The organism is Youngimonas ophiurae (nom. illeg.), from assembly GCF_049803795.1.
Classification (GTDB): Bacteria; Pseudomonadota; Alphaproteobacteria; order Rhodobacterales; family Rhodobacteraceae; genus Thalassobius.
This window is the reverse complement of sequence record NZ_JBNAGJ010000003.1, coordinates 110,445-224,407: the sequence shown is the minus strand read 5'-3', so window position 1 is coordinate 224,407 and position 113,963 is coordinate 110,445. Positions and strand designations below refer to the sequence as shown.

The window sequence follows — 113,963 nt, the reverse complement described above, 5'->3', positions numbered from 1 at the left end:
CTGGATGCCTGCGCCCCCGGCTGGGCCGCCCGCCACCCCGGCCAGAACCTGGTCCTGCTGGTCAATCTTCTGCATCTCATCCCCGCAGCGGCCGCCCAAACCCTGATCGCCCAGACCGCCCAGGCCCTGGCCCCTGGCGGGCGCTTTATCCTCTATGGCCCCTTTTTGCGAGACGGAGAAACCACCTCGGACGGGGACGCCCGCTTCAACGACAGCCTGATCGCGCAAAACCCTCAGATCGGCTACAAGGACGACTGGGACGTCATCGACTGGCTGCAAGACAATTGGCTGGAACTGGTGCAGGTCATCGAAATGCCCGCCAATAACCTGTGCTTCATCGCCCGCAAACCCTGACAATCTGATCAGGATCAAAGCCCACGCGCCCCCGGCATGATTTGACAGCCTCAGGAAACATCAAAGAGGCTGAATATGACCTGGACAGACAAGCTGAACGGCACCCGCGACCAGCTGCGCAACCTGAACAAATGCATCCCCGACACCACCCGCGCCTTTGGCGGCCTTGGCAAAACAGTCAAGGAAGGCGGCGTTCTGGATTTCAAAACCAAGGAATATGTCGCCCTGGGCATCGCCGTTGCCACCCGCTGCGAGGCCTGCATCACCCTGCATGTCGAAACCCTGATCAAGGCCGGCGCCACGCGCGATGAAATCGGCGATGTGCTGGCCATGACCATCCAGATGGGCGGCGGCCCGGCAATGATGTACGCCGCCAAGGCCCTGGAATGCTATGACGAACTGACAGCCACCTAAGCGCACACGCGCAGCATGTGGCCAAGTGCGGCCAGGGTCTGGTTTGCCCCACATCGGGCCACATGCGCCCACCGGAGGATGAAGCCGCAGGCGTAATCCGACACAACCTGCGCGCCCCGAAAGGGGCGCACATTTAGGTCATCCGTCTTTGCGGATCGCCGCGTTCGTGGGGTCATACGGGCTGTCGCAGGTCACCGTGGCCTGCCACAGCTGATCGAACATCCTGACCTTCAGCCGCGTGCCTTCAACCGCCAGATCGGGGCGGACATACCCCATGCCGATGCTTTTCCCGAAAGCCACGGAATACCCGCCCGAGGTCAGGCGCCCCACCTTCGTGCCATCCTCCAGATACAGCGCCTCGCGGCCCCAGGGGTCGGCGTCTTCCGGCCCGTCGATCAGCAGCGTGCAGCAGGCCGAGCGGATTCCCTTGGCCGCCATCGCAGCCTTGCCGTGGAACTCTTTCGACAGGTCGATAAAGCGCGGCAGATCGGCCTCGGCCGGGGTGGCATCCCGTCCCAGCTCATTGCCGAAGGCCCGATAGGATTTCTCTTGCCGCAGCCAGTTCTGCGCCCGTGCCCCAACCAGTTTCATCCCGTGTTCCGCGCCCGCTGCCAGCAGTTGATCCCACAGGTAGCGCTGCATTTCGATGGGGTGATGCAATTCCCAGCCCAGCTCGCCCGTATAGGCCACACGGATCGCATTGACCGGGCACATGCCCAGCTCGATCCGGCGTTCGGACAGCCAGGGAAAACGCTTGTTCGACAACACGGTTTGCGGCTCGGCATCGCGGATCAGAGCATTCAGCACATCGCGGGATTTCGGGCCTGCAATGGCAAACACACCCCATTGCGTGGTGACGTCCTGCGCGGTCACGAACGCGCCGGGATGAGCCGCGTTCCAATCCGCGATCGCCTTGAACAGATAGTCCTGATCATAGGCCGTCCACGCCCCGGCCGAGACCAGATAGTAATCCTCCTGCCCCCGCCGCACGATGGTATATTCGGTGCGCGTGGTGCCGGCATCCGTCAGCGCATAGGTCAGGTTGATCCGGCCGATCTTGGGCAATTTATTGCAGGTGAACTGGTCCAGAAAAGCGGTGGCACCGGGGCCTTTGACCACATGTTTGGTAAAGGCGCTGGCGTCGATCAGCCCCACGTTTTCTCGGATCGCGCGGGCCTCGTCCACGGCATATTGCCACCAACCGCCCCGGCGGAAGCTGCGAGCGTCATGATCGAAACTGCCTGGCGCATCCAGAGGGCCATAGTAATTCGGCCTTTCCCAGCCATTCACCTGCCCGAACTGCGCGCCCAAGGCTTTTTGGCGGTCATAAACCGGGCCGGTGCGCAGCGGGCGGGCGGCCTCGCGCTCTTCGTCGGGGTGGTGCAGGATATAGACGTGCTCGTAGCATTCCTCGTTCTTTTGCACCGCATATTCCGTGGTCATCCAGGGGCCATAGCGTTTGGGGTCCAGGCTGGCCATGTCGATCTCGGCCTCGCCTTCCACCATCATCTGCGCCAGATAATAGCCCGTGCCCCCAGCGGCCGTGATCCCGAAGCTGAACCCTTCGGCCAGCCACATGTTGCGCAGCCCCGGCGCGGGGCCGACCAGCGGGTTGCCATCCGGCGTGTAGCAGATCGGGCCATTGTAATCATCCTTCAACCCCGCCGTTTCCGAGGACGGAATCCGGTGGATCATCGACATGTATTCCTCTTCGATGCGGTCCAGATCCAGGGGGAACAGATCGGCGCGGAATGTGTCGGGCACACCATAGGCAAACCGGGCGGGCGCACCCCGTTCATAAGGGCCCAGGATCCAGCCGCCGCGTTCCTCGCGCACGTACCATTTGGCATCGGCATCGCGCAGGACCGGGTGTTCGCCATGGGTTTTGCGGTAGTCCACCAGCGCCGGATCGGGCTCGGTCACGATGAACTGATGTTCAACCGGAATGGCCGGGATCTTGATCCCCAGCAACTGCGCGGTGCGCTGCGCGTGGTTGCCGGTGGCGGTGACGACATGTTCGGCCGTGATGACCTGCCGATCGTCCGAGGGCACCAGATTCCCGCCCTTTTCCACCATTTTCGTCACCGAGACGCGCCACTCGCTGCCTGTCCATTCATAGCCATCTACCTGCCATTTGCGCTCGATGATCACGCCGCGCTGACGGGCCCCCTTGGCCATGGCCATGGTCACGTCGGCCGGGTTGATATAGCCATCGGTGGGGTGGTAAATCGCGCCTTTCAGATCCTCGGTGCGCAGCAGCGGCCAGCGCTCCTTGATCTGCGCAGGGGTCATCCATTCACAGGGCACCCCCGCGGTTTCGGCGGTCGAAGCATAGAGCATATACTCGTCCATCCGCGCCTGCGTCTGCGCCATCCGCAGATTGCCCACAATGCTGAACCCCGCGTTCAGGCCGGTTTCGGCCTCCAGCGTTTTGTAGAATTCGACCGAGTATTTATGGATATGGGTCGTGGCATAGCTCATGTTGAACAAAGGCAGCAGGCCGGCGGCGTGCCAGGTGCTGCCGCTGGTCAGCTCGTCCCGTTCCAGCAGCATCACATCCGACCAGCCCGCGCGGGCCAGATGATAAGCAATCGAGGTGCCGACGGCGCCACCGCCGACGACCAGAGCTTTAACATGGGTTTTCATCGCGGATTTCATTGCGCAGACGACTCCGTTGCGTGGATTTGCCGTGATGTTGGCCCATTGCGTGCCGCCGCGCATTTACCAGCCGACCCATGAGAGCGCGAAACCGACATGCGGAGGCAAACCGCACGGCACAAAACCGACCGGCCGGTCAATTGGGCTTGCCGCGCCGCAGCGGATACCGTAAATATACGGTGTCCTTACGGAGGAGACCCCGACAGAATGCACATCTGCCGTTCAGTTGCCGACACCCGCGCAGCCATCGCAGCCCTGCGCGCGCAGGGAAAATCCATTGGTTTTGTGCCCACGATGGGCTTTTTGCATCAGGGGCACCTGTCACTGGTGGCGCGCGCGCAACAGGCCGCCTCGGCCAGTGTTGTGTCCATCTTCGTCAATCCCACACAATTCGGCGAGGCCACGGACCTGGACGCCTATCCCCGCGATGAAAAGCGTGACCTGGCCCTGCTGCGCGACGCGGGCGTGGATGTCGTGTTCCTGCCCGACGTGGCCACCATGTACCCCGAAGGCAGCGAAACCATCGTAGAAACCACCCGCCTGGCCAATATGCTGCACGGCAAGGTGCGACCGGGACATTTTCGCGGCGTGACCTCGGTTGTGGCGCGACTGTTCAACATCGTGCAGCCAGATGTGGCCGTATTCGGCCAGAAGGATTATCAACAGCTACAGGTGATCCGCCGTATGGTCAGCGACCTGCATTTCCCGATTGACATCATCGGCGGCCCCACCGTGCGCGAACCCGATGGGCTGGCCATGTCCTCGCGCAATGTGCGCCTGTCGGCTGACGATCGCGCCGCCGCTGTGGTGCTGTCGCGCTCATTGAACGCCGCCGAAGAGGCCGCGCGCCAGCCCGGCGCCACCGTGGATGACATCCGCGCCGCCATCGCCAACACCATTCAGGCCGAACCCCGCGCCGCGCTGACCGGGCTGGACACCGTCGCCGCCAAGAGCCTCGAAAACCTCTCTGGCCCTATCACACAGCCCGTGGCGGTGATGATCTCGGTCCAGTTTTCCGACATTCTACTGATTGATCAAAGGGTTATCCAAGCATGAGCACTCAGACCAAAATCCGCCGCATCACCGCCCCCCAGATCGCGGCCCGCAAAAACGCCGAGCCCATCGTCTCGCTGACCTCCTATCACGCGCATACGGCCGCCATCGTCGATAAATACGCCGATTTCATCCTGGTCGGCGATAGCCTGGGCATGGTGATGCACGGGATGGACAGCACACTGGGCGTCTCGCTGGACCTGATGATCATGCACGGCCGCGCGGTGGTACGCGGCACCCAGCGCGCGCTGGTCGTAGTAGACATGCCCTTCGGCACCTACGAGGAAAGCCCCCAGATCGCCTTCCGCAATGCCGCGCGTATCATGCAGGAAACCAATTGCGGCGCGGTCAAACTCGAAGGCGGCGCGCGCATGGCCGAAACCATCCGCTTCCTGGTCGAACGGGGCATTCCCGTGATTGCCCATATCGGCCTGACCCCGCAATCCACCAACACCATGGGCGGCTTCAAAACCCAAGGCCGCGAGGAAGACAGCTGGCCCCAGCACGAGGCCGACGCCCAGGCCGTCACCCAGGCCGGAGCCTTCGCCGTGGTGCTCGAAGGCATGGTCGAACCCCTGGCAGCCCGGATCACCAAACAGATCGACATCCCCACCATCGGCATCGGCGCCAGCGCCGACTGCGACGGCCAGATTCTGGTGCTCGAAGACATGCTCGGCCTGAACGACTGGACCCCCAAATTCGTCAAGGTCTACGGCGATCTGGGCCCCGCCATCGAAAAAGCCGTCAGCACCTACGCTTCCGAGGTCAAATCCCGCGCCTTCCCCGGCCCCGATCAAACCTACAAATAACCCTTCTTTGCTCTGCAAATACTCTGGGGGAGCCGCTGGAAATCCCCGATTTCCAGCGGTGGGGGCAACGCCCCCCAGCCCTCCCAAAACGCCCCCGCCCCCTTGTGCATTTACGCACAGACTCCCCCGAATACGCGCCAGTTTGATTTTCCGCTGCGATCCTCCAGATTAACCCCAATCAGGAAAGGACCGCGCCATGACCTTCAGACCCGTCACCGCCACCAGCCTCGCCCAACCCACAACCGAGGGCGCGGGCGTCCATCTTCACCGTGTCTTCGGCTTCTCCGATCCCAGCCTGACCGACCCGTTCCTGATGATGGACGATTTTCGCAACGACGATCCGCGCCTCTATTCCAAGGGCTTTCCCTGGCATCCCCACCGCGGGATCGAGACCATCACCTATGTGCTCGAAGGTCAGGTCGAACATGCCGACAGCCTGGGCAACACCGGCCTTCTGGGCCCCGGATCGGTGCAATGGATGACGGCCGGGTCGGGAATCGTGCATCAGGAAATGCCCTCGGGCGATACCCAGGGCCGGATGCACGGGTTTCAGCTGTGGGCGAACCTGCCCGCAGCGCTGAAAATGACCACCCCGCGCTATCAGGACATCACCGGCAGCGACATCCCGATCGAGGGCGATGACGACGGCACCACGATCAAGGTCATCATCGGCTCGTTCTGGGGCAAGACCGGCCCGGTGGACGGGATCGCGGCCAACCCGATGCTGCTGGATGTGTCGGTGCCGCCCGGACGGCGCAAAGTGCTGCCCGTGGACACCCGCGCCAACGCGCTGGCCTATGTCTTTGCCGGATCGGGCAGCTTCCGCGATGCCTCGGATCCGGTGGGGATCAAGGTGGAGAAGGAATTCCAAGGGACCGAGCTGAACATCCGCGATCAGACCGGCAACCGCACGCTGGTACGCTTTGGCGCGGGCGATGAAATCACCGTGCAGGCCGGCGACGCAGGCATCCGTTTTCTGCTGATGACAGGCCGGCCCATTCAGGAACCCGTCGCCTGGCACGGCCCCATCGTGATGAACACCCAGGACGAGCTGCGCCAGGCCTTTCGCGAGCTACAGAACGGCAGCTTTATCAAACACGACTGATCATTCACCAATCGCCACGCCCTCGCGGCGTTTATCGGCCCCGCCGCTCAGGCGCGGGCCGATTTCGATACTGCCCAGCCCCGACACCATCGGTGCCGATTTCACGCCATAGCCCATGTCGCTCAGGCTTTGCATCGTGTCCAGCGCCGCGGGCCCTGTTTCGATGTCATAGCGGCCAAAGCGGTTGATCCGGTGCGGCAGATCCATCGCCTGCTGCACATCCAGCCCCCATTCGGCCCAGGCCAGAATCGTATTGGCCACATAGCCGATAATCATGCTGCCCCCCGGACTGCCCGTCACCAGAACCGGCGCGCCATCGCGCATCACGATCGTCGGCGCCATCGAGGACCGGGGCCGTTTTCCCGGCTCCACCCGATTGGCGACCGGCACCCCGCCCAGATGCGAGCGAAAGGAAAAATCCGTCAGTTCATTGTTCAGCAAAAACCCATGCACCATCAGACGCGAGCCAAACCCGTTTTCAATCGTCGTGGTCATCGACAGCGCGTTGCCGTAGCGATCCACGATAGAAATATGCGAGGTCGAGGGCAGCTCTGGTGCCGCGTCATCCGCCCAGCGGCTGGCGTGATCGAATTTGGGATTGCCGGGCGGGGCCTCGGGCAGGCGCGGGCCGCGCAGCAGGGCTGCACGGGTTTTCAGATAGTCCGGCTCCAGCAGGCCCTGCACCGGGACGGGCACATAATCGCTGTCGGCCATGAACCGCGCGCGGTCCGCAAAGGCCAGGCGGCTGGCATCTCCGATCAGGCGCAGAACCTGCGGATCGTCCGGCCCCGCGGACAGATCGAACTGCGCCAGCATTCCCAAAATCTGCCCCACCGTCAGCGCCCCCGAGGACGGCGGCCCCATTCCGCAGATCTCCAGGCTCTTGTAGGGGGCGCAGACTGCCGCGCGTTCTTTGGGGCGATAGACAGCCATATCCACAGCCGTCAGCACACCGCCATTCTGCTGGACCCGGCGCACGATCTGATCGGCGAAATCCCCTGTATAAAAGGCCTCTGCCCCCTGTTCGGCCAGCATCCGCAGCGTGCGTGCATAGGCGTCGTTACGCAGGATCGACCCGGCCCGCAGAGCCTGACCGTCGGGCAGGAAATAGCGCGCAGTGTCCGCAAAGCGGGCCAGCCGCGCAGCATCCCGTGCGACCGATCCGGCCAGACGTTCGGACACCACGAACCCCTCTTGCGCCAGCCCCAGCGCATCGCTGAACAGATCGGCCCACTCTGCGCGCCCCCATTTGCGGTGCATCAACTGCAACAGCGCCGGCGTTCCCGGCGTCCCGACGGATCGCCCGCCCACAACCGCGTCAAAGAACTTCAGCGGCGCGCCCGTATCGTCCTGAAACAGCCGGGGCGTGGCGGCCAAGGGTGCGGTTTCGCGCCCGTCCAGCGTGCTTAGCGTGCCGGTGTCCGCGTCATACCAGACCACAAAGGCCCCGCCGCCCAGCCCCGAGGATTGCGGCTCGACCAGGCCCAACACCAGCTGCGTGGCGATGGCCGCATCCGCCGCCGTCCCGCCCGCGCGCAGCACCCGCGCGCCGGCCTCGGCCGCATAGGGGTTGGCCGCGACGATCATCCAGTCATCCGCCCAAACGGGCTGTCCGGCCTCTTTGGCCTCCAGCCCTGCGGCCACGGCGGGCGTGATGTCCAGCCGCCCTGCCCCGCCAATTTCCGGTGCCACGCTGTCAGCCGCCTGCTGCGCCCCCGCGCCAGAGCATAGAAAAAGGCCCATGAGAGCCGCCATAATATCGCGTTTCATGGGCCTTTTCCTTTCGTATAATCAGAGCCTTACAGCAGCCCCGGCACCACCTGATCCGGCGGGCGATGGCCGTCATCAAAGGTTTTGATATTGATGATCACCTTTTCGCCCATTTCCAGCCGCCCCTCTTCGGTGGCCGAGGCCATATGCGGCAAGGTCACCACGTTGGGCAGCTCCAGCAGTTTGGAGTTCACCTCCGAGCCGTGCTCGAACACATCCAGCCCGGCCCCGGCCAGCTCGCCTGCGACCAGCATCCGGGTCAGGGCGTTTTCGTCGATCACCTCGCCGCGCGAGGTGTTCACGATCACCGCGGTCGGTTTCAGCAGTTTCAGACGGCGCGCATTCAGCAAATGAAAGGTCGAGGGCGTGTGCGGGCAATTGACCGAGATCACATCCATCCGCGCCACCATCTGATCCAGGCTTTCCCAATAGCTGGCCTCGTATTTCGCCTCGATGTCGGCGTGCAGGCGGTGACGGTTATGATAGTGGATTTCCATCCCGAAGGCGCGGGCGCGCTGCGCCACGGCCTGCCCGATCCGGCCCATGCCCAGAATCCCCAGACGGCGCCCTCCAATGCGCCCCCCCAGGAAGCCGGTGGGCGACCAGCCCTCCCATGTGCCGGATTTCATCGCAGCCAGACCTTCGGGGATACGGCGGGTGACGGCCAGCATCAGCGCCATGGTCATATCCGCGGTGTCGTCATTGACCACGCCTGGCGTGTTCGACACCAGAACCCCGCGCTGGCGGGCGGTATGAATGTCGATGTGATCCACGCCTGCGCCATAGTTGGCGATCAGTTTCAGGCGCTCTCCGGCCTGCCCGATCAGGCCCGCATCGATCTGATCGCTTAGCGTGGGCACCAGCACATCGCAGGTTTTCACCGCATCGACCAGCTCGGCGCGGGTCATGGGTGTGTCATCCTCGCGGAGTGTGACGTCAAATAAGTCCTTAAGCCGGTTTTCGACAGGTTCCGGCAAGCGTCGCGTAACGACAACACTCAGGCGTTCAGATGGCATATTGGTCCTCCCAAATCTTTTCAAAACGAGGCGTTGCTGGCAGAGTGGCCGATACAGGGCCGAGGCACAAGAACCTGCGGCCAAAAATAAACGCAGTACACGGGCTATATACGGGCAAGGACGATGAACACGCAGGCGATTGTGGCCGCTCTTTGCGGTTTTCTGTTGGTGACTTCCGCCGCCGCCGAAGAGCGCGGCCGCGAGACGAACCTTCCCATTCCGCGCTTTGTCTCGATCAAGGCGTCCAAGGCAAATGTCCGGCGCGGACCGGGGCTGAGCCACCGCATCGACTGGGTGTTCAAACGCAAGGACATGCCGGTCGAGGTGACGGGCGAATACGAACACTGGCGCCGGGTGCGCGACCGCGACGGCGCGGGCGGCTGGGTGCATTATTCGCTGCTGTCGGGCGCGCGCACGGTGATCGTGGATCAGGATCTGCTGGATCTGTTCGCCCGCCCGGACGAGACCGCTCCGATCAAGGCGCGGCTGGAAATGGGGGTCATCGCCCGGCTGGAGGATTGCGGGCCGGACTGGTGCCGCCTGTCCACCGGCGGCTATCGCGGCTGGGCGCATAAAACCAAACTCTGGGGCGTGGCCCCCGATGAGATCCGCGACTGACAGGTTTACTTGTCCCCGCCTATCGCTAATCTGACACCTGATTTGATATTCAGGATTTAGACCGATGCGATTTTTCTGCGTTCTGTTGATGCTATTGCCGCTATGCGGTGCAGCCACGGCACAAGAGGCCCAAAGCAACCAGCCCTCGGGCGCGATTTCCGTCGAGGACAGCGCCAGCCAGGATGCCGCCATCGCCGTCCGTATCCGCGACATCCTGGCCGAGCTGGAGGGCTACGGCGATGTCACCGTCACCGTCAGATCCGGCATCGTTACCCTGCGCGGCACCACGCTGGAGGCCGCCGACATCGCCCGGCTGAACGTCATCGTCGCCCGTGTCGAAGGCGTGGTGGCCATCAAGAACGAGGTGACGGAATCCACCGATGTGGTCGAGCGGCTAAGCCCCGCAATGGAGCGTTTCACCGACCGGATGGAACAGCTGGTGGCCTATCTGCCGCTGCTGATCGTCGCCATCGCCGCCTTTTTGCTGGTCACGTTTGCGGGCATCCTGCTGACCCGGCTGAAAAACCCGTGGAACCGGCTGGCTCCGAACCGATTTATCGCTGACATCTATCGCAGCGTGATCCGCCTGGTCTTTATCATCGGAGGCGTTGTCGTCGCGCTGGATATTCTGGGCGCGACGGCGCTGCTGTCCACCATTCTGGGCGCGGCGGGGATTGTCGGGCTGGCCATCGGCTTTGCCGTCAAGGACACGGTGGAAAATTTCATCGCCTCGATCATGCTGTCGATCCGCCAGCCCTTTCGCCCCAATGACGCGATCGAGATCGGCGGCGATCAGGGCATCGTTATCCGCCTGACCAGCCGCGCGACGATCCTGCTGTCCTATGATGGCAATCATATCCGCATCCCCAATTCGACCGTCTTCAAAAGCCGGATCGTCAATTACACCACCAATGCCGAACGCCGGTTCACCTTTGACCTGGGCGTCGCCCCGGATACCGATCTGACCCAGGCGATGGCTCTGGCCCGTGACACCCTGTCCCAGCTGCCCTTTGTTCTGCAAACGCCGGCCCCGAATGTGTGGATCGACACGGTGGGTGACAGCACCATTTCCCTGCGCCATGCCGCCTGGATCGACCAGCGTGAAACCGGCCTGCTGGGCGCGCGCTCCGAAGCGGTGCGCCAGGTCATGAGCGCCTTCACCCTGGCCGGAATCGCAATGCCCGAACCCACCTACCGGCTGCTGACCAAACCAATCGAGCCCCCCGCCCCCATCAGCACGAAACCCGCCATTGCCGCCCCCGCCGACGCCCCCCTGGCCGAGATCGAAGCCACGATGGAACAGGATTTGGAGCGCTTCGTCGAAGAAGAGCGCCAGGACAGCCACTCCGAAGACCTGCTGTCCGAACACGGCCCGACCGAGTAATTCCCTCACATAATTCCGCACGAAAAAATCTGTGTTTTTTTCGCAATTCAGGGCTTGCACCCGTCAAACCATCGCATTATCTACGCCCTCACCGTTGGGGTGTAGCCAAGTGGTAAGGCAACTGTTTTTGGTACAGTGTACCGTAGGTTCGAATCCTACCACCCCAGCCAACTTCTCTTTTTCATTAAATTTCAAATACTTAGGCGATCACAAGAATTCGCCTCCGGAACACTTTTTCGACACACCTATCCGGACCAGTTGGCGACCAGCGACATGCCGCCCGACTCAAAAAAGCCCACCGGGATGATCCTGATGGGCGTTGCGTTGCTTAACTTTTAGAACAAGGTTGCCTGCAACGGACAACCAAGGATCATCCGCCGGGCTAGTGGGTCACTTCTGATGTATCAAGGTCTGCCATACCAGCCGACAACCATTCTTCTGGAACTTGACCATAGTTGGTAGCGATGATCGAATTTACGACGCCAGCACCCCAATCGGTAAGCTCGCCTCGGCCATCTTTAAAGCAACAGTATTCCATGAACTTGGGTGTCAGCCCCTCCGCGAAGGAATTTGGCTCCCGTTCTCTTGGAATGAATCTCTTGGCAACTGGCACATAGCTGAACATGAGCAGTTCTTCATTTGATTGACTTTCGGCTCTTAACTGGACGTAGAAGCCACCCTTCATCGTGAACCCAGCATCTTTCATCGTCTTGACGAACTCCGGCGCCCAAGCGTCATCGCCTTCTGTGGTAATGTCCACACGTTCAATTTTCAGTTCAAATGTTTCGATAGGTGAGTTTCCCACATGCCTCTCCAAATACGCGAAGTCGGTCATACTATGGCCGGGCAAATTCGAACTGTGTAGCCCGAATATACAACAACCCGCCAGTTTGCACCGGCGGGTTAGCGATAATCGCAACCAACACAAGCGCACAACAAAAACCCCGCGCCAGTTGACTTACATCGAAACGATGATCCGGCGCGGGGTTTGATCGGGGCGAAGTTGGAAGCCAGCCCCTAATTGTTACTATATAACACTTTTGTCCCGAGATGCTCAAGCCGTTCGTCACGGGCATAGGCATTTTCTGCCAGAGTGCGCAGCTCCAGAGGCAGCGTCTTTAAGTCAACCTGCCTATCACCAATCCGGGACAGCTTTGGCCAAGCTCCCATAAGTGCTTCAAGCAGAGTTCGTGCCGTCATATTCATCATCACTCCTGCGCGCTCGCTTTCGGGCGCTTCGCGCCCACCAATTGTTTCACATAGCCGGAAGATGAAACGAAATGCACAGAATAAACTATTAACAAATAAAAATAATACCTGCAGTCATAGGACTTTCCCCCTTGGACAGCACAAAACCTAATCTGTGATGTCCAAGGGGGATGTTCTGCATATAACAGGTGGTGAAGGGCTACTAACACTAGGTGGCTTCCATTGACCTAGCAGCGCCCCGATCCCGGCCTTTCAGCCAAGCGGTTACAGCCTTTCGGCTGAGCGTCACGCCCGGCTTTCCTCCAACCTAGACGTGATCGGTTGTTGTGACCCGGATCGAAGCCCGACGCACATTGCAACCGTCTTTCTGTGCCATTTCGACTACGTCCGGCGGCGACCATCTGGGGCGTCCGATATTCTCTATCGGGGAGCGGAACCAGACCAAGGGCTTTCGCCGATCTTTCCTGCACCTTCCAGCTAGGCGTCTCGCTGCCCGGTCATGATCCCGGTGCTGGCGTTCAATGTAAGGCTGGTATCAAGGTGTCGGTGAGCGGAATAGAAAGTATCGGCTCGAACCTGACTGCTTTGTGCTTTGTGCTGCCGTTCCGGCCCCAACAAATTACCAAAAATCGGCGCAAGCTACAAGACTGTATCTTTAGCGCCTTCTATTGTTGAGAAGATTGCCAGGACGGCCCTGTTTTCTCAATTCGTCCACAACAACACCACGCATAGTGCTTTCCATTTCGCGCGCCGTCTTTTTCGCCAGATCAGCGTTTTGACTTGGCGTGCCTGCCGATCCGTTCACCGTCACCGGCGCGTTGATGTTGACCACCTGCCCGGAGTCCACCACAGGCCCGGAGCGCGCCGCCTGTGCGCTTCTCAGGGGTGCCGCGCCTCCTACCAGCCCACCAGAGGCGTAGCCCCTCTTAGCGGCGCTGTGCAGCGCTTCCAGATTGCCGACGCCAATCCGGCGGGTGGCCTCTTTACTCAGCACGTATTCGCCGCGATGCACCACCCCGGCGGGTTCGAACTTGCCGCCGTCGCCGGTGTAACCACCGGCAGCGAACAGCCCCAGCCCTTTCAGCAATCCCCCGATCAGGCCGTCACCACCCACCCCGGCGAAGATGCTTTCGAAGGCGCGGTTGGCCGCGATCTCTGCCAACCTACCCAGCACCCCGGCCAGCGCTTCCTTGAAGCTGTGCGCGCCGGTCACAAGGCCGGTGAAGGCATCCTTGAGCGAACCCTTCATATCGCTCACCGCGCCCCGGAAGTCGTCGTGCCGCTGCCGGGCTTCCTCTGCGCGCTGCGCGGCGTTGGCGTAGCTCGCGGCTACGCGGTCGATTTCTGCGCGCAGCTCAGGCGTGATCGCCTTTCCGGCTTGGCGACGTGGAGCAACCTACTACGCGCGGCTAGATGTGCCGACCGATCTTGTGGAGATCGTTGGCACCACGACGCGCAAGCAGTCGCTCAAGACGAAGGATGAGGCCACCGCGAAGCGGTTGCTATGGCCGGTGATCGAACAATGGCGGCGCGAATTCGATGAGCTGCGCGCCCGGCGCGTCCTGACCGACGACGACAAAGCCGCCGCTGTCTGGCAGCAATACACCGAGGGCCTAGAGCGGGATGAAGATCGCCGCCGCAACTTGCCGAACGATGCGGATATTGAAGCTGCGACCGAACGGGCCGTCGATAGGGTGCAGCGCGAGAACATCGACACAGCCGACCCGCTGGCGATGCTTGACGCCGCTTTGGAAATACAAGTGCTTCAAGATCAGCTCAAGGGAGCTGAGAGCATTGACGCAAAAGCGAGGCGCGCGAAGCTGTCAGAGCTGCGCAAGCATCTGAGCGCCGGGAACACGGCGCTGATTGAACATGAGGTTGACGAATTTCTCACCCGGAACAAGCTGATCATTGAACCGGGGTCGCCTGATCGGGGGGCGCTGGCCCGCCAGATGATGCGCGCAGAGATAGAGGCGCTGAGACGCACCGTAGAGCGCGATGAAGGCAATTATGCGGGGCAACCCCTAGACCCCATCGTCAAGCCCGCCAGTGGCGCGCGCAGAGCCGTTGCAGAGCCGGGGCAGTCGGTCTTGGAGGTGTTCGACATCTACGCCACCGAGAACCCGAAACAAGTGAAGCCCGACACACTCACACAGGCCCGGCGCGACGTTGGCTTGTTCGTCCAATATGTCGGCAGCACGTTCCCTGTTACGGAGATCGACAAGAAGGCTGTGCGCGAGTGGAAGGCATTGCTGTTGAAGTTCCCAGTGAAGGCAGCCGAAACCAAAGCCTTCACAGGCATGTCGATTGAACAGGCCGTCAAGCACAATGAGCAGATCGGCAAAGGTAAGTTTGTCTGCCCATCTCCACACCACCATTCCGGAACACCATTCCGGAACAGTTGTAGGCTAGTAAGTGCTGTGATAGCAATAGCTTAAGAGAAATCAGGGGCTTAGAAAAAGTTGGATTTTGTTCCTACCACCCCAGCCATTTTTCAGACATGGAACCTTCGTCAAAGAGTAGAACCTGCCCGGTCCAGCTTAGTATCTGTGCGGGCAAGGCTGACATTCCGAACGTCTCCCTGTGCAAAATCCTTCCAAACGAACAGACATTTGCGATTCCCGATATGGCGCCGGCCCGTTCGGAAGAAAGCGCGCAGCAGGCTTTCGACAGACAGCGCCCGTTTTTTGTCAGATCAAAGTTGCCCTTTGCCATGTTTTTGACGGGTCTCCACCAGGTGCTTTGCCTCCAGAAGCTTGCCACCCCTCAGATGATTGTTTTCGGAGGCCTGGCGCAGGACATCCTGAACTCTCGCATCTTCGGCATCGGCAATATCCACAGCAACACTCACCGGAATTTTGCCGCCTTCGACGGCCCTGAGCAGCCGGTGTTCGCCACTTTACAGAAGCCGAAGAACCCCGCGCACATATTTCATCGACAGGTTGGTCTTGCGCGCGATTTCAGCATCAAAATACCCCCGGCTCTTCAGGCCCTTGATGTCATGAAGCAGATCCAGGGCCCTGTGCTGGCGGCGCTGAGGCGCGAATTGGGCGGATCCCACCAGGCCATAAAGGCATCCATGAACGGGACAGGGGTCTGTGAACGAGCTGCGAAAAACTGGCTGGCCGGCGCGCACGGGCCCGCAGGGGAACACCTGATCGAACTCATGCGGCACTCAGATGAAGTCGCTGAAACAGTCCGGCCCTATGTGGCCGAAGCGAAGTGGCCATTTCTTTGGATCTTACGTGTCTTCGGACCGGACTTCTTCGAATGCTGACAACGGCGGACGACATCTTTGGGGCAGAAACCTGAGCGAAATTGCCATTCTAGATCAATCTCTTGGGTATAAGCTGCCCCAGGAATGCAGCGCGTTGACCACCGGCGCCAGAGCGGTGCCCTTGTCCGTCAGACTGTATTCCACGCGCGGCGGGACAACGGCAAATACCTTGCGTGTGACGATGCCATCGGCCTCCAGTTCTCGTAATTGTTTGGTCAGGCTGCGCTGTGTCACCGAGCCCACACGCCGTGACAATTCGTTGAACCGCAAGGTCTGGGACATCAAATGATAGATCACCAAGCCCTTCCACTTGCCGGCGATCTGTTCCAGTGCCGCTTCGACCGGGCACCCCGAATTGCAGCCGCTTCCATCGAACCGTTTGGCCAATTTTACAGTATCCATTTAGACCCTATAGGCAAAAACATTGCGTACTTGTGTTTTTGTAGGCGCTTTTCAATATCGAACGCAAGCCGGACATGCGCGGAAATCGCGCCCGGCGAACTTGGTTATGGAAGGAACAGACAATGAAAGCCGTTGGATATTACGAAAGCCTGCCCAGCGATGCCCCGAATGCTCTGGTCGATCTTGATTTGCCCAGGCCGACGGCGCAGGGCCGCGATATTCTGGTGCAGATCCATGCGGTCTCGGTGAATCCGGTGGACACGAAGATCCGTCGCAATCGCCCCGCCACAGCAGACAAGCCCGAAGTGCTGGGATGGGATGCCGCCGGAGTGGTGGTAGAGATCGGCCCCGAGGTCACGCTCTGCCGCCCTGGGGACCGGGTTTGGTATGCCGGCGATATTTCACGCCCCGGAACCAACAGCGAATTTCACCTGGTGGACGAACGCATCGTCGGGCAGATGCCGGACACGCTTGATTTCGCGGCGGCGGCGGCCTTGCCTTTGACCTCGCTCACCGCCTACGAGATGCTGTTTGACCGGCTCAAAGTCGATATGCCGGTGCCCGGTGGCGCAAATGCCATCGTGATTATCGGAGGCGCCGGAGGGGTTGGCTCGATCGCTATTCAACTGCTGCGCGCGCTGACCGACCTGACCGTGATCGCCACGGCCTCGCGGGAGGAAACGAAATCCTGGGTCAAAGAGCTGGGCGCGCAGCATGTTATTGATCACTCAGCGCCGCTGGCCAATCAGGTGGCGCAGCTTGGGATCGGGGCTCCGTCTTTTGTGTTTTCCACCACCCAATCGGAAACCTATATTCAGGATGTCGCCGCGCTGATCGCGCCTCAGGGGCGCTATGGGCTGATCGACGATCCCGCGCATTTCAACATCATGCCGTTCAAGGGCAAAAGCGTCTCTGTCCATTGGGAACTGATGTACACGCGGTCAATGTTCCAGACTGCGGACATCGAGCGCCAAAGCGCAATCCTGAACGAGGTTGCCGCGCTGGTGGACAGCGGCAAAATTCGCACGACAGTTGCAGAGACGCCGGGGATGATCACCGCGGAAAATCTGCGCGCGGCCCATCGGCGGCTGGAAAGCGGGCAAACCAAGGGTAAGCTCACGCTGGCCGGTTTTCCGGATTAAAGGCCGGCCGGCGCGCGGTTAGCGATATACCCTGCCGTTGCGCCTGCCCCAATCGGTGTACAGATCGGCCATAATTGTCCGGAACTGGCTTTCTGCTACCTGCGTCGGGGGCACATCCCCCCGGTCACCGAACACACAGACCGTATCGCCGATCTGAATGTCGCCCAACCCGGTCACATCGGCAACGATTGCATTCATGGAAACCTTGCCCACGATCGGCGCTGGCTTGTCCCCTGCCACCAACACCTGGCTGTGCTGCGCCAGCCGTCTGAAGCCGTTTTCATAGCCAATTGCGATACAGGCCAAACGAGAGTCGCGCTCAAGCCGATACTCTCGGTCATATCCGACGGTTGCGCCCCTGGGATAGTCTTGCAGCCCGACAATCCGCGCGTGCAGATCCATCGTTGTGGCAAACCCCAGTTCGGGCTTCAGAATGCCATACAGGATAGCCCCGCAGCGGTACATATCGGTTTCGATCTGTGCATCCGAGATCAGCGTCAGCGAGCTGCCGGCATGGATCTGCACATCCGCACGGCGCAGATCGCTATTGTCGAAAACCCAGTTCAGCTGGCTTTGAAAAAGCCGGTTGGACCCGTGCAGCTCCTCCAGATCATTGGATGGAAAATGCGTACAAATCCCGCCGATATGCGCCCCAAGCGTTTCCAGAATTTCGCGGCACACGGTCTGTCCTGCCTGTGTCGAAATCTCAAGCGCGTCTCGCGACATGCCCAGCGCGTTCAGCGGCAGGTGCACCCCCGCAGTGTACTGCCCGGCCCTGATATGGGCCGCAATATGCCGCGCCGCCAGCAACGAGGCGGCCTGCTCTTCGACGCGATCCTCCAGGGCGTCCTCCATTTCCTGAGGCGAGGCAGCCCTGAGCCGGATAACCGTGCCATCGAACCCGGCCTGACGCACGGCTCGGGCCTCGGCGTTGGTTGTGATGCCGATACAGGTGACCTCTTGCTCTTGGACCAGCGGCACGACCTGCTGAATGCCATGCCCGTAGGCATCCGCCTTCAGCACCGCGCAGAACTGCCTGCCGCGGGGCACAAGCCCCAGGGCAAGCTCAAGGTTTTTCGAAATCCGGTCACGGTAGATCGTACACCACGAAGCAGGGCAGGATTCCAACATGTCTATCCCCGCGCAAGCCCCAGAAGATCCTCAAGGATTCCGCAAAACAAATCTGTCACAACCGGCAGCAGCGCATCGGGAAAGTCATAGTCGGGATTGTGAAGCTGCGGATGATGCTCTCCGGAGCCGATATAGAGCAGCGCCGCCCTGGCACCATCATCTGCGAACCGCCCGAAATCTTCGGACCACCGCATCGGCACGGGCATGTCGCGCGAGACCAGCCCCAGCCGATCTGCCGCCCGTTTTGCGATTTCCGTTGCGGTCTCGTCATTCACCACCGCCCGGAAAACATCGTGCCAGTGGATCTCGGTTCTCAGGGTGCCGGCATGGCGTTCGACAAGATCCAGCGCCTTGGCGATCATGGCATCCATGCGCGTATTCGTCATCGTGCGCAAAGTGACGCGCATCTCGGCCTCGGCCGGGAATATACCGAATGTGGGGGCGCCCAGGCGCACATGCGTCAGCGTGCTCAGGGAAAATGCCTCATCTGCGATGGTTCCCTGGCTAAGGGCGGGCAGGGCTTTCATCAGATGCGCAAGCGCGTTGGCAGGGGACAGGCCGTCCTCGGGGGCGGCCGCGTGCGAGCTTTTGCCCTCGAACAGGATCTGCATCCCGCGCGAGGCACAGTTTCCGGGCCCCCGGCGCAGGCCGATCTCGCCCAGCGGACGGCCCGGAACATTGTGATAGGCAAAGGCATAATCCGGGCGGAGTTCCGGCCAACGTGAATCCGCGATCACCGCTTTGGCCCCTGCCCCGGTTTCCTCGGCGGGCTGAAAGAGCAAAATGACCCGCCCGCAGGCCGGACGCCGCTCCGCCAGATACATCGCAACCCCAAGCACCGAGGCCATATGCCCGTCGTGGCCGCACAGGTGCCCGGCTCCGTCGATCTGGGATCGGTAGGGCAGGTCTGAAAGCTCGCGGATCGGCAACCCGTCCAGTTCACAGCGCAGCAACACGGTGGGACCGGGCGTCGCCCCCGTAAATTCGGCTGCGACACCATGACCGCCCAGGCCGCGCCAGATCCGGTCTGCGCCCAGAGCCGTCAATTCCGCAGCGATGCGTTCGGCGGTTCCGGCCTCCTGCCCTGAAATTTCCGGGTGGCGGTGCAGCATGTGGCGCAACGCTGTCAGCTGCGCAATCTGTTCGGATGAAAGCTCAGGCACAATCCGTTCCTCAGAAAATTTCGAACAAACCGGCGGCACCTTGTCCGCCGCCGACACACATCGAAACCACGCCCCATTTCGCCCCGCGCCTGCGCCCTTCAAGCAGAAGATGCCCTGCCATACGCGCACCGGACATGCCATAGGGGTGGCCAATGGAAATCGCGCCGCCGTTTACGTTCAGCCGGTCGTCAGGAATCTCCAGCGCATCGCGGCAATACAGCAATTGCGCGGCAAAGGCCTCGTTGATTTCCCACAGATCAATATCTTCGATCCGCAGACCGGCACGCTGAAGCAGCCGGGGAATTGCCTTCACCGGCCCAATGCCCATTTCCGCAGGCGCGACCCCGGCAACGGCGAAACCGCGCATCGCCCCCAAAGCGCCCAGCCCCCGCCGCCGGGCCTCGTCCGCCGCCATGACGACAAGCGCGGCCGCCCCGTCGGACAATTGGCTGGCATTGCCCGCGGTCACGGTTTTGCCCGCGCCCCGCACGGCAGGCAGCTCTGCCAGAGCCTGCGCCGTGGTGCCCGGCCGGTTGCATTCGTCCCGGTCCAGCGTCACCGCCTGTTCGTAGGTTTGCTGCGTGGCCTTGTCTGTCACCAGCCGGTTCGCCGTCACCGGCACGATCTCATCGGCAAAGATCCCCGCCTTTTGAGCGCGCGCCGTGCGTTCCTGGCTTTGCAGCGCATACGCATCCTGCGCCGCGCGGCTGACGCCATAGCGTTCGGCCACCACTTCGGCAGTATCCAGCATGGGCAGGTAGTATTCCTTGCGCACGGCCGGATCGACATAGCGGGCCCCGTTCCACTGCGCATTTTGCACCAATGAGATGCTCTCAAGCCCGCCGGCCAGCACCACATCCACGGATTCGCAACGCACCATATGCCCCGCCATGGCCAAGGCATTCAGCCCCGAAGCGCATTGACGATCCACTGTTGCGCCGGCCACGCTGTCCGCCAGCCCCGCAGCCTGCGCAATGTGGCGCGCGACATTCACACCCGAGGTTCCCTGCGTCAGGGCAGAACCGAAAATGGCTTCTTCGACATCCGCGCCGCCGATGCCCGCCCGCGCCAAAGCCGCGCGCACCGCCGGAGCCGCAAGGCTTGGGGCTGTCAGATTGTTGAACGCACCGCGATAGGCCTTGCCAATCGGTGTGCGCGCTGTCGAGACGATAACCGCATCACGCATTCGAATGTCCTCAGATAACTTCTGTGCCGCACCAATCCGCAATGAAAAGCGCGGTGGTTTTGGTGACGCGGCGGATGCTTTCAAGATCCACGCGTTCGTTGAAACCGTGGATCGCTTCGGCCTTTGGGCCATAAACCAGCGCAGGCGTGCCCGCATACAGGCCAAAGAAACGCGCATCGGTGGTGGCGGTGATTGCCTCGCGCTTCAGGGTTGCGTCCGAAATCGCGCTATGGGCTTTCTCCAGCGCCGAAATCGCCTGCTGCGCCCTGTCCGAGCCATCCTGCGACAGCGCGTAACCTTCGGCGTGGAAACCGTGGTAAACGATCCGGGGCGGGGAATGGCGCAGGAAATCGTTCTGTTGCGCAGCTTCAAGGATGGTCTTTTCGATCTCGGCTTTGGCTGCGTCGATCGACTGTCCGGGGAAGATCGCCATGCGCACGTCAAAGGTGCTCCAGGCGGGCACCGAGCTGGTCCAGTCGCCGCCCTCGATTTTGCCGACGTTCAGGTTCAGCGCATGATCCATATGGGCGTAATCCGCATGGCGGTTTTCCCTGGCGTTCCAGCGGAGCTCCATTTCGTGCAGGGCTTTTACCAGGGGAAACGCCGCCTCAATCGCATTGGCCCCGCTACCGGCATAGGCCACATGCGTGGGCCGGCCTTTCAGATGCACCTGAAACCAGATCACGCCCAGCTGCGCCGAAACCAGATTCTCGGAAAACGGCTCGGGGATCAGAACCGCATCGGCGCGATACCCGCGGGCCAGGCAGGCAAGCGCCCCGTTCCCGGTGCATTCTTCCTCGACCACGGACTGATAATGCACATCCGCCGCCGGCGCATACCCACAGGCGCGCAAGGCATCCAACGCAAACAGGTTTGACACAAGCCCGGCCTTCATGTCTCCGCCGCCGCGCCCATAAAGCCAGCCATCCCTGACCTGCGGATCGAACGGAGGGCTGTCCCACATATCAAGCGGCCCGGCCGGGACCACATCAATATGCCCGTTCAGGATCAGCGAACGCCCCTGGCCAGAGGTGCTGCGATGGGTGGCAACCACGTTGACCGCATCCTCATAGGGCCCCAGGACGGGGGAAAACCCAGGCAGGTGCTGAATGTCTTCGATGCGGATTTGCCAGCGGTCCAGCTGATAGCCGCGCGCGGATAGCTCTGCGGCCATGAAATCCTGCGCGGATTGTTCGTTGCCCCGTGTGGACGGGTGCGCCGTCAACTCCGAGAGGAAAGCGATTTGCTGATCGAAAGCCGCATCCACGGCATCGCACAGGCGGGTTTTCAGATCGTCCGACACGGGGCTCTACCTTTCAGAAATATTGCAGATCATCGGCCACAAGAAGCGGCGCGTCGGTGGCTTCGATCACGTCCTGCGCACAAAGCCCCTTGGCGATTTCGCGCAGCACGAACCCCTGCGGCGTGACATCGACCACGGCCATATCCGTGAACACCCGCGCAACGCAGCCTCTGGCCGTAAGCGGCAGGCTGCACTCGGCCTTGAGCTTGGGATTGCCCTGCCGATCGGTATGAGTCGTCAGGACCACCACGCGCCGCGCCTTCTGCGCCAGTTCGATACCGCCGCCCACACCGGGGCTGAATTTGCCCGGAATTTTCCAATTGGCCAGATCGCCCCCGGCGCTGACCTCAAAGGCGCCCAGCATGGTCAGATCCAGCCGCCCCGAGCGCACCATGGCAAAGCTGGTAGCACTGTCAAAAAACGCCGATCCCGGCACGGTGGACACATAGGCCCCGCCCGCATCAATCAGGTTTCGATCCGCCCGATCCGGGGCCAGTCTGGGCCCGATGCCCGTCAAACCGTTTTCAGTATGCAGGCACACGGCACAGTCAGGCGCAAGGTATTCCACCACTTTGGTGGGCAGGCCAATTCCCAGATTGACCACCATGCCCGGCGCGATTTCACCTGCGGCGCGGGCAATCATTCGTTCTCTAGCGTTGGACAACGGCGTATTCCTTGCTCAGGGCACCCAATTCGGCGAGATGATCGACAAACACGCCGGCAGTGTGCACCTGGTTGGCATCCAGCCCCCCCAGAGGCAGCACGGTTTCGGCCTCGGCAATCACCCGATCGGCCGCCATGGCCATCAGCGGGTTGAAGTTCTGCGCGGTGGCCACATAGGCCAGATTGCCAAAATAATCCGCACGCTCCGCATGGATCAGCGCGACATCCGCGCGCAAAGCGGTTTCCACCACATGCGTTTTGCCATTGATCTGGACCGTCTGCTTGCCGTCGCTCAGTTCAGTGCCGATACCGATGTCACTCAGCACGCCGCCAAGCCCCGCGCCCCCTGCGCGGATGCGCTCGGCCAGGATGCCTTGGGCGTTGAACTCCACTTCCAGCGCGCCGCTGTTCATCAGGCCAATCGCATGAGTGTTCAGCCCCAGATGCGTGGTAATCAACCGCGCCACCTGACCGCTTTGCAACAGGTGGTCGATGCCCATGTCGGGCTCGTTGGCGTCGTTTTTCACCACTGTCAGATTACCGGCCCCATGCGCCACCAGCGCGTGGATCAGTGCCATCGGTGTGCCGGGCACGCCAAAGCCCCCCACCATGACCGTATCGCCATCCTTGATCAGCGAGACAGCCTGCGCCATCCCACAGCGTTTATCGGGTAGTTTCACGCGGCTTCCTCCTGCACCGGCAGGCCGGTCTGTTGGGCGAAAGCATCCAGAGCCTCTCGCAGGATGGCCATTATCTCTGCAATCTGTTCGGCCGTGATGATCAAAGGCGGCGCGATCAGGAAATGATCCCCTGCCGTGCCCCCGCGCGTGCGACGGGAATAAATGATCAGCCCCCGTTCATACGCCAGCTCGACCAGCCGCGCATAGGCATCCATTTCTGGCGGCAAAGGCGCCATCGTATCGCGATCCGCGACGAACTCGAACGCCGTCAGAAGCCCCTTGCCCCGGACATCCCCGATAAAGGGATAGCGGTCCATCAACGCGCGCAGCTGCGCCAGCAAGACCTCTCCCATACAGGCTGCGTTTTCGATCAGGCCGTGGTCTTCCATCTCTTCCAGCACGGCCAGACCGGCCGCGCAGGCCAGCGGATTCCCCGCATAGGTAAAGCCATGCAGAAACCCGCCCGCATCCAGAACCGGCTCGACCAGCCGCGCGCCGGCGATGATGGCCCCCAGCGGCGCATAGCCCGCCCCGAACCCTTTGGACATGGCCACGATATCGGGCGTTATACCCCAATGTTCCGCGGCCAGAAACTTACCCGTCCGGCCCGCGCCGGTCATGACCTCATCGTAGATCAGCAGAACGCCGAACTCGTCACAGATTTCACGCACCCGGCCATAATAGCTGTCCGGAGCCACAAGCGCCCCGGTCGAGGCACCGCCCACGGGCTCCATCAGAAAGGCCAGCACATTTTCCGGCCCTTCGGCAAGGATCTTGTCCCGCAGCAGCTCGGCATATTTCAGGCCCCGCTGCTCTTCGCTCAGGTTATCGCGATCCAGATAGGTGGCAGGGGCCGTGATCTTGGGCATACCTTCCATCATGGGCGCGAACGGTTCACGCAGCGGATCGTAGCCCGTCAGATCCAAAGCCCCAAGAGTGCAGCCATGATAAGACGGAAAGCGGGAAATCACCTTGTGGCGGCTGCCCTGCCCCTGGGTCAGCGCATATTGGCGCGCCAGTTTCACCGCGCTTTCCACGGCTTCGGAGCCGCCGGACACAAAGAACACGCGATCCAGCCCCGCCGGAGTCATTGCAACGGTTTTCGCGGCCAGATCCTCTGACGGGTGGGTACGGAAATGCAGGCGGTAGCCAAAAGTGGCCTTATCCATCTGCGCCTTGATCTTATTCAGAACCGTCCGGTTGGAATGGCCGATGTTGGACACCATCGCCCCTGACGATCCGTCAATATAGCGTTTGCCGCTTTCATCATACAGGTAGATGCCCTCGCCATGGCTAAGAAACGGGCGCGGGGTGCGGCTTTGGTAAAAGAGAAAGGAATCTTCGCTCACGACGCACCTTCGATATGTTTGCGTAGAAATTCGCGGGTTCTTTCCTGGGTCGGGTTTTTAAAGATCACCTCGGGCGGGCCCTCTTCGACGACAACGCCCTTGTCCATGAACAGCACACGGTCACAGACAGACGCCGCGAAATCCATTTCATGAGTGACGATGATCATGGTCATGTTTTCTTCGGCCAGCCGTTTCATGACCTGGTTGACCTCTTCCACCAGTTCCGGATCAAGGGCCGAGGTCGCTTCGTCAAACAGCATCAGCTTGGGTTTCATCGCCAGAGCGCGCGCAATCGCGACCCGCTGTTTTTGGCCCCCCGACAATTGCGAGGGATAGTAATCTATCCGCTCCAACATGCCGACATGATCCAGCTGCTGCCTGGCCAGTTCGTTGGCCTCGTCCGCGCTGAGACCTTTCAGCAGCATCGGCGCCATGGTCACGTTTTCCCGCACGGTCATATGCGGAAACAGGTTGAAATGCTGGAACACCATCCCGACATGCTGGCGCATCTCATTGATATGCTTTTCATATTTCCGGTGCGGCAGCGTCTTGTTCACCTGTACGCCATCCAGCCAGATTTCGCCTCCTGTCAGCGGGTCCAGATCGTTGATCGCGCGCAATAGCGTGGATTTCCCAGACCCAGAAGAGCCGATAATCCCCACGATCTGCCCGCGTTCGACGGTCAGGCTGATGTCCTTGAGAACCTCAAGCTTGCCAAAGGATTTCTGGGCGTGACGGATTTCGACGAAATGTTGTTGGTCGCTCATGATGGCCTCTTGTGTCAGCGCGAAATGGAAATGCGGCGTTCGACTTTGCGCTGCACCCATTCCATGGCCAGGTTGATTGTGTAGTAGATCGCCGCAGCCAGCAGATAGAATTCAAACGGCCGATATGTCTTGCCGATGGCGCGTTGGGCCGACAGGGTCAGTTCGCTGACGCCGATGACGGACACCAGCGCGCTGTCCTTCAGCAGGGCGATCATGTTGTTGCTGATGGGCGGGATGACGTCGCGCACGGCCTGCGGCACCACGACTTTGCGCAGGGCCTGTCCGCGGCTTAGCCCCAGGGTGCGGGCGGCCTCCATCTGGCCTTTGTCAACGGCCAGAATGGCGGTCTGGATCAGCTCGGAGTTATAGACCGCGAAATGAAGCCCCAGACCGATCACACCGGCCACAAAAGCGGGCAGATCGACGCCGATCTGGACCAGACCGAAATAGATCAGGAATAACTGCAACAGCAGCGGCGTGCCCATGAACACCCATTCGATCAGACGAAACGGCTGGCGCACGATCCAGGGCGCATATAGCGCGACAACCGCAAAGAAAACCCCGCCGATGAAGCTAAGCGCCGCGGCCGCGACGGTGATGCCGACGGTCCATAGCGCGCCCAGCAGCACCACATCCATGTATTTGGGAATAATAGAGAAATCGAGACCCATGTGACTATCTTTCCCGGTTAGGTGATCTGGACTTTACGGTCCAGCCAGGCAACGCCCCGGCCAGTCGCGTAGATGATGATCATGTAGAGAATCCCCGCCAGCAGGAACATCTCGAAGGGTTTGTAGGTTGAACCGATGTAGCGTTGCGCCGTGTAGGTCAGCTCGATCACCGAAATCGCCGCCACCAAAGCCGTGGCTTTGATCAGCATGTTCAGGTTCACGCCAAGCGGGCGCACCATCAGGCGCGCGGCCTGCGGCAGGATCACTTTGTACATGGCCTGCCACTGGCTGAGCCCCAACGTCCGGGCGGCCTCGCGTTGTCCTTTGTCGATGGACACGATCGCCCCGCGGATGGTCTCTGTCATATAGGCACCGGCATTGAAGCCCAGACCGATCACCCCGGCCTGAAACGCGTCCAGCTGAATGCCTATCTGCGGCCCTCCGAAATACAGGATAAACAGCTGGATCAGCGCCGGAGTGCCACGAATAAGGCTGACATACGCCGCTCCGACAAAGCGCAGTGCCCGAAAACGGGACAAGCGCGCTGCGGCCCCCAGCCCCCCGCAGATCAGGCCAAGGATGGCCGTCAATAATGACAAAAGAATTGTGACCCAGGCCGCTTCCAGAAAAAACGGAAAAACCTTCTGCATCAGTTCGAAGTCCATGCTTCGCCCTTTGTATAACGTCCGCGATCCCGGTGCAGATGACAGGCGGCAGCACGCATTTGACGCGTCAGATGCCCGGCCCCGCCAGTCTGGCACTGGTTCGATGAATGCCCTCTTCGATTAAAAAGAGGGCATTCTTGACCAGAAACCATCAGCGAATATCGGCGCCGATCCATTCCTTGGCGATGGCAACATATGTTCCGTCGTCCATCATTGACTGAAGCGCCGCCTGCATTTGTGCGGCCAACTGCGGATTGCCTTCGCGGATCGCGATACCTGCGCCGAACGGTTCGGTGGTCGGATCGCCGAACATTTCAAACTCCTGGCCTTTTTCGGTCATGGCCAGAATCGCCGCGATCGAATCGTTCACGATGGCATCGACACGCCCGTTTTCCAGTTCCAGCAGAAGCTCGGGCAGGCCCTTGTAGGTCTTGACGTCATAGCCTTTTTCCCGCGCCCAGTCCTCGTGGGTTTCCCCCAGGGTCAGGCCAACCTTTTTACCTTCGAGATCTTCCAGGCTGGAAATACCAGAGCCCGGCTTGGTGAAGATGGCCCGCTTGTCCGAATAATACGGCCCCACGAAATCAACGACTTCGTCGCGCTCTGCCGTGATCGTCATGGACCCGACGATTGCGTCGTATTTGTTGGCCAGCAGCCCGCCGATGATCCCGTCCCAGGCCGTGGTGACGATTTCCGCCTCCAGCCCCATGCGTTTGGCGATTTCGGTGCCGATGGCCGGATCGAACCCGACAACCTGGTTTGCGTCATTCACGAAGTTGAACGGAGGATAAGCGCCGGACATGGCGATGCGGATCACGCCTTTGTCTTTCAGGGTGTCCAGTTCCTCGGCGGTGGCGGTGCTCATGCCAAAGATGGCAAGGCCCGCTGCGGCAACAGCGGATTTCAGGACGGTACGTCGCAAGGTCATAAATGTGTCTCCTGTTGAAAGAAATGCCGGGGCTTTTCTGCCCGATCACTCAAGGCGGGCGGCCCCGCTTTGAGTGAGCTTGCACGACTCGCAAATATCGTGCAAATAAATATTAGCTACCTTGAACATAGATAAAACCTATGAGCCTTCCGCATCAACAGCGCTTTCCCTGGAATCTCGACTGGAACCTGCTGCGCACCTTCATGGTCGTGGTCGAGCAACGCGGCATTTCTAAAGCGGCCGACTTTCTGGGGCTGAAACAGCCCACCGTTTCGGCGGCTTTGAAACGCCTAGAGCAAACCACCGGCAAGACGCTGGTCATCCGCAAGCCGAACGAATTTACCATCACGCGCTCGGGCCAGGCGCTTTACACGGAATGCGCCAAGATTTTCGGCACCGTTTCGCAGCTGCCCTCGCTGCTTGACTCGGACAACACCGAATTGCGGGGGCATCTTTCGATTGCCATCACCAGTTCCGTCATCTCCAATCATTTCGAGGATTTCCTGCATCTGTTCTCCTCCGAGCACCCGCAGGTTACCTATTCCTTTACCGTGTACGAAAGCGAAGATGTCGAGACCATGATCGCGCAGAACCGGGCGAGTTTCGGCATTTGTCTGCTGTCCACAATGCCGCAGAACCTGAAAACCATGGTGCTGTATCGTGAATTTTTTGGGCTGTATTGCGGGGCGCGTCATCCATTGTTTCATGCCCAGACAATCGCCCCCGAAGATCTGGTCGGCGAGCCCTTTGTCGCCTTCCAGACCGAAGCAGAGGGCGGCCCGCTAGAGGCCATTTCGCGCCTTCGCGCCCGTGTGGGCCTGGCCAATACCTGGCGTGGGGTGTCGTCCAGTCTGAATGAAATCCGGCGCATGATAATGGCCAATATCGGGGTTGGAGCATTGCCGCTGCATGTTGCCAAACATGATGTGGCCGCCGGGCACATTCGCCAATTGCCGCCCTATGATGCGCTGCCGATGGTGAACATCTACCTGATCACCAATCCAGCGCGTCGCCAGTCCGATGCTGAAACGGCCTTCTTATCCGCCTGCGAGGCCTGGATTGCAGAAATCGACATCGAGACACGCACCTATGGCGCAGAATAGCGCCCCCCTTCACCCGCTGGCTGAGCCGGGCCAAGCGGATGGGCTTGCGCCAGAATTGCGCCGATGAATGCCGCGCCCTCCTGGGTCAGATGTAACCCGTCATAAGAAATCAACGCCCCGTTTTCGGTGAAAATCGGGCAGCCCTGCGCGCAGACCGTGCCCAGAATATCCACGAACGCCCCGGCCGGCAGCTGGGCCTGCAAAGCCCGGTTAACCTGCCGCACCTCATCCGAGGGCACCCGGCGCAGCTGTGCGGCCTGCGCGGGGTCCACGTCCAGCAGCGCGCGCCGGTTCAGCTCGAATTCCTTAGGGCCGATGACCAGCAGACGTTGATCGGCTGGCAGGTTCATCGCGCGCAGGCTTTGCGGCAACAGCGCGGCGGCCCAGCCGGTCCAGCGCGCCGACAGCACCAGAACATCCGCCTGCCGCATGGTCTGCACCTGCGCGGGGCTGAGCGCCCGCTGCTCGCACATCCGGCGATCCTGCGGCGCGATATGAAGGCGTGTCTGCGCGGCCGGCTGCCCAAAGTGAATCTGGCACCGCGCCGGGACATAAATCGCCGTGACCGCATGATCGCGCAACAGATCGGACTCGGCCAGAATATTAAAGAAATCCTGGCTGAAGCTGTCTCCGACCAGAACAAGATTGGGCCGGCTGTCCGACAGAGGCCGCCCCCGCACGCCATCATACCCGGCTGTCACATAGCGCGCATAGGTCTTGGGCGGTTCGGTGATCCAGGCTCTTTGCGGTGCGGGGAATCTGCCCGGCAGGCCGTGGCTGACAATCAAAGCGCCGCCCAGAACCGCCATCGCCACAAGCCCCGCCCCCGACGCGCCGAATACCTGCCCGCGCGTCAGAAACCCGCCCCGGCGGAAGGGGCGTTCAACAAAGGCCCAGCTGCCCCAGGCCAGCAGCAGCGCCAGCCCCGACAGCCCCAGCATCTCTGCCAGCGGCGGGTGCATATCCGCATCCAGCATCCGGGCAAAGGCAAACAGCGGCTGATGCCACAGATAGGCCGAATAGCTGATCAGCCCGATCCCGACGATCCAGCGCAGCGACAACACGCGCCCTGCCCAGTTCTCGGCCCGTGCGCCGTACAGAACGGCCAGCGTCCCCAGAACCGGCACCAGCGTCCACAGCGACGGAAACGGCGTGGCCGCGGAATACAGCAGAACCGATGCTCCGATCGCGCCAAGGCCGATCAAGGCCAGCAAACCGGGCAATCCACCCGCCGGCGCAGGGCGGCGCATCATCCACAGCGCCAGCAGCGATCCGGCCAGAAGCTCCCACGCGCGGGTCGGCAGCAGATAGAAACTGGCCCCCGGCATCCGCCCGGTCAGCAGCTGTGCCAGAACCAGCGACACCAGAAACCCGGCGGCCAGAACCGCGCCAACTGTGCGCCGGTGCACTCTTCCCCAGAGCCCGGCCATGATCAGCGGTATGAACAGATAGAACTGCTCTTCGACAGACAGGCTCCAGGTGTGGAGCAGCGGGTTCAGCTCGGCCGCTGCCGCGAAATAGCCGCTCTGCCGCCAGAACACGATATTCGAGAAAAACCCAGCAACGCCGCCCAGCCCCTGCCCGAACGCCTGCAACTGATAGGGCAGCATCAACACCAAAGCCGCAACGCTGGTCGCTGCAACCACACAGAACAGCGCCGGCAGGATGCGCCGGGCGCGTCTTTCGTAAAACCGCAGAACCGAGAATTGCCCCCGCTCCAGCTCCTCGGCGATGATGCGGGTGATCAGAAACCCCGAAATCACAAAGAAAACGTCAACCCCGACAAAACCGCCCGAAAACAGATCAAGCCCCGCGTGGAACAGGATCACAGGCAGCACCGCCACCGCGCGTAAGCCGTCGATTTCCTTGCGGTAGTGCATCGTGTCCGTGAGATCCCTGCCTGATCGTGTCTCTTGCCTGCCTGAATGCGGGACAGGCCCGTCTGGCGCAAGGGGGAATTCAGGGGCCGTGGGCCTGTCCGGAACGCGGGCGGGCTTGGCCGTCTGAAAACTGTCCCTTCTGTGCAAAACAGGCTACACCCACGCAGACGGAAACGTGTTCGGGGGCCCTATGTCAGGTCAGATGCAGAAATTCTCGGTTTCGGCCGACAGCCGGGTGCTGACACCCGATGTGCCGGGCCTGGCCATCCTGCGCGCTGCTCTGGCCAGCGGGGCGGCGATACACGCACGCCAGAGCGGCCCCGACCCAATCGCGCCGGACGTCTGCGCCCCCCCATGGCTGACCTGTGAAACCTCGGGCAGCAGCGGCCCCCCCAAGGTCATCCGCCGCAGCCCTGCCTCGTGGATTGCCAGCTTCAAAGTCATGCAAAATCGGTTCGCCATCGGCCCCGGCGATACCTATCTGACCTTTGGCAGCCTGGGCCATTCCCTGCCGCTCTATGCGGTGATCGAGGCCAGCCACCTGGGGGCCGACATCGCTCTTTGCCCCAACCCCGCGCGCGCGGATATGACAGATGGGGCGGACGAGCATCTGCCCACCGTCATTTACGCCACCCCGACGCAGCTGCGGCTTTATCTGGCTCATCAGTCGCCCGGCGCAAAATTGCGGTGGGTCTTCGCCGGCGGAGGCAAGCTGGACACAGCCACCCGCCAGCTGCTGCAAAACCGCGCTCCGCAGGCGCAAGTCGTTGAATTCTTTGGCGCAAGCGAGACCAGCTTTATCACCCTAAGCGATCACGACACGCCCCAGGGCTCGGTTGGGCGGGCCTATCCGGGGGTGGATCTGCGGATCGGGCCGGGGGGGCTGCCCCCCCATAAGACAGCCGAGCTTTGGGTGCGCAGCCCCTATCTGTTTCAGGGCTATGCGTCGGGCGGATCAGGCGATACCGAATGGCGCGACGGCTACCTGAGCATCGGCGAGCTGGGCTATCTGGACAGCGCGGGGCACCTGTTCCTGCGCGGCCGCAAAAACCGCATGTTCACCGTCGCCGACAAGAATGTCTTCCCCGAAGAGATCGAGGCCACAATCGCGCGGTTTGCGGGCGTCCGGCATTGCGCGGTCGTGCCGCGCTCTGATGCGCAGCGCGGCCATGTGGCGATCTGTTTCCTTGAGGCGCGGGGCCCGCTGGACCTGGCCAGGTTGCGCCAGCTGTGCCGCACGGCGCACGGGGCCCATTCGGTGCCCCGAGAATTCCGGATCTTGCCTGAAATCCCGCTGCTGGCGGCGGGCAAACCGGATCTGACCGCCCTGACCCGCCTGTCGGAGACCCCCGCATGAGCGCAAGCTACATCCTGGCCGCGCGGCGCAGCCCCATAGTTCCGCGCAACGGGGCCTTTGCCGAACTGGCCCTGCACGATCTGGCCGCGCCTGTGATTTTGGCAGCGCTACAGGACGCCGGGATTGCCCCGCGAAAAGTGGACGAGCTGATCCTGTCCAATGCTCTGGGCGCGGGCGGCAACCCTGCGCGCAGCGCGGCTCTGGCCACCGGGCTGCGCCCCGAAGTGGCCGGCCTGTCCGTGGACCGGCAATGTGTCGGCGGGCTGGACGCCTTGATTCTGGCCGATGCGATGATCCGCAGCGGCCTGCATGAAATCGTCGTTGCCGGCGGGGCCGAGAGCTACTCGCGCCGCCCCCTGCGATACCGCACCTTTGCCGATGGCCGCCCGCCCCAGCCCTACGATCAGGCCCCCTTTACCCCCTGGCCCGAACGCGACCCCGACATGGCCGAGGCGGCGGATCGGCTGGCAGGGCTGCACGGGATTTCAAGGGATGCGCAGGACGCCTGGGCCATGCGCAGCCACAGCGACGCGCGCGCCGCCCAGCCGCCCGGCATTGCCCCCCCCGGCGTTGTCCCGATCCACGGCCAGACCCAAGACCCGTTTCCCCGCACTCTCAGCCCGCGCCTTTGCGCCAAAGCGCCGGTGGTGCATGGCTCTGTCACTGCGGCGAACATGGCCGTGGCGGCGGACGGCGCGGCCTTTGCCATCGTCGTTTCCGAGCGGATCGCGCAGGCCTATGGCGGCGGCGCGCAAATCGTGGGCCGCGCCACGCTGGGCGGCGATCCCGCCCTGCCCGGCCTGGCCCCTGTGGCCGCGATCAAGGCCGCTCTGGCCCAGGCTGACTGCCAGGCGGACGCGCTGCAAACCGCTGAAATCATGGAGGCTTTCGCCGTTCAGGCCCTGCTGTGCCAACGCCAGTCAGGGATCGACCGCGCGATCCTGAATCCCTATGGCGGCGGATTGGCGCGCGGCCATCCGATCGGAGCCTCGGGGGCCGTCCTGGCCGTCAATCTGTTTCACAGGCTTCAAAAGACGCCGGGATTGGGACTGGCCGCCATCGCAGCGGCAGGCGGTCTGGGCACGGCGCTGTTGCTGCGCACGGATGCGCCCTAATCGAAACCCCGGAAGCTGGTGAATGCGTCCAGCCCGGCCCGCTCGGTGCGAAACTGATTGACCGCTGCGCTCTGGTCCGGCACCCCTACGGCCACGCCGCAGACAACCAGTTCCTGTTCAGGCAATTGCAGCGCGCGATGCGCCACCTGCGCGTAATTCGCGATGGCACCGATGCCGGTGGCCCCCAGCCCCTCGTTTTCGACCGCCAGCAACAAGGACATCAGCGCCATGCCCAGATCCATGAAACATCCTTTGCCCATGTTTCGGTCAATCGTCACCACAATCCCGACCGGAGCCCCGAAAAACGCATAGTTCCGGGCAAATTGCGCCCGGCGTCCGGCCACATCCCGGCGCGCGATCCCCAGCGCCTGATACAGCGCATATCCCGCGCGTCTTTGGCGGTCTTTCAGATCGGCGGGCATGGGTTTGGGGAAATAGGAATATTCCAGATCAATCGGCGCGCCGGCCTGATCCGCCGCCTGCAACTGCCCGATCAGCGCCTTCAGAGGCTGCCCAGTCAACACATGGAAGCTGCCCGGTTGCAGGTTGGCCCCGCTGGGCGCGCGGCGGGCCGCTGTGCAGATACGCTCGAGCGTTTCGCGCGCCACCGGATCGGACGTATAGGCCCGGACCGAATGCCTGCGCGCCATCATTTTGGAAAAATCGGTCGGGTGATCCATCGGCTGGCCTCGTCTGTCATCGCTGCGGTTCCGTCATAAAGCATCCGCGGGGATGGCCGCAATCTGCCCCTGCCATTGGCGCCCGGCCCCGGTTTTGTAAAAAATGATCCGATTGGGCGCGCGTGCCGTACCCCTACCAACACCGGAGTACAGGAGACGCAGATGACTCAGATCGTCCTATTGTATGTGATCACCGCCGTGGTCTTTCTTGGGCTGGACATGATCGGCATCCGCGTGCTGATCCGCCCGATTTTTGACCGCCATATCGGAGACCTTCTGGCCGCGCCGCTTCGGCTGGGGCCGGCGGCGGTGTTCTATCTGTTTTATGTGGCCGGGCTGTTGTGGTTTGTCTCGGCCCCGGCGCTGAAGGACAGCGCGCCGTTGCAGGCCCTGCTGGGCGGCGCAATCCTGGGGGCGCTGTGCTATGGCACCTATGAATTCACCAACTATGCCACGCTGGGGCGCTGGTCACCGGAGCAAGTCATCGCGGACACGTTGTGGGGCACCTTCCTGACCGGCGTGTCGGCCTGGGCCGGTGTGGCGGCGCTGTCGGGCCGGCTCGCCTAGGGCCGCCTAAGACGACAGCCGCGCCGTCAGCCGCAAGGACAGCCCATAGGGCAATGCGCGCAGCAGTTTCATCGCTCGGGTGAACCGCTTGGGATAGTGGATTTCGAACCCCCGCCCCTGCATTCCGCGCAATGTCTGCTGCGCGGCCTCTTCGGCGGTGATGATCGCGGGCATGTCAAAGCGGTTGCGATCCGTCAGCCGAGAGCGCACAAACCCCGGACAGACCAGACGCACATCCACACGCGGGGCCAGCTCGATCCGCAGGGTTTCGGCCAGATTGTTGACGGCGGCCTTGGTGGCAGAATAGGCCTGCCCGCCCGGCAGCCCGATATAGCCCGCAACCGAGCCGAACAGCACCAGTTGCCCGCCATGTTTCAACAAGGGCGGGGCCAGGCGGGCCACCTCGAATGTGCCCAGCAGGTTCACCTGCACAAGGGCCCGCGTGCGCACCCGATCCAGATCGGCCACACGCCCCGGATCATAGAGCGCAGCCGTGCAGATCACCGCATCCAGGCTGTTTTCAGGGATCAGACGAGCCGCCGCATCCAGCGTTTCGGGCTGTCCCAGATCCAGCGGCAGAACCCGCGCGCCGGGACAGTCCCGCGCCAGGGTTTCCAAAGCCTGCGCGTCTCGTGCCGACACGGTCAGCTGCGCGCCTTGCGCGGACAAAGCCCGCGCCAGAGCCGCGCCAATCCCGGCACTGGCCCCGATGATCCAGACGTTTTTACCGGCGAATGACATCTGCTCAGATCCGGAAAATCGGCTGCAAAATCCGCGGAATCATCGCATGGAACCGCAACGGCGCATCGGTGGCGGCCAGCACCACGCAGGGGCCATCCAGATCGGCGGTGGGCTGGTGGTCTACCTCCTCATGGGCGTATTCCACATCGCCCACATCGAAATGCCCCGCCCCATCCGAGAACCCGCCCTGTAGCACCAAAGTCAGCTCTAGCCCGCGATGGCCATGTTCGGGCACCGCGCGGCCGGGCGGGATATACAGCAGCCTGAGCGAGCCCTGCGCATCCGCTGACAATATCTGCTGACGGATACCGCCGCCCAGCATCCGCCATTTGGGGGGCTGGCCGTGCAGGGCCTCCATCACCGGAGCGGGGAAGATGCCGGACCGGCGCGCGCTTGTCTGTCGGGGGCGGGGGGCATCCAGCGCGGCCAGCATCCGCGCGCGCGCGCCCGCTGACAGGGCGGCGGGTTCCAGCCGGTCCATCAGCGCACCGCCCAGCATTTCAGCCGCACCGGCACGGGCCCGGCAGTCATCGCACATCGACAGATGCGCGGCCACCACCACGGCAAAGGCATGGGGCAAGGCCCCCGCCGCATAGGCGTCGATCAGATGATCGGGGATATGATAGGTGATCGGGCTCATGGCTCTCTGAGGTCTTTCAGCTCGCGCCGCAGCTTTTCCAGGCCAAGGCGAATGCGGGATTTGATGGTGCCCAGCGGCAGGCCCGTCTGCTGGCTGATCTGACTGTGCGGCAGATCGTGCAAGAAGGCCTGCTCCAGCACCGCGCCCTGTTCGGGGGTCAGCCGCGACAGAGCCTTGCGCAGATGGGCGGCCTCTTGCTCCAGCGCCAGAATCTGCGCGGCGTCCGGGTCTTCGCTGGCCGGTTCATAAATATCATCGGGCGCGGGCGGCGGCGCGCGGCGAAACAGGTCAATCTGCCGGTTGCGCGCAATGCGGTAAATCCAGGCCGAGGCCTCGGCCCGGTGCGGATCGAACTGCCCGGCCTTGTGCCAGACCGACAGCATCACATCCTGCACCACATCCTCGGCCGAGCCATCGCGCAGCCCGCCCTTGATCAGCATCGCCTTCAGGCGCGGGGCGAAATGATCGAACAGATGGCCAAAGGCCACCCGATCGCGGTGATCGCGCACTGCCAGCAGCCATTCGGTGCTATCCGAGAAACGCTGCGGCGTCGGAGGGGGGCTGTCTTGCATCTGTCCGATCAAACCCTGCGACGGCTCGGCGCTCAAGGGGGCATTTTCCCTCTGCGCGGCCTGAGCATTGATATGTTCCTCGAATGACATACCAGGTTTACGGGGGGAACCGGCCCCTGGATCACCCCGAACAAAAATAAATGAATTTGCCCGCCAGGTGATCCGCCCCGCCCCGCCCCGCGTAATCCCCGTGATCTGAACAACAGCGGAGACGACAGTGGCCTTTGACCTTTCCCGATCAGCCCCGCAACGCATTGCCATCATCGGAGGCGGCATCTCGGGCCTGTCCTCGGCCTGGCTGCTGTCCGGTCACCACGATGTCACCCTGTACGAATCCAGCCCCCGTATCGGCGGGCACGCGCGCACCGTGGTGGCCGGCAAACGCGGGGATCAGCCCGTGGACACGGGCTTTATCGTGTTCAACTACGCCAATTATCCGCATCTGACCGGGCTGTTTCGCGATCTGGACGTGCCGGTGGAACGCAGCAACATGTCCTTTGGCGTGTCCTTGAACGGAGGGCGGCTGGAATACGCGCTGCGCTCGGGCAATGCGCTGTTCGGGCAGCGGCGCAATCTGCTGTCGCCGGGCCATTACCGGATGATCCGCGATGTGCTGAAATTCAACGCTCAGGCCGATGCCGCCGCCGAGGGCCAGCCCGACCTGACCATCGACGCGCTGCTAGGCCGGCTGGGTCTGGGCCGCAGGTTCCGCGATTGCTATCTGTTTCCGATCTGCGGCGCGATCTGGTCCACCCCTGCCAGCGGGATCGGCCATTTCCCAGCCGAGGCGCTGATCCGTTTCATGCGCAATCACGCGCTGATGAGCGCAGGCGGACAGCACCAATGGTGGACGGTTTCTGGCGGCAGCGCATCCTATGTCAGCCGTCTGGTGGCGGCGCTGGGGGATCGGGGCGTGGCCCTGCGCCCCGGCAGCCCCGTGCAGTCCGTCCTGCGCACCGACGAGCAGGTCACGATCCACGCGCAGGGGGCCGAGCCGCAAATCTTCGATCAGGTGATCTTTGCCTGTCATGCCGATCAGGCGCTGGCCTTGCTGGCCGATCCCAGCCGCGCCGAGACCGCCAGCCTGGGCGCGATCCGGTTTCAGGACAATCACACCGTGCTGCACCGCGATCCCAGCTTCATGCCGCGCCGCCGCCGCTGCTGGAGCGCCTGGGTCTATCGCACCGAAACCGCCGTTCCAGACCGCGCCGTGGGCATCACCTATTGGATGAACCGGCTACAGAATATCCCCGAAGACGACCCGCTGTTCGTTACGCTGAATCCCGCGCGGCCGATCCGTGACGCGGATGTCTACGATCAGGTGAATTTCCGCCATCCCGTGTTCGATCACGCCGCCCTGCGCGCCCAGCAGGAAATCGCGGCCATGCAGGGCACTCGGCGCAGCTGGTTCGCCGGAGCCTGGCTGCGCAACGGGTTCCACGAGGACGGGTTTGCCAGCGCTCACCGCATCGCGCGCCAGCTTCTGCCACAAGAGGCTCCGGTATGAACCAGCCCGCCCCCCTGGCAGATCGCCTGCGCGCCGGAGAGATCCTGCACCTGCCCGCCCGCGTCACTCATGCCCGCCGAGGCGCGGTGAAACATGCCTTCCGCTATGGCGTGGATTACGTGCTGCTGTGCCCCGAAACCGCCCGGCCTGGGGCGTTGTTCGGGCGCAACCGATGGAATCTCTTTGCCGTGCATGACCGCGATCACGGTGGCCCGCGCGCACACGGGCGGGGCGCGCAATGGGCCTGGGATCAGCTGGACCGGGCGGGGCTGAAACGCACGCCTGAAATGGTGCTGGCACTGATGACGCAGCCCCGGTTTCTGGGCTATGGGTTCAATCCGGTCAGCTTCTGGATGCTGCTGGAGCGCGACAGCCTGCGCGCCGTCATCGCCGAGGTGAACAACACCTTCGGTCAGCGCCACAGCTACTTATGTGCCGCGCCCGGATTTGCCGCGCTCCACGCCGCCGATACCATCAATGCGCAGAAGGTGTTTCACGTCTCGCCCTTTCAGGATGTGGCCGGATCCTATGCCTTTCGGTTCGATCTGACGGGGCAAAGCGCGGCGATCCTGATCCGGCAGACGGATGGGCCGAACGGGCTGATCGCCACGATGAAAGCCCCCCTGCGCCGCCTTGGTGCCGCATCCTTGCTGGCAGCCGCCCTGCGCCGCCCCGGCGGGGCGCTGCGCGTCGTGGCGCTGATTTACTGGCACGCGCTCAGGCTCAGGCTCAAGGGTCTGCGCTATCGCCCCCTTCCCCCTGCCCCAAATCAGGAGATCACCCGATGAAGTCCCCCATCAGCAACGCGATGAAGTTCCGGTTCCTGCAAACGCTTGAGCAGCTGACCCACGGGCAATTGCACCTGACCACCCCCGAGGGCACGCGCCATCGGTTCGGCCAGTCGGGCCCCCAGGCGCAGATCACCATCAACGACTGGGCGCTGCTGCCCGCCCTGCTGACACGCGGGGACGTGGGCTTTGGCGAGGGGTATATCACCGGCCAATGGCAGACCGAGGGGCTGGAACAGCTGCTAACCCTGGCCCTGCGCAACATCGACACATTGCACGGTTTCGGCCGCCCCGGACGCCTGTCCGCACTTAGGTTTCGGCTGACGGACCGGCTGCTGCGCGCCAATTCGCTGCGCGGGGCGTCTCGGAATATCCGGGCGCATTATGATGTGGGAAACGAGTTTTATCAGCTCTGGCTGGATCCGGGCATGACCTATTCCTCGGCGCTGTTTACCGAAGGCGAGACCGATCTGGAGCGCGCCCAGACGCGCAAGAACGACCGGATCCTGTCGCGCCTGTCGGGCGGGGAAACGGTGCTGGAAATCGGCTGCGGCTGGGGCGGGTTCGCCGAGCGCGCCGCCCAGCAGGGACGCTTTGTGACCGGGCTGACGCTCAGCCCCGCGCAGAAGGGCTATGCCGATGCGCGGCTGGACGGGCGCGCGCATATCCGGCTTCAGGATTACCGCAATTCCAGCGGGCGCTATGACAATATCGTCTCGGTCGAAATGATCGAGGCCGTGGGCGAACGCTACTGGCCCACCTATTTCGAAACCGTGAAATCCCGTCTGGCCCCCGGTGGGCGCGCGATGATTCAGGCGATCACGGTGCCGGATGCGGAATTCTCGGTCTATCGGGGGCGGTCGGACTTTATCCGCCAGCATATTTTCCCCGGCGGCATGTTGCTGTGTGACGCCATCATCGCCCATCAGGCTGCCCAGGCCGGTCTGGTCGTGCAGGACAGTTTTGCCTTCGGGCAGGACTATGCGCGCACCTGCCGCATCTGGGCGCAGCGGATGCGCGATCAGGCCCCGCGCATTCGCAAACAGGGCTATGACGATGCGTTCCTGCGCGGCTGGCAATTCTATCTTGAAGGCTGCGCCGCCGCCTTTGCCACCGGGCGCACGGATGTGGTGCAAGTCCAGCTGGCCCACGCAGAACCGGCCGCTCTGGCCGCCTAAGACGCGGCCCCGAAGGCCTGGGGCAAGACCCACGCGCGATCCGGCGGCGCCTGCGCCACACGCACCGGACAATCATAAACCTCGGTCAGGATACGGTCGTGCATGACCTGTCCGGGGGCCCCCTGCGCAACGATTTTCCCCTGTTTCATCAAGATCATACGATCCGCGACCATGGTGGACAGGTTCAGATCGTGCATCACCGCCACCACGCCGCCCCCCGTCTGGGCAAAGGCGCGCATGATCTGCATCACCTCTAGCTGGTGGCCGATGTCCAGGCTGGCAACGGGTTCGTCCAGAAACAGCCAGGTGCCGGGGCCGCCGTGCCAGATTTGCGCGCGCACACGGGCCAGATGCACCCGCGCCATCTGCCCGCCAGACAGATCCTGCACCGGCCGATCGGCAAAATCCTGCATCCTGACCTCGGCCAGCGCGGCGTGCACGATCCCGGCCTGATCCGCATTCACCCCCGCGCGCAGCCCCAGACGCACGACCTCGGCCACGGTAAAGGGAAAGGCCACGGCCGTGGACTGCGGCAGAACCCCGCGCAGGGCGGCCAGTTCCCAGGCTTTGGCCGCGCGGATCTCGTGCTGCTCCAGCCGGATCGAGCCGCCATAGGGCAGCTCTCCGGCGATGGCGCGCAACAGGGTGGATTTCCCCGACCCATTGGGCCCCAAAATCACCGAGACCTGCCCCGCAGGCACAGCCATGTTCAGATCGTGCAGAATGTTCTGACCGCCCAGATCGACGGTCAGGTTTTCGATGGTCAGCATGATCTAGATCCCCCCGAAACTACGGCGACGCAGCAGGATCCACAGGAACACGGGCGCGCCCAGAAAAGCGGTTACAATGCCTATCGGCAGCTCGGCCGGAGCCAGGATCAGCCGCGCGATCATATCCGCCCCCACCAGCAGGGCCGCCCCCAAAATCGCCGCATCCACCAGCAGTCTTTCATGATCGGGACCGGCGCAGATCCGCAGCAAATGCGGCACAATGATCCCGACAAAGCCAATCACCCCCGCCATCGCCACCGAGGCCCCGGCCAGCACCGCAACCCCCAGAATCGCCAGACGTTTCAACCTTTGAATATCCGTGCCCATATGCGCGGCGGCGGCCTCGCCCAGGGTCAGCGCGTTCAGCCCGCGCGCCAGCCGGGGCACCAACAGCAGCGTCGGCAGGATCAGCAGCGCGCCCACGGTCAGTTTGCTCCAGTTTGCGCCGGCCAGCGATCCCATCTGCCAATAGGTCAGATCGCGCAATTGCTGATCGTCCGCCATATAGACCAGCACTCCGGTGGCTGCCGCCGCCAGCGCCGACAGAGCGATCCCCGCCAGCAGCAGCACCACAACCGAGGTCTGCCCCCCGCGCGTGGCAATCCGGTACAGCACAACGACAGCGCCCCAGGCCCCCAGAAAGGCCGCGACGGGGACGATATATTGCCCCAGCGACAACAGGGCCGCCGGCAGCATCCCCCCCAGCACGATGGCGGATACGGCTCCGAATGCGGCGCCGGTGCTGACACCCACGATGCCGGGGTCGGCCAGCGGGTTGCGGAACAACCCCTGCATCACCGCGCCGCTGACCGCCAGGGCCGCCCCCACCAGCAGCCCCATCGCCAGACGCGGCAGGCGGATATTCATCAGAACAACGTGATCGCGCGCGCTGATCCCCGCGCCCGACAGGTAATCGCCCAACATCGTCAGCGGCGACACTCCCGACGCCCCGGTCGAGACCGAGCCGATCATCGCCACCACCAGCAGCGCCAGCAGCACCAGCCGCAAGGAGGCACGCCCCCCAAGGGGCACGGAACAGGCGGTATCGCTCATGGCTCAGCTATCCGCCGCGCCATAGAGTGCGCGATTCAGCGCCAGCGCCCCCTGAGGCGTCCGCGGACCGAAGCCCAGCAGCAGCATTCCGTCCAGGCGCTGAATATCGCCGTTCATGGCCGCCGGAGTTGCCGACAGCGCCGGATGCGAGCGAATATCCTCGGGAGTGATTGCCAGATGTCCCCGCCGGTCCATCATCAAGATTACATCGGGGGCGGCCTGAAGCACGGCCTCGTCCGTCATCTGTTTATATCCGTGAAAGCCCTGGGCGGCATTCACCCCCCCGGCCAGCTGGATGATCGCCTCGGCCGACGAGCCCGCGCCCCCGGCCATCACCCGCCCCCCTTGCAAGGACAGCACAAACAGCACCCGTTTGGGGGTCTGGACCTGCGCGGCGGCGCGGCGAACCTCGGCCATGCGGGCCTCGAATTCTGCGGTCAGCGCAACCGCCTCGGCCTCGCGGCCCAGCACATGCCCGACCAGCGCGATTTTCTGCGTCACGCCCTCGGGCGTCAGTTTTTCGGGCAGCGCGACATAGCCAACGCCGGTTTCCTGAAGCACCTCGATGGCCTCGGCGGGGCCGGCGGTGGCCTCGGCCAGGATCAGATCGGGGCCAAGCGACAGCACGCTTTCGGGGGACAGCGCCCGCACATAGCCCACGTCCGGCAGTTCCAGCACCTGCGCCGGATAGGTCGAGGTCGAATCCCGCCCCACCAGCAGATCGCCCGCCCCCAGGGCCACGACGATCTCGGTCACTGCGCCGCCCAGGGACACCACCCGCTGCGGAGAATCGGCAAGGGCCGGCGTCGCCAGCAACGCCGCCGCTGCAATCAAAGCACGGATCATTGCGCACCCTCCAGACCCGGCAAGCCGGCAACCATGGCGTTGAATTCCGCGATGCCCCCATCCCGGCGCGAGCCAAAGATTTGCAGGATCAGCCCGCCTTTGGCGTCAAAGGCCTCGACACTGATGGCGGGGCCTTGCTTGGTGGGTTTTTCAACCAGCCAGACCTCGGCAATATGATCGCCGCGCAGGTGCAGGTTAAAACGCGGGTCCAGCACGTTGATCCAGGGGCCCATCGGTTTGACCGTTTCGATCGTGCCGCCGTGGATCTCGATACAGCCCATGTTCCCCACAAAGATCATCACCGGAATCGCCTGCGCGGCGGCCTGTTCCAGCAAGCCGTTCACCGCGCCAGGTTGCAGGGCCCGCACATAGGGTGCCCCCGCCATACGGTAAGCGCCCAGGCGGTTCATCTTCAGCTTGGCCGTCAGGCGCAGGAACTGGTGCGTGTCGGTCAGCCTGTCCCATTCGGCGCGCAGGGTGTCGGCCTTTGCGGGATCGCCCTTGGCGGCCTCGACGGGGGCGCGGGGCTCCAGCAAGATCACGTCGGACTGATCGTCCAGTTTCAGCGCCTCGACCAGACGGTCAAAGGCGGGCACATCGGATTCGGGCTTCAGGTGGATTTTATGCACCGCATCGCCCGCCGCGTCGAACACCTGAATCGAGCGTTTATCCCCATCGCTCACGGCAAAGGCCGACACCCAATGGCGGGCAAAAAACCGCAGGTCGATCTCTTTGCCCAGCACCATCTGGGCGTGACCGCCCGAGTGATAATCCTCGTACACCCCGCGCCGTTCGATCACGCAGCTTTCGTTGCGGGTCAGCGCCATCACATCGCCCAATTGGCCGACCAGAGGCATCAGATCGTCGGGATGCGCCTGGATTCGCGTGGCGTTATGCCCGACCTGCGCGGCCACCAGCTCGGCCTCGGCCAGGTTGTACTGATGCGAAAAATCCCGCGCGCGCAGGTTCGGCGCCTCTTCGCGCAGCGCGCGTATCTGAGCGGGAGTCATCGGGGATTGGGGGCCAGAGCCATCGGCAGCCATATCGTTCTCCTTTAGGGAAGGGCAACGCATGTCTGGCGCAGGACGAATCCCTGGCTGGGCGCTATGTGTGTCGGGTTTATCCGCCGCAGGATGCCCTAAGGGCCGGACAGATTATACTTGACTTGTTTTGTCGGGATATATACCGACCCGCCCAGAGAGATCAAGACAGATTCTGCCGCCAGCCCTGTGCCAGCCCTCTTGCAGAGCACACGAAGGGTATAACTATGGCAACTCGAAACTCGGCCGCACGTCAGCGGCTATGGGGCAGCGTCACGGCCGTGGCTTTGGCCGCCGCCCTGCCCGCACCGGCAATCGCTCAGGACACACAAGACAGCGGCTTCACCATGCTGGGCCGGATGATCTTTGGCTGGGGCACCCCCAAAGTGGCAATCGACACACCGCAGGCGGTGACAGTCGTCGAACAAGAAGACCTGGACCGCGAGCAGCCCCGCGCCATTGGCGATCTGTTCGCCAATGTGCCGGGGGTCCAGGCCGCCGGGGCCTCGGCGCGGGCTTTGGGGCAAGCGTTCAACATTCGCGGCATCGGCAACGCTGAACAGGCCGGCAGCCAGAACCGGATCATCGTTACCGTGGACGGCGCGGTGAAGTTCTTTGAACAATACCGGACGGGCTCGTTCTTTGGCGATCCCGAGCTGTATAAGCGGGTCGAGGTTCTGCGCGGGCCGGCCTCGTCCACCATGTACGGCACGGGGGCCATCGGCGGTGTGGTGAATTTCACCACCAAGGATGCCGCCGATTTCCTGCCCGAAGGCGCCAGCACCACCGTCAAAGGGAAGCTGAGCTATGACAGCAACGGCGGGGGTAAGATCGGCTCGCTGACCTTTGCGCAGAAATTCGGGGAAAACGCCGACGTGCTGGCCAGCATCACGCGCGGCACCAGCGGTACGAAACAGGACGGCGCGGGCGTGGATCTGGCCGGCACCGAAAGCGAGCGCTGGTCTGGCCTGCTGAAGGGCAACTATTACTTTGGCACGCAGAACGATCAGCGCCTGACGCTGAGCCTGTCGCGCACCGATAGCGATCTGGAGGACGCCGCCGTCGCGCAGACCGGGGGCGCGGTGGCCAGCTTCTTCGGCACCGCCGATCTGCACGCCATCGACGACACCGCCACGCTGACCTATGCCCACGAAGGCGCGGGCACCCCGTGGCTGGATCTGACGGCGCAGCTTAGCTATTCGAAAACCTCGACCGAGCGCAGCGATTTTTCCCTGGGGTTCTACTGTATGCCTGGCCGTTTCGCCGTTCTGTGCGACAACGAGGTCTATTATGAAACCCTGTCGGCCAAGCTGGAAAACACCATCGAGTTCAGCCAGGGCGCCTGGGAAAACTACCTGACGCTGGGCGCGCAGGTGTCCTCGCAGGATCGTTATGCGATGTCCAGCGTGGGCGCTTTGGGCTTCCACCCCGGCGGGACCGAGAAAAAGGCTGGCGTCTATCTGCAAGGCGAATTCATCTGGAATGACCGGCTGACCATCACGCCCGGAATGCGGTTCGATCACGTCAGGCAAACCCCCGATGCCGATGCCTTGGCCAATGGCGGGGACACCGTAACCGACACCGCCAGCTCGGCCTCGATCGCGGCGATCTATAAGCTGAACGACAGCGTCAGCGTCTTTGGCTCGCTGGCGCGCACCGAACGGATGCCGACACTGGACGAGCTATACTCCAGCGATGGCGTGGGCGCGGCGGGCCGGACCCCCAGCCTGTCCCTGGACAAGGAAAAGGCCCGCACGATCGAGCTGGGCCTGGCCTATAACGGCCGCGATGTCTGGGCCACTGGCGACAGCCTGACCGCCAAGGCCACCCTGTTCCACAACGATATGAAAGACCTGATCGCGGCGAATGCCTCGGGGTCGGCGGATGTGCCCTATTTCTACAACGTGGACCGGGCCGAGATCTGGGGCGCCGAGCTGGAAGCCGCCTATGAGGCCGAACGCTGGTTCGCGCAGCTGGCCTATTCCAACGTCAAATCGCGCGACAAATCCACCGATCTGACATTGGCCGACACCCCCGCACAGAACATCGCGCTGACCCTGGGGGCCAAATTCCCGGTGCAGGGCGTGCGCGCGGGCTGGCGGGTGCAGGCCTATGACGACATCACCACCTCGTCTTCGACGACCTCGGGCGATGGCTATGTGCTGCATGACGTTTTTGTCAGCTGGCAGCCGCAGGAAGGCACCTGGAAAGGCGTGGAACTGGGCCTGACGGTCGAGAACCTGTTCGACAAGGAATACCGCAACAACCTGTCGCTGGATAACGGGCTGGGCCGGAATGTCAAAGTCACGCTGGCAAAGGCTGTGTCATGGTAAGGGGGGCGCTCCTTGCCGCATGGATGGGGGGCGCTTTGGCGTCCCCCGTTGTTGCCTCGGACGCGCGGCTAAGCCTGACCCTGGCCGGGGCCGCCCCCGCCGAAGGGGCCTGCCGGCTAAGCTTTCTGGCCGAAAACCAGATCGGCACGGATCTGGACGCGATGGTACTGGAGGCGGTGATCTTCACCGCAAGCGGCACTGTGGACCGGCTGCTTTTGCTGGATTTCCGCACCCTGCCGCAGGGCAAACCGCGCGTGCGTCAGTTTGATCTGCCGGGGACGGACTGCGCCTCGGTCGGGCAGATCCTGATCAATGGCGCTCATGCCTGTCAGGGGGCCGAGCTGGCTGAAAACGCCTGTATGGGCGCGCTTGTCCCCGCCTCACGCGTGGACGGAATCGAGGTGACGGGATGACATTCTGGCTACAGTCCGCGCATGATGCGCTGATGGAATTTATCGCCCTTGGCGGCTGGGTCGTTGGGCTGTTGCTGGCGGTATCGGTGCTGGCGGGCGCGGCCATTCTGTGGAAACTGTGGCATCTGTGGGCGCTGCGGATCGGCGCGCATAAACGGCTTGAGCGCGCCCTGACCCTGTGGGGGCAAAATCAGCCCCAACAGGCGCAATCGCAACTGGCAAACGCGCGCAATACGCTGGAAAAACTGGCGCTGCGCGGCATGAAAGCCGCCGATCCCTCTCCGTTGAAATCGCGCCTGATGACCGAGGCCGAGGCCCACACAGCGCGCGCCGAAACCGGGCTGCGCCTGCTGGATGCGATCGCGCAGACCGCCCCGCTGCTGGGGCTGTTCGGCACCGTTCTGGGCATGATCCAGGCCTTCCAGACCCTGCAAACCGGCGGCGCGCATGTGGATCCGGCGCAACTGGCCGGCGGCATCTGGGTGGCGCTGCTGACCACCGCGATGGGGCTGGGCGTGGCCATGCCTGTTTCGCTGTTCCTGTCCTGGGCCGAGAGCCGCCTGGCGCGCGAATCCCAGGCCGCCGCGCTGATGGTCGAAACCCTGTGCAGCCCCGCCATCCCGCCCGAGTCCTGACCCATGGCCTTTCGCCGGCGCCGCCTGTCCATGACCTCTTTGATCGACGTGATTTTCCTGCTGCTGATGTTTTTCATGCTGGCCTCTACGTTCACGCGAACGGTTGATCTGCCCCTGACCGCCAGCCAGGCCGCTGGCGGTGGTTTCGCGGACAGCCGGATCGTATTCCTGCGCCTTTCGCCTGAGCAGATCAGCCTGAACGGGCGCGCTGTGCCCCTGGCCCAGTTGCCCCAGCGCATTCAGGATCTGGGCGGCCCCGAGCCGAAGGTGCTGATCTCTTTGTCCGGCCCTGTCACCAGCCAGGCACTGGCCTCGCTGCTGGCGCAGCTACAGGCGGTTCCGGGCATTGGCCTACAGGTGCTTGGCTAAGATGAAACCTTTTCGCCGCAAAGCCTCGGAGCCGACGATCACCTTGATAAACGTGGTGTTTTTGCTGCTTGCGTTCTTTATCGTCGCGGGCACGATCGCGGATCGTCCGCCAGCGGATGTGCGGCTGATCAGCCTCCCCGAGGGCCCCTCGACCCCCTTGGAAAACATCGTTCTTCTGCGCGCGGATGGCCGGGTGGAATGGCCCGTCGGGCACTCCGCCGCCAGCTATCTGGCGCAACGCTCGGGTCAGGGCGCGGTGCGGATTCTGGCGGATCGAGACGCACCCGCGGCGGCCCTGGTGGCAACGGCGCAGACGCTGGCCAAACAGGGCGCCAAGGAAATCCGCCTGATTGCCGAGAGGCTTCCACAATGAGCGCAAGAGCTGCGAAAACCTGGGCGCTGGCGGCTGTTCTGCTGTCGGGGGCCGTGCACGCGGCGGTGCTGGTGGGGATGTCCGGCCCATCGTTTCAGATGCCCGCGGGCGGAGAAGAGGCCCCGCCCGAAATCCCGCTGCTGGGGAATGATTTTGCGGATCTGGCGGCGGGCGTGGCCAGCCCCGTATCGCCGCAGGCCCCGCGTGCCCAGCCCGCTGATGTGGCCTCGCCCGTCCGGCCTCGGGCCGCGCAGACCTCTGCGGTTTCGGCCCCTCTGCGGCCGGCGACGGCCAGCACCGCGCCCCTGTCAGACACACCGCCCCCAACCGCCGCGACGCCGCCCAGCCCGCAAAAGCTGACCGCCGCACAGCCCCCCAGCACCCGCCCGCCAAAGACCCGGCCAGCCGTGGCGCAGGGGAATGCGCAGCGCAATGCGGTGCGCGGTAATGCGGATGGGCAGAACGCCCGGAAAAACACGAAAGTCAGCGGGCAGACGCCCAAGCAGCCGCCCTCGGCCAAGCCCCGGTCGCAGCAATCCATGGCCAGTTACGGCGCCTCCGTGGTGCGGAAAATCCGGTCAATCCGCAAAAAACGCGTGAAGGGACGCGGCAAGGTGCTGGTGGGGTTCGAAATCGCCCCCTCCGGAGGCCTGCGCTCGGTTCGGGTGGTGCGCAGCTCGGGCTCGGACGTGCTGGACCGCGCGGCGCTGGATCACATCCGCCGCGCGGCCCCTTTTGCTCCCCCGCCCAAAGGAAAGGCGAGGTTCTCGTTTGAATTCGTGAACCGTTAGGCCAGATCGAAGCGATCTGCGTTCATCACCTTGGCCCAGGCGGCCACGAAGTCCGTCACGAATTTCTGCGCGTTATCGTCCTGGGCATAGACCTCGGCATAGGAGCGCAGGATCGAGTTCGACCCGAACACCAGATCCACGCGGGTGGCTGTCCATTTCACATCGCCGGACGCGCGGTCCTGGATATGATAGATGCCATCGCCCGCCGGAACCCATTTATAGGCCATATCGGTCAGGTTGACGAAGAAATCGGTGCTCAGCGCGCCCGGAGTGTCAGTGAACACCCCATGGGACGTCCCGCCGTGGTTGGTGCCCATTACGCGCATTCCGCCGATCAGGCAGGTCATTTCCGGCGCGGTCAGCCCCATCAATTGAGCACGGTCCAGCAGCAGTTCCTCGCCCGAGACAACATAGTCCTGTTTCTGCCAGTTGCGGAAACCATCGGCCAGCGGCTCCAGCACAGAGAACGAATCCGCATCCGTCATCTCATCGGTGGCGTCGCCGCGACCGGGCGCAAAGGGCACATCCACGTCGAAACCGGCGGCTTTGGCGGCCTGTTCGACCCCCAGATTACCGGCCAGCACGATCACATCGGCCACGCTGGCCCCGTGTTTGGCCGCGATCGGTTCCAGCACGGACAGGACATGCGCCAGACGGGTGGGCTCGTTCCCGGCCCAGTCCTTTTGCGGCGCCAGACGGATCCGCGCGCCATTGGCACCCCCCCGCATATCCGAGCCACGATAGGTGCGCGCGCTGTCCCAGGCGGTGCTGACCATCTCGGACAGGCTCAGGCCCGCAGCGGCAATATCCGCCTTCACCGCAGACACATCATAGCCCGTGGCCCCTGCCGGAACAGGATCCTGCCAGATCAGATCTTCGGCCGGCACATCGGGGCCGATATAGCGGGTTTTGGGCCCCATATCGCGGTGAGTCAGCTTGAACCAGGCGCGGGCGAACGTGTCGTTGAAATAGGCCGGATCGGCCATGAATTTCTGACAGATCGCGTTATAGACCGGGTCCACTTTCATCGCCATATCCGCATCCGTCATCATCGGATTGTGGCGCTTGGACGGGTCCGAAGCATCGACGGGTTTGTCCGCTTCCTTGATGTCCACGGGCTCCCACTGCCAGGCCCCGGCGGGGGATTTGCGCAATTCCCATTCGTGGCCGAACAGCATGTCGAAATAGCCCATGTCAAAGACCGTCGGCTCAGAGGTCCAGGCGCCCTCGATCCCCGAGGTCACCGCCTGGCTGGCCTTGCCGCCCATGTTCGGATTGTCCCAGCCAAAGCCCTGCGCCTCGATTCCGGCGCCTTCGGGATCCGGCCCCAGGGCCCCCGCATCGCCGTTCCCATGCGCCTTACCCACGGTGTGGCCACCGATGGTCAGCGCGGCGGTTTCTTCGTCGTTCATCGCCATGCGGGCAAAGGTTTCGCGGACCTGCGCGGCGGTTTTAACCGGATCGGGCTGGCCGTTGACGCCTTCGGGGTTCACATAGATCAGGCCCATCTGCACGGCCGCCAGCGGGTTTTCCAGCGTGTCGGGCTTGGACACATCGGTATAGCGCGTGTCCGAGGGCGGCAGCCAGTCCTGCTCGGCGCCCCAGTAGATGTCGGTTTCCGGGTGCCAGATGTCAGGGCGGCCAAAGGCAAAGCCAAAGGTCTCCAGCCCCATGGTTTCATAGGCCATGTTACCCGCCAGGATCATCAGGTCGGCCCAGCTGACCGCGTTGCCGTATTTCTTCTTGATCGGCCACAGCAGGCGGCGCGCTTTGTCCAGGCTGGCATTGTCGGGCCAGGAATTCAGCGGCGCAAACCGCTGGTTGCCGGTGCCGCCACCGCCGCGCCCATCGGCCAGACGGTACGTCCCGGCCGAGTGCCACGCCATCCGGATCATCAGCCCGCCATAGTGCCCCCAATCGGCCGGCCACCAGTCCTGACTGTCGGTCATCAGCGCCTTCAGATCGGTCTTCAGCGCCTCGACATCCAGCGATTTCACCGCCTCTCGATAGTCGAAATCGGCGCCCATCGGGTCTGTTTTACTGTCGTGCTGGTGCAGGATGTCCAGCTTCAAAGATTGCGGCCACCAGCTGGTCACCGAGCCCCCCGACATCGTGTTCCCACCATGCATGACCGGGCATTTGCCGGTCTCGTTAATATCATTTCCGTCCATGTCACTCTCCGCTTTTGACGAGCAGGGTTTGCCCTGTGCATGACTATGGGTAGCAAGAGTTTGGAATAATTCAAAATTGGACTTTTTGTAATATTTGATAATTTTTACTTATAACATATCCAATCCCCGTCCATTCCGATGCCAGGCCACACGAATTCCCCCGCCAGATCGGCCTTGCGCATTGACCGGCCCGGCCCGGCTGGGCAAAAAAGATCAGCATTTTAAGATCCAGGTTTTGCAATGACGGATTGGGACGGCTTCCTGACAGCGCTAGAATCGCGCGGCTCTGCGCCCGCATTGATCGAGGCAGACGGCCAGGTCACCCAGGCCGCCGCGCTTGCGCTCGGGGTCCGTCAGATCACCCATCGGGCCAATGCGCTCAGGCTGGCGGGCCGCCGCGTGGCGCTGATTCTGCCCGACCGGCTGGAGGCCGCAGCGCTGATTCTGAGCCTGACGCAGGTCTGCTCGGTTCTGCCGCTGAACCCCGCTTTGCCAAAGGCCGAGTTGCGGCGGCAATTGCAGGACGCGCAGGCCGATTTGCTGCTCTTTCATTCCGATTTTCAGACCCTGGCCCGCGATCTGGGGATTCCGGCGGCTCCGGTGGACGATGGCCTGCCAGATTCGCTGTTTCTGCCCCCCGCAAAGGCCGATGTCCCGCCCGGCCTGGTGCTGACGACCTCGGGCTCGACCGGGCAGCCCAAACGGGTGCCCCTAAGCGCGCAGGCGTTGATGGGCTCGGCCCGCAATATCGCCCGAACGCTGGAACTGGGGCCAGAGGATCGCGCCATTTCGGCCCTGCCCGTGTTCCATATCGGCGCCCTGGTGGATCTGTTGCTGGCGCCCTTGCTGGCGGGCGGATCGGTCTGTGCCAGCGCGGGCAAAACCCCGGCCGATCTGCAAAACGCGGTTCTGAACGGGCGCGGCACCTGGCTGCAACTGGTACCCACGATGCTGGCGCGCTGCCTGTCGGACTGGGATTCGCACACCGGGGCGCGGATCGGCGCGCAGCTTAGCTTTGTTCGTATGGTTTCGGCCGATCTGTCCCCCGAAATGCAGGCCAAAGCCGAGAGTTTCTTGGCCGGAACCCCGCTGATCCAGATGTATGGGATGACTGAAACCGCCGGGCAGATTGCCTCGAACCCGCGCCCACCGGGCGCGCGCGTGCCCGGCTCGGTCGGGCGGGCGGCGGGGGCCGAGCTGGCCATTCTGGACGCAAACGGCACCCCCGTCCCCGAGGGCGAAATCTGCGTGCGCGGGCCCAGCGTGATGGCCGGCTACGAGGGCACCGATACCCCCCGCCACGGCCCCTGGCTGCGGACCGGCGACACCGGCCGGCTGGACGCGGCGGGCCGGCTGTTCCTGACTGGCCGGCTCAAAGAGATCATCAATCGCGGAGGTGAGAAAATCTCGCCTCTCACGGTAGAGCGGGCCGCTCTGCGCCTGCCCGGCGTCACCCAGGCCGTGGCCTATGCCCTGCCGCATAAAACCCTGGGCCAGCATGTCGGGCTAAGCGTCACCGCGCCGGGGCTGACCGAGGCCGACATCCTGCGCCACCTGTCGCAAGAGCTGGCCGAATTCGAACGTCCCCGGCAGGTGCGCCTTCTGAACGATCTGCCCCGGCTGGGCTCAGGCAAGGTGGACCGTCTGGCGCTGGCGCAGATGGAAACAAACCCCACGCTGCCGCCCCCCGCGCCGCTGACGGGCACCGCGAAAACCGTGTCCCGCGTCTGGGCCCGGACGCTGGACGGCGCGGCCCCATCCACAGACAGCGATTTCTTTGACGATGGCGGCGACAGCCTGTCGGCCACGGAATTCCTGCTCGCGCTGGAAAAGGCATTGGGGCGCCCGCTGCCGCCGAACCTGCTGTTCGATGCTCCGCGCTTTGGGGATCTGGTCACCCGGCTGGACAGCCACCCCGCCCCGCAAAAGGCCAGACACCCGGCTGAACGCTTCATTCTGGCCGCTACCTCGGCCTGGCCCGGCACGCGCGCAGGCCCCAACGGTCTGTTGATCCTGCGCAATGCGGATGCCCCCGGAGTGCCGGTTTTCTTCGGTGTCAATGACCGCGCTCAGGCGGATCGGCTCAGCCAGACGCTGGGCGCGGATCGCCCGTTCTATATCCTGCGCTCGCTGCTGCATGGGGGGCGCGCAAAGCTGGGCGGCGAGGCCCGGATCGCCAGGCTGATCGCCAGGGACATCCAGGCCCTGCACCCCCAGGGCCGTCTGGTTCTGGGCGGGTTCTGCGAAGGGGCGGGGCTCATGCACCGCGTCGCCGGACTGCTGGGCAGGCAGGGGCGCACACCCGATCTGTTCCTGTCGGTCGATTGGGAAATCCCGCATCAGACGCCGCTGCCGATGGTCTTTATCTGGACGAATTCGCGCTGGTTTTCCCCCTTTGGGCGGTTCGACCGGCCCGGTCGCGCCCTGCATGATGCCTATCCGAACGGAGCCATCATGCATCATATCCCGCAAGATCACGAACAGGCCATGACCCCCAGGGCCTTTGCCCCGGTGGCGGCAAAGCTGCGGCCCTTTCTCGACGGGCGCAGGCCGCCGCGCTTTCCCAAACGCGAGGACATTCTCCAGCCCGCGCGCGAGGCCCGCTGGCGGGGCCACATCCGCCTGCGCAGCCGTCTGCCGCGCGTTCTGACGGCTGGCTCCACCTACGAGCTGCCAGTCACCGCCACCAACCGCAGCCCGGTTCCCTGGCCGGCCAGCGACACATCCGCCCTGGGCTGCGCCGTGGCCTTTATCGGGCCCCGCTTGCTGTGGCGCGGCCCGCGTTATCCCTGGTATCGGCGCGTTTTTGGCCCGCGTCAGGCGATCAGCCGGTTCCCCACGGCTCTGGCTTCGGGGGGGTGTCAGGATCTGACGCTGCTGGCCCGCGCGCCCCATCGTCCCGGCTGGTATCTGATGCGTATTTCCCTGCTTGAGGACGGATTCAAATATTTCCTGAACGGTCGCCGCACGGGCATTTACCGTCTGGTCCGGGTGGTCAAGCCAGACTGACCCGCATCGCCACAGGCCAGCGGTGGCCGAACCGCGCGTGACAGTGCACGGGGCCCTGATCCACGCGCATAGCCCCCGCCGCGCGCAACGCCTTCAGCATGGCAGAGATCTGCAACAGCCCCAGTTGCGCCCCGATGCAGCGATGCCGCCCACGCCCGAACAGCAGCGGTTCTTCGCCCGTCCGGTTCGGATCGAAACGCAGCGGATCGGGATGCGCCATCGGGTCCAGATTGGCCGCGCCAAGCGCCAGAAACACCGGCGCGCCCTCGGCCAGATCAACCCCATGCAGCGTCATTGGCGTACGGGTCACCCGCGCGATCACCTGCGCCGGAGAGGCAAGGCGCAGGGACTCGGACACCAGCGCCTGAACCGGGCTGTCCGGGGCAATCCGATCCGCATGGCGCAGGGTCAGATCCAGCGCCGTGGCAATCCCGGCCTCGATGTTTTCCACCCCATCGGCCAGCACAAGCAGGGCATTGTCCAGCAGCGCATTCTCCGTCACGCCTGCGCCGCGCAGATGCGCCAGAAAACTGCCCGAGGGGGGCTGCTCCGCCGCCGCAGACAGGGCCGCGCGGGCGCTCTCCAGCGCGGTATTCACCTGGCCGAAGCGCGCGCGATCCGTGATCGGCGCAAACAGGTGGAAAAACCCCTGTGTGGCCTGTTTGATCATCACGCGATCCTCTGGCAGGCCAATGAACCGCGCCATCACCGCACAGGCAAAGGGCTGGGCCAGATGCTCAATCAGATCGAAGCGCTGCCCGGCCAGCGCCGCAACGCGGGCCTCGGCCAGTTCCGGCACCCAGGTTTCCGCCCCCTTAAAGGCCGCATGAAACGCCCCCGACACCGCCTGCCGCGCGGGGACATGTTCGGGTTTATCCAGAAAGGGCGGAATATGCGCGGCCACGGCGGCAGCGGTGCTTTTGCCGCGGTTGCGCGCCGCCAGAACCGAAAACCGCGACGGCTGATTGCCCAGAGCCGGATTACCGAAGGCCTGCACAATATCCGCGTGGCGCGTCAGCACATACCCCCCCGAGGCCACCTGGGCCAGGGGCTGATTTTCCCGCAGCCAGGCCCAGACCGGCGCGGGATCGGCCCACATCGCCGCATCCGCCAGATCGACCGGCAGCTGCGGCGCGTTATTTCGGGCCGAACCGCTGAACCAGCTTCGCCATTTCTTCATTATTTCTGTCCAGATGTTCACGGATGATGGCGCGTTCGTCCGGGCTCAGCGCCGCGCCCGCCGCAAATTTCGCCAGGATTTCAGGTCGGTAATAGCGCACCGCCGCCGACAGGGTGAACACTTCCTCGGTCATGTCGGCGGTGGTCGAGGGCGAGCACATATCCGCGATATTGTCTGAGCCCAGACGGATCGGCACCCCGGCCTCGGCCAGTTCCAGCACCCGCGGGATCGAGTTATACATAGGCGTCGCAATCGCCCGCAGCTGCCGCATTCCGATTGCGGCAGACGGGCAGCAGATCACCCCGATATTCAGCGCCAGCATATCCTGAACGAAGCGTTCCCAGCGGGGCTCGTCATAGGTGGAGGGCGAGATCATATGCACCGTCCACACCAAAGGCTGCCCGTCTGCCCCCTCTAACCGGCCGGTTTCGCGCTGCATGACTTTGATCAGGCGTTCGGTCCCGTCCTCGCCGGGCGAGTTGATCTGATCGGTGTGCACATGCAGGAATTTACCCGTGCGTTTCACCAGATCCAGCATCCGCACGCAATGTTCCTCGAACCCGATATTGTCGGGGTAATCCAGCACGTCGTCGGCCTCGGGCAGGGAACCGATGAAATCGGCCATTTGCACGCCCTGCTCGAAGATGCGCCAGCGCTCGGGCTCGCTGTTGCGGAACCCCAAAGGCGTATAGGCGGCGCAGCGGATCTGAATCTGATCGCGGACCTCAGCGGCCAGGTCCATCAATTGAGACAGCGCATGGGTGCCCACCCTGTCGGCCGTGCAATCCACCATCGTGTCGGCCAGACGCGTGTTGGCCGCTACCATCACATCAATCGTTTCACGCGCGCGGCGATCCAGATCGGGGGGATCATAGGCCGGCCCCTCGTGCACCGTGCGGATCAGCGCGTGTTTTTTCTGGAGCGAAATATGCGAGCTTTCCAGCACATGGACCCGCCCGTGATCCACATAGCCATCGGCCAGCGTGTTGGCCCGGTCCAGGTGAATATGCGCGTTATGCATTCCCCCCAAGGCCGCAATCTGGACCTGAAGGTCCGTATAAAAAGGCGATTTCATCATGAAGTCTTTGCTATAAAATCCGTATCGTCCCCGCGATGATAGCCACAGAACACCCAATAGCGCAATTTCCCCGAGCCCCTCCGCGCCCCTCTGGTGAATTTTACCTCTCTTTGCCCGGTTCCAGCGCTAGCTCGCCGCCGCACAGTCGAAAATCACCACCTCGCGTTCCAGAAACAGCGGCTTGCTGGGGGCGAAGGCCTGCACCATGGCGCAGTCTTTCTCCATCCGTTGAAAAAAGGCGCGGCGGATTTCGGGCTCGGATGAATAGGCATAGGTCTGGAAATCCAGCACGGAAAACACGCTGAACCCTTGCTCCAGCCAATAATCCAGCTGCCATTCCTCTTTTTGCAGGGGCCAGGCGTGGGCCTTGACCTCATAGTCAATGGCGTTCTCGTCCACGTTTTCCAGCCCGTACATCACGCCGGGCATGTTGACGAAATACACCGCCCCCTGCGCCGAGTGCAGGATCAACCGTTCAGAGGCCATGTCCGGCAGATCCACGTTATATTTGCGGGCCAGACGCGCCATCCGGTCCAGCTCGAAGCCCTGCGCCTCTTTTTGTTGCGGGATCGTCAGCGCCATCGAGGTCAGCACCTTGCGATCCGGATAGCGGGCCTGCAAATACCCCCCCACCGCCTGCTGAATGGGCTGGGCGGCCGCCTGTTTCAGCACCACATAGGTGCCATAGGTGCTAAGCATCAGGCCCACGCTGAACACCCCCGCCGCCAGCACGCGGCGCAGGACGGCAGGCTGTTCGGTCAGCTCGATCAGCAGTAACCCTGCGAGCAGCAGGAAACCGGCAAAATTGGCGATCCACAGGTGCTCGGGCTGGCGCGGGCCGGCCATCAGCGCCACGGCCACCGTGCCAATCGCCAAAGACAGCCACACCGTCCACAGCGCCCCGCGCAAGGGCCGCCCGCGCGTGCGCCACAGCATCAAGGGCGTTAGAACCGCACCCACCGTCATCGCCGGGTTCATGCCGAAAACGATTTCAATCGCCCGGTGCAGCAATGTGATCGGCCCGGCCTGCGGGCCCTCGGCGCCCGTGCGCAGGGACATCACCGCCTGAATGCGCTGGTAATCCAGAAAGTTCCGGAAATCCATCAGCAGGCCGATGTTCAGCACCGGCCACAGCACCAGCACCACCAACACAGCCCGCCCGAACGAGCGCAGCGCGGGGCGCGCCCCTTCGGCCTGTATCAGCAGCCCCAGCAGCCCCAGCCCCATCGGCGCCAGAATGAACACCGCCGAATGCTTGAAGCTAAGCGTCAGCACCACAAAAAGCCCCAGCGCCCAGTCCCAGCGCCGATGGCCCTGCACCCGCATCAAGAGCGCCCAGATCACCGCAACCAGAGCCGTTGCCAGCCCGGTATCGCCCTTGGCGATATGCGCCATGAACACGCCCAGCGGAAACAGAACCGCGACCAGAGCCACAATCACGCTGCGCCCCCGGTCCAGCCCCACGGCGCGAGCCACGCCATAAAACAGCGGCGCCAGCAGCGCGCCCGTCAGCGCCGTCACCATCCGGGCCGTCACGTAAAACACGGTAGGATCGGCGAAATACTGCGCCCGGAATTCCCCGGCCCCGCCCCACCAATCGGCCACCCGCCCGACCGCAAACAGCCCGGCCAGCGCCACCGCATTCAGATAGTTGATGAAAGGCGGATAGAAATGCTGCCCCGGCACCAGCTGGCCGGTCAGCACCTTGGCGGCCTCGTTTATGCGTTCGTCCCCATGGAAATACCCATAGTCCGCCGCAAAAAACCGCACCCCAAAGGCCACAAAAAACAGAAGAAAGCACAATGCCGCCGAAGTTTTGTCAAATCTGCTCGTATAACTCACCGGGTGTCTCGCATAATCGGGCATATCTATGTGACGTAACGTAGCCGCTTGGCCCCGGTCAGCGCAAAGAGAAGCTGAAACAATTACGCCGGAATGGTCATTTGGCTGTTTTGATCCGCGTTTTTTGGCAACAATGGTATTGAATGATGACGTCTGTTCCCCCGCATACCCCTTCGGCCTCGGTGCCGCTGTTCGTCGATCTGGACGGAACGCTGGTCCATGCCGATATGGCCGAGGAAATGCTGGCGCGGGGAATGCGTTCGCCTCGGGCGATGCTGCGCGGGTTCCGGGCCTGGCGCGCGGACGGGCTGGGCGGGCTGAAACGCAGCCTGTGGGCCGAGGTCGGCTTGCGTGTCGATCTGCTGCCCTATAACGCGCAGGTGCTGGACTATATCAAAGGCGCGCGGCGGGCGGGGCGGCAGGTGATCCTGGCCACCGCCGCCGACCGCGCCGCCGCCGAAGAGGTCGCCGCCTATCTGGGCCTGTTCGATGCGGTTCTGGCCTCCGAGCCGGGCCGCAACCTGAAAGGCCCCGCCAAGCTGGAGGCAATCCGCGCCATGACCGGCACCGCCCCGTTCGAGTATCTGGGCGATTCCACAGCCGATCTGCCGATCTGGGCCGCTGCCGCCTATCGCGGATTTGCCCGTATTCCATCAGCCGCGCGGGATCTGGCCGCCCAGGCCGATCACGTCACGCTTACCCCCGGCCCCTCGGACCGGCCGGGCAAAGGCCGCGCGATCCGCCGCGCCATGCGCCCGCATCAATGGTCGAAAAATGCGCTGGTGCTGGTGCCGCTGCTGTTTGCGCATCTGTATACCGACCCCGCCAGCATCATGAACGCGCTGCTGGCGGTGATGGTGTTTTCGCTCTGTGCCTCGTCGGTTTATCTGGTCAATGACGTGCTGGACATCGAGGCCGACCGCGCCCATCCCACCAAGAAGAACCGCCCCTTTGCCGCCGGGCATCTGCGGCCACGCACCGGGATATTGCAGGCCGGGTGGCTGATGCTGATTTCGTGCCTGGTAGGGTTTGGCGTGCTGGGGGTGCCCTTTGGGCTGGTGCTGCTCAGCTATCTGGCGCTGACCACGGCCTATTCCTTTGTGCTCAAGGCCTATTCCACCGTGGATGTGATCGCGCTGGCGCTGCTGTATACGATCCGTATCGTGGCGGGGGCGGCGGCGCTGGGGACGTTTCCCAGCCCCTGGCTGCTGACGTTCTCGATGTTCTTTTTCCTCAGCCTGGCCTATCTGAAACGCTATATCGAACTGTCCAAAGCCGTCGGCAATGCCCGCCTGCCCGCCCGTAATTACTGGGCCTCGGATATGACGGTGGTGCAGACCTTTGGCATCGCGAACGGGGCGCTGTCGCTGCTGACGCTGGCCGAATATGTCTCTAGCCCCGAGGTGGTCACGCGCTACAATACCCCCGCGCTGCTGTGGCTGGCGATCCCGGTGATGATGTTCTGGACCTATCGCACCTGGATGTGGGCGACCCGAGGCAAAGTGGGCGACGATCCTGTCGTCTTTGCCATGAAGGATAAAATCAGCCGCATCACCGGGCTGCTTGTCATCGCCATATTCGTGCTGGCCCGCTATCTGAACCTCGACTGGAGCACCCTATGACCCCTGCCGTCTTTGCCACCGTTTTCGTCAGCGTGTCCCTGTCGGCCATTGCGCAGACGGCCTTTAAATACGGGGTGGCGCGGGTGGATCTGCCCGAAACCGCCACCCTGCTGACCAAGGCCATGGCGTTCCTGTTCTCGCCCTTCGTGCTGCTGGGGCTGGCGCTCTACGGGGTGGGCACGGTGCTGTGGCTGTTCGCGCTGCGACAGCTGGATCTGTCGCTGGCCTATCCCTTTGTCGCCATGAGCTTTGTGATGGTCGCGGCCTCGGGCATCCTGTTTCTGGGCGAGCCGGTGAACCCCGCCCGCCTGACCGGGCTGGGGCTGATCGTGCTGGGGCTTTTGGTGATGGCGCGCGCGGCCTGATCAGCCTGGCGTCTGCATATGCGCACGCAGCTGGGCCTCGTTCAGGCGGGGGGCGCCGCCCTTTGATCCCGTGCCGGTCAGCTGCGCCAGCCAGGCAACCGCTTCGGACAGATGCTGAGTGATCAAAGAGCGGTGTTCGTCACTGACCTGCGACAGTTCAGAGAACATGATGGCCATGCGCACGACCGAGTAATCCTCAAGATCGCGGACCACATAGGCCACCGGCAGGCTGGTCAGGCGCGGATCCAGCGCGCTTTTGCGCATGGTGTGCCGGCGAATATCTACCTCGGAAATCCGGTTCAGGTGAATTTCGCGCAAATCCAGCAGAACCGGACTAAGAGACCTGGGCGGGATCGGGTCCGTCGGAACCGCGGCCAGCAGGTCATGCAGTTCCTCAAGCGAGAAAGGCGGGCTGGCCAGAATATAGGTGAACTGGAACTCTTCAACAAAGGCACTGCGCAGCATTTCACCTCCCGAATTGTGATCGTTCATTCAATTCTGTTGCAATGGTCTTGGGAAAATATGCGCGCATATTAATGGGCAATCGGACTTGCGTCCATCGGTTGAACCGCCGCGGTTCGTGACGTTTTTCGCAAAACAGGCGCGACTCTTTGATGCGCCCGCAGGCGCGCCAAGAAACGCGGGGAGCATGGGGCGATCCGCTGCGCCCCATGCCAATACGCGTCATGCCAATGCGCGCTTAGCTGTGCAGCGCCTTGACCGCATCCGACAGGCTGACCTGCCCGGTGATCTGCCCCGCCGCATTGCGCAGCGGCAGCGCCTGATCCGCACTGGCCGTCAAAGGCGCAAGCGCATCCTCCAGCGGGGTGCCCTCGGCCAGGGGTTCGCCCGCGGGCGGCGCCCCGGTTATCTGAGTTTTCAGAGCCCTGACCCGGATCACCCGGCCGCGATTGATCTCGCGCGTGAATTCGGCAATGTAGTCATCGGCCGGACGCAGCACGATCTCTTGCCCGTCGCCCGATTGCACCAGAGCCCCGTCGCGCAGAATGGCAATCGAATCCCCGATCCGCATGGCCTCGTCCAGATCGTGGGTGATGAAGACGATGGTTTTGTGCAGTTCCTCCTGCAACTCCAGCAAAATGGACTGCATGTCGGTCCGGATCAGCGGGTCCAGCGCGGAAAATGCCTCGTCCATCAGCAGGATATCGGCATCCGTGGCCAGCGCGCGCGCCAGCCCCACACGCTGCTGCATCCCGCCCGACAACTGACCGGGATAGTAATTTTCATAGCCCGACAGGCCCACGCGATCCAGCCACTTGGCCGAGCGCTGCTTGGCCTCGTCCCCGTCCACGCCCTGAATGTCCAGCCCGTATTCGACGTTCTGAATCACCGTGCGATGCGGCAGAAGCGCGAATTTCTGGAATACCATGGACATTTTGAACCGCCGCAAATCGCGCAGATCCTGCGCGTTCATCGCCATCACGTCCTGGCCATCCACCCAGATTTCACCGGCTGTCGGCTCGATCAGGCGATTCAGGTGACGGATCAGCGTGGATTTGCCCGACCCCGACAGCCCCATGATCACTTGCAGCTTGTTGGCCTCGATGTCCAGGCTGATATCCTGAAGGCCCAGCACGTGGTTCGTTTGCTCCAGCAGCGCGGGTTTGCCCATGCCATCGCGCACTTTCTGTAGCGCTTTTTCCGGGTTTTTGCCGAAAATCTTATACAGATTCCGGATCGAGATTTTCACGTCACCCATGGTTGGCCTCCCGATAGGTTTGCAGGCGTTTGCCATAGGTCTGGCTGACCCGATCAAAGATGATGGCCAGCGCCACAATCGCCAGACCGTTCATCAGCCCCAGCGCCAGATACTGATTGGAAATTGCACGCAGCACCGGCACGCCCAGCCCCTGCACCCCGATCATCGAGGCAATCACCACCATCGACAGCGCCATCATGATCGTCTGGTTGATACCCGCAAAGATATTGGGCAGCGCCAGCGGGATCTGCACGCCAAAAAGCTTTTCCCGGCTTGAGGCGCCAAAGGCCTCGGCGGCCTCCATCACGTCCTTATCGACCAGCCGGATCCCCAGGTTCGTCAGACGCACCAGCGGCGGCAACGCATAGATACACACCGCCAGCAGACCCGGCACTTTGCCAATGCCCAGCAGCATCACCACCGGGATCAGATAAACAAAGCTGGGGATGGTCTGCATGATGTCCAGAACCGGGGTGATAATCCCCTGGGCGCGATCATAGCGGGCCATCAAAATCCCCAGGGGAATGCCCACCGCGATACACACCAGCGTCGCAACCGAGATAATCGCCAGGGTGGACATCGTGTCCTCCCACATGCCCAGGAAACCGATGGCCAGAAAGGCCAGCACACTGCCCAGCGTGATTTTCCAGGACCGCGACCCGGCCCAGGCCAGAGTGGCCAGGATCAGGATGACAATCGGCCAGGGCGTCGCCTGCAAGAGCTTTTCGAACCAGACCAGAAACTTGAGAAGCGGGTTGAAAAAGCTCTCGATTGCCTCGCCCCAGGTGCGGGTGAACTCGCGAAAGCCGCCGTCGATTCCGCGCCGCAGGGCGCTGAGATCCGAACGCCCGAGCGCGGGAAATTCAGTAAAGAACTCCATAAGTTCTCTCCTTTAGTTATGCGAAAGGCCCGTGCGGGGTGGCACGGGCCCTTGCGGAAGTTGAGAAACTTACAGCGCGTCTTTGATCTTGGCCGCCACGTCAGCCGGCACCCACTGGGTCCAGACTTCGGGGTTTTTGGCCAGGAATTCAAAGGCCGCGTCCTCGCCCGTGGCCTGGTTTTCCGTCATGAAGACCAGCATCCCGTTCATCACGGCACCGGGGAACACGCGTTTTTCGAAATATTCGCTGGCCGGGCCCGCCTTGGTGACGAAATCGTCGGTCACAACGGTGTGGACCTCGGATTCGGTGTAGGACGAAGGCTGCGGATCCGCGCAGTCCTGCTCGGGTTTCACAATGCAGTTGTCCCAGTTATCCGAGCCCCCCCAAGGGGTTTCCCAGGGCAGTTTGATCATGCTGTATTTGCCGATCATCGAGGTGGGCGACCAGTAGTAACCGAACCACGGCTCGCCGCGTTCCACGGCCTTGGCCATCGACCCGTCCAGACCCGCAGCCGAGCCCGGATCGACCAGCACCCAGCCCTTGGCCTCCATATCGAAGGCGCGGAACAGGTTGGCGTTGGACAGCTGACAGCCCCAGCCTGCGGGGCAACCGACAAAGGCGCCCTTGCTGGCGTCTTCGGGATGGGGGAACAGATCGGGGCGTTCCAGCACCTTTTCCACGGTGTTCAGCTCGGGGTGGGCTGCGGCAAAAGCGGGGGTGATCCACCAGCCCTCGCCCAGATCGGTGATCGGGCCGCCGTTCAGCGACAGCATCGAGCCCTCCTCGATCGCGGCGGTCAGCGGCACGCGCACGGCGTTGATCCACAGTTCGGGCGCGACATCGGGCTGGCCCTTTTCGGACATCGAGGCAAAGGTGGTCTGAGTTGCACCCGGCACCAGTTCCACATCGCAGCCATAGCCCTCTTCCAGAATGATGGCGTCCACATTGGCCATCATCTCGGCCGAGGCCCAGTTCATTTCTGCGATCGAAACCGACCCGCAGTCCGCAGCCATGGCCTGGCCACCGGCCAATGCAACAACGCTGGCGCCCAGGGCGCATTTCAGTTTGGTATTCATCAGAGGATTTCCTCCCAGATCTTTTCGACTTTTCGGGCCGCGGATCTCCGGGTTCACGGCCAGTCACCAACCCTCGCGGTTGATTTCCCAGATCTATTCACCCGAGTGGGGGCGTAAATGCTCCAGGCTGCGGGCTAAGCTCAACATGTGGGGGAAGGTTTGTAAAGGGTCACAAAAGGTTAGGTTGGGGCGCTAGGGGCTATCGGCGGGGGTAACCTTACGGAAGGCACAAGCGGATCCGAACGGTGATTTGCACGCCATCGAGGATGGCCGATCAGCCAAACGCCTGGGACACAAGCGCAAAAACCCTGCCCTTGGCCTGCGGACGCGGACGCGCCTGACGGACCATCGCGGTGCCGCCCCCGGCCAGGTCCATCCCCAGCAACAGAGCCAGATCGCCAAGCGCCGGGCACCCGGTATCCAGCCGCAAAAACCCGCCATCGGCCTGCTGTGCCGCGCCAGACAGCAGGGCGCGGGCCGTCGGCAGATCGGGCGCAACAATCGGCCCGACAACCTGCCCGCGCCCGAACCTGCGGATCATGGCAAAGCCCTCTTCGGTGCGCAGAACCGTCCCCTGCGAGGCAATCGCGCGCAGCAGATCGCCGCGCGCCATCCCCGATGCCGCAGCATCCATCCGCAGCAGATCCGCCAGATCACCCGCCCCGGCAGACACCGGGATTTCTGGCTCTGCGCCTTTCACAATGCCTTGAAATTGTTGGATATGACCGGCCCGCTCGAACCCCATTTTCTGATACAGCGGCAGCCCCTGCGCGGTGGCGACAAGCCGCAGCTCGCGATCTGCGGCGCCAGGAATGACCGCGTTCATCAGCTGCCGTCCCAGCCCGCGCCCACGCATTGCGGCCTCGACCAGGATCATGTTCAGCGTCGCGACCGGCCCAAACAAAGAGACCAGCGCAGTGCCGACCACCCGGCCATTCTCAAGCGCGACAACCCCCTTGGAATGGGCCAGCGCCATCGCCCAGTCCTGGGGGCGGTGCGGCCAGGACACCTGCTGGCTCAGCCGAACCGCCTGAGGCAGATATTCGGGGGTAAAGGGCGCAAGTTGCCATAAGCAGGACGTCATCGGCGGGCCTCGTGGTGGTTTGCCTTCGTCGCGAAGGATCAGACAGAACGCAGCGTCTCTTGTGGCACAGGCCCCGCCCCGGCAGACAGGCTGCGACCCAGGCGCAGCACCATCTGACGGGCGGCCTCCAGCTCGTCGCGCAGCAGGTATTCCTCGGGTTTGTGCGCGCGCGCCATATCGCCGGGGCCGCACAGAACCGAGGGGATGCCGGCCTGCTGAAACAGCCCCGCCTCGGTGCCGAAACTGACAGCCGGAGCGGCGGGATGGCCCGAAATCTGCTGTGCCAGCTGCGCTAGATCTGCGCCGGGTGCCAGCGCCAGAGGCGGATAGGTCGAGAGCCACTCAGCCTGCACATCCGGGCCCAGACTGTCCAGAACCGGCCGGAGCAACGCACGCGGATCCTGGCCCGCGATGGCGCGCGCCTCGATCCGGGCCTGGGCGTGTTCGGGAATGATATTGAGCGCCCGCCCCCCGTCAATCGTGCCGATCTGCACAGTCGAATAGGGCGGCTGGAAACGTGCGTCCTGCGGCCCCTTTTGCAGCGCTGCCGCCTGTTCGGCGGTCGCCGTCAGAACCGGCAGCAAAGCGTGAATCGCGTTCTGCCCCAGATCGGGGCGCGCGCTGTGGCCGGGGATGCCTTTGGCCGTCAGGTGCAGCGCGGCCTTTCCCTTATGCGCCAGCACCGGATGCAGGCCCGTCGGCTCTCCTACGATGCAGCCCAGTGGCGTGGCGCACAGTTCCGGCAGGGCTGCAATCAGATGGGGCACGCCCTTGCATCCGGCCTCTTCGTCATAGGACAGGGCAATATGAATCGGCGCGGCCAGATCCATGGCCAACAGGTCAGGAACCGCCGCCAGAACCGCCGCGTCAAAGCCCTTCATGTCACAGGCCCCGCGCCCGATCAGCCGCGCCCCCTCGCACCGCAGCACGAAAGGATCGCCCAGCCATTCGGGCTCGTCTGCGGGGACAACATCCACATGGCCGGAAAGAATATAGCCCGGCACCGCCGGATCGCCGATCGTGGCAAACAGGTTTTGCCGATCGCCCTCGGGGCCCGTCAGCCGGTGGCACGGAACGCCCAGATCCGCCAGATAAGAGGCGACGAAATCCATCAGATGCAGGTTCGAACGCCCCACAACCGAAGGAAAGCCCACCAGCTTTTCAAGCAAGGAAAATCCTGTCCAATCGGTCATGTCCGCCCCCCGGTCATCTTGTCTGCCCCAGCTATGGCACAGTTTGCCCGCAAGGCAACACCTTGAGGCGCTCTGGGCTGGGCGTGGCCGCAGAGCTGCTGAAAATATGCCCGCGCCGCCAAGGGGTTAGAAAACGGCGCGGGCATGTGAGCGGTTATTGGATACCGCCCAAACACAGGTATTTGATTTCCAGGAAATCCTCGGTCCCGTATTTCGAGCCTTCGCGTCCCAGACCCGATTGCTTGATCCCGCCAAAGGGCGCGACCTCGGTCGAGATCAGGCCGGTGTTGATCCCCACCATGCCCGATTCCAGCGCCTCGGCCACGCGCCAGACGCGCGCCAGATCGTTGCTGTAGAAATACGAGGCCAGCCCGAATTCACTGTCATTGGCCATGGCGATCACTTCGGATTCGTCGCTGAACTTGAACAGCGGCGCGACAGGGCCAAAGGTTTCCTCTTTCGCGACGGCCATCTGAGGGGTGACGCCGGTCAGCACGGTGGGCTGAAAGAACGTCCCGCCCAGTTCAGAAGGCGCGCCGCCCATGGCCAGCTTGGCGCCTTTGTCCAGCGCGTCGGCAATGTGGCTTTGAACCTTGTCCAGCGCGGCCGCATTGATCAAAGGCCCGGTGGTCACGCCCTCGGCAAAGCCATCGCCAATGGTCAGCGATTGGGTTGCCGCAGCCAGTTTTTCGGCAAAGGCGTCATAGACACCTTCCTGCACGTAAATCCGGTTCGCGCAGACACATGTCTGGCCGTTGTTGCGATATTTGGCGATCATCGCGCCCTCGACGGCGGCATCCAGATCGGCGTCATCGAAAACGATGAAGGGGGCATTGCCGCCCAGCTCCAGCGACATTTTCTTGATGGTGTCAGAGCACTGGCTCATCAAGATTTTGCCCACACGGGTCGAGCCGGTAAAGGTGATCTTGGCGACCTTATCGTTAGCGCACAGTTCCTGGCCCACGCCCGCGCTGTCCGAGGACGGGATCACGTTGAACACCCCTGCCGGAATGCCCGCCCGTTCGCCCAGAACCGCCATGGCCAGCGCGGATAGCGGCGTCAGTTCCGCCGGGCGCGCCACAAAGGTGCACCCCACGGCCAGCGCCGGAGCCACCTTGCGCGCGATCATCGCATTGGGGAAGTTCCACGGCGTGATCGAGCCGACAACCCCCACGGGCTGTTTCAGCACCACGATGCGTTTGTCGCGCTGATGGCCGGGGATCACGTCACCGTAGATGCGCTTGGCCTCTTCGGCGAACCATTCGATGAACGAGGCCCCATACAGAATCTCGCCCCGTGCCTCGGGCCAGGGTTTGCCCATTTCGGCGGTCAGGATGGTGGCCAGATCGTCGGCGTTTTCCACCATCAGATCATACCATTTACGCAAGATCGTTCCGCGTTCTTTGCCGGTCAGCGCAGCCCACTCGGCCTTGGCGGCATAGGCGGCGTCAATCGCGTCAGAGGTGCCGGCAATGCTGATGTCGGACACGTTGGCGATCAGCGCGCCGGTCGAGGGATTGTGCACCGGAAACGTCTGTTCCGTCTCCAGCCACACACCATTCACATAGCCGCGGGTTTCCAGCAGCGACGGATCCTTGAGTTTCAGAGTCATCGGCCCACCTTACGCGTTTTTCACGGCGTCGATCGACGCCTCAAGGATGTCCATTGCTTCGGCCATGATCGCGTCTTCGATCGTCAGCGGCGCCAGGAAACGGATGACATTGCCATAGACACCGCAGGTCAGCAGGATCAGGCCACGGGTCAGGGCCTCGGCGCGGATGGCATTGGCCATGTCAGGGTTCGGGGCCGAACCGTCCGCAGTGTTGAACTCAGCCGCGATCATGAAACCGGGGCCACGGATATCGACGATCTCGGGGGTGCGTTCGCGGATCGATTCCAGGCGCTGTTTCAGACGCGAGCCCAGCTCGTTTGCGCGGGCGCACAGGTCTTCTTCTTCGATGACATCCAGCACCGCATTCGAGGCCGCGATCCCCAGCGGGTTCCCCCCATAGGTGCCGCCCAGACCGCCCGGATGGGCTGCGTCCATCAGCTCGGCCCGGCCCGTGACCGCAGCCAGAGGCAGACCGCCCGCCAGACCCTTGGCCATGGTGGTGATGTCGGCGGCCACGTCATAGGCGTCCATCGCGAACAGGGTGCCGGTCCGGGCAAAGCCGGTCTGAACCTCATCGGCGATCATCAGGATGCCGTGCTCATCGCACAATGCGCGCAGCCCGCGCATCAGCTCGGCCGGAGCGGGATAGAAGCCGCCCTCGCCCTGCACGGGTTCGATGATGATGGCCGCCACGCGCTGCGGATCCAGATCGGCCTTGAACAGTTTCTGAATGGCGCCCAGAGCATCCTCGGTCGAGCTGCCATGCAGATCAATCGGGAAGGGCACGTGATAGACATCGGGCATCATCGCACCGAAGCCTTTTTTATAGGGCGCGACCTTGCCGGTCAGCGACATGCCCATGAAAGTACGGCCATGAAACGCACCGCCAAAGGCGATGATCGCCGGACGGTTCGTTGCGATCCGGGCGACCTTGATCGCATTTTCCACCGCCTCGGCGCCGGTGGTGACAAAGGCGGTTTTCTTGGCGAAATCACCGGGGACTTTTTCATTCAGACGCTCGGCCAGGCGCACATAGTTTTCATAGGGCAGAACCTGGTGGCACGTGTGGGTGAAATTGCCCAGCTGCTCTTGCACGGCGGCCATGACCTTGGGGTGGCAGTGCCCGGTGTTCACCACCGCAATCCCGGCGGCAAAATCAATATACCGGGTGCCCTCGACGTCCCAGACTTCGGCGTTTTTGGCAGTCTTGGCGTAGATCTGGGTTTGCATCCCAACCCCACGCGAGATCGCATTGTCGCGACGAGCGGAAATTTCGGTATTCAGCATTGTGATTCCTTTCTGGGGCCTGAGCCAGTGATTATTTTGACCGGAGGCTATCATGTGTTTAATTTACTGCAACTACATCCTTGTCAAATCAGAAAATTCGCAAAACACCCTGTCATGCCATGATTTCCCCTGTATTTAAGGGAAACACCCCCGGATTATCCGTGAAAATACGGCATCCGAACGTCTAATAAATACGCAGAAACCCGCGCCACCCGTTAAGTATTTTGCCATTTTTCCACACGGTCGCAGTTCCACCCCCTTAGGGCCTGCGGTTGCGTTATTTTAAACACGCCGATAAAACAGGGCGTTGAAACAACACTGTGATGACACATGGATTTTGACGTAGGATCGCGACTGAAGGCCGTTCGCAAGGCAAACAACCTGACCCAGCGCGAGGTTGCCGCGCGGGCCGGGGTGACGAACGGTATGATCTCGCTGATTGAGGCGAACAAGACCAGCCCCTCGGTGTCCTCGCTCAAGAAAATCCTGAACGTGCTGGATCTGACCTTGTCGGAGTTCTTCGAGGACAACCCCGACCGGACCGATAAATTCTGGTTCCGCAGCGATGAATTCACCGAAATCACCCCCGAGACCCTGTTCGACGGCACCACGGGCGAGGGCATGAAAGCGCTCTCGTTCAAACGGCTGGGCCCGGCCAAGGACACCAGCCTGATGATGCTCTATGAGGTCTACGAGACCGGCGCGGACACCGGCCCCGAACCCTATGGCCACGAGGGCGAGGAAGGCGGCTATGTCATCGAAGGCGAACTGCTGCTGGAGGTCGATGGGCGCACGGAAATCCTGCGCGCGGGCGATGCCTATCAGTTCGACAGCACCAAGCCGCACCGTTTCCGCAACATCGGCCCCGAGCGCTGCATCGTGGTCAGCGCCCTGACGCCGCCGACATTCTGACGGGCTCTGGCGCGGACCTGCGCCGCCTACCCGGTTTCCAGCGCCTCTTTGCCGACCCGCCGGTAATTCACGAATGAGTTGGCGCTCATCACCACAAAAAAGCTGTCCATGTCGATCAGCACATAGCCGCGCTCGAACAGGGCGCGGGCAATCGCCGTGCGATCCTCCGAATAAAGCCGCCGGCGCCCCATCATCTCTTTCAACAGCTTTTCGGGAATCCTGAAACGCCCCGAGGCCTTTCCACCGAAAGCTTCGGCATAAAGCTGCTGGAGCCGCTGGGCTACGTCGTCATATTGCATTCTATATTCCAGATAATTTTTTACCTATAGACAAATATAATTTGTCCATATAGAGAGCGTCAAGAAAAAAGGGTGACGCATGTTAGACCTCGACAACAAAAATCAGACCCCCGAAATCGGGCTCGAGCTGCGCACGGCGATCGCCGCGGGTGATGCCGCGCGCATTTCCGCGCTGCTGGATCCCCTGCCCTACAGCGAAGCGCTGCGCGAGCTGCTGACGCTCTCGCCGGACGAGCGCGACAACGTGCTGGCGCTGGTTCCGGCCGAGCTGGCGGCCGAGCTGATCGAAGAAGCGCCGGGCGAGATGGCGGCCGAGCTGGTCGAACGGCTGGAGCCCGAACGCGCGGCGGAAATTCTGGAGGAACTGGATTCGGACGTGCAGGCGGACGTTATCGGCGAAATGGACGCCGAAGACGCCGAGGCCGTGCTGTCCGAAATGGACGCCGAAGAGGCCGCCGATGTCCGCCGTCTGGCGGCCTACGAGGATGACACCGCCGGCGGCCTGATGATGGCCGAGGTGTTTCAGTTCTCGGACAGGGATACCGTTGGTAAGGTGCTGCGCGCGCTGGCCTCGGAGGATGACGATTTCGAGCGCTATCGCGGCCAGCACCCCTATATCGTGAACGAAACCGGACAGCCGATTGGCGTGGTCTCGCTGCGTGGGCTGCTGACGGCCAAGCGCAGCGCCCATCTGACGGAGATCATGGTCGCGCCGATGACGGTGCCCGTGGACATGCCGCTGGCGCAGCTTGAGGACATTTTCGACGAATACCCGTTTCTTGGCATTCCGGTGGTCGATGCCGATGGCCTGCTGGTGGGGGTGGTGTCACGCTCTGCCGTGGCCGAGGCCGTTCTGGAACGCAGCGAAAGCGAAAGCCTGAAACGTCAGGGTGTGGTGGGGGACGAGCTGCGCTCGATGCCGACCTGGCTGCGCTCGCGCCGTCGGCTGGCCTGGCTGTCCGCGAATATCGTGCTGAATATCGTCGCGGCCAGCGTGATCTCCGCCTACGAGGACACCCTGGCCGCTGTCATCGCGCTGGCTGTTTTCCTGCCGATGGTGTCGGATATGTCAGGCTGTTCGGGCAATCAGGCGGTCGGCGTCACCATGCGCGAGCTTAGCCTGGGCCTTGTGCGTCCCATGGATGCCTTCCGCGTGTGGCTCAAGGAAATCTCGGTCGGCGTCATCAACGGCATCGCGCTGGGGGTGCTGATCGGCGTTGTCGCCTGGATCTGGAAGGGCAACCCCGCCCTGGGCCTTGTGATTGGCGCCGCGCTGGCGCTGAACACCATGCTGGCGGTGTCAATCGGCGGGGTTGTCCCGCTGTTGCTGAAACGGTTCGGCCAGGATCCGGCCGCCGCCAGCGGCCCGCTGCTGACGACGGTCACCGATATGGCCGGCTTCTTCTTCGTGCTGAGTTTTGCAACCCTGATGATGCCATGGCTGATCTGATGACGCCCCCCGCCCCCCCCAAACCCGCTCAGGAACACGCGGTGGCCCTGTTTGGCTGGATGGAATATATCGGTCTGCCTCAGCTGGGGCTGGATCAGGTCAAGGCCAAGCTGGACACCGGCGCGCGCACCTCGGCGATCCATGCCGAAAACATCGAACTGTTCGACAAGGATGGCGTGGAATGGGTGCGGTTTCAGACCCTGCCGGACTGGGACAATCCTCATGTCGGCTTTCGCTCGGTCGAGGCCCCGGTGGTTCATGTCCGTGAAATCAAAAACACCAGCGGCATCCCCGAGGAACGGCTGGTGGTCAAAACCAAGGCCCGGTTCGGCAAGCGCCTCTGGATGATCGACGTCTCGCTGGCGGACAGAACAAACATGAGCTTTCCGATGATCATCGGACGCGCGGCGCTGAAAAACCACGCCGTCGCCGTCCACACCCGAAAGACATTCCTGGTCTCAAAGAGGCCCCCCTATTCAAGAGAAGAGGAACCCACATGAAAATCGCGATGCTGGCCCGGAACGCCAAACTCTACTCGCACCAGCGGCTGAAAGAAGCCGCCGAAGAACGCGGCCACGAGCTGCATATCATCGACACGCTGCGCTGCTATATGAACATCGCCTCGCGCCGCCCCGAAGTCTATTACAACGGCGAAAAGCTGAAGGGCTATGATGCGGTGATCCCGCGGATCGGGGCCTCGGTCACATTTTACGGCACCGCCGTGCTGCGCCAGTTCGAAATGATGGGCGTCTACCCGCTGAACGAAAGCGTCGCCATCGGGCGCTCGCGCGATAAGCTGCGCTCGATGCAGCTGATGGCGCGCGACGGGATCGGCCTGCCGGTCACCACCTTCGCCCATGATGCCAAACAGACCGAAGAGGTGCTGAAACTGGCCGGGGACGCGCCGCTGGTGATCAAACTGCTGGAGGGCACCCAGGGTCTGGGCGTCGTGCTGGCCGATACCAACCGTTCGGCCAAATCGGTATTCGAGGCCTTCCGCGCCACCAACACCAACATCCTGATCCAGGAATTCATCAAAGAGGCCGGCGGCACCGACATCCGCGCCATCGTCGTGGGCGGTAAGGTGATCGCGGCGATGAAACGCACCGGCGCCGAGGGCGAATTCCGTTCGAACCTGCATCGTGGCGGCTCGGCCCAGGTGGTCAAGCTCAGCGCCGAAGAACGCGCCACCGCCGTGCGCGCGGCCAAGTCGATGGGTCTGAATGCCTGCGGCGTGGACATGCTGCGCGCCAACCACGGCCCCGTCATCATGGAGGTGAACTCTTCGCCCGGTCTGGAAGGCGTGGAAAAAGCCACCGGGCTGGACATCGCGGGCAAGATGATCGAGTTCCTGGAAAAGAACTATGCAAAGGGCACAACCCGCACGAAAGGGCGCGGCTGATGGCAAAGGTCAGCCCCTTTCGGATCGCCGGCGCAGAGATTGCGCCGGGAAGCCGCCGGACTGTGGATATTCCCGTCAGCGTTTTGTCCGATCACACGCCGATTTCGATGTCGGTGCATGTGGTGCATGGCAAAACGCCGGGCCCGGTGATGTTTATCAGCGGCGGAATCCACGGAGACGAGGTGATCGGGGTTGAAATCATCCGTCGCGTGCTGGCCTCGAAGCCGCTGAAAGCCTTGAAAGGCACGTTGCTGGCGGTGCCGATTGTGAATGCCTACGGTCTGATCAATCACTCTCGCTATCTGCCCGACCGGCGCGACCTGAACCGCTGTTTTCCGGGCAGTGAGACGGGCTCATTGGCGGCGCGGCTGGCCAATCGGTTCCTGACCGAGGTGGTGGCGCGCGCCGATATCGGGATTGACCTGCACTCGGCCGCGATTCACCGGACGAATTATCCTCAGGTGCGCATTTCCCCCGATGATACGGCGATGCAGGAACTGGCCGAGGTCTTCGGCGCGCCTGTCGTGATGAAATCCCCGCTGCGCGATGGCTCGCTGCGACATGCGGCACAGGAAATCGGCAAACCCGTTCTGCTGTTCGAAGGCGGAGAGGGGCTGCGCTTTGACGAATTCACCATCCGGGCGGGCGTGGCCGGGGTGCTGCGTGTGATGAACCATCAGGGGATGATCGCGCGCCGCGGTGTCGCAAAGCCCAAGGGATCGCCGCAGTTCTGCCCGTCCAGCAAATGGGTCCGCGCGCCGATGGGCGGGCTGCTGCGTATCTTCAAAGCGGACGGCGCGCTGGTTCGCAAAGGCGATCTGCTGGCCGCCGTATCTGACCCGTTCGGCGAGAAGGAAACGGAAATTCTTGCGCCTTTCTCGGGGATTATCGTGGGGCGTGCCGTCATGCCCATCGTCAACGAAGGCGATGCGGTTTTCCACATCGGGCGGGTCAAATCTATGTCCGAGGCAGAGGGCGCCGTCGAAGATCTGGAAAGCCAGCTGGAGGACGATCCAATGTTCGATGAGGATGAGATCATCTGACGGCGCGCCCCGTCAATGCGAGATCATCCAGGGCCGTTTGCTGGGGAAGCTCTTGGATCCGTCCGGGCGGTACAGCGTTTTGGAGTTCTTCTTTTCCCCGCCTCCGCAACAGCCGCAGCCCGGCCCGTGCGCGGATCTGCGCGGACTGTCGGCGCTGCGTTCGTTGGTTTCATGCGCGTGGCGGCGGCTTGAATCCATGACGGACAGTTTGGGCGCGGTCATCATCACGCGCGGCGCGGGCAGCGCGCAGACCGGACAGGCGCAGGGTTCCGAGAATTTTGACATCGGCACCAGGGATTCAAACGGGCCGCAATCATCGCACCAGTATTCATAGACGGGCATTGGGATGTCCTTTGTTCGTGATGGGGCGGCGGGGGTCGCCGCCCCGATTGGTTTACAGATCAGGGGCCAGCGGAATGTCGATCGAGCCATCCAGGAACTTGGTCGGACCATCCGGGTTGGGCATCATGCCGTCGAATTCAAAGATGTCCGTGGGCAGCCACAGCGTGGCACAGGCGTTCGGAATATCCACCACGCCCGAGATATGCCCCTGCACCGGAGCCGTGCCCAAAATCGCATAGGCCTGCGCGCCGGAATAGCCGAATTTCTTCAGATACTCGATCGCGTTCAGACAGGCCTGACGATAGGCAATGTGGACGTCCAGATAGTGCTGCTCGCCAGCCTCATCGACGCTGATGCCTTCGAAGATCAGATAGTCATCGTATTTCGGCGTGATCGGCGAGGGTTTGAAAATCGGGTTTTTCACACCGTATTTGGACATGCCTTCCTTGATCAGGCTGACCTTCAGGTGCAGCCAGCCGGCCATTTCGATGGCCCCGCAGAAGGTGATCTCGCCATCGCCCTGGCTGAAGTGCAGATCCCCCATCGAAAGGCCCGCGCCATCCACGTAAACCGGGAAGTAAATCTTCGAGCCGCGGCTCAGATCCTTGATGTCGCAATTGCCGCCATGTTCGCGCGGGGGCACGGTGCGCGCGCCCTCGGCGGCGGCGGCGTCGCGTTCCTCGCCCTTCATCGCGCCCATATGCGCGCTTTGTGTGGTCGGCAGCGCGGCCAGAGGCGGCGTGCGGTCCGGATCGGTGTTGAACAGCGCGGTTTCGCGGGCGTTCCACATGTCCAGCATCTTACGGTCGGGCAAGCAGCCGATCAGGCCAGGGTGGATCAGACCGGCATATTTCACGCCGGGCACATGGCGCGATTTGGTGAACATGCCCTCGAAATCCCAGATGGATTTCTGCGCCTCGGGGAAATGCTCGGTCAGGAAGCCGCCGCCGTTCTGCTTGGAAAAGAAGCCGTTAAAGCCCCACTGGCTTTCTTCCTTGGCGCCGATGTCCAGAATTTCCACCACCAGCAGGTCGCCCGGCTCGGCCCCTTTGACGCCGATGGGGCCGGACAGATAGTGCACCTGCTCCAGCTCTACATCGCGCACGTCGCTGGCGTCGTCGTCATTCTTGATCTGCCCGCCGGTCCAGTCATAGGTCTCGATCTTGAAGTCATCGCCAGGTTCGACCCAGACGTTGATCGGGATGTCGGGGTGCCACCTGTTGTGTACGTTTTCATTGGTGTGGGGGCTTTCGCTCAGGTCCACCGAAATCAGCGTATCTGCCATGTTACTGTCCTTTCTTTGATTTAAACGGAGAGGAATTTCGAGACCTTGGCCTCGTCGATGCCGTCGCGCGGGCTGTCGTGCACAAATTCGCCATTCTCGATCACCATGACCCGGTCCGCGACGTCCAGAGCAAAGCTAAGCACCTGTTCTGAAACGATGATCGACAGGCCCTTCTGATCGCGGATCTTGCGCAGGGTGCGGGCCATTTCACGGATGATCGAGGGCTGGATGCCTTCTGTCGGCTCATCCAGCAGCAGCACCTTGGGGTTGCTGGCCAGCGCGCGGGCAATCGCCAGCTGCTGCTGCTGACCGCCCGACAGGTTCCCCCCGCGGCGCGATTTCATTTCCAGCAGCACGGGGAACAGCTCGTAAATGTCATCAGGCACCTTTTTGCTGCCCGTCACCGTCAGCCCCGTTTCCACGTTCTCCTGCACCGTCATGGCCGAGAAAATCATCCGCCCCTGCGGCACATAGGCGATGCCCCTGGCGACGCGTTGGTGCGATTTCAGCCCCGTCACCGCGTCCGTCCCCACCGACACGGCCCCCGATTTTTCCGGCACGATGCCCATCAGGGTTTTCATCAGCGTGGTTTTGCCCATGCCGTTGCGCCCCATGATGGCGACGATTTCACCGGGCCTGACCTTCAGATCCAGCCCGTGCAGCACCTCGGATTCGCCATAGGCCGCGCGCAGATCGGTTACATCCAGCATGTGTTCTCTCCTTAGTGGCCCAGATAGACTTCGATGACTTTGGGATCGTTCTGCACCCGCTCCATCGAGCCCTCGGACAGGGTTTTGCCCTGGTGCAGGACGGTGACGCGGGTGGCGATATCCTCGACAAAGCCCATGTCGTGTTCGATCACGATGACCGAGCGGTCCTTGATGATGCGGTTCAGCAGCTCGGCGGTTTTCTTGCGCTCGGCGACGGACATGCCGGCGACCGGCTCGTCCAGCATCAGCAGCTCGGGGTCCTGGATCAGCAGCATCCCGATTTCCAGCCACTGTTTCTGGCCGTGGCTCAGATAGGCGGCTTTTTCGTCCAACTGATCGTCCAGGAAAATCGTCTTTGCGATTTCTTTGATGCGGGTTTTCACCGGGTCATCGCGGCGAAACGTCAGCGCCCCGAACACACCGTGCCCCTTGGGATAGCTGAGTTCCAGATTTTCAAACACGGTCAGGTCTTCGTAGACCGAGGGCGTCTGGAATTTGCGCCCCACCCCGGCGTGGACGATCTGATCTTCGCGCATGTTCAGCAGCTCGTGCCCCTTGAAATTAACTGAGCCCGAGGTCGCCTTTGTCCGGCCGCAGATCAGATCCAGCACCGTGGTTTTGCCCGCCCCGTTGGGGCCGATGATCACCCGGCATTCATTGGGTTCGACGTAAAAGCTCAGGTCGTTGACCGCCTTGAACCCGTCGAAGGATACCGTCAGCCCTTCGACCGTCAGCACGAAATTTGGATTATTCACAGACATTTACGGCCTCCTTATTCGGCGGGAGTGTTGGCGCTGCCGGGCAGATCACCGCCCGAGGTTTTCTTGAACAGCTTGGAGATGCGCGGCGCGACGTAATCGGCGTAGATACCGGCCAGACCGTTGGGGAAAATCATCACAACCGCGATGAACAGCCCGCCCAGGCCCAGCAGCCACAGCTCGGGGAAGCTTTCGGAAAAAGTGGTTTTCGCCCAGTTCACCAAAAGCGCACCATAGACCGCGCCCAGGATCGAAATCCGCCCGCCAACCGCGCAGAAAATCACCATCTCGATCGAGGGCACGATCCCCACCAGCGTGGGCGACATAAAGCCCACCTGAAGGGTGAACATCGCCCCGCCGATGCCAGCGAAGGCGGCCCCTAGACAGAAGACAAAGATCTTGAAATTCGCGACGTTGTAGCCGGAAAAGCGCACGCGGTCCTCTTGGTCGCGCATGGCAATCAGCAGCCGGCCCAGCTTGGATTTGCGCACAAATTGCGCGGCCAGCAGGACCACGAACAGCAGCGCTCCGTTGACGAAATACAGGATTTCCTTGGCCTCGTCCGTGCGGATGTCCCAGCCCAGCAGAGTGCGCAGGTCGGTGATGCCGTTGACGCCCCCGGTATAGCCCTGCTGACCGATGATCAGGATGGTCAGGATCGCGGCGAAGGCCTGGGTGATGATGGCGAAATACACGCCCCCCACACGCCGGGTGAACATGGCCACCCCGATGATGAAGGCAAAGATCACCGGCACCATGACCACGGCCAACAGGGCAAAGGCCAAGCTGTTGAACGGTTGCCACCAAGACGGCAGCGCGGTCAGCTGGTTCCAGTCCATGAAGTCGGGAATGCCGGGCGTGGATTGGATCGCAGTGTTTTCAGGCGTCGAGGCTTCGAGCTTGAGGAACATCGCCATGCAATAGCCCCCCAGCCCGAAAAACACGCCCTGCCCCAGGCTGAGGATCCCTCCAGCCCCCCAGCACAGCACCAGCCCGATGGCGACAAAGGCATAGGTCAGATACTTGCCAAACAGGTTCAGGCGAAAGGTATCCAGCGCGACGGGCAAGACAACAAAGATGACGACGGCGAGGACGGCAAAGCCAATCAGCTCGGAACGGGAAAGAAAGCGGTTGGACGTTTCCATTGCGGCCTCCGGTTATTTGCGCAGTTTCATGGCGAACAGGCCTTGCGGGCGGATCATCAGGATGCCCACAACGGTCAGCAGCGTCAGAACCTTGGCCATCGAGCCGGACAGGAAGAACTCCATGATCGACTGGGCCTGGCTGATCGAAAACGCGCTGGCGATGGTGCCCAGCAGGCTGGCGGCGCCGCCGAAGACGACCACAAGGAACGTATCCACGATATAAAGCTGCCCCGCCGTCGGGCCGGTGGAGCCGATCATCGTAAAGGCCGAGCCAGCCACCCCCGCCACACCGCAGCCGATGCCAAAGGTCAGACGGTCCGTCCATTCGGTATTGATGCCCACAGCGCCCGCCATCACGCGGTTCTGGTTGATCGCGCGCACCTGACGGCCCCAGGTGGATTTGAACATCAGGATATAGACCGCCGCCGAGATGCTGACGGCCAGCACCATCACGAAAATCCCGTTGATCGGCACCTCGATCAGGTCGGTCAGCGGCAATGAGCCCATCATCCAGTCGGGAATGGTCACGCCGACCTCGCGCGCGCCAAAGACGCTGCGGTACACCTGTTGCAGGATAAGGCTCAGGCCCCAGGTGGCCAGCAACGTATCCAGCGGGCGTTTATACAGATGCCGGATCAGCGCCCATTCGACGAATAACCCCAAGGCCCCGGACGCAATGAACGCCAGGATCATCGCCACAAAGAAATAGGCGCTGAACAGCGCCGGCATGTAGGTCGAAAACAGGTTCGACATCAAATAGGTGACATAGGCGCCCAGGATCATGAACTCGCCATGGGCCATGTTGATCACGCCCATCTGGCCAAAAATGATCGCCAGTCCCAGCGCCATAAGGACAAAGACGGAAAAGAGGATAAGCCCCGCGAAACCTTGCATGGCAAAGATCGCGCCCAGCTCGCTCATCGAGTAGTCGGAAAACATCTGTTTCGCTCCTGTGGCCAGTCAGTGGATGTCATGAAAAGAGGTGGCCCGCCTGTCGCGAGCCGGGCCACCCAAGGGAGGATGACGACTTACTGGTAACCCTCGGGGAAGGGATCGGGCTCGACCAGATCGGCGGTTTCGAACACCACTTCGTACTGGCCGTCCGGCTTGGCCAGACCGACGCGGGTCTTGGACCACAGGTGATGGTTTTCATGCACTTTGACATAGCCTTCGGGGGCCGAGGTCAGCTCGATACCCGGGGTGGCGGCGCGCACCTTATCCACGTCGAAGCTGCCGGCCTTTTCAACAGCGGCTTTCCACAGCCACGGGCCCAGATAGGCGGCCTGGGTCACGTCGCCGATCACCATGTCCTCGCCCCACATCTCTTTGAAGGCTTTGACGAATTCCATGTTGTTGTCGTTGGTCAGCGACTGGAAATACTTCATGCAGGCATAGGCGCCATCGATGTTTTCGCCGCCAATGCCGCGGATCTCGTCCTCGGTCACGGAAATGGTCAGGACCAGCGGTTTTTCCTTGGTCATGTCGATGCCAGCGGCCTTCAGCTGCTTGTAGAACGCCACGTTCGAGCCCCCCACGACGATCGCATAGATCACGTCGGGTTTCTTCAGGCGGATCTTGTTGATGACCGAGTTGAACTGGGTGTGACCCAGCGGATAATATTCCTCGCCCACGACCTTGGCGCCGTCTAGGAAGTTCTCGATATGCTTGCGCGCAATCTTGTTCGAGGTCCGCGGCCAGATGTAATCCGAGCCCAGCAGATAGAAGGTTTTCGCGCCTTTTTCCTTGGACACCCAATCCAGGCCAGCGATGATCTGCTGCGTGGCTTCTTGGCCGGTGTAGATCACGTTGGGCGACTGCTCCAGACCTTCATAGAAGGTGGGATAGTAGAGGAAGCCGTTATACTGCTCGAACACCGGCAGAACCGCCTTGCGGCTGGCCGAGGTCCAGCAGCCCATGACCGAGGCGACCTTGTCATTCACCAGCAGCTTCTTGGCTTTTTCCGCGAAGGTCGGCCAATCGGATGCGCCGTCTTCCTGGATGTATTCGATCTTGCGGCCCAGAATACCGCCCTGGGCGTTGATCTGTTCAATTGCCAGTTTTTCCGCCTGAACGGACCCGGTTTCCGAAATCGCCATGGTGCCGGTGATCGAGTGCAGAATACCGATGGTCACGGTGTCATCGGTGACAGCCAGACCGGTGGTGTTGACGGCGGACGTGGGATAGTCAGCAGCCATCAGATGCTTGGGTGCGAACAGGGATGCAGTCAGTGCTGCCGCCCCACCTGCAAGAACGCTGCGGCGGCTGACGCCGGACGAGAGTTCATTGAGTTTTTTCTTGGACATATCGCCTCCTGAAACTTTGCGAGAAGTGACCCTGGGCGATTTGCTTTCCGCCCTCACCTCGTCAGGTTTGCGGAAAATGCTGCGGTGCAGTATACGTCAAATAACGTATGTGAGTGCGCGTTTTTCCACCCCATAGTGATTTGCGGAACAGGGTGATGGACTCTTGAGGGAGGACGCGGGCGCAGACGCGCGTGCCCGCGCAAGAGGCTGTATCACACACACAAGCGGGGGCTCCCGATGGTGACAGCCTTGAAGGCGACAACGGAACGGCGACGCTATAATCGCTGGGTCGCGAATGAAACGATGGAAGATTTCGCGCTGCGTTTCACCGCTCGGCGGGCGCGCAGATGGAGCTATGGCCGCGTGGCGAACACCGCCATTGGCTCGATTTCTTTTCTCGCGCTCGAAGCGATTGGCGGCACCATCACCCTGCTTTACGGATTCGACATCGCGGTGGCGGCGATCATGCTGGTGGGGCTGCTGCTGTTTCTGACCGGGCTGCCGATCAGCTACTATGCGGCCAAGCACGGCGTGGATATTGATCTGCTGACGCGCGGCGCCGGGTTCGGTTATATCGGCTCGACTGTCACGTCGCTGATCTATGCCAGTTTTACCTTTATTTTCTTTGCGTTAGAGGCCGCAATTCTGGCCCTGGCCATGGAGTTCTGTTTCGGATTGCCGCTGATGCTGGGCTATCTGATTGCGGCGGTGGTGGTGATTCCGATGGTCGCCAAGGGGTTTACGAAAATCTCGGCTTTTCAGATCTGGACGCAGCCTCTGTGGGTGATTTTGCATATCCTGCCCTTCGTTCTGCTGGCTTTTGTCGGTTATGATTTCGACACCTGGACCAGCTTTCCGGGGCAGGAATCTGAGATCAAGGAACGCTCGACCATCCTGATGGTGGGGGCGGCGGCGGGGGTGGTGTTTTCACTGATCGCGCAGATCGGAGAACAGGTGGATTTCCTGCGTTTTCTGCCCGAGCCCAAGTCCCGCGCCGACCGTCGAAAATGGTGGGCCGCGCTGATCGCCGCCGGGCCGGGCTGGTCTGTTCTGGGGGTTCTGAAAATGCTGGCCGGATCCTATCTGGTGACGCTGGCGATCCGCGAATCTGTCCCCCTGGCCGAGGCCGCAGACCCGACTCGCATGTACTTTACCGCGTTTAATCAAGTAATTAACACGCCATGGTTGGTTTTGGGGTTGACCGGGATTTTCGTGATCCTGTCGCAGCTGAAGATTAACATCACCAATGCCTATGCCGGGTCGATCGCCTGGTCGAACTTCTTTTCGCGGCTGACACACAGCCATCCGGGCCGGGTTGTCTGGTTGGTGTTCAACGTGGCCATCGCGCTGATCCTGATGGAGCTGGGGGTCTTTGCCGCGCTGGAAAGTATCCTGGCGCTGTATTCGCATGTCGCTCTGTCGTGGATTGGGGCGCTGGTGGCCGATCTGGTGATCAACAAACCGCTGGGTCTCAGCCCTCGCGGGATCGAGTTCCGCCGCGCTCATCTGCATGATGTGAACCCGGTGGGGATTGGCGCCATGATCGCCGCCTGCGTGATCTCTTTGGTGGCGTATGCGGGTGCCTTGGGCGATCTGGCCGAGGCCCTGTCGACCGTGATCGCGCTGGGTACGGCCTTTGTGATGGCCCCGGTGATCGCCTATTGGACCAAGGGCAAATATTACATCGCGCGCCCCCCGGTGAATGCCGAACCGGGCCTGCATGAATGCTCGGTCTGTGAATACAAATTCGACGCCGAGGACATGACCCACTGCCCCTTCCATTCGGGGCCGATCTGTTCGCTATGCTGCACGTTGGACAGCGCTTGCCGCGACGCCTGCAAACCCGAGGCGCGCCTGGACAACACTCTTGCGGCCCTGACCCAGAGGATATTCCCCGCCCCGATCGCGCAAATGCTGATGTCGCGCCTGTCCATGTTCGCCATCGCCACGACCGGGCTGGCGCTGGGATTTGGCGGGCTGTTGCTGATGATCCGGGGCTTTCGTGACCAGACCAATTTCGACGCCGCACTGACCATCATCTTCTGCGTGATGCTGATCGTTATCGGCATTTGCGTGTGGATGTTCATTCTGGCCCATGAAAGCCAGGCCAAGGCCCGCGAAGAAGCCACCCGCCAAACCGAAAGCCTGCTGCGCGAGGTCCGCGCCCACGAACGCACCGACCGCGCCCTGCAAGAGGCCAAGGAAAAGGCCGAGGCCGCGAACCTGGCCAAGACCCGCTACATGAGCGGGCTCAGCCACGAATTGCGCACGCCGCTGAACTCGATCTACGGGTTTGCTCAGATACTGGAGAAAGACCCCCGTATTCCTGAGGAACGGCGCGGGGCGGTGACCACGATCCGCCGCTCTTCGGAGCATCTGGCAGGGCTGATCGAGGGGCTGCTGGACATCAGCCGGATCGAGGCCGGCCGGCTGGAACTGACCCGCGACCGCATCAACCTGCGCACCTTCCTGCATCAGGTTGCCTCGATCTTCGAGGAAACCGCGCGCGAAAAGGGGCTGGAGTTCAGCATCAAAACCCGCGGCGTGCTGCCCGACTGGATCGCCTGCGATGAAAAACGCCTGCGCCAGATCATCATTAACCTGATGTCCAATGCGATCCGGTACACGCAACAGGGCTCGGTTCAGCTGACCCTGAATTACCGTAACGAGGTGGCCGTGATCGAGGTCTCGGACACCGGCACCGGCATCCCCGCACATGAGATTGATCGCATCTGGCGCCCGTTCGAACGCGGGCGGGGGGCGATTGCGGGGGGCTCGGGGCTGGGACTGACGATCACCAAGCTGCTGGTGGAAATCCTGGGCGGCGCGATCGAAGTCGAAAGCACACCGGGCAAGGGCAGCCTGTTCCGGGTGCGAATGATGCTGCCCTCGGTGGCCTACGACAAAGCCGCCCCGGCGGATGTGATCCGCACCTCGGCGGCGGGATATACCGGGCCACGCCGCACGCTGATGGTGGTGGATGACGACCTGAACCACCTGTCCCTGGTCGAGAATTATCTGACGCCCGTCGGGTTTTCGGTGCTACAGGCCCCCAATGCGGAAATCGCACTGGAGATGCTGGGCGACATCCGGCCCGAGCTGTTCATTCTGGACATCGACATGCCCGGCATGGACGGCTGGCAACTGGCGCACGAGCTGCGCGAGGGGATGCACGCGACCACGCCGATCATCATGATTTCGGGCCATGCCTCGGATGCGCAGAAACCTGTCGCGCGCTCGGCCTTGTGTGATGCGTTCATCGCCAAGCCCTATAACCTGGACGACCTGCTGCTGCGCATCTGCGCGCTGCTCAAGGTCGAGCTGGTGCCCGAAGCCCTGCCCTCGGCCTCGGTTGCGGCCTCGGCGGTGCAGACGATCAAACGCTCCGACGCGCTGTTCATTCTGGAAATGGCCGAAATTGGCCATACCAAGGCGATCCGCGACAAGATCACCGCCCTGGAACAGGCCGGGGCGATTCCGCTGGATCTGAGCCTCTCGTTGCGGCGCCGGATTGATCAGTTCGACATGACCGGCGTCCGCAATCTTATCAGAAAGGCCGACCAACATGCTGCTTGATCCGAACACGCATAATATCGCCCTGGTGGTGGATGACAGCCCCGAAGCGCTGGAGTTCGTCACAGCCGCGCTGGAGGAAATCGGCATGACGGTACTGGCCGCCCGTGACGGGGCCGCCGCGATCGAGCTGGTCAAACGCGTGCAGCCCGATGTGATCATGATGGACGCGATGATGCCCGGCATGGACGGATTCGCGGCCTGCGCGACTCTGAAAACCGCCCCCCATGCCACGGATGCGCCGATCATCTTCATGACCGGGCTGAATGACCGTGACAGCATCGTGCGCGGGCTGAAAAGCGGCGGCGTGGACTACATCACCAAACCGGTAGAGCTTGAAGAAATGATCGCGCGGGTCACCGTTCACGTGCTGAACTCGAAGATGATGCGCAGCGCACGCGAGGCGCTGGACAGTTTCGGGCGCGCTGTTCTGGCGATTGACCCGCAAGGCCGGGTCATCTGGGGATCGCCGCGGGCCTATGATCTGCTGGGCACTGCCGGCTTGGCCCAGACCAAGCAATTCTCCCCCCAGGCCCCGGTTATGGGCTGGCTGACCCATTCCAGCGCGCAGCCCGTGTCGGGCACTCTGCCGCTGGAATGGAAGGGGCTGCGCCTGACCTATATCGGGCGCTCGTCGGTGGGGGAAATGCTGGTGCGCCTGTGCACGGCCTCGGATGAACGCCCCCACGACATCCTGACCAAAGAGCTGAACCTGACCGAACGCGAGGGCGAGGTTCTGTACTGGCTGTCACAGGGCAAATCCAACCGCGACATCGCCGAGATCCTGTCGCTGAGCGCCCGCACCGTGAACAAGCATCTGGAGACGATTTTTCAGAAACTGGGGGTCGAGAACCGCACCTCGGCGGCCATCATCGCGGATCGCAAACTAAGCGACAAGCTCTGACACCTCTCTGACCCGCATCTCCCGGCTCTGGGCCTGCGGGCGCTTTCCCACAACATTAACGCTTTGCTTACGCCCTGTTCACGGGGCAATCACGCACGCCTGTTTGGCTAAGGACAGCGGCTGAAACCGCCATGTTCTTTGTGCGGATTCCGGGCGGTTTTCAACCCGGCAGCCGTTTCCCGATGCCCCGCGTGCCGATCTGTACGCGCCCAAAAACAGGAGCCCAAAATGCCCAAAATGCAGACCGCCCAACCGGCCCGTAAGGTTTATGGCAGCACCGCCGCGGCGGCCTTTGCCTCGGTTCTGATCCTGCTGGTGGAAAGGATGTCCGCCGCGCCCCTGCCCGATGGCTTGGACACCGCGATCATGACCCTGGTGGTGTTCGCCGCCGGATATTTCATCCCGCCCGCCGCCATCGACCAGGTGATCGAAACCCCTCTGCGCACAGGAGACACGTAATGAACATTCCCGCTTGCAAGCGTTCGCTGGCCATTGTGCTGCTGTGCGGCACCGCCGCTTGTACCACCCCGGACCTGTCCGGCCAGATCGTGCAGGTGTCCAAAATGCTGGACGACACGGTCAAGACCACCGGGCCCGCACTGCAAAAGGCCGCCGAGGCCGAACGCCAGGCCTTGTTGCGGCAGGCCGCGCGATCTCACAAGACGGCGGTCACCCTGCCCAAGGGGTGCCGCCAGATCATAGAGGGCGAGCTGGCAAAAAGCGTGGCCCATTGTCATATCCAATATCATATCGCCCCCCAGGACAGAGCGGATTCGCCCATCCTGGTCAGCCGGGCCCTGGTCGCGATGCAGACCTATTTTGCGGTGCTCGGGCAGATTGCAACCACGGATTCGCCCGATCAGATAAAGGCAAACAGCGCCTCGCTGCTGGGCGCGCTGGCCAGCGCCGCGAATGCCGGTGACTTTGCTCCGCTGACCGGCCTGCACGCTCTTGTAGAGGGGCGCGGCGGGGCGCTCTCGGCCACTGCGGGGTTCTTTGCGGATCAGGCCCGTATCCGCGCCCTGCGCCGCACCATCAAAGACGCCGATCCGCACCTGAGCAAACTGGTCACCAACAGTCACGAGCTGTTCACCCAATTGGGCGACACGGTCAAGATCCGGCGCGATGCTGTTTCGGATTCGATGGACGCCTACACGCTGGCCCTGTCTCAACAGGATACAGCCGCCCAGATCATGGCCGTCAACAAACTGCAAAAGGCCGTCCAGGCAATGCACACCCAAGAGAAGGTCTCGCCCATCCGGCGCCTGCACCTGGCCTATGACATGCACCGCGCCATGCTGACACGGCTGGAGGGCGGCCCCAGCCTGACCGAGCTAAACACCCTGACAACGCAAGTTGCCGCAATCGTCACCCTGCTGGAGGAGTAACCCATGCCCAATCCCAAACAAACCGCCCTGGCCAAGCTGAGCAGCCTGAAAATCTCGATCTTCAATGCGATGGCCGAATTGGAAATCCACGCCGAAACCGCCCTGGCCGCCGGACGTCAGGATGAACACACCGCGATGATGCTGAAACTGGGCGAGCTGGGCCGCAGCGCCCGCAAAATCCGTGATGCCGAGGACAAAATCCGCGCCTCAATGCCGATCGCGGACACGATCTCGGCCCTGGATGACGTGGCCGCTCAGGCGCGCACAACCCTCAAACGCCTGAAGAAAACAGCCGACGTACTGGAGGAAATCGCGACCCTGATCAAGATTGTCGGAAATCTGAGCACCATACTGACCTAGCCCTTCGCCTTCTTACCCATCGCAACGAAAGGACATTTTCATGCCCCCGGCAGATCACACGCCCCCCGCCGAGCCCCACAAAAACATCCAACAGGTCAACGAGGACATCACCGAACAAAAGGCCAGCCTGCAAGCGGCGCTCTCGCAGGTGCAAGACACCCAGGATGACATCCGCCGGCAGGTGGATGCCTACGCGCTGGAAGTCGCCAGCCGGCGCGGATACGAACGCACGGTCGGGCTGGTCATGACAGCCGGGGCCGCGTTGTCCATTGGTGTCGGCGTCTTCTTCAGCTTTATGGGCATGAGCAAGCTCAGCGATTTCGAAGATCGGGTTCAGGCCTTCGCAGACAAGGCCGACAAAACCGAAACGCAGATGGACGACGAAATCGAGAAATTCACAACGACGATGGACACGACCATCGACAACAAGATCGCTTTGTTCCTGAATCGTAGCAAAAAACAATCCGACCGTTACCAGGAACAGTTCGCCAAAACAGACGCGTTAATCCGCAAACTGCAAGCTGCCGAAATCCGCTGGCAACAGATCAAACCCGCGCTGGACGGTCTGGACGGGTATGACCCCGACGAAGACCTGAAAGGCGATTTCGAAAGGCTGACCGCAGATACAAAGACGTTCAGCCGCGCCGAAAAAGTCGGCATTGTGCGGCGGATCAGCGACCACCTGCGCGAGGTCGAGCGCAACGGCGATGTGATATTGCAATTCACGCCAGACGACATTTTCAACGCCGCGCAAATGGCGCGGGGGCTGAAACGTGTGGATCTGGAAAAGGCGCTGGTACAGGCCGCCTATGAGCTGGACAGTTCCTCGCTGGCGACACAAGCGCAATATCTGCAATTGCAGACCCGGCTGGGGCCGCTGGATCAGCGCGAAGCGCGCTTTGGGCAATTGATGGGGCTTATTGCTCAGCCCAGCATGGACGCGCCGCATATCGTGCTGGCCGAGGCCTGGAACGCCGCCGAAGGGCAGCGCCGCTATACCGATTTCCTGGCCGCCGTCGATGCGCGCATCCTGGCCGCTCAGGCCGATACGGATATGTTCTTGCCCTCGCATTTCCATGCCATCAAGGGAAACGCCCATCAGCGGCGCGGACTGCCGAACGAGCTGCCGATTGCCATGCGCAGCTATATCCACGCGATCGAACAACTGGCCAAAGAGGGCACCCACACCCAATGGGCCGTCGCGACGATACGCGACACGGTAGAGGGACTGGAGCAATTGCTGCTAAGCGGTGTGGACATCTCGCCCGCGCTGCGCGCAGCAGAGCGCAGCGGGATTCCGGATCTGAACAACGCGCTGAAGAAAAAGCTTCAGTCTTTCCTCCAGACAGCCGCGCCAGTCGCGCTGACACAGGTCCAATAGCCCACCGGATGGGGACGCCGCCGGTTCCTCGCATAATCTGTCTGCCCGCGGATGCTGCGGCACTTTGGTCGCCTTTCGGTCTGCGGGATCAGCCCCTATGGTGGCCGCGTATCCAGAAGGAGAACCGATGACAGAGCAAGCCGGAAAAGTGGTGGTAACAGAGGCCGCCCTGGAGCTTCTGGGCCAGATCCGCGCGGACTATGGTGCCGTCGTTTTCAAGATTTCGGCCGGGTGCTGCGATGGCAGCGGCCCGATGGTTTACCGGGTCAGCGATGCGTTCATCGGCGTGAACGACATTTTGCTGGGCACCGCCGATGACGCGGAAATCTGGGCGGCCCCCACGATTGCCAAACTGTGGGAAAACTCGCAGATGATTCTGGACGCGGGCCCCGGCAGCGGTGCCGGTTTCAGCCTGGACGCCGGCCGTAAAACGCATTTTCTGACCAGGGCGCGCATCCTGTCTGACAGCCGCTGACCCGCCGCGCCCTGCGGCAACCGTTCAGCCCCCTTTGGGGGCGCCGGGGCTTATTCAGCGGCCTGGCCGGGTTTGGACCAGTCCTCCCAGCTTGTGCCGGTCCTGATGACGGGGCCGTCCCAGGCAAAGGGGATCTGGTGAATAATCGTCTGCTCTGGACCGGCCAAGATCACGCAATAGGCCGGCGCCATCGGAGCGCCCTGCAACAGGTCGGGTTCATGCAGATCGGGGATGGATTGGTTCCCTGTCGAGGGAACAGAGGCGAAGCGCACCCCCGCCCAGCCCCCGTGAACCGGCGCATGGACATGGCCGAAATGCAGATAGTCGATCTTGGGCGCATATTCCCGGATCAGGGCCTCGAACGGGCCACGATCCGCCGCGTTCAGCGCAATCTTATCCTCGGCAGGCAGGCCCAGCGGCATCGGATTATGGTGCATGAACAAACGCGCACGCGTGCAGGCGGCCAGCTCGTCCCGCAGCCAGCCGCGCCGCGCCGCGCAAAAATGCCCCGCATGGGTGCGCGCCCCCACGCTATCCAGATAGATAAAGCGCGTGTCCCCAATCGTTTCGGCATGATTGACGAAACCGTTGGCATCAGTCGGCTGACCGTCAAAGACCTTTAGAAACGTGTCGCGATCATCGTGATTTCCGATCATCAGGCGCACCGGGACCGACATATCGGCCAGCGCGGCTTGCAACGTATCATAGGCCCCCCGTTCCCCCCAATGCGCCAGATCGCCGGTGATGACGATCCGCGCCGCATCCGCATGATGCGCGGCCATATCCGCAAGAGCCAGCGCCAGCCGCTCATGAGGGTCCAGCCCGCCCATCGGCTCGCCGGGAAGGGTAAGGTGAATGTCGGAAATATGGATGATTTTCATAGCGCGTCCTGAGCGAAAAAAGCCCGGCCGCCCACATCATGCAGGCGACCGGAAAGGCAGGTTAGCCGTTGGGCAGCAGGTCGTTGACTTCTTCGACCAGCTCTTGTTGCAGCTCTTTCATGTCGGTGGCGTCGCCGGTGACGATGCGCTCGATGCTGTCATAGATCACCTGAGTGATCGCCAGCCCGTTATCGCCCGGATAGGCCAGCCAGTCGCGCAGCAGCGGCAGCTGATCCACCGCGGTCTGCTTGTTGGGGTTCTGCTGATAGAAATCGGCCAGGATCACCTCGTTCGCGGCCTTGTTCGGGGGCATGTAGCCGGTGGTTTTGGCCACTTCGGCCGCGCCTTCCCCGCTGGTGATGAATTTCAGCCAGGCCCAGGCAGCGTCCTGAACGCGCGGATCGTCCGAGGTCGAGGTCAGCAGCGCGGCGTTGCCACCAGCGGGCAGGCCCTTGGGCGCCTGCCCCATGCCGGGGAAGGGGCCGGTGATCAGGTCGAAATCGCCCTGGCTGCGTTCGACCGCCCCCAGCGCCGAGGTGGACCAGAACATCATGCCGATCTCACCCGCCGAGAAGGACGCCAGCGCCGCCTTCCATTCCAGGTTCTGCATGTCGCATTCGGTAAAGATGTCCTGCATCTGCTCCAGCGCGGCCAGGGCCTCGGGGCTGTCCAGGGTGACGCGGCCGTCTTCGACGATGGCTTTGTCCTGGCTCCACATCAGGGCCTGCACGAACCAGTTGCCGGTGATGTTCCAGCCCCAGAAAATCGGGTTGTCGATGCCGTTGGCCTTCATCGCCTTGCACGCGCCGATCACCTCGTCCCAGGTGGTGGGCAGCTTTTCGACACCGGCCTGAGCCATCATGTCCATGTTGTAATACCCAACCGGCAGCGACACCGAGAACGGCAGCCCGTGCACCGCGCCATCAAAGGTGGACAGCGACAGCATGGCGTCGTGATAGCCGTCTTTGGCGAAATCGGCCTCTTGCGCGATGAAGGGCTCCAGCGATTTGGCGATGCCTTTGTCCACCAGGATCTGCTGGCGGTTCAGGCCCTGCATGGTCACGTCGGGCAGGTTGCCAGACACGGATTCACGCAAAATGGTGTTGGTGCCGTCCTCATAGGATTCGTAAGTGGCGCGGAACTTCACCTCGATGTTCGGATGGGCCTTTTTGAAGGCCGGCATCATCGCCTCGTAGGTGACGTCGAACAGGTGGCTGTAGGGGTAGGCGAATTCGATGGTCACGGTGTCGTCGGCCAGCGCGGCGCCTGCGCCCAGCACCATGGCCATTGCGGTCAGAGTGGTTTTCATGGATATGTCCTCTTGTCCTGACAAGGAGCGCTTGTGTTTGGCGATGCGCGCTCCGGGTTTGATCCCATTTGGGATTTCGGGCGGGTGCGGGGCGGCCCGCACCCGGAAATTCATTTCATACCGCTCAGCGTGATCCCCTCGATGAAGCGCCGCTGCGCCAGCAGGAAGGCCACGATCAAAGGCGTGACAATCACCGTGGCAGTGGCCATCATCGGGCCGAAAAAGCTGCCATCCCCGTCGCCCTTGAATTCACGCAGCCCCAGCGGCGGGGTGAACAGATCCCGGTTGCCCGTCACCACGATACGGGGCCAGAAATAATCGTTCCAATGGGCCACCACGCTGAAGATGGCAAAGGCCATCAGCGCCGGAATCGCCGTGGGCAGCATGACGCGCCAGACGATGGCAAATTCGCCCATCCCGTCCATCCGCGCAGCGTCGATCAGATCATCGGGCACGGTCATAAAGAACTGCCGCATCAGGAAAATTCCAAACACGCTGATCGTCCAGGGCACCACCAACGCGGCGTAGGTGTTGGTCAGCCCCAGCTTGGCCAGCATGATATAGAGCGGCAGGGCAATGGCGTGCACAGGGATCAGCAGGCAGAACAGCACCAGCCCAAAAACCGCGTCCCGCCCCCAGAATTTCAGCTTGGCCAGCGCATAGGCCGCCGGCAGCGCCACCACCACCTGGATCAGGAAAATCGAGCCCGTCACAATAATCCCGTTCAGCAGATAGCGCAGCAAGGGCGCCTGGGTGAAAGCCTTGCTATAGTTGAAGACCACCGGGCGCATCGTGCAATCGGCCACGGCCTCGGCCACCAATGCGTCGCGGATGCTGGCGTCTGTCTGGCCGGGGAACCTGTCGGCGGCGGCGGTGATGTCATCTCGGCTGGGATCGCGCAGTTTCACGCAGCGTTCGTCCACCATCCGTTCCTGCCGCCCGAAGAAGCCGCCCTCGCCGCGGTCGATCTCACCCGGAGATTTGAACGAATAGCTGACCATCATATAGAACGGAGCGATGACGATAATCGCGCCCAGGATCAGGATCAGATGTTTCCACCAGTCACGTATCATCCGTAATGCACCTTTCGTTCCACCAACCAGCGCTGGATCAGGGTCAGGAACATGACGAACACCAAAAACAGCATGGTGATCGCCGATCCGATCCCGATCAGATTTTGCTGCACGCCTTTTTCAAAGATGGCGAACATCATCACATAAGTGGATTTGTTGGGGCCGCCGCCCTGGGGCCAGAAGGCCTCGATCGTGTCGAAAACCTGAAAGGCGCGGATGCAGGTGATGGTGACCACAAACACCGTGGTCGGCCCCAGCGCGGGCCAGGTCACCAGGCGGAACCTGTCCCATGCCGAACGGGCCCCGTCCATTTCGGCGGCGTGGTATAGCTCGCGGTGGACGCCGGTCAGCCCGGCCAGATACAGCACCATGTTGAACCCGAACCCCTGCCAGATCCCGATAAAGCAGATCACCCAGATCGCATAGCGTTTGTCCCCCAGCCACAGCGGGAAGCGCTCGGCGCAGCCATGGGCGATGAAGGGGATGATCTCCAGCGGGGTGTCGCAGGCCATTTCCAGCGTGCGGTTCACCATCCCGATGGTCGGGTGGAGCATGAACTCCCATGCGATGGCCATGGCCAGCAGCGTGGCCATGACAGGCAGGAAATAGATCGTCTTATAGACCTCGCGGAAGCGGCCAAGCCCATTGATCAACAGCGCCGCCCCCAGTCCCAGCCCAACCGAGATGGGCACCACCGTCACCACATAGGTCAGCGTGGCGACGAACATCTTTTCATAGGTCGAGCGGGTGAACAGCCTTTCATAATTGCGCGCGCCAACCCAATCGAACCCGCTGTTGCCCAACGCATAATTGGTAAAGGACAGCCCCGCCGCGATCAGCACTGGCGCCAGCAGGATCAGCACCATCAGGATCAGCGCGGGGGCCGTCAGTATCCAGGCCGCCCGGCGCTCTTTGCTGGCGGGGTCGGTTACCGTTCGCGGGGCGCTGCCGGGCAGAGCGGGCTCTATCGCGGACATGTCAGGCCACCTCAGAGGTTGTGGCGGTCAGAAACCGCAGATGACGCAGCCGCGCGCCATCAGACCCAAAAACCAGCGCCCTGGCCAGATCGAACGTCAGCCCCACCGGCGTTCCCAGCGCCAACGCACCGCGCTGTTCGGGCAGGGCGCGCAGGGTCAGGGGCTCGGGCAGGCCGGGCACGTCGATCTGCACAAAGATTTCCGCGCCCAGATTTTCGCTATGCACCACATGGCCGCGCAAAGGCGCGTCCGGGCCGGCCAGCTGCAATGCCTCGGGGCGCAGCCCAAGCGCGCCAACGCCGCGCCCCTGGCCAACCGCAACGATGTCCAGCGCCCGGTCCAGCAGGCTGAGCCGCCCCTCCTCCGTCATTTCGACCGGCAGGATGTTGATCTTGGGCGCGCCGATAAACTCGGCCACTTCGATCCGGTCCGGGTCTTCGTAGACAACCGCAGGCGCGGCGCATTGCAGGATGCGCCCGCCCATCATCACCGCGATCCGGTCAGACATTGTCATCGCCTCGACCTGATCATGCGTGACATAGACAAAGGTCGCCTGAAGCCGCCGGTGCAGTTGCGCGATCTCGGCACGGGTCTGCACCCGCAGCTTGGCATCCAGATTCGAGAGCGGCTCGTCCAGCAAAAACGCGGCCGGATCGCGCACCAGAGCCCGCCCCAGCGCCACCCGCTGCCGCTGCCCCCCCGACAGCTGCCCCGGTTTGCGGTCCAGCAGATGCCCGATTTCCAGCATCTGCGCCGCATCTCGGACCTGAGCGCCGATCCGGGCGTGCAGCCCGCGCGCGCCCGGCATGAAACGCCCCACCAGCGGCAGGCGCTGCGCCCCGCTCATCCGGCGCATCCTCAGCGGGACGGCAATGTTTTCACCCACGCTCAGATGCGGATAGAGCGCATAGGACTGGAACACCATCGACAGGTTGCGATCCGCCGCCCGGCGACCGGCCACAGACTGTCCGCCAATCCGGATATCGCCAGTCGTTTGCGTGTCCAGCCCGGCGATGATCCGCAGCAGCGTGGATTTCCCGCAGCCCGACGGGCCAACCAGCGAGACAAACTCGCCATCCCCGACATGCAGGGAAACGCCCTTCAGCACATCGGTCTCGCCAAAGCGCTTGGTCACGTTTTCGATGCTCAGCTCGGCCATCTGATTCCTCCATCTGACAATGGCGGTCTAGGCAGAGGAGCCTTCATTTTTGTGACGTCATATTAGTGAAACTAATGCCGGCTATGGCTGCGCTCAAACCGGGAGACCGCCATGCGCGCCAATCACCACCAGTTTGTGGCCTTCGCCTATGTCGTGCGCGAGGGCAGTTTCTCGGCTGCGGCAACCCGGCTGGGGGTCACCCAATCGGCCATCACCCAGCATGTGGCCAAATTGGAAAAACAGGTGGGCTCGCAATTGCTGCTGCGCGGCCGCGACGGGATCGAGCTGACCCGCACGGGGCAGGAATTCTACGATCTGGCGGATCGGCTGGTCGCCCTGGACAGCGTCATCCGCGAGCGGCTGGAAGGGTTCCAGGCCATGGCGCGCGGCCATATCAAAATTATCGCCAATGCGCCCCTGCCCGCGCTGAGGGCGATCAGCCTGTTCCGGCAGGCCCATCCCGATGTGCAGATCGATTTTGCCCTGCATTCATGGACAACGGCCACCCGGCTGCTACGCGAACGGCGCGCGGATGTGGGGCTGATCACCGATCCGCCCCGCTTGGACGATTGGGAACATGTGGCGATTCAGCGGGCGCGCTATGTGGCCTATCTGTTGCCCGACGCTGCGCTGGCCAGGCGCAAGCTCCTGCATCTTAGCGATCTGGAGCACGAAACAGTGATCCTGCCGGAAACCGGATCGCTGACCGAACGGGTGGTCCGCGCCGCGCAGGAAAAACACGGGGTCTCGTTTCGGCGGATCATCAAAATGACCACCTTCCCCCTGATGTGCGAGGCCGTGCTGCAAGGCGCGGGCATTGCTGTTTTCCTCAGCAACAGCGGGCTGATTTCGCGCGGTCTGGTGGAAATTCCGGTGGCGCAGCTGTCCGCAACCCACGAAACCGCCATCGTCGCCCCCAAAGACCGGGCGCGGTTGCGCCTGGTCAAAGCTTTCATCGAAAGAGCCGCTTCAACGGATTTCCGCCAGCCCCGCTAGCGGATCACAAAGACCGATTGTTTCGCGTGCCGCGCCACCCGCGCCGCATTCGAGCCCAGCAGATAATCGCGCAAGGCCGGACTATGCGCCGCCACGACGATGACATCGACGCCCAGCTCGTCCGAGACCCTGAGGATCTGGTCATAAATCCGGCCCCGCGCAACATGCAGCCTGGGCGCCAGAGCATCAGGAATACTGCCCTCGGCCCAAGATTTCAGCGCGCTCTGCGCCGCGCCCAGGGCGGATTCATTGTGATCGGCGGTCAAAGAGGCACTGACAATCGGCATCCCGTCATCGGGCACCACGTTCAGAATGTGCAGTTCCGCCCCCTGATCCGTCGCCATCTGAACCGCCGCTTTGGTACTGCGCGCCGCGGCCTCGGGATCATTGATGTCTATCGCAAGCAAGAGTGATTTGAACATGTGATGCTCCTTAGAAGGCAGGTTGCGTGGCGCGGCGGCGCTGGATCAGCACAATCCCCATCAGCAGGATCAGCGCCGGAATAAAGAACAGCTCTTTGGCCATGCGTTCATTCTCAATCTGGACCTGCGTGATCTGCACCGGGCTGTCACCGTAGAAGTCATACTCGTTCCCCAGGCTTTCAAAGAAGGGCGTGCCGGGGAAGGGCTCGTCCATGGCCAGCACATCGCCGTCGGGCAAGATCGTCAGCCCCTGCGCCGACAGGGCCGCCATCGCGTCCCCGGCCACAGCGGGCAGAGTGATCGTGGTGGGCCGGATCGCGCCGGTATCGAAATCGGGCCCTTCGACAATCACCCGCAGCTCTTGGCCGGTTCCGGCGCTGGCCATCAGTTCCAGCGCGGCCTCGCCCCCGGCCGAGGTGTATTTGTCGCTGATCTGATCCAGAAAGAAATCGGGCCGGAACAGCATGAAGGCAATGAACAACAGCGCCACGGTTTCCCAAATCCGGCTTTTGGCGATGAAATAGCCCTGCGTCGCGGCCGCGAACAGCAGCATCGCAATCAGCGAGATAAAGAAGATCAGCACCGCCTTGGCCAGCCCCACGTCAATCAGCAGAAGATCGGTGTTGAAGATGAACAGGAAGGGCAGCAACGCCGTGCGGATATCATAGGAAAACCCCTGCACGCCGGTCTTGATCGGATCGCCCCGGCTGATCGCCGCCGCCGCATAGGCCGCCAGCCCCACCGGCGGCGTGTCATCCGCCAGAATGCCGAAATAGAACACGAACAGATGCACCGCGATCAGCGGAAAGATATAGCCCGCCTGCGCGCCCACCGACAGGATCACCGGCGCCATCAGCGACGAGACCACGATATAGTTCGCCGTCGTCGGCAGCCCCATCCCCAGGATCAGCGACATCACCGCCACCAGGATCAGAAGCACCCAGATATTGCCGCCCGCGATCACCTCGACCACCTGGCCGATGACTTGGTGCGCGCCGGTCAGGCTGATTGTACCCACGATGATGCCCGCAGCCCCCGTGGCCACGCCGATGCCGATCATGTTCCGCGCGCCCAGGATCAGGCCCTCGATGAAGTCACGCCAGCCGGCAACAAAGGCCGCACCGCCGCCCTGCCCCCGGAAAAACGCCTTCAGCGGGCGGTGAGTCAGCGCCACGATGATCATGAAGAACGTCGCCCAGAAGGCCGACAGCGCGGGCGACAGGCGCTCCAGCCCTTCGGTGCGCACCATCAGGTTCCAGACCAGAATAAAGATCGGCAGCGAAAAATACGCCCCGCCCAGCAGGGTCGGCGTCAGACGCGGGGCCTCAAGCGGGCCATTGGGGTCGTCCATTTCCACATCCGGATAGCGCGCGGCATAATAGACCAGCACCAGATACAGGATCGCCACGATCACCAGACCGCCATAGACGCTTTCGGCCATGAACCCGTCCAGCACACTGCGGATCAAGATCATGCCATAGGTCAGCGCCCCCAAGAAGATAAAGCCCGACAGGAACAGGATCAGGATCAGCACCGGGCCGATGTGACGTCCGGCCTTTTTCAGGCCCTGCATCTGCATTTTCAGCGCTTCCAGATGCACGATATACAGCAGCGCGATATAGCTGATCACCGCGGGCAGAAACGCGTGCTTCACCACGTCGATATAGGGAATATTCACGTATTCGACCATCAGGAAGGCCGCAGCGCCCATCACCGGCGGCGTCAACTGGCCATTGGTGGACGAGGCCACCTCGACCGCGCCGGCCTTTTCCGCCGGAAATCCGATCCGCTTCATCAGGGGAATGGTAAAGGTGCCGGTGGTCACGGTGTTGGAAATCGAACTGCCCGAGATCATCCCCGTCAGCATCGACGACAGAACCGAGGCCTTGGCCGGCCCGCCCCGCAGCGCGCCCAGAAGCGCGATGGCCACCTTGATGAACCAGCTACCGCCCCCCGCGCGATCCAGCAGCGCGCCAAACAGCACAAACAGGAAAATCATCGTGGTGGACACGCCCAGGGCAACGCCGAAAACACCCTCGGTCTGCATCCAGTAATGGCCCAGAGCCTTGGACAGGGACGCGCCGCCATAGTTGGTGATGTTGCGCGCCCATTCCGAATAGCCTCCGAAAAAGGCGAAGGCGACAAAGGCACCAGCGATGATCACCAGCGGCAGACCCAGCGAACGATAGACGGCGGTGAACAGCACGATCATGCCGATCGACGACATGACGATGTCCGAGGTGCTCCACAGGCCGGGCCGGTCCGCGATCTCGAACCGGAAGACGATCAGATACAGACAGGCCGACACGCCCAGGATGATCAGCGCCCAGTCATACAGCGGAATGCGATCCTTGGGCGAGGATTTGAACAGGGGAAAGGCCAGCGTGGCCAGCATGATGGCGAAGGCCAGGTGCACGAAACGTGCCTGCGCGACGATATTGGCAAAGATGTTCGCCCCCGTCGCCTGAGCCACAAGCCCGGGCAGTTTCGACGCGATATAGAGCTGGAAAAGCGACCAGACGATGCAGGTCCCAATGATCAGCTTGGCCTGCCAGGCAGCGCTTGGGCTGCGCGCGCCGGTATCAGCCTCGGCGACCAGATCGTCGGCAGACGGAGTCTCGGTGTTGTTGGCCATAATGCCCCCCGGTTGAACTTATTATTCGTTATAAATAGGGCGATCACGCGACGCCGGGCCGCGTGATCGAAGTGCTTTCAGACTGGGATCAGTCGATCAGACCCAGCTCTTTATAGGCTTTGGCCGCGCCTTCGTGCAGCGGCGCGCTCAGGCCGTCCTTGACCATCTGAGCGGGGTCAAGATTGGCAAAGGCCGGGTGCAGACCGCGGAAATCGTCGATGTTCTCCATCACGGATTTCGCAACCACATAGACGACATCCGCCGACACATCTGCCGAGGTCACAAAGGTGGCGCCCACACCAAAGGTGGTGGTGTCGGTGTCGGTGCCTTTATACATCCCCCCCGGAATGGTGGCGACGCGGTAGAAGGGATTGTCGGCAACCAGCTTTTCAACCGGTGCACCGGTCACGCTGACCAGGGTCGCGTCGCAGGTGGTGGTGGCTTCCTTGATGGCGGCGGCCGGGTGACCGATGGTGTAGATCATCGCGTCGATATTGCCGTCGCACAGCTGCTTGGCCATCTCCGAGCCCTTGTATTCGGTCGCCAGCGCCAGATCATCCATGCCGATGCCGAACGCGTCCATGACCACTTCCATCGTGGCGCGCTGACCCGAGCCGGGATTGCCGACGTTCACGCGCTTGCCCTTAAGGTCCTCGAAACCGCTGATGCCGCTGTCTGCGCGTACGATCAGGGTAAAGGGCTCGGGGTGGACCGACATCACGGCGCGAATTTCAGGGAACGGGTTGTCCGCGAATTTCGAGGTGCCGTTATAGGCGTGGTACTGCCAGTCGGACTGCGCAACGCCGAATTCCAGCTCGCCGGCCTTGATGGTGTTGATGTTGTAGACCGAGCCGCCGGTCGATTCCACGGCGCAGCGGATGCCGTGCTCTTTGCGGGACTTGTTCACCAGACGGCAGATCGCGCCCCCGGTGGGATAGTAAACGCCGGTGACGCCGCCGGTGCCGATCGAAATGAACTCCTGCGCCGCCGTCATCGAGGCCGCAGCCATCGCGCCCAGCAGCACCGAGCCGCCAATTTTCAGGTGTTTCAACATGTTCATAGTCTCCCTTGATAAAAACTCACTCGGACCAGTATTCCCCGAGCTCCTGGTTCTTTGCTTCGACCCGTTGGATCGCAGCGGTTGCATCTGCCTCTGAGTCGGCGACAATCATAGCAATTAATGTTTCGATCAACACAACTGTCACGACGTAAGACGAGAAGAATTGCGGGCTTTCCGAGGGCACCACGAACCCGTGGGTCGCATGGGCGAAAGCCGGGCATTTATACGTATCGGTTACCAAAATGACCTCGGCGCCGCCTTCGCGGGCCTGTTTGGCGGCCACCACGGCGCGCTGCGCGAAGGGGCTTTTGGTGACGATGAACACCACATCCCCCGGCCTGAGCGTCGCAATACGCGACCCCAAAGAGGCCCCCATCCGCCCCGCAAGCTGCCAGTTCGGCGCAAAATAATGCGCCAGATAGGCCATGTATTCCGCAATCCCCGTCGAGGCCAGCGCCCCCAGCAGCAAAACCTGCGGCGCCTGGCGCATCAGCGTGGCCGCCTGAATCAGCCGTGTTTCGTCTGCCTGGGCGACGAATTCCTCGATATTGGCGATGCAGGCCTGGCTTTGCAGATGCAGGATGGATTGCCCCGTGCCCTTGCCGCTGCGCAGCTGTTCGGCCTTTTCGGACAGGCTAAGCACCTGCGCCCCAACCGAGCGGCGCGAAAGATCCTTCATCTCTTCGAAGCTTTCGAATCCCAGCGCCCGCGCAAGCCGCGAGAAGGTCGCCGGTGAGACTTTGCTTTCCATCGAGATCGAGCGCAGGCTGCGGCTGACAATCTCCAGAGGGTTGGCCAGCACGTAATCGGCCGCCTTCTGCAACTGACCCGACAGGCCTGCATAGCGTTCGGCCACGCGGTCTTGGAGTGTTTGATCGTGATTCATTTCGCCCCCGTTGAAACAGAGCGTGGCAAGTGTTTCACTTATTGTCAACTGCTGAAATATGTGTTTCAGTCATTCTCTGACGACCCCCGAAACGCACATATCGGCACACTGAAATGACGACCCCCACCCCCCGGATTCCCCGAATCCCACGGATCATGGTTGCCCTGAACGGCGCGCGGCGCAGTCAGGACCAGCACCCGAACCTACCCATCACAACACAGGAAATCGTTTCAGAAACAGTTGCTTGTGCGCAGGCTGGCGCCGACGCACTGCACCTGCATGTGCGCGCCGCAGACGGCCGGCATTCGCTGGATGCGGGGCGGTATCGCGAAGCTCTGGCCGCCCTTCAGCGGGCCCTGCCCGGCTTCCCCGTTCAGATCACAACCGAGGCCGCCGGGATTTTCAGCGTTGCCCAGCAAATAGACACCGTGGCCGGGGTCCGGCCCTCGGCGGTCAGTATTTCCATTCGCGAAATGGCCCGCGATCCGGCGCGCGCCGCGCATATGTATGCCCTGTGTCAGGACATCGGGGCCCAGGTTCAGCATATCCTCTACACGCCCGAGGACACGGCCCAGTTGCTGCGCTGGCGCGATGCGGGCGTGGTAAAGGCCGATCAGTCCAGCGTGCTGTTCGTGCTGGGCGCTTATCAGCCGCCGCGCACTGCGCTGCCCGCGGATGTTGCCCCACTGCTGCGCGCCGCCCCCCCTGCCCTGACGGAGCGCATGGTCTGCGCCTTTGGCCCTTCGGAACACGCCGTCCTGATCCAGGCCGCGCAGCACGGGGCCGACCTGCGCGTTGGGTTCGAGAACAATCTGCACAGCCCTCTGGGGCCTCTGGCGCGGTCGAATGCGGAAAATGTCGCGGCCCTGCGGGCTGCCCTGCCCGCGGCCCTGGCGGAAAAGGAATCCCTCTGATGAGCCACGTCTTTGCGCGCAACTCGAAATCCCCGCCTCCGATGGTTTCGCATGGGAAGGGCGCCTATCTGTACGATCAGGCTGGCAAAGCCTATCTGAATTGCGGGGATGCTGCGGTATCCTGTCTGGGGCATGGCGATCCGCACGTTCAATCCGCCATCGCAAAACAGATGGAGAAGATCGCCTTTGCGCATACCGGCTTTTTCACCTCTGACCCGGCCGAGCAACTGGCCAAGCGCCTGACGGATCTGGCTCCGGGTGATCTGGATCGGGTTTATTTTGTCTCGGGCGGGTCCGAGGCAATGGAATCCGCGTTGAAGCTGGCCCGTCAGTATTACCTGGAAATCGGTCAGCCCGCCCGCCACAGGGTAATCGCCCGCCGCCAGAGCTATCACGGGAATACGCTGGGCGCGCTGGCCACGGGCGGGAATGCCTGGCGGCGCGCGCCCTTCGCTCCGATGCTGATCGAGGTCAGCCACGTCGCGCCCTGCTATGCCTATCGCGACAAACGCAGCGATGAAACCGTGGCCGCCTATGTCGCGCGTCTGAGCGCCGAGCTGGAACAAGAGATCCTTGCCGTGGGGCCCGAAACCGTCATGGCCTTTGTCGCCGAGCCCGTCACCGGGGCGACTCAGGGCGCGGTGCCGCCTGTCGGGGACTATTTCGAACGCGTCCGGGCGCTGTGCGACAAATACGGCATCCTGCTGATCCTAGACGAGGTCATGTGCGGAATGGGCCGGACCGGCACGCTGTTCGCCGCCCAGCAATACAACGTCGCGCCGGATATCTGCGCAATCGCCAAGGGGCTGGGCGGGGGGTATCAGCCAATCGGCGCGATGCTGTGCACCAGGGCCATTCACGATGCGATCGCGGGCGGCACGGGCTTTTTCCAGCACGGGCATACCTATCTGGGGCACCCGCTGGCCTGCGCCGCCGGTCTGGCTGTGCTCGAACGGTTGGTGGACGATGCCGTTCTGTCGCGCGTCACCCCTGCGGGCCTGAAACTGCACGCCGCTCTGAATGCGCGCCTGGCGCAGCATCCCCATGTCGGTGACATTCGCGGCGTGGGGCTGTTTCAGGGGATCGAGCTGGTCGCGGATCGTGCCAGCAAAGCCCCCTTTGCCCCGGCGGACAAACGTCACGCGCAACTGAAGGCCGCCGCATTCGACGAAGGGCTGATCTGCTATCCGATGGGGGGCACCCTGGATGGCAAGCGGGGCGATCACGTGCTGCTGGCGCCGCCGTTCATCATCTCGGACGCGCAGATCGAGGAACTGGTCGATAAGCTGGCAAAGGCACTGGATCGCGCCCTGCCCGCCTGATCCCGGCCCCGCTTAGCGTTTCTTGGGGCCGGCCTGTTTTCCCTTGGCCGCCTTGGCTGCGGCCGCGCGGGCGCGGTTTTTCTTGCTGTTCGGCTTACCTTTGGGCGGAGGCGGCCCCTTGCGCTTTTCCCCACGCAATGGGCGCGGATCGTCTTTGCCGCCTTTCGCGGCCCCATCCGGGCGCGGGCCCGCTGGCTTGCGCTTGCCCGGCGCAGCCTTCCACGGCGCATCCGGATCGCGCGTGTCGGGCTTGCCCGCCTTGGGACCGCGCGGTTTGCGATCTTCGGGTTTGGGTTTGCGGCGGCGCGGCTCGGGATCGTCGTTCCAGTCAATCGGCGGCGTGCCCGATTTGCGCGGGCCGGCGGTGCGTTCCGGTCGGCGTTCAGGCTGTCGTTCGGGCCGCCCCCGTCTGGTGTCGGGAAGATCCGGAGCCTGATCCAAACGCGTGATCTGCTTGGCCCCTTCGATCTTCATTTCCGGGCCGATTGCGGCCAGGAACCCGGCGACATCGGCCTCTCGGATTTCGACATAAGACAGGTCGTCGGCAATGCGGATCGCCCCGATCGAGCCCTTGGTAATATCGCCCGCCTTGCAGATCATCGGCAGCAGATGACGCGGCGAGGCATTCTGATTGCGCCCCTCCGAGACAGAAAACCAGACGCTTGGGCCGAAGGGCTCACGCGGTTTGCGCGGCTCGGCCTGGACGGCGCCCAGCTCTTCGGGGGCGGAATGCTGCACCTTGTACTGGCGCAGATAGGCCGCGGCGATCTGTTCGGGCGTGAATTGCGCGATCAGCTTATCAACGGCGCCCCGCTCGCTTTCCGAGACCTCCTGATGCCAGTCATCCGCCGCCAACATGCGCTCTTCGTCGCGGGCAGAGACCTCGGCGGCCGAAGGGGCCGGGCCCCAATTCGCCGTCAGCTTGGCAAATCGCAGCAGGCGCTCGGTTTTCTTGCGCGCCGAAGGCACAACGACCAGCGCGCTGACGCCCTTGCGCCCTGCCCGGCCCGTGCGCCCCGAACGGTGCAGCAGCGTTTCGTGATTGTTGGGCAATTCGGCATGCACCACCAGATCCAGCTTGGGCAGGTCAATCCCCCGCGCAGCCACATCCGTGGCCACACAGACCCGCGCCCGCCCGTCCCGCATGGCCTGCAACGCGTTCGAGCGCTCGCTCTGGGTCAGCTCGCCTGACAGGGCCACAACGGAAAACCCCCGGTTCGACAGCCGCGTCGTCAATCGCGAAACCATCGCGCGGGTGTTGCAAAAAACAATCGCGTTCGGCGCCTCGTAATAGCGCAGCACATTGATCACGGCATTGTCGCCATCGCGTGGCGCCACCGTCATCGCGCGATATTCGATATCCGAGTGCTGAACCTGATCGCTGATCGTCGAAATCCGCTGGGCGTCGCGCTGATACCGTTTGGCAAGCGCCCCGATCGACTTGGGCACCGTGGCCGAGAACAGCAGGGTCTGGCGCTCTTGCGGGGTTTGTTCAAGAATGAACTCCAGATCTTCGCGGAACCCCAGGTCCAGCATTTCATCCGCCTCGTCCAGCACAACCGAGCAGATATGCGTCAGATCAATAGAGCCGCGCATGATGTGATCGCGCAGCCGGCCGGGCGTGGCTACCACGATATGCGCCCCCCGCGCCAGCGCGCGGCGTTCGTCACGCATGTCCATGCCCCCCACACAAGAGGCCAACACCGCGCCCGCATCCGCATAAAGCCAGCCCAGCTCGCGTTTGACCTGCAACGCCAGCTCGCGCGTTGGCGCGATGATCAGCCCCAGCGGCGCGGCGGCGGGGCCGAATGTGTCGTCTGCGCCCAGAACGCTGGGGGCAATCGCCAGGCCAAACCCGATGGTCTTGCCCGATCCGGTCTGAGCGGAAACCAACAGGTCCCGCCCTTGCAGATCGGGGTCGGTGACAGCCTGCTGAACAGGTGTCAAACTATCATAGCCCTTACGGGCAAGCGCATCTGCGATCGTCTTTTTCAAAGCGGAGGGTCTTTGCAATTAGGGGGTGACACGCGCTGCGCCGCATCACAATACAGCGTTACCGAAGGATAACCGCCGCCTCGTATAGGGTGAAACGCGCTTTGTATAGCGGTTTTTTCTGCTTTCGAAACGAACAATCGGCCCGGCGGCGCACAGCCCCCCCCGCAGCCCATAAGAAGCAGCCAGCTCAGATAAATGCCCCCCGATCTGCGCCCGCACAAAGCACCGGACACTTCCGGTTTGCGCCGATTTGCGGCAGCATGGTTTTTGGTGAAAAATTCGCGCAGCCTTGAATTTCGACCTTGTTTCTCTGCGAGGCGGCACATATACCGGCCGACGGAGACGTGGCCGAGTGGTCGAAGGCGCTCCCCTGCTAAGGGAGTATACGGGAAACCGTATCGAGGGTTCGAATCCCTTCGTCTCCGCCACCTACCATTTTTACTCAGTTGCGTTCGATGTTGTTTGGCCCCTTATGGGGCTGTTTTTGTTGATTTATCTGCATTCGTTGTTGCTATTGGTTTTTCTTCGACTAGACTCGTTTCTATTCATTGCGTGGTAGAAATTGTGGTATTTTATGGCTGCTCTGAGCGGAAAGCTGACGAAGAATCTGGTGCGAACACTCGGCCCCGGTCGTCATGGCGACGGGAGCGGGTTGTACCTTGTAGTCGATCCATCGGGAGCGCGCAGGTGGATTGTGCGCGTCACCGTGAAAGGCCAGCGTAATCGCGAAGGTAAACCGTTGCGCACAGACTTCGGCTTGGGCGGAGCTGATGTAGTGACCCTGAACGAAGCGCGTGACCGAGCTCTAGAATATCGACGGCTTGCAAAGCAGGGCATCAACCCGCGCTACAACGGGCGACAGGAGATACCTTGCTTCGAAGAGATTGCGCGGCAAGTTCACATTGAACGCTTGCCGACGTGGAAGAATCCTAAACACGGCCAGCAGTGGATCAATACTCTAGCCGACTATGCATTCCCCAAAATAGGACGCCTGCCTGTTTCTGAGATCGGTCAACCCGAAGTCCTGCAAGTGCTATTGCCAGTCTGGACTGAGAAACATGAAACTGCAAAGCGGCTTGCGCAGCGGATAAAGGCCGTTCTAGACGTGGCGAAGTCAAAGGGCTTTCGTGACGGTGAAAATCCCGTGACTACGATCCGCGATGCTCGTGTTCTGCCGCAAGTTAAGCAGAAGGTGCAACACCACAAAGCCATGCACTGGAAAGATGTTCCCGCTTTCTATGCGGAACTGGCGACGAAAGACGCGATGGCCGCAAAGGCTCTCATGTTTACCTGCCTCACAGCCAGCCGAACAAGCGAAGTGCTTCATGCTCGCTGGGAAGAGTTTGATTTTGACCAACAGCTTTGGGTCGTTCCGGCTGTTCGGATGAAAGCGGATCAAGAACACCGCGTCCCCTTAACGCCTGAGATGTTGGAAATCATTGAACCACTAAAAGCCCTTCGGTCTGACGTCGTTTTTGAAGGTCAAAAGCGCCACAAACCAATGAGCAACATGGCCATGCTGATGCTGCTTCGCCGAATGAAGGTGGAGGGCATTACGGTTCATGGTTTTCGCTCGACGTTTCGGGACTGGGCTGCCGAGCAGCCGGATGTTCCCCGAGAGGTGGCTGAGCTGAGTTTAGCCCATAAGGTGGGGTCGGACGTCGAGCGCGCCTATGCGCGGTCAGACTTGTTGGAAAAGCGGCGACAGCTGATGGAAAGGTGGTGCGAGTATGTTGCCTCGTGAGATCTGGGATGATGGACGCAAAACAAAACTCCCCGCCCTGCGACACGGTGCGTCCAACTACGACTACATCATGTATCGTGCTGCCTGCGAGATAACGCATTGCCTGGAGAAATGGCTGAAGGCCCCGATGGACTACAATCAGACGTTTTTGCCAGCGGCTTTGATGCTGAACCAGTTTGAAGGCCCGGTTTGGATGCATCGCGATCAAGGTCAAGAAATCGGTGACATCCGCAAAGTAATCAAAGAGACGCGCAGAGCCAAACAATTGGTCAAAGCGGCCATTCATCTTGAAAAGACGGGGGAAGAAAATGCATCAAAAGTTGAACTGGATCGCGCGCTATGCCGGATGAAGGCACTCCCGCCACCCATCTCGCTTTGGATCGAAAACGCAGCCTGTGGAGCACCTTTGGAGTGGATGGGATTACTGGATAACATCCATAGTCTGTTCGCTGAATACGCCAAAGAACGCAGGGGCAATTCTGGGCATCAACGGGCGCGCACCGTGGCAATTATCGTGCGTGCGCTGTTTGAAATTTACTCTGACAAGCCTATTTCCCTGGGCGTAACTGAGCAGGTTCCCGAAGGTGATTTTGGTAAATGCCTTCAAGAGGTTTTTTCGCGAGCGGGCATTCCGGTCAACTTTTACCGCTACGCAAGAGAAGCCCGAGCGCTTGAACGGGATGACTACCAACTGAAAAAGTACTTAGATGTGCTCCAAACGCACCGTCCTGAGGAACCTCCAGCGCCTAAGGGACCCATAATCTACGAAGTTTGACAGACCATTCGACAGCGGCGTTGTGGTCAATTTGAATACGGCTCGTCGTGGGTTCTTAATAAGAACGCGTGGCCGCGAAATTTGATAAAATTGTATTGTCGGTTTTGCGAGAGGATGCGTCCTCATTCGTTCATGTTCGATTTCACACCAACATATTGGGAGAAGTCGGATGTCATCCACTGATGTCGAAGTATTCGATCCAAAAAGAATCTATGATGATTCTGACCCGGAATTGAACATCATCGCAGGCAAGTCAAAACGCGCTCAATGGAGGCATCGACGCGTTGGCCCTGCATTCATCAAATTCGGGAGGCGCGTAAAATATGCAGGCACGGACCTAAATGCCTGGATCGAACAAAATCGTGTTATACCAACGGGTTCTGGATCTCATGTTTGAGCCAGATTTCCAATGCGGTATGAACACGATCAGGGTTGAATGAAATGAGTTGGGAAGTCGCCAAGCTCTGCTCCGAAAGAAAATTCGGCAGCCCCGTCCGAAAGCAGATCATAATGTTCTTAGCGGATAAGGCCAGCGACGATGGGTCTGGAATTTGGTGCTCTAAAGGCACAATTCACAGGCACACTGAGCTGGGTGAAAGCACGGTCAGCCCCGCCTGACATCGCCCCTCATAAGGCAGGGGAAGGCGGGGTGGCCATGAACCTTGAACAGACCGGAAGGCTGCCTCAATCCCTCAGGGCGCTCGCCCTTCGGCGACGTTCTTGCCAACCTGATAGCAATGCAGGGCGCAGGGAAAGTGCCGGATGAGGACCCCGTCGATTTCGCTCTCGGCGGTAATCGTCTTCGTTGTCGCCCCTGCGGGAACGCTGTTGGCAAAGTTGCGTTTGGCGAACTCGACAAGCCCGCGCAATTCACCTGGTTGATCACTGGCGTAGCGGTCGGACCATTTGATTTCGTATGCCCAGATCGGCTTGAGGCGCGCCGGATCGACACGAACCAGATCAACTTCCTGATCGGTCCTTCCCTGCTTCCACCGCGCGTAATGCAGGTTTTTCATCAGATCGGAGTGGAACCATTGCGAAAAAATCGCCGTCTCGGCCATCGCGCCCATCGCATCGTCACCATCGGCAATCGGAGCGAATAGCGCGGCGCGCATGGATGGGTTGGTCAGGTAGACCTTGAAGTTTCGCATCCGCTGAAATGTCTTGCCAGTGTCGTCCACACGGCGGATTCGGACTATCAGGAAAGCGGCTTCCAAGTATTCGAGATACTTCGTGATCGTGTTCTTGGCTACGCCCGAGCTTTGAGCCAGGCCGTCGAGGCTGATTTCTTGCCCCGTATGATAGGCTATTGTCGTAAAAAGCCGATTGAGTTCCTGAATGTCCTGAATTCCGTAGAGGCTGGGGAGGTCACGCAGCAAAACCTTGTCGATGATATCACGGCCAAGGAAACGCTGCACATCCGCTTGAATCGCCGGGTTGAGAACGGCCTCTGGATAGCCCCCGAAGTTCAGGTAATTGATGAACTCTTCGTTCAGCCGCTCGATATTCGGCGTGGAAAACCGTAGGGTCGCGCCAAGCGGAGCGGATTTGATCAGATCGGCTTCCATCTCCCTAAACGCGAGGAATTCGGCAAATGTGAGTGGCGGAAGGAAAAAGTCAGTGAAGCGACCTGCGCCCGATTCCTGACTTTTCAGGCGCAGCGCCGCCGCCGCCGAACCGGATGCGATGAACCTTGTATTCGGGTGCTGGTCGGTCAGAACCTTGAGATGGACTTCCCAGTCTTTCAGATACTGGATCTCATCAAAGACGATGATCCGCCTTGCCTGCGCATCGTGCTCAGTCTCTTCCTCAAACAGGTCAATCAGGCGCGAGAGCGGCATTCCGCTATAGAGTGGCGTGTCGATGGAGACGAACAGGATGTTCTGGCCGCTGAACCCCTCGTTTATCGCCTTCTCGATCAACTGACGCAGCATGACGGTCTTGCCAACCCGTCGCGGCCCCATCAGGATGGTTGAGCGTCGCACAGACCAGTCCAAGGCAAGCGTCGAGAAAGGGCTAAAATAGGCGCGCGTCTTCTCGGCTGGACTTTGAGCCACCTTATACGAAGCGTCCCACCACGGGTTATCCCGGCGGAGACTTTTGAGGATGTCTGATTTCGCAATTTCGAGCATGCCCCTCTAGTATCAAGGTATTGATCTTATGTCAACGAAACCGCTCATAGCACTGATAACATGAAAAAATCCATGTAGTATTAGTGAGCCATGCCCCCTGTCTGGACAGCCTCTTACGCTTAACTGCACGCTTAGTCTGCACGCACCACCCGAAACATTCGCCCGTTGTAGCGGGCGATATCCGACACAGACCAGGGGCGCTCCAGCGCGTGATGGTTTCACCTTCGGGGACCACGATCACCACGCGGTTGCGGTAGGGGATCAGATCGAACCCGATTTTCTGCCGCAGCTCTGCAAAGTGTTCCAGATCGGCGCGGGCGGCATCACGGTCGGCACCGAGCTGCGCCAAATCGGCTCCCATCGCCTCGATCTCGGCGGTCAGCGCGGCTTCACGGCTTGCCAGCCGCTGCGACAAGGCTTGCAATGCGGCTTCGCCTTCGGCCCGTGCCTGGGCAATCTCTTGGGCGTTCTCGGTGCGGATACGGGCTGCCTCGGTTCGTGCTTCATCAACCATGCGGCTGGCAACTTCCTCGATCAGCGCCAGAGCCAAAGCCGCGACGAGGGCAACCAGAACGACACCAACAGTCACCCGGCGCCGAAGGACCGCGATCCTTCGGCTATCGGCTGCGACGGCCTCAGACAGGGTTTGCCGGGCGGCGTCCAGTTCCGCGAGTTTGCTCTGGGCCTCGGCCAACCCCTCATTCAACTGCGCAAAATCACTCGCAGCCGTGGTGCGGGCTTCCGCTTTTTGTCGCCGTATTTTTGCAAGCCGTGCATCAAGTTCACTCATGGCTGGTGGCCGGGTTGTAGGTCCAGCGCCGCCTTCACAGGCTCTGCAATCTGTTCGGAGACCTCCGCTTGTCCGGTGGGTGACAGCCGCTCGGAAAGCTCCATCGCCTCCTCCTTGGCCTGCCAAGGACGGCCTCATCGGCTGATGACAGCCGTGAATCGGACAGCTCTTTTGACGTCCGAGTTCAACGCTGAACCAAAACGCTGCCAGCACTGCGCCAAACTGTTAGAAATAAGGCCTTTTCGTTTCGTGCTGACACCCTGACCCAAACTCGGACGTCGCGTCCGAGTTTTTTGTGACAGCTTCTGGATATTAGTCCGAAACCTCCGGCAATGGCGGTTGATTTTTCTATTGTTATCAAACCGTTACCCTATGCGCGCTTTGTGTCCGAGTTTTGCAAGTGTTTGTTCGATGAATGTCAAAAAAGTTGCCCATTTCACCCCCCTACTTGCACGACGCCTTTTGGACGCTCAGGGGTATCACCCTCGTTTTCCCCCTTATTTTCAACGCCCTATTGAAACTCGGACGCTTTGGGGTGTTTGTCCAGATGTTAGTACCCCCCTACAATATGCCCCGCTAGCGCCCCTTCGCACCATCGCGGGCTTGTGGCCGTTGACGATGGCGGTCAGAATTCAGGCCCGGTCAGCCGCCTGAAACCTAAGGGGCGGGGGAGGCTCCGATCACGATTTCATGGCTGTGATAAAGCGCGGCATAAGCGGCCAGAGCGACGGTGAAACGCACAATGCCCCCCTTTGCCAGGCCCGGACGCCAGCGGCCCGACAGCAGGGCCGCGCCGGGCAGCAGCCCGGTATGCGCACTCAGGCGTGCCCATTCAGCGGGGCCGGCCTGGCGGGCGCGGCGGCGCTCGACGATTTTCATGCCAAGCAGGGAAAACACCGCGAAACTGCCAAACAGGAAAACATGGGCCAGGTCTCCGTTTACCCACAGATGCGCGGACGACCACAGCAAAAGCGCCCACAGCAGCGGCTGACGGGTCAGGCCGGCAATGCCGGGCGCTTGCGGATCGAACCCATCGGGGCGGCCCTCGAATGCAAAGGGGTTGGGCGCGGCCACACCAAAGACCGTCAGCAGCACGACCACCGGCATCGCCAGATTGACAGCCAGCCGCGCGGCCGGGGTCTGATCCCACAGGGCAACCGAGGGCGCGCGCCCGGCCGCCACGATCACCCACCACAGCAACAGAACCGAGCCCAGGCTGAACAAAAACAGATACCCGCGCGCGCCCAGCCGGCGTATCAGGTGCTCTTTCAGCCCCAGCGCGGCGGGGATGCGATGCGACACCAGAAACAGCCCCATCGCCAGCGCAAATTCGATCCAGCCCATGCGATCCCTTTCCTCAGCCTTCTCTGGCCGTTCCAACACCAGATCACCCTATCGCAGGCGCTCTTTTCTGAAACTGTGGCAAATGTTCAGCGGCGGGCGTGTAAATACGGTTCCTTTGCGGAAATCTCTTGGACAGAGCGGGCCTGATCGCGTACCCGTGAAGGGAAATTACGAACCATGGGCAGATTTGGATATGACGAAACAGAGCGGCAATTCACGCTCGGAACGGCCTGAACGGATCAGGCGGCGCGGCAGTCAGGCCTTGCTGGGCGCAAGCGCGATGGCTCTGATCCTGACCGCCGGCACTGCACAGGCAGAGGAAAACCCGTTTTTCGGACTGTACGGCACACCCGGCCTGATCGACATGCCGAATGCCGATATGGCCCCCGACGGGACGCTATCGACCACCTTTTCCTATTTCGCGGGCACCTCGCGCAATACGCTGACGTTTCAGGTGCTGCCGCGTCTGACCGCCAGTTTCCGATATACCGCCATTCAGGATTTGTACCTGCGCGGCTGGGATCGGGATACTTATTACGACCGCAGCTTTGACATGCGTTATCAGCTGTTTTCGGAAACCGACTGGCGCCCTGCGGTTGCGGTGGGGCTTCAGGATTTCATCGGCACCGGGCTTTATGGCGGGGAATATATCGTCGCCAGCAAGCATATCGGCAAACGCCTGCAACTGACCGGCGGCGTCGGCTGGGGGCGTCTGGGCAGCCATGGCACGATCGGTTCCACCGGCACCCGCCCCAGCGAAGTCATCGGCGAGGGCGGCATTCCCACCTATGACCGCTGGTTCCGCGGGGATTTCGCGGCCTTTGGCGGCATCGCCTGGCACGCGACTGATCGGTTGACGCTGAAGGCCGAGTATTCCTCGGACGCCTATGACACCGAGCAGGAAACCGGCACCAACAGCGGTGTCATCTACGGCCCCGTATTCGAGCGCAAATCCCCCTGGAACTTCGGCCTGGACTACCGCACCAGGAACGGCACGCAGCTGTCGCTCTATTCGCTGTACGGGTCGGAATTCGGGGCGTTGGTGACGTTCCATTCGAACCCGCGCACCGGCGGCTATCCCAGTGGCCGCGAGACCGCCCCCCTGCCCGTCCGGGTACGCTCGGCTGCGGAGCGCGGCGATCTGGGCTGGCATCAGGACGGCACGGTTGTGAACAGCGTGCAGGCGCGGCTGCGCAAATCCCTGGCCAGCCAGGGCCTGAAATACGAGGGTCTGAACCTGACCCCACGCCGCGCAACCCTGCGCCTGGTGAACACGCGCTATGGTGACGAGCCCGAGGCGATTGGCCGCGCGGCCCGTTCGATGTCGCGGATTCTGCCTGGCTCGGTCGAAACCTTCGTGATCGTTCCCGTGGTCGAGGGCATCCCGATGTCCGCCATCACCCTGAACCGCAGCGATCTGGAACGCTATGAAAACGCCCCGGCGGAACAGATGCTGGGCCGGATCGGTGTCGAGGACGGGCTGGGCCGCGCCCCCGCATTGGAAGAGGGTGCCGGCACGCGTTTCAGCTGGTCGGTCAGCCCCTATATGCAGCTAAGCGTTTTCGATCCGGACAACCCGGTGCGCTATGATCTGGGCATTCGCGCCAAGGCCGCCTACCGGATCACGCCGAACATGGTTCTGGCGGGCTCTTTGGCGAAGAAGCTGAACGGCAATCTGGATTCGGTCACGCGGGAAATCCCCTCGGGGCTGGCGCGTGTGCGCACGGATTATGCCGAATACAGCCGCCAGGGCGATCCGGCGCTGGAATATCTGACGCTGACCCACTTCGGCCGGCCGGGCAAGGATCTGTATAGCCGCGTTTCGATGGGCTATCTGGAAACCATGTATGCCGGTGTCTCGGGCGAGCTGCTGTGGAAACCCGTTGGCAGCCGCCTGGCCCTGGGGGCCGAGCTGAACTATGTGCAGCCGCGCGACTTTGACCAGATGTTCGGCCTGCGCAGCCGGGTTACCTCGTCCGGAACGATCCCCGAATTCAACGGCCATCTGTCGGCCTATTACGATTTCGGCAACGGATTCCACGGGCAGCTGGATGTCGGCAGCTACCTGGCCGGCGATCTGGGCGCAACCGTGTCGCTGGACCGCGAATTCGCCAATGGCTGGACCGTGGGGGCCTATGCAACCTTCACCACCGCGGAAATCGACGATTTCGGCGAGGGCTCGTTCGACAAGGGCATTCGGATCACCATTCCGTTCGCCTGGGCCTTTGGCAAACCGTCGCGTCAGGAAAACAACCTGAATATCCAGTCGCTGACACGTGACGGCGGGGCCCGCCTGAACCTGAACGACCGGCTGTACCCGCTGGTACGCGATTATCACCAGCCCGAGCTGGCACGAGAATGGGGACGTTTCTGGCGATGACACTGAAATCCGCTATCAAATTGCCGGTGCTGGCGTTGGCCTCGGCCCTGATGCTGATGGGCTGCAGCAGCGATCAGGATCAAAAAGAGCTGCTGAAATCGCTGCGCGGCTCTCTGCCCAGCTTCAAGAAGGCCGCTCCGCCCGCCAAGCCGGACCCCGCGCGGGTTCTGGCCGCAACGACCGGGCCGGTGAACATGATCACGCAGAAAAGCCTGAACAACGCGATGGTCCTGACGATCGAGATTGCGCAGAACGGCCCCTACCGGACCCACGCGACCTCGACCAAACAATCGCTGACTTTCCGTCAGGGGATGGCAACAGCCACGCGCGGGCTGGGGCACGATCTGATGTCCTCTAGCGTGAATGACAGCCTGCGGCTGATCTCAGCCCGGCGCGAGGGTAAGGCAAAGCGCGTGATGCGCTATCTGGATTCGGCCAACACCACGCTCAGCTATACGTTCGAGTGCGATATGTACGTGACCGGCGCGACGACGATCCGGCAGGGCGTTGTCTCGGCCAGTGTCACCGAGATGACCGAAAACTGTGTGTCCGACACCCAGAAATTCACCAATACCTATCTGGTGGATCGGGGCGGCATGATCCTGTCCTCAGAACAATGGCTGGGCCCCAATCAGGGGTATTTCGCCATACAGGTGCTGCGCCGCTAGGTCGCACAGCCACCGAAGACACATTGAAAAAGGCGCGGAATGTTCCGCGCCTTTTCCGATTGCTAAGAGAAACGGGCGAACTTAGGAATCGCCCGAGGATGCGATGCCGATAACCAGGATGGTGCCCAGGATGCCAACGGCAGCGGCAGGGCCCATTTCCAGACCAGCGGTCGAGATGAACGG

The 113,963-nt window shown here is 62.2% G+C and carries 105 protein-coding genes and 2 tRNA genes (2 of these 107 cut by a window edge); 47 read left to right on the top strand and 60 right to left on the bottom strand.

Annotated features, from left to right (window positions below):
• On the top strand, positions 1–354 hold the 3' portion of the coding sequence (locus ACP15O_RS08835; RefSeq protein ID WP_425095712.1) for a DUF938 domain-containing protein. It extends 297 nt beyond the left edge of the window; only the last 354 of its 651 coding nucleotides appear in the window; its start codon lies beyond the left edge, outside the window; it ends in the stop codon at positions 352–354.
• A 75-nt stretch (positions 355–429) separates the two neighbouring features.
• Positions 430–768 carry a carboxymuconolactone decarboxylase family protein gene (locus tag ACP15O_RS08830; RefSeq protein WP_425095711.1) on the top strand — a complete coding sequence of 113 codons (339 nt, stop codon included), beginning with the start codon at positions 430–432 and terminating at the stop codon, positions 766–768.
• A 138-nt stretch (positions 769–906) separates the two neighbouring features.
• Here ACP15O_RS08830 and ACP15O_RS08825 read toward each other — a convergent pair whose 3' ends face one another.
• Positions 907–3,414 (bottom strand): GcvT family protein, encoded by a 2,508-nt coding sequence (locus tag ACP15O_RS08825; RefSeq protein WP_425095710.1) that lies wholly within the window; start codon positions 3,412–3,414, stop codon positions 907–909.
• A gap of 219 nt (positions 3,415–3,633) precedes the next feature.
• On the opposite strand from ACP15O_RS08825, the gene panC reads away from it, so the two are divergent.
• From panC to ACP15O_RS08810, 3 genes are all read left to right on the top strand, one after another.
• Positions 3,634–4,482: a pantoate--beta-alanine ligase gene (gene panC, locus ACP15O_RS08820; RefSeq protein WP_425095709.1), complete on the top strand. Its 849-nt coding sequence runs from the start codon at positions 3,634–3,636 to the stop codon at positions 4,480–4,482.
• Complete coding sequence (gene panB / locus ACP15O_RS08815; protein ID WP_425095708.1) at positions 4,479–5,288, top strand: 3-methyl-2-oxobutanoate hydroxymethyltransferase; 810 nt, start codon at positions 4,479–4,481, stop codon at positions 5,286–5,288. Before panC ends, panB begins: the two co-directional genes overlap by 4 nt.
• A gap of 196 nt (positions 5,289–5,484) precedes the next feature.
• Positions 5,485–6,393, top strand: a complete 909-nt coding sequence (locus ACP15O_RS08810; RefSeq protein WP_425095707.1) for a pirin family protein — start codon at positions 5,485–5,487, stop codon at positions 6,391–6,393.
• Here ACP15O_RS08810 and ggt read toward each other — a convergent pair whose 3' ends face one another.
• Together ggt and ACP15O_RS08800 are read right to left on the bottom strand one after the other, a co-directional pair.
• The gene (gene ggt, locus ACP15O_RS08805) at positions 6,394–8,163 is read right to left on the bottom strand and encodes a gamma-glutamyltransferase (RefSeq protein WP_425095706.1); all 1,770 of its coding nucleotides are present in this window, start codon (positions 8,161–8,163) and stop codon (positions 6,394–6,396) included.
• A gap of 29 nt (positions 8,164–8,192) precedes the next feature.
• On the bottom strand, positions 8,193–9,179 hold the full coding sequence (locus tag ACP15O_RS08800; RefSeq protein ID WP_425095705.1) for a 2-hydroxyacid dehydrogenase: 987 nt from the start codon (positions 9,177–9,179) through the stop codon (positions 8,193–8,195).
• A gap of 123 nt (positions 9,180–9,302) precedes the next feature.
• Between ACP15O_RS08800 and ACP15O_RS08795 the strand changes: the two genes are divergently transcribed.
• The 3 genes from ACP15O_RS08795 to ACP15O_RS08785 all read left to right on the top strand — a co-directional run bounded on the left by ACP15O_RS08795 (position 9,303) and on the right by ACP15O_RS08785 (position 11,351).
• On the top strand, positions 9,303–9,797 hold the full coding sequence (locus ACP15O_RS08795; protein WP_425095704.1) for an SH3 domain-containing protein: 495 nt from the start codon (positions 9,303–9,305) through the stop codon (positions 9,795–9,797).
• A 64-nt stretch (positions 9,798–9,861) separates the two neighbouring features.
• On the top strand, positions 9,862–11,181 hold the full coding sequence (locus tag ACP15O_RS08790; RefSeq protein ID WP_425095703.1) for a mechanosensitive ion channel domain-containing protein: 1,320 nt from the start codon (positions 9,862–9,864) through the stop codon (positions 11,179–11,181).
• A gap of 95 nt (positions 11,182–11,276) precedes the next feature.
• Positions 11,277–11,351 (top strand) — tRNA-Gln (locus ACP15O_RS08785).
• A gap of 212 nt (positions 11,352–11,563) precedes the next feature.
• On the opposite strand, the gene ACP15O_RS08780 is transcribed toward ACP15O_RS08785, so the two are convergent.
• Together ACP15O_RS08780 and ACP15O_RS08775 are read right to left on the bottom strand one after the other, a co-directional pair.
• Positions 11,564–12,016, bottom strand: a complete 453-nt coding sequence (locus ACP15O_RS08780; protein ID WP_425095702.1) for a hypothetical protein — start codon at positions 12,014–12,016, stop codon at positions 11,564–11,566.
• Between the two features lie 1,029 nt (positions 12,017–13,045).
• Positions 13,046–13,639, bottom strand: coding sequence for a phage tail tape measure protein (locus ACP15O_RS08775; RefSeq protein WP_425095701.1), 594 nt, complete (start codon positions 13,637–13,639; stop codon positions 13,046–13,048).
• A 112-nt stretch (positions 13,640–13,751) separates the two neighbouring features.
• Here ACP15O_RS08775 and ACP15O_RS08770 point away from each other — a divergent pair, with 112 nt between their 5' ends.
• Together ACP15O_RS08770 and ACP15O_RS08765 are read left to right on the top strand one after the other, a co-directional pair.
• Complete coding sequence (locus tag ACP15O_RS08770; RefSeq protein ID WP_425095700.1) at positions 13,752–14,828, top strand: DUF6538 domain-containing protein; 1,077 nt, start codon at positions 13,752–13,754, stop codon at positions 14,826–14,828.
• Positions 14,829–14,890: 62 nt separating this feature from the next.
• Complete coding sequence (locus tag ACP15O_RS08765) at positions 14,891–15,667, top strand: hypothetical protein (RefSeq protein WP_425095699.1); 777 nt, start codon at positions 14,891–14,893, stop codon at positions 15,665–15,667.
• A 54-nt stretch (positions 15,668–15,721) separates the two neighbouring features.
• Here the strand turns inward: ACP15O_RS08765 and ACP15O_RS08760 are convergent, their stop codons facing one another.
• Positions 15,722–16,069 (bottom strand): winged helix-turn-helix transcriptional regulator, encoded by a 348-nt coding sequence (locus ACP15O_RS08760; RefSeq protein ID WP_425095698.1) that lies wholly within the window; start codon positions 16,067–16,069, stop codon positions 15,722–15,724.
• Between the two features lie 122 nt (positions 16,070–16,191).
• Here ACP15O_RS08760 and ACP15O_RS08755 point away from each other — a divergent pair, with 122 nt between their 5' ends.
• Positions 16,192–17,211 carry a zinc-binding alcohol dehydrogenase family protein gene (locus ACP15O_RS08755; RefSeq protein ID WP_425095697.1) on the top strand — a complete coding sequence of 340 codons (1,020 nt, stop codon included), beginning with the start codon at positions 16,192–16,194 and terminating at the stop codon, positions 17,209–17,211.
• 18 nt (positions 17,212–17,229) lie between these two features.
• Here ACP15O_RS08755 and ACP15O_RS08750 read toward each other — a convergent pair whose 3' ends face one another.
• The 11 genes from ACP15O_RS08750 to ACP15O_RS08700 form a co-directional block, all read right to left on the bottom strand.
• Positions 17,230–18,342 (bottom strand): alanine racemase, encoded by a 1,113-nt coding sequence (locus ACP15O_RS08750; protein ID WP_425095696.1) that lies wholly within the window; start codon positions 18,340–18,342, stop codon positions 17,230–17,232.
• Between the two features lie 2 nt (positions 18,343–18,344).
• Complete coding sequence (locus ACP15O_RS08745) at positions 18,345–19,505, bottom strand: amidohydrolase (RefSeq protein ID WP_425095695.1); 1,161 nt, start codon at positions 19,503–19,505, stop codon at positions 18,345–18,347.
• A 10-nt stretch (positions 19,506–19,515) separates the two neighbouring features.
• Complete coding sequence (locus tag ACP15O_RS08740; RefSeq protein ID WP_425095694.1) at positions 19,516–20,691, bottom strand: thiolase family protein; 1,176 nt, start codon at positions 20,689–20,691, stop codon at positions 19,516–19,518.
• A 10-nt stretch (positions 20,692–20,701) separates the two neighbouring features.
• Positions 20,702–21,994: an ArgE/DapE family deacylase gene (locus ACP15O_RS08735; RefSeq protein WP_425095693.1), complete on the bottom strand. Its 1,293-nt coding sequence runs from the start codon at positions 21,992–21,994 to the stop codon at positions 20,702–20,704.
• A 13-nt stretch (positions 21,995–22,007) separates the two neighbouring features.
• Positions 22,008–22,658, bottom strand: coding sequence for a 3-oxoacid CoA-transferase subunit B (locus ACP15O_RS08730; protein ID WP_425095692.1), 651 nt, complete (start codon positions 22,656–22,658; stop codon positions 22,008–22,010).
• Positions 22,645–23,337, bottom strand: a complete 693-nt coding sequence (locus ACP15O_RS08725) for a CoA transferase subunit A (RefSeq protein ID WP_425095691.1) — start codon at positions 23,335–23,337, stop codon at positions 22,645–22,647. The genes ACP15O_RS08730 and ACP15O_RS08725 overlap by 14 nt, the downstream gene beginning before the upstream one ends.
• Complete coding sequence (locus tag ACP15O_RS08720; protein WP_425095690.1) at positions 23,334–24,686, bottom strand: aminotransferase family protein; 1,353 nt, start codon at positions 24,684–24,686, stop codon at positions 23,334–23,336. Before ACP15O_RS08720 ends, ACP15O_RS08725 begins: the two co-directional genes overlap by 4 nt.
• Entirely contained in the window at positions 24,683–25,453 is a 771-nt protein-coding gene (locus tag ACP15O_RS08715) for an amino acid ABC transporter ATP-binding protein (protein ID WP_425095689.1), read from the bottom strand. Before ACP15O_RS08715 ends, ACP15O_RS08720 begins: the two co-directional genes overlap by 4 nt.
• Before the next feature lie 14 nt (positions 25,454–25,467).
• Positions 25,468–26,124, bottom strand: a complete 657-nt coding sequence (locus ACP15O_RS08710; RefSeq protein ID WP_425095688.1) for an amino acid ABC transporter permease — start codon at positions 26,122–26,124, stop codon at positions 25,468–25,470.
• Between the two features lie 17 nt (positions 26,125–26,141).
• Positions 26,142–26,789, bottom strand: coding sequence for an amino acid ABC transporter permease (locus ACP15O_RS08705; protein ID WP_425095687.1), 648 nt, complete (start codon positions 26,787–26,789; stop codon positions 26,142–26,144).
• Between the two features lie 151 nt (positions 26,790–26,940).
• Positions 26,941–27,717, bottom strand: coding sequence for a transporter substrate-binding domain-containing protein (locus ACP15O_RS08700; RefSeq protein WP_425095686.1), 777 nt, complete (start codon positions 27,715–27,717; stop codon positions 26,941–26,943).
• A gap of 140 nt (positions 27,718–27,857) precedes the next feature.
• Between ACP15O_RS08700 and ACP15O_RS08695 the strand changes: the two genes are divergently transcribed.
• Positions 27,858–28,820 (top strand): LysR family transcriptional regulator, encoded by a 963-nt coding sequence (locus ACP15O_RS08695; RefSeq protein ID WP_425095685.1) that lies wholly within the window; start codon positions 27,858–27,860, stop codon positions 28,818–28,820.
• Here ACP15O_RS08695 and ACP15O_RS08690 read toward each other — a convergent pair.
• Positions 28,805–30,700: an acyltransferase family protein gene (locus tag ACP15O_RS08690; RefSeq protein ID WP_425095684.1), complete on the bottom strand. Its 1,896-nt coding sequence runs from the start codon at positions 30,698–30,700 to the stop codon at positions 28,805–28,807. The two genes, ACP15O_RS08695 and ACP15O_RS08690, sit on opposite strands and share 16 nt — an antisense overlap.
• Before the next feature lie 190 nt (positions 30,701–30,890).
• On the opposite strand from ACP15O_RS08690, the gene ACP15O_RS08685 reads away from it, so the two are divergent.
• Together ACP15O_RS08685 and ACP15O_RS08680 are read left to right on the top strand one after the other, a co-directional pair.
• Positions 30,891–32,057 carry an ANL family adenylate-forming protein gene (locus ACP15O_RS08685; protein ID WP_425095683.1) on the top strand — a complete coding sequence of 389 codons (1,167 nt, stop codon included), beginning with the start codon at positions 30,891–30,893 and terminating at the stop codon, positions 32,055–32,057.
• Positions 32,054–33,172 (top strand): thiolase family protein, encoded by a 1,119-nt coding sequence (locus tag ACP15O_RS08680; RefSeq protein WP_425095682.1) that lies wholly within the window; start codon positions 32,054–32,056, stop codon positions 33,170–33,172. Before ACP15O_RS08685 ends, ACP15O_RS08680 begins: the two co-directional genes overlap by 4 nt.
• On the opposite strand, the gene ACP15O_RS08675 is transcribed toward ACP15O_RS08680, so the two are convergent.
• The gene (locus ACP15O_RS08675; protein WP_425095681.1) at positions 33,169–33,852 is read right to left on the bottom strand and encodes a nitroreductase; all 684 of its coding nucleotides are present in this window, start codon (positions 33,850–33,852) and stop codon (positions 33,169–33,171) included. The genes ACP15O_RS08680 and ACP15O_RS08675 overlap by 4 nt on opposite strands.
• Before the next feature lie 162 nt (positions 33,853–34,014).
• Between ACP15O_RS08675 and ACP15O_RS08670 the strand changes: the two genes are divergently transcribed.
• The gene (locus ACP15O_RS08670) at positions 34,015–34,419 is read left to right on the top strand and encodes a DUF2177 family protein (RefSeq protein WP_425095680.1); all 405 of its coding nucleotides are present in this window, start codon (positions 34,015–34,017) and stop codon (positions 34,417–34,419) included.
• 6 nt (positions 34,420–34,425) lie between these two features.
• Here the strand turns inward: ACP15O_RS08670 and ACP15O_RS08665 are convergent, their stop codons facing one another.
• The 3 genes from ACP15O_RS08665 to ACP15O_RS08655 are packed head-to-tail and all read right to left on the bottom strand — an operon-like array spanning position 34,426 to position 36,372.
• Positions 34,426–35,160: an SDR family NAD(P)-dependent oxidoreductase gene (locus ACP15O_RS08665; RefSeq protein ID WP_425095679.1), complete on the bottom strand. Its 735-nt coding sequence runs from the start codon at positions 35,158–35,160 to the stop codon at positions 34,426–34,428.
• Between the two features lie 4 nt (positions 35,161–35,164).
• The gene (locus tag ACP15O_RS08660; protein ID WP_425095678.1) at positions 35,165–35,800 is read right to left on the bottom strand and encodes a ChrR family anti-sigma-E factor; all 636 of its coding nucleotides are present in this window, start codon (positions 35,798–35,800) and stop codon (positions 35,165–35,167) included.
• A complete protein-coding gene (locus tag ACP15O_RS08655) occupies positions 35,797–36,372 on the bottom strand; it encodes a sigma-70 family RNA polymerase sigma factor (RefSeq protein ID WP_425095677.1) in 576 nt (191 codons plus the stop codon). Before ACP15O_RS08655 ends, ACP15O_RS08660 begins: the two co-directional genes overlap by 4 nt.
• 217 nt (positions 36,373–36,589) lie before the next feature.
• On the opposite strand from ACP15O_RS08655, the gene ACP15O_RS08650 reads away from it, so the two are divergent.
• Genes ACP15O_RS08650 through ACP15O_RS08640 form a run of 3 tightly spaced genes read left to right on the top strand, consistent with a single transcriptional unit; the run spans position 36,590 to position 39,845 of the window.
• The gene (locus tag ACP15O_RS08650) at positions 36,590–37,879 is read left to right on the top strand and encodes an NAD(P)/FAD-dependent oxidoreductase (protein WP_425095676.1); all 1,290 of its coding nucleotides are present in this window, start codon (positions 36,590–36,592) and stop codon (positions 37,877–37,879) included.
• Positions 37,876–38,667, top strand: a complete 792-nt coding sequence (locus ACP15O_RS08645; protein WP_425095675.1) for a DUF1365 domain-containing protein — start codon at positions 37,876–37,878, stop codon at positions 38,665–38,667. The genes ACP15O_RS08650 and ACP15O_RS08645 overlap by 4 nt, the downstream gene beginning before the upstream one ends.
• A complete protein-coding gene (locus ACP15O_RS08640) occupies positions 38,664–39,845 on the top strand; it encodes a class I SAM-dependent methyltransferase (RefSeq protein WP_425095674.1) in 1,182 nt (393 codons plus the stop codon). Before ACP15O_RS08645 ends, ACP15O_RS08640 begins: the two co-directional genes overlap by 4 nt.
• Here ACP15O_RS08640 and ACP15O_RS08635 read toward each other — a convergent pair.
• From ACP15O_RS08635 to ACP15O_RS08620, 4 genes are read right to left on the bottom strand one after another with little or no spacing between them, the layout of a single operon-like run.
• Positions 39,842–40,615, bottom strand: coding sequence for a heme ABC transporter ATP-binding protein (locus ACP15O_RS08635; protein ID WP_425095673.1), 774 nt, complete (start codon positions 40,613–40,615; stop codon positions 39,842–39,844). The genes ACP15O_RS08640 and ACP15O_RS08635 overlap by 4 nt on opposite strands.
• A 3-nt stretch (positions 40,616–40,618) precedes the next feature.
• Positions 40,619–41,668 carry a FecCD family ABC transporter permease gene (locus tag ACP15O_RS08630; protein WP_425095672.1) on the bottom strand — a complete coding sequence of 350 codons (1,050 nt, stop codon included), beginning with the start codon at positions 41,666–41,668 and terminating at the stop codon, positions 40,619–40,621.
• 3 nt (positions 41,669–41,671) lie between these two features.
• Positions 41,672–42,514, bottom strand: a complete 843-nt coding sequence (locus ACP15O_RS08625; protein ID WP_425095671.1) for a heme/hemin ABC transporter substrate-binding protein — start codon at positions 42,512–42,514, stop codon at positions 41,672–41,674.
• Entirely contained in the window at positions 42,511–43,557 is a 1,047-nt protein-coding gene (locus ACP15O_RS08620; RefSeq protein WP_425095670.1) for a hemin-degrading factor, read from the bottom strand. The genes ACP15O_RS08625 and ACP15O_RS08620 overlap by 4 nt, the downstream gene beginning before the upstream one ends.
• 224 nt (positions 43,558–43,781) lie before the next feature.
• Here ACP15O_RS08620 and ACP15O_RS08615 point away from each other — a divergent pair, with 224 nt between their 5' ends.
• The 6 genes from ACP15O_RS08615 to tolA are packed head-to-tail and all read left to right on the top strand — an operon-like array spanning position 43,782 to position 48,468.
• Positions 43,782–45,887, top strand: a complete 2,106-nt coding sequence (locus ACP15O_RS08615) for a TonB-dependent receptor domain-containing protein (RefSeq protein WP_425095669.1) — start codon at positions 43,782–43,784, stop codon at positions 45,885–45,887.
• A gap of 35 nt (positions 45,888–45,922) precedes the next feature.
• Positions 45,923–46,300 (top strand): hypothetical protein, encoded by a 378-nt coding sequence (locus ACP15O_RS08610; RefSeq protein WP_425095668.1) that lies wholly within the window; start codon positions 45,923–45,925, stop codon positions 46,298–46,300.
• Entirely contained in the window at positions 46,297–46,935 is a 639-nt protein-coding gene (locus ACP15O_RS08605) for a MotA/TolQ/ExbB proton channel family protein (RefSeq protein WP_425095667.1), read from the top strand. Before ACP15O_RS08610 ends, ACP15O_RS08605 begins: the two co-directional genes overlap by 4 nt.
• Positions 46,936–46,938: 3 nt before the next feature.
• On the top strand, positions 46,939–47,304 hold the full coding sequence (locus ACP15O_RS08600) for an ExbD/TolR family protein (protein WP_425095666.1): 366 nt from the start codon (positions 46,939–46,941) through the stop codon (positions 47,302–47,304).
• 1 nt (position 47,305) lies between these two features.
• A complete protein-coding gene (locus tag ACP15O_RS08595; RefSeq protein ID WP_425095665.1) occupies positions 47,306–47,677 on the top strand; it encodes an ExbD/TolR family protein in 372 nt (123 codons plus the stop codon).
• Entirely contained in the window at positions 47,674–48,468 is a 795-nt protein-coding gene (tolA, locus tag ACP15O_RS08590) for a cell envelope integrity protein TolA (protein ID WP_425095664.1), read from the top strand. The genes ACP15O_RS08595 and tolA overlap by 4 nt, the downstream gene beginning before the upstream one ends.
• Here tolA and katG read toward each other — a convergent pair.
• Positions 48,465–50,639: a catalase/peroxidase HPI gene (gene katG / locus ACP15O_RS08585; RefSeq protein WP_425095663.1), complete on the bottom strand. Its 2,175-nt coding sequence runs from the start codon at positions 50,637–50,639 to the stop codon at positions 48,465–48,467. The genes tolA and katG overlap by 4 nt on opposite strands.
• A gap of 240 nt (positions 50,640–50,879) precedes the next feature.
• On the opposite strand from katG, the gene ACP15O_RS08580 reads away from it, so the two are divergent.
• Entirely contained in the window at positions 50,880–53,648 is a 2,769-nt protein-coding gene (locus ACP15O_RS08580; protein ID WP_425095662.1) for a non-ribosomal peptide synthetase, read from the top strand.
• On the opposite strand, the gene ACP15O_RS08575 is transcribed toward ACP15O_RS08580, so the two are convergent.
• The 3 genes from ACP15O_RS08575 to ACP15O_RS08565 form a co-directional block, all read right to left on the bottom strand.
• Entirely contained in the window at positions 53,635–54,828 is a 1,194-nt protein-coding gene (locus ACP15O_RS08575) for a cytochrome P450 (RefSeq protein ID WP_425095661.1), read from the bottom strand. The two genes, ACP15O_RS08580 and ACP15O_RS08575, sit on opposite strands and share 14 nt — an antisense overlap.
• A complete protein-coding gene (locus ACP15O_RS08570; protein ID WP_425095659.1) occupies positions 54,785–55,903 on the bottom strand; it encodes an amidohydrolase family protein in 1,119 nt (372 codons plus the stop codon). Before ACP15O_RS08570 ends, ACP15O_RS08575 begins: the two co-directional genes overlap by 44 nt.
• A gap of 129 nt (positions 55,904–56,032) precedes the next feature.
• Entirely contained in the window at positions 56,033–57,748 is a 1,716-nt protein-coding gene (locus ACP15O_RS08565; protein ID WP_425095657.1) for an ArnT family glycosyltransferase, read from the bottom strand.
• Between the two features lie 146 nt (positions 57,749–57,894).
• Here ACP15O_RS08565 and ACP15O_RS08560 point away from each other — a divergent pair, with 146 nt between their 5' ends.
• Positions 57,895–59,370: a UbiA family prenyltransferase gene (locus tag ACP15O_RS08560; RefSeq protein WP_425095656.1), complete on the top strand. Its 1,476-nt coding sequence runs from the start codon at positions 57,895–57,897 to the stop codon at positions 59,368–59,370.
• The gene (locus tag ACP15O_RS08555) at positions 59,367–59,735 is read left to right on the top strand and encodes a DMT family transporter (RefSeq protein WP_425095655.1); all 369 of its coding nucleotides are present in this window, start codon (positions 59,367–59,369) and stop codon (positions 59,733–59,735) included. Before ACP15O_RS08560 ends, ACP15O_RS08555 begins: the two co-directional genes overlap by 4 nt.
• On the opposite strand, the gene ACP15O_RS08550 is transcribed toward ACP15O_RS08555, so the two are convergent.
• The 8 genes from ACP15O_RS08550 to ACP15O_RS08515 all read right to left on the bottom strand — a co-directional run bounded on the left by ACP15O_RS08550 (position 59,736) and on the right by ACP15O_RS08515 (position 68,588).
• Positions 59,736–60,227: a hypothetical protein gene (locus ACP15O_RS08550; protein ID WP_425095654.1), complete on the bottom strand. Its 492-nt coding sequence runs from the start codon at positions 60,225–60,227 to the stop codon at positions 59,736–59,738.
• Positions 60,228–60,435: 208 nt separating this feature from the next.
• A complete protein-coding gene (locus ACP15O_RS08545) occupies positions 60,436–61,455 on the bottom strand; it encodes a quaternary amine ABC transporter ATP-binding protein (protein ID WP_425095653.1) in 1,020 nt (339 codons plus the stop codon).
• Positions 61,448–62,335, bottom strand: coding sequence for an ABC transporter permease (locus tag ACP15O_RS08540; protein ID WP_425095652.1), 888 nt, complete (start codon positions 62,333–62,335; stop codon positions 61,448–61,450). Before ACP15O_RS08540 ends, ACP15O_RS08545 begins: the two co-directional genes overlap by 8 nt.
• A gap of 69 nt (positions 62,336–62,404) precedes the next feature.
• Positions 62,405–63,412, bottom strand: coding sequence for an ABC transporter substrate-binding protein (locus ACP15O_RS08535; protein WP_425095651.1), 1,008 nt, complete (start codon positions 63,410–63,412; stop codon positions 62,405–62,407).
• Between the two features lie 274 nt (positions 63,413–63,686).
• Positions 63,687–64,496: a GNAT family N-acetyltransferase gene (locus ACP15O_RS08530; RefSeq protein WP_425095649.1), complete on the bottom strand. Its 810-nt coding sequence runs from the start codon at positions 64,494–64,496 to the stop codon at positions 63,687–63,689.
• A gap of 38 nt (positions 64,497–64,534) precedes the next feature.
• Positions 64,535–65,689: an acetylornithine deacetylase gene (argE, locus tag ACP15O_RS08525; RefSeq protein WP_425095648.1), complete on the bottom strand. Its 1,155-nt coding sequence runs from the start codon at positions 65,687–65,689 to the stop codon at positions 64,535–64,537.
• 154 nt (positions 65,690–65,843) lie between these two features.
• Entirely contained in the window at positions 65,844–67,301 is a 1,458-nt protein-coding gene (locus ACP15O_RS08520) for an NAD-dependent succinate-semialdehyde dehydrogenase (RefSeq protein WP_425095647.1), read from the bottom strand.
• Positions 67,302–67,310: 9 nt separating this feature from the next.
• Positions 67,311–68,588 (bottom strand): 4-aminobutyrate--2-oxoglutarate transaminase, encoded by a 1,278-nt coding sequence (locus ACP15O_RS08515; protein ID WP_425095646.1) that lies wholly within the window; start codon positions 68,586–68,588, stop codon positions 67,311–67,313.
• Positions 68,589–68,918: 330 nt separating this feature from the next.
• On the opposite strand from ACP15O_RS08515, the gene ACP15O_RS08510 reads away from it, so the two are divergent.
• Positions 68,919–69,500, top strand: a complete 582-nt coding sequence (locus ACP15O_RS08510) for a cupin domain-containing protein (RefSeq protein WP_425095645.1) — start codon at positions 68,919–68,921, stop codon at positions 69,498–69,500.
• Between the two features lie 26 nt (positions 69,501–69,526).
• Here the strand turns inward: ACP15O_RS08510 and ACP15O_RS08505 are convergent, their stop codons facing one another.
• Complete coding sequence (locus tag ACP15O_RS08505) at positions 69,527–69,799, bottom strand: hypothetical protein (protein WP_425095644.1); 273 nt, start codon at positions 69,797–69,799, stop codon at positions 69,527–69,529.
• A gap of 79 nt (positions 69,800–69,878) precedes the next feature.
• On the opposite strand from ACP15O_RS08505, the gene mgtE reads away from it, so the two are divergent.
• The 4 genes from mgtE to ACP15O_RS08485 are packed head-to-tail and all read left to right on the top strand — an operon-like array spanning position 69,879 to position 73,694.
• Positions 69,879–71,249: a magnesium transporter gene (gene mgtE / locus ACP15O_RS08500; protein ID WP_425095643.1), complete on the top strand. Its 1,371-nt coding sequence runs from the start codon at positions 69,879–69,881 to the stop codon at positions 71,247–71,249.
• Positions 71,237–71,749 carry an ATP-dependent zinc protease family protein gene (locus ACP15O_RS08495; RefSeq protein WP_425095642.1) on the top strand — a complete coding sequence of 171 codons (513 nt, stop codon included), beginning with the start codon at positions 71,237–71,239 and terminating at the stop codon, positions 71,747–71,749. Before mgtE ends, ACP15O_RS08495 begins: the two co-directional genes overlap by 13 nt.
• Positions 71,746–72,651 carry a 30S ribosomal protein S6--L-glutamate ligase gene (rimK, locus tag ACP15O_RS08490; protein ID WP_425095641.1) on the top strand — a complete coding sequence of 302 codons (906 nt, stop codon included), beginning with the start codon at positions 71,746–71,748 and terminating at the stop codon, positions 72,649–72,651. Before ACP15O_RS08495 ends, rimK begins: the two co-directional genes overlap by 4 nt.
• Positions 72,651–73,694 (top strand): succinylglutamate desuccinylase/aspartoacylase family protein, encoded by a 1,044-nt coding sequence (locus tag ACP15O_RS08485; protein WP_425095640.1) that lies wholly within the window; start codon positions 72,651–72,653, stop codon positions 73,692–73,694. The genes rimK and ACP15O_RS08485 overlap by 1 nt, the downstream gene beginning before the upstream one ends.
• A gap of 12 nt (positions 73,695–73,706) precedes the next feature.
• Here ACP15O_RS08485 and ACP15O_RS08480 read toward each other — a convergent pair whose 3' ends face one another.
• The 7 genes from ACP15O_RS08480 to urtA all read right to left on the bottom strand — a co-directional run bounded on the left by ACP15O_RS08480 (position 73,707) and on the right by urtA (position 80,237).
• Positions 73,707–74,036, bottom strand: coding sequence for an FmdB family zinc ribbon protein (locus tag ACP15O_RS08480; RefSeq protein ID WP_425095639.1), 330 nt, complete (start codon positions 74,034–74,036; stop codon positions 73,707–73,709).
• 52 nt (positions 74,037–74,088) lie between these two features.
• Complete coding sequence (gene fmdA, locus ACP15O_RS08475; protein WP_425095638.1) at positions 74,089–75,321, bottom strand: formamidase; 1,233 nt, start codon at positions 75,319–75,321, stop codon at positions 74,089–74,091.
• Positions 75,322–75,341: 20 nt separating this feature from the next.
• Positions 75,342–76,031: an urea ABC transporter ATP-binding subunit UrtE gene (gene urtE, locus ACP15O_RS08470; RefSeq protein WP_425095637.1), complete on the bottom strand. Its 690-nt coding sequence runs from the start codon at positions 76,029–76,031 to the stop codon at positions 75,342–75,344.
• 11 nt (positions 76,032–76,042) lie between these two features.
• Complete coding sequence (gene urtD / locus ACP15O_RS08465; protein ID WP_425095636.1) at positions 76,043–76,792, bottom strand: urea ABC transporter ATP-binding protein UrtD; 750 nt, start codon at positions 76,790–76,792, stop codon at positions 76,043–76,045.
• Positions 76,793–76,803: 11 nt separating this feature from the next.
• Positions 76,804–77,934 (bottom strand): urea ABC transporter permease subunit UrtC, encoded by a 1,131-nt coding sequence (gene urtC / locus ACP15O_RS08460; RefSeq protein WP_425095634.1) that lies wholly within the window; start codon positions 77,932–77,934, stop codon positions 76,804–76,806.
• Between the two features lie 12 nt (positions 77,935–77,946).
• The gene (urtB, locus tag ACP15O_RS08455; protein ID WP_425095633.1) at positions 77,947–78,873 is read right to left on the bottom strand and encodes an urea ABC transporter permease subunit UrtB; all 927 of its coding nucleotides are present in this window, start codon (positions 78,871–78,873) and stop codon (positions 77,947–77,949) included.
• A gap of 89 nt (positions 78,874–78,962) precedes the next feature.
• A complete protein-coding gene (gene urtA, locus ACP15O_RS08450; protein WP_425095632.1) occupies positions 78,963–80,237 on the bottom strand; it encodes an urea ABC transporter substrate-binding protein in 1,275 nt (424 codons plus the stop codon).
• Positions 80,238–80,474: 237 nt separating this feature from the next.
• On the opposite strand from urtA, the gene ACP15O_RS08445 reads away from it, so the two are divergent.
• From ACP15O_RS08445 to ACP15O_RS08415, 7 genes are all read left to right on the top strand, one after another.
• Positions 80,475–83,813: an ATP-binding protein gene (locus tag ACP15O_RS08445; RefSeq protein ID WP_425095631.1), complete on the top strand. Its 3,339-nt coding sequence runs from the start codon at positions 80,475–80,477 to the stop codon at positions 83,811–83,813.
• Complete coding sequence (locus ACP15O_RS08440; RefSeq protein WP_425095630.1) at positions 83,803–84,714, top strand: response regulator; 912 nt, start codon at positions 83,803–83,805, stop codon at positions 84,712–84,714. The genes ACP15O_RS08445 and ACP15O_RS08440 overlap by 11 nt, the downstream gene beginning before the upstream one ends.
• Positions 84,715–84,942: 228 nt before the next feature.
• Complete coding sequence (locus ACP15O_RS08435; RefSeq protein ID WP_425095629.1) at positions 84,943–85,173, top strand: hypothetical protein; 231 nt, start codon at positions 84,943–84,945, stop codon at positions 85,171–85,173.
• Positions 85,173–86,102: a hypothetical protein gene (locus ACP15O_RS08430; RefSeq protein WP_425095628.1), complete on the top strand. Its 930-nt coding sequence runs from the start codon at positions 85,173–85,175 to the stop codon at positions 86,100–86,102. Before ACP15O_RS08435 ends, ACP15O_RS08430 begins: the two co-directional genes overlap by 1 nt.
• 3 nt (positions 86,103–86,105) lie before the next feature.
• Entirely contained in the window at positions 86,106–86,462 is a 357-nt protein-coding gene (locus ACP15O_RS08425) for a hypothetical protein (protein WP_425095627.1), read from the top strand.
• A 40-nt stretch (positions 86,463–86,502) separates the two neighbouring features.
• On the top strand, positions 86,503–87,843 hold the full coding sequence (locus ACP15O_RS08420) for a hypothetical protein (protein WP_425095626.1): 1,341 nt from the start codon (positions 86,503–86,505) through the stop codon (positions 87,841–87,843).
• A 127-nt stretch (positions 87,844–87,970) separates the two neighbouring features.
• Positions 87,971–88,318, top strand: a complete 348-nt coding sequence (locus ACP15O_RS08415) for a DUF779 domain-containing protein (protein ID WP_425095625.1) — start codon at positions 87,971–87,973, stop codon at positions 88,316–88,318.
• Between the two features lie 50 nt (positions 88,319–88,368).
• Here ACP15O_RS08415 and ACP15O_RS08410 read toward each other — a convergent pair whose 3' ends face one another.
• The 5 genes from ACP15O_RS08410 to ACP15O_RS08390 form a co-directional block, all read right to left on the bottom strand.
• Positions 88,369–89,199 carry a metallophosphoesterase gene (locus ACP15O_RS08410; RefSeq protein ID WP_425095624.1) on the bottom strand — a complete coding sequence of 277 codons (831 nt, stop codon included), beginning with the start codon at positions 89,197–89,199 and terminating at the stop codon, positions 88,369–88,371.
• Positions 89,200–89,260: 61 nt separating this feature from the next.
• Positions 89,261–90,508: an ABC transporter substrate-binding protein gene (locus ACP15O_RS08405; protein WP_425095623.1), complete on the bottom strand. Its 1,248-nt coding sequence runs from the start codon at positions 90,506–90,508 to the stop codon at positions 89,261–89,263.
• 110 nt (positions 90,509–90,618) lie between these two features.
• On the bottom strand, positions 90,619–91,581 hold the full coding sequence (locus tag ACP15O_RS08400) for a carbohydrate ABC transporter permease (protein WP_425095622.1): 963 nt from the start codon (positions 91,579–91,581) through the stop codon (positions 90,619–90,621).
• The gene (locus ACP15O_RS08395; protein WP_425095621.1) at positions 91,578–92,558 is read right to left on the bottom strand and encodes a carbohydrate ABC transporter permease; all 981 of its coding nucleotides are present in this window, start codon (positions 92,556–92,558) and stop codon (positions 91,578–91,580) included. Before ACP15O_RS08395 ends, ACP15O_RS08400 begins: the two co-directional genes overlap by 4 nt.
• Before the next feature lies 1 nt (position 92,559).
• Positions 92,560–93,717 (bottom strand): ABC transporter ATP-binding protein, encoded by a 1,158-nt coding sequence (locus ACP15O_RS08390; RefSeq protein ID WP_425095620.1) that lies wholly within the window; start codon positions 93,715–93,717, stop codon positions 92,560–92,562.
• 111 nt (positions 93,718–93,828) lie between these two features.
• On the opposite strand from ACP15O_RS08390, the gene ACP15O_RS08385 reads away from it, so the two are divergent.
• Positions 93,829–94,713: a LysR family transcriptional regulator gene (locus ACP15O_RS08385; RefSeq protein WP_425095619.1), complete on the top strand. Its 885-nt coding sequence runs from the start codon at positions 93,829–93,831 to the stop codon at positions 94,711–94,713.
• Here ACP15O_RS08385 and ACP15O_RS08380 read toward each other — a convergent pair.
• The 4 genes from ACP15O_RS08380 to ACP15O_RS08365 all read right to left on the bottom strand — a co-directional run bounded on the left by ACP15O_RS08380 (position 94,710) and on the right by ACP15O_RS08365 (position 99,716).
• Positions 94,710–95,135, bottom strand: a complete 426-nt coding sequence (locus ACP15O_RS08380; protein ID WP_425095618.1) for a universal stress protein — start codon at positions 95,133–95,135, stop codon at positions 94,710–94,712. The two genes, ACP15O_RS08385 and ACP15O_RS08380, sit on opposite strands and share 4 nt — an antisense overlap.
• 10 nt (positions 95,136–95,145) lie before the next feature.
• Complete coding sequence (locus ACP15O_RS08375; RefSeq protein ID WP_425095617.1) at positions 95,146–97,770, bottom strand: TRAP transporter permease; 2,625 nt, start codon at positions 97,768–97,770, stop codon at positions 95,146–95,148.
• 88 nt (positions 97,771–97,858) lie between these two features.
• Entirely contained in the window at positions 97,859–98,824 is a 966-nt protein-coding gene (locus ACP15O_RS08370; RefSeq protein ID WP_425095616.1) for a TAXI family TRAP transporter solute-binding subunit, read from the bottom strand.
• A gap of 25 nt (positions 98,825–98,849) precedes the next feature.
• Complete coding sequence (locus ACP15O_RS08365) at positions 98,850–99,716, bottom strand: MurR/RpiR family transcriptional regulator (RefSeq protein ID WP_425095615.1); 867 nt, start codon at positions 99,714–99,716, stop codon at positions 98,850–98,852.
• A gap of 113 nt (positions 99,717–99,829) precedes the next feature.
• Between ACP15O_RS08365 and ACP15O_RS08360 the strand changes: the two genes are divergently transcribed.
• Positions 99,830–100,630 carry a beta-keto acid cleavage family enzyme gene (locus ACP15O_RS08360; RefSeq protein WP_425095614.1) on the top strand — a complete coding sequence of 267 codons (801 nt, stop codon included), beginning with the start codon at positions 99,830–99,832 and terminating at the stop codon, positions 100,628–100,630.
• On the top strand, positions 100,630–101,952 hold the full coding sequence (locus ACP15O_RS08355) for an aspartate aminotransferase family protein (protein WP_425095613.1): 1,323 nt from the start codon (positions 100,630–100,632) through the stop codon (positions 101,950–101,952). The genes ACP15O_RS08360 and ACP15O_RS08355 overlap by 1 nt, the downstream gene beginning before the upstream one ends.
• Positions 101,953–101,964: 12 nt before the next feature.
• Here the strand turns inward: ACP15O_RS08355 and ACP15O_RS08350 are convergent, their stop codons facing one another.
• Positions 101,965–103,947: a DEAD/DEAH box helicase gene (locus ACP15O_RS08350; protein ID WP_425095612.1), complete on the bottom strand. Its 1,983-nt coding sequence runs from the start codon at positions 103,945–103,947 to the stop codon at positions 101,965–101,967.
• Positions 103,948–104,285: 338 nt separating this feature from the next.
• On the opposite strand from ACP15O_RS08350, the gene ACP15O_RS08345 reads away from it, so the two are divergent.
• The 3 genes from ACP15O_RS08345 to ACP15O_RS08335 all read left to right on the top strand — a co-directional run bounded on the left by ACP15O_RS08345 (position 104,286) and on the right by ACP15O_RS08335 (position 106,466).
• Positions 104,286–104,375, top strand: a tRNA-Ser gene (locus tag ACP15O_RS08345).
• Between the two features lie 146 nt (positions 104,376–104,521).
• Complete coding sequence (locus ACP15O_RS08340) at positions 104,522–105,691, top strand: tyrosine-type recombinase/integrase (RefSeq protein ID WP_425095611.1); 1,170 nt, start codon at positions 104,522–104,524, stop codon at positions 105,689–105,691.
• Positions 105,678–106,466, top strand: coding sequence for a hypothetical protein (locus ACP15O_RS08335; protein ID WP_425095610.1), 789 nt, complete (start codon positions 105,678–105,680; stop codon positions 106,464–106,466). The genes ACP15O_RS08340 and ACP15O_RS08335 overlap by 14 nt, the downstream gene beginning before the upstream one ends.
• Positions 106,467–107,158: 692 nt before the next feature.
• Here the strand turns inward: ACP15O_RS08335 and ACP15O_RS08330 are convergent.
• From ACP15O_RS08330 to ACP15O_RS08320, 3 genes are all read right to left on the bottom strand, one after another.
• Positions 107,159–108,598, bottom strand: a complete 1,440-nt coding sequence (locus ACP15O_RS08330; protein WP_425095609.1) for an ATP-binding protein — start codon at positions 108,596–108,598, stop codon at positions 107,159–107,161.
• 31 nt (positions 108,599–108,629) lie between these two features.
• On the bottom strand, positions 108,630–109,388 hold the full coding sequence (locus tag ACP15O_RS08325) for a hypothetical protein (RefSeq protein WP_425095608.1): 759 nt from the start codon (positions 109,386–109,388) through the stop codon (positions 108,630–108,632).
• 657 nt (positions 109,389–110,045) lie between these two features.
• On the bottom strand, positions 110,046–110,732 hold the full coding sequence (locus ACP15O_RS08320) for an NnrU family protein (protein ID WP_425095607.1): 687 nt from the start codon (positions 110,730–110,732) through the stop codon (positions 110,046–110,048).
• Positions 110,733–110,925: 193 nt separating this feature from the next.
• On the opposite strand from ACP15O_RS08320, the gene ACP15O_RS08315 reads away from it, so the two are divergent.
• Complete coding sequence (locus tag ACP15O_RS08315) at positions 110,926–113,112, top strand: YjbH domain-containing protein (protein WP_425095606.1); 2,187 nt, start codon at positions 110,926–110,928, stop codon at positions 113,110–113,112.
• Entirely contained in the window at positions 113,109–113,780 is a 672-nt protein-coding gene (locus tag ACP15O_RS08310; protein WP_425095605.1) for a YjbF family lipoprotein, read from the top strand. Before ACP15O_RS08315 ends, ACP15O_RS08310 begins: the two co-directional genes overlap by 4 nt.
• Positions 113,781–113,861: 81 nt before the next feature.
• Here the strand turns inward: ACP15O_RS08310 and ACP15O_RS08305 are convergent, their stop codons facing one another.
• Positions 113,862–113,963, bottom strand: the 3' portion of a protein-coding gene (locus tag ACP15O_RS08305; RefSeq protein ID WP_425095604.1) for a hypothetical protein. The gene runs 87 nt beyond the window's last position; 102 of the gene's 189 nt are visible here — the last part of the coding sequence; its start codon lies beyond the right edge, outside the window; the stop codon is at positions 113,862–113,864.

Bases quoted from the DNA above. Each gene is read 5' to 3' on its own strand.
- panC (WP_425095709.1), top strand. From the start codon at position 3,634: ATGCACATCTGCCGTTCAGTTGCCGACACCCGCGCAGCCATCGCAGCC.
- panB (WP_425095708.1), top strand. From the start codon at position 4,479: ATGAGCACTCAGACCAAAATCCGCCGCATCACCGCCCCCCAGATCGCG.
- ACP15O_RS08710 (WP_425095688.1), bottom strand. From the start codon at position 26,124: ATGGGTCTCGATTTCTCTATTATTCCCAAATACATGGATGTGGTGCTG.
- ACP15O_RS08695 (WP_425095685.1), top strand. From the start codon at position 27,858: ATGAGCCTTCCGCATCAACAGCGCTTTCCCTGGAATCTCGACTGGAAC.
- urtE (WP_425095637.1), bottom strand. From the start codon at position 76,031: ATGCTGGATGTAACCGATCTGCGCGCGGCCTATGGCGAATCCGAGGTG.
- argE (WP_425095648.1), bottom strand. From the start codon at position 65,689: ATGACCGATTGGACAGGATTTTCCTTGCTTGAAAAGCTGGTGGGCTTT.
- ACP15O_RS08615 (WP_425095669.1), top strand. From the start codon at position 43,782: ATGGCAACTCGAAACTCGGCCGCACGTCAGCGGCTATGGGGCAGCGTC.
- ACP15O_RS08410 (WP_425095624.1), bottom strand. From the start codon at position 89,199: ATGAAAATCATCCATATTTCCGACATTCACCTTACCCTTCCCGGCGAG.
- ggt (WP_425095706.1), bottom strand. From the start codon at position 8,163: ATGAAACGCGATATTATGGCGGCTCTCATGGGCCTTTTTCTATGCTCT.
- ACP15O_RS08670 (WP_425095680.1), top strand. From the start codon at position 34,015: ATGACTCAGATCGTCCTATTGTATGTGATCACCGCCGTGGTCTTTCTT.
- katG (WP_425095663.1), bottom strand. From the start codon at position 50,639: ATGGACGGAAATGATATTAACGAGACCGGCAAATGCCCGGTCATGCAT.
- ACP15O_RS08405 (WP_425095623.1), bottom strand. From the start codon at position 90,508: ATGAAAACCACTCTGACCGCAATGGCCATGGTGCTGGGCGCAGGCGCC.
- urtD (WP_425095636.1), bottom strand. From the start codon at position 76,792: ATGTCTGTGAATAATCCAAATTTCGTGCTGACGGTCGAAGGGCTGACG.
- ACP15O_RS08375 (WP_425095617.1), bottom strand. From the start codon at position 97,770: ATGGCCAACAACACCGAGACTCCGTCTGCCGACGATCTGGTCGCCGAG.
- ACP15O_RS08570 (WP_425095659.1), bottom strand. From the start codon at position 55,903: ATGAAATCGCCTTTTTATACGGACCTTCAGGTCCAGATTGCGGCCTTG.
- ACP15O_RS08605 (WP_425095667.1), top strand. From the start codon at position 46,297: ATGACATTCTGGCTACAGTCCGCGCATGATGCGCTGATGGAATTTATC.
- ACP15O_RS08715 (WP_425095689.1), bottom strand. From the start codon at position 25,453: ATGAGCGACCAACAACATTTCGTCGAAATCCGTCACGCCCAGAAATCC.
- ACP15O_RS08755 (WP_425095697.1), top strand. From the start codon at position 16,192: ATGAAAGCCGTTGGATATTACGAAAGCCTGCCCAGCGATGCCCCGAAT.
- ACP15O_RS08480 (WP_425095639.1), bottom strand. From the start codon at position 74,036: ATGCCCGTCTATGAATACTGGTGCGATGATTGCGGCCCGTTTGAATCC.
- urtA (WP_425095632.1), bottom strand. From the start codon at position 80,237: ATGTCCAAGAAAAAACTCAATGAACTCTCGTCCGGCGTCAGCCGCCGC.
- ACP15O_RS08810 (WP_425095707.1), top strand. From the start codon at position 5,485: ATGACCTTCAGACCCGTCACCGCCACCAGCCTCGCCCAACCCACAACC.
- ACP15O_RS08395 (WP_425095621.1), bottom strand. From the start codon at position 92,558: ATGTCCGCGATAGAGCCCGCTCTGCCCGGCAGCGCCCCGCGAACGGTA.
- ACP15O_RS08550 (WP_425095654.1), bottom strand. From the start codon at position 60,227: ATGAACGATCACAATTCGGGAGGTGAAATGCTGCGCAGTGCCTTTGTT.
- ACP15O_RS08495 (WP_425095642.1), top strand. From the start codon at position 71,237: ATGGCTGATCTGATGACGCCCCCCGCCCCCCCCAAACCCGCTCAGGAA.
- ACP15O_RS08330 (WP_425095609.1), bottom strand. From the start codon at position 108,598: ATGCTCGAAATTGCGAAATCAGACATCCTCAAAAGTCTCCGCCGGGAT.
- ACP15O_RS08600 (WP_425095666.1), top strand. From the start codon at position 46,939: ATGGCCTTTCGCCGGCGCCGCCTGTCCATGACCTCTTTGATCGACGTG.
- ACP15O_RS08555 (WP_425095655.1), top strand. From the start codon at position 59,367: ATGACCCCTGCCGTCTTTGCCACCGTTTTCGTCAGCGTGTCCCTGTCG.
- urtB (WP_425095633.1), bottom strand. From the start codon at position 78,873: ATGTTTTCCGACTACTCGATGAGCGAGCTGGGCGCGATCTTTGCCATG.
- ACP15O_RS08380 (WP_425095618.1), bottom strand. From the start codon at position 95,135: ATGTTCAAATCACTCTTGCTTGCGATAGACATCAATGATCCCGAGGCC.
- ACP15O_RS08635 (WP_425095673.1), bottom strand. From the start codon at position 40,615: ATGCTGACCATCGAAAACCTGACCGTCGATCTGGGCGGTCAGAACATT.
- ACP15O_RS08825 (WP_425095710.1), bottom strand. From the start codon at position 3,414: ATGAAAACCCATGTTAAAGCTCTGGTCGTCGGCGGTGGCGCCGTCGGC.
- ACP15O_RS08315 (WP_425095606.1), top strand. From the start codon at position 110,926: ATGACGAAACAGAGCGGCAATTCACGCTCGGAACGGCCTGAACGGATC.
- ACP15O_RS08445 (WP_425095631.1), top strand. From the start codon at position 80,475: ATGGTGACAGCCTTGAAGGCGACAACGGAACGGCGACGCTATAATCGC.
- ACP15O_RS08515 (WP_425095646.1), bottom strand. From the start codon at position 68,588: ATGCTGAATACCGAAATTTCCGCTCGTCGCGACAATGCGATCTCGCGT.
- ACP15O_RS08325 (WP_425095608.1), bottom strand. From the start codon at position 109,388: ATGAGTGAACTTGATGCACGGCTTGCAAAAATACGGCGACAAAAAGCG.
- rimK (WP_425095641.1), top strand. From the start codon at position 71,746: ATGAAAATCGCGATGCTGGCCCGGAACGCCAAACTCTACTCGCACCAG.
- ACP15O_RS08370 (WP_425095616.1), bottom strand. From the start codon at position 98,824: ATGTTGAAACACCTGAAAATTGGCGGCTCGGTGCTGCTGGGCGCGATG.
- ACP15O_RS08580 (WP_425095662.1), top strand. From the start codon at position 50,880: ATGACGGATTGGGACGGCTTCCTGACAGCGCTAGAATCGCGCGGCTCT.
- ACP15O_RS08620 (WP_425095670.1), bottom strand. From the start codon at position 43,557: ATGGCTGCCGATGGCTCTGGCCCCCAATCCCCGATGACTCCCGCTCAG.
- ACP15O_RS08630 (WP_425095672.1), bottom strand. From the start codon at position 41,668: ATGAGCGATACCGCCTGTTCCGTGCCCCTTGGGGGGCGTGCCTCCTTG.
- ACP15O_RS08390 (WP_425095620.1), bottom strand. From the start codon at position 93,717: ATGGCCGAGCTGAGCATCGAAAACGTGACCAAGCGCTTTGGCGAGACC.
- ACP15O_RS08660 (WP_425095678.1), bottom strand. From the start codon at position 35,800: ATGAGCCCGATCACCTATCATATCCCCGATCATCTGATCGACGCCTAT.
- ACP15O_RS08675 (WP_425095681.1), bottom strand. From the start codon at position 33,852: ATGGATCACCCGACCGATTTTTCCAAAATGATGGCGCGCAGGCATTCG.
- ACP15O_RS08535 (WP_425095651.1), bottom strand. From the start codon at position 63,412: ATGAATACCAAACTGAAATGCGCCCTGGGCGCCAGCGTTGTTGCATTG.
- ACP15O_RS08425 (WP_425095627.1), top strand. From the start codon at position 86,106: ATGCCCAATCCCAAACAAACCGCCCTGGCCAAGCTGAGCAGCCTGAAA.
- ACP15O_RS08765 (WP_425095699.1), top strand. From the start codon at position 14,891: ATGGAACCTTCGTCAAAGAGTAGAACCTGCCCGGTCCAGCTTAGTATC.
- ACP15O_RS08540 (WP_425095652.1), bottom strand. From the start codon at position 62,335: ATGGAGTTCTTTACTGAATTTCCCGCGCTCGGGCGTTCGGATCTCAGC.
- ACP15O_RS08510 (WP_425095645.1), top strand. From the start codon at position 68,919: ATGGATTTTGACGTAGGATCGCGACTGAAGGCCGTTCGCAAGGCAAAC.
- ACP15O_RS08690 (WP_425095684.1), bottom strand. From the start codon at position 30,700: ATGCACTACCGCAAGGAAATCGACGGCTTACGCGCGGTGGCGGTGCTG.
- ACP15O_RS08420 (WP_425095626.1), top strand. From the start codon at position 86,503: ATGCCCCCGGCAGATCACACGCCCCCCGCCGAGCCCCACAAAAACATC.
- ACP15O_RS08775 (WP_425095701.1), bottom strand. From the start codon at position 13,639: ATGAAGGGTTCGCTCAAGGATGCCTTCACCGGCCTTGTGACCGGCGCG.
- urtC (WP_425095634.1), bottom strand. From the start codon at position 77,934: ATGGAAACGTCCAACCGCTTTCTTTCCCGTTCCGAGCTGATTGGCTTT.
- ACP15O_RS08705 (WP_425095687.1), bottom strand. From the start codon at position 26,789: ATGGACTTCGAACTGATGCAGAAGGTTTTTCCGTTTTTTCTGGAAGCG.
- ACP15O_RS08750 (WP_425095696.1), bottom strand. From the start codon at position 18,342: ATGTTGGAATCCTGCCCTGCTTCGTGGTGTACGATCTACCGTGACCGG.
- ACP15O_RS08335 (WP_425095610.1), top strand. From the start codon at position 105,678: ATGTTGCCTCGTGAGATCTGGGATGATGGACGCAAAACAAAACTCCCC.
- ACP15O_RS08440 (WP_425095630.1), top strand. From the start codon at position 83,803: ATGCTGCTTGATCCGAACACGCATAATATCGCCCTGGTGGTGGATGAC.
- fmdA (WP_425095638.1), bottom strand. From the start codon at position 75,321: ATGGCAGATACGCTGATTTCGGTGGACCTGAGCGAAAGCCCCCACACC.
- ACP15O_RS08310 (WP_425095605.1), top strand. From the start codon at position 113,109: ATGACACTGAAATCCGCTATCAAATTGCCGGTGCTGGCGTTGGCCTCG.
- ACP15O_RS08485 (WP_425095640.1), top strand. From the start codon at position 72,651: ATGGCAAAGGTCAGCCCCTTTCGGATCGCCGGCGCAGAGATTGCGCCG.
- ACP15O_RS08780 (WP_425095702.1), bottom strand. From the start codon at position 12,016: ATGACCGACTTCGCGTATTTGGAGAGGCATGTGGGAAACTCACCTATC.
- ACP15O_RS08520 (WP_425095647.1), bottom strand. From the start codon at position 67,301: ATGACTCTGAAACTCAAGGATCCGTCGCTGCTGGAAACCCGCGGCTAT.
- ACP15O_RS08625 (WP_425095671.1), bottom strand. From the start codon at position 42,514: ATGATCCGTGCTTTGATTGCAGCGGCGGCGTTGCTGGCGACGCCGGCC.
- ACP15O_RS08530 (WP_425095649.1), bottom strand. From the start codon at position 64,496: ATGACGTCCTGCTTATGGCAACTTGCGCCCTTTACCCCCGAATATCTG.
- ACP15O_RS08400 (WP_425095622.1), bottom strand. From the start codon at position 91,581: ATGATACGTGACTGGTGGAAACATCTGATCCTGATCCTGGGCGCGATT.
- tolA (WP_425095664.1), top strand. From the start codon at position 47,674: ATGAGCGCAAGAGCTGCGAAAACCTGGGCGCTGGCGGCTGTTCTGCTG.
- ACP15O_RS08505 (WP_425095644.1), bottom strand. From the start codon at position 69,799: ATGCAATATGACGACGTAGCCCAGCGGCTCCAGCAGCTTTATGCCGAA.
- ACP15O_RS08700 (WP_425095686.1), bottom strand. From the start codon at position 27,717: ATGACCTTGCGACGTACCGTCCTGAAATCCGCTGTTGCCGCAGCGGGC.
- ACP15O_RS08320 (WP_425095607.1), bottom strand. From the start codon at position 110,732: ATGGGCTGGATCGAATTTGCGCTGGCGATGGGGCTGTTTCTGGTGTCG.
- ACP15O_RS08640 (WP_425095674.1), top strand. From the start codon at position 38,664: ATGAAGTCCCCCATCAGCAACGCGATGAAGTTCCGGTTCCTGCAAACG.
- ACP15O_RS08830 (WP_425095711.1), top strand. From the start codon at position 430: ATGACCTGGACAGACAAGCTGAACGGCACCCGCGACCAGCTGCGCAAC.
- ACP15O_RS08800 (WP_425095705.1), bottom strand. From the start codon at position 9,179: ATGCCATCTGAACGCCTGAGTGTTGTCGTTACGCGACGCTTGCCGGAA.
- ACP15O_RS08355 (WP_425095613.1), top strand. From the start codon at position 100,630: ATGAGCCACGTCTTTGCGCGCAACTCGAAATCCCCGCCTCCGATGGTT.
- ACP15O_RS08645 (WP_425095675.1), top strand. From the start codon at position 37,876: ATGAACCAGCCCGCCCCCCTGGCAGATCGCCTGCGCGCCGGAGAGATC.
- ACP15O_RS08435 (WP_425095629.1), top strand. From the start codon at position 84,943: ATGCCCAAAATGCAGACCGCCCAACCGGCCCGTAAGGTTTATGGCAGC.
- ACP15O_RS08790 (WP_425095703.1), top strand. From the start codon at position 9,862: ATGCGATTTTTCTGCGTTCTGTTGATGCTATTGCCGCTATGCGGTGCA.
- ACP15O_RS08430 (WP_425095628.1), top strand. From the start codon at position 85,173: ATGAACATTCCCGCTTGCAAGCGTTCGCTGGCCATTGTGCTGCTGTGC.
- ACP15O_RS08680 (WP_425095682.1), top strand. From the start codon at position 32,054: ATGAGCGCAAGCTACATCCTGGCCGCGCGGCGCAGCCCCATAGTTCCG.
- ACP15O_RS08595 (WP_425095665.1), top strand. From the start codon at position 47,306: ATGAAACCTTTTCGCCGCAAAGCCTCGGAGCCGACGATCACCTTGATA.
- ACP15O_RS08795 (WP_425095704.1), top strand. From the start codon at position 9,303: ATGAACACGCAGGCGATTGTGGCCGCTCTTTGCGGTTTTCTGTTGGTG.
- ACP15O_RS08340 (WP_425095611.1), top strand. From the start codon at position 104,522: ATGGCTGCTCTGAGCGGAAAGCTGACGAAGAATCTGGTGCGAACACTC.
- ACP15O_RS08575 (WP_425095661.1), bottom strand. From the start codon at position 54,828: ATGAAGAAATGGCGAAGCTGGTTCAGCGGTTCGGCCCGAAATAACGCG.
- ACP15O_RS08655 (WP_425095677.1), bottom strand. From the start codon at position 36,372: ATGCAAGACAGCCCCCCTCCGACGCCGCAGCGTTTCTCGGATAGCACC.
- ACP15O_RS08560 (WP_425095656.1), top strand. From the start codon at position 57,895: ATGACGTCTGTTCCCCCGCATACCCCTTCGGCCTCGGTGCCGCTGTTC.
- ACP15O_RS08665 (WP_425095679.1), bottom strand. From the start codon at position 35,160: ATGTCATTCGCCGGTAAAAACGTCTGGATCATCGGGGCCAGTGCCGGG.
- ACP15O_RS08365 (WP_425095615.1), bottom strand. From the start codon at position 99,716: ATGAATCACGATCAAACACTCCAAGACCGCGTGGCCGAACGCTATGCA.
- ACP15O_RS08545 (WP_425095653.1), bottom strand. From the start codon at position 61,455: ATGGGTGACGTGAAAATCTCGATCCGGAATCTGTATAAGATTTTCGGC.
- ACP15O_RS08385 (WP_425095619.1), top strand. From the start codon at position 93,829: ATGCGCGCCAATCACCACCAGTTTGTGGCCTTCGCCTATGTCGTGCGC.
- ACP15O_RS08760 (WP_425095698.1), bottom strand. From the start codon at position 16,069: ATGGATACTGTAAAATTGGCCAAACGGTTCGATGGAAGCGGCTGCAAT.
- ACP15O_RS08415 (WP_425095625.1), top strand. From the start codon at position 87,971: ATGACAGAGCAAGCCGGAAAAGTGGTGGTAACAGAGGCCGCCCTGGAG.
- ACP15O_RS08360 (WP_425095614.1), top strand. From the start codon at position 99,830: ATGACGACCCCCACCCCCCGGATTCCCCGAATCCCACGGATCATGGTT.
- mgtE (WP_425095643.1), top strand. From the start codon at position 69,879: ATGTTAGACCTCGACAACAAAAATCAGACCCCCGAAATCGGGCTCGAG.
- ACP15O_RS08685 (WP_425095683.1), top strand. From the start codon at position 30,891: ATGTCAGGTCAGATGCAGAAATTCTCGGTTTCGGCCGACAGCCGGGTG.
- ACP15O_RS08740 (WP_425095694.1), bottom strand. From the start codon at position 20,691: ATGCGTGATGCGGTTATCGTCTCGACAGCGCGCACACCGATTGGCAAG.